116 protein-coding genes and 1 tRNA gene (2 of these 117 running past the window's edge) are annotated in these 115,343 nt (G+C 53.4%); 38 read left to right on the plus strand and 79 right to left on the minus strand.

Features of this window, described 5'->3' with window-relative positions; all coding sequences use genetic code 11:
* The 3 genes in view from metG to P8T57_RS19270 are tightly spaced (each overlapping or abutting the next) and all read left to right on the plus strand, a layout consistent with a single transcriptional unit that may run on beyond the window.
* Nucleotides 1-1,138, plus strand: the 3' portion of a protein-coding gene (gene metG / locus P8T57_RS19260; RefSeq protein ID WP_341364044.1) for a methionine--tRNA ligase. It extends 428 nt beyond the left edge of the window; only the last 1,138 of its 1,566 coding nucleotides appear in the window; its start codon lies beyond the left edge, outside the window; the stop codon is at nt 1,136-1,138.
* Nucleotides 1,135-1,953, plus strand: a complete 819-nt coding sequence (locus tag P8T57_RS19265; protein ID WP_341364045.1) for a TatD family hydrolase — start codon at nt 1,135-1,137, stop codon at nt 1,951-1,953. Before metG ends, P8T57_RS19265 begins: the two co-directional genes overlap by 4 nt.
* Complete coding sequence (locus P8T57_RS19270) at nt 1,950-2,723, plus strand: MBL fold metallo-hydrolase (RefSeq protein WP_071240014.1); 774 nt, start codon at nt 1,950-1,952, stop codon at nt 2,721-2,723. Before P8T57_RS19265 ends, P8T57_RS19270 begins: the two co-directional genes overlap by 4 nt.
* Nucleotides 2,724-2,961: 238 nt before the next feature.
* Here the strand turns inward: P8T57_RS19270 and P8T57_RS19275 are convergent, their stop codons facing one another.
* Nucleotides 2,962-3,573: a MarR family winged helix-turn-helix transcriptional regulator gene (locus P8T57_RS19275; protein ID WP_341364046.1), complete on the minus strand. Its 612-nt coding sequence runs from the start codon at nt 3,571-3,573 to the stop codon at nt 2,962-2,964.
* A gap of 209 nt (nt 3,574-3,782) precedes the next feature.
* Between P8T57_RS19275 and ectA the strand changes: the two genes are divergently transcribed.
* From ectA to mazG, 5 genes are all read left to right on the plus strand, one after another.
* Entirely contained in the window at nt 3,783-4,331 is a 549-nt protein-coding gene (gene ectA, locus P8T57_RS19280) for a diaminobutyrate acetyltransferase (RefSeq protein WP_007089564.1), read from the plus strand.
* A gap of 116 nt (nt 4,332-4,447) precedes the next feature.
* The gene (gene ectB, locus P8T57_RS19285) at nt 4,448-5,731 is read left to right on the plus strand and encodes a diaminobutyrate--2-oxoglutarate transaminase (RefSeq protein WP_341364047.1); all 1,284 of its coding nucleotides are present in this window, start codon (nt 4,448-4,450) and stop codon (nt 5,729-5,731) included.
* Between the two features lie 65 nt (nt 5,732-5,796).
* Nucleotides 5,797-6,198 carry an ectoine synthase gene (locus tag P8T57_RS19290; RefSeq protein WP_007089562.1) on the plus strand — a complete coding sequence of 134 codons (402 nt, stop codon included), beginning with the start codon at nt 5,797-5,799 and terminating at the stop codon, nt 6,196-6,198.
* Between the two features lie 86 nt (nt 6,199-6,284).
* Nucleotides 6,285-7,784, plus strand: coding sequence for an aspartate kinase (locus P8T57_RS19295; protein WP_341364048.1), 1,500 nt, complete (start codon nt 6,285-6,287; stop codon nt 7,782-7,784).
* Between the two features lie 150 nt (nt 7,785-7,934).
* Nucleotides 7,935-8,759, plus strand: a complete 825-nt coding sequence (gene mazG / locus P8T57_RS19300; protein ID WP_114093417.1) for a nucleoside triphosphate pyrophosphohydrolase — start codon at nt 7,935-7,937, stop codon at nt 8,757-8,759.
* A gap of 17 nt (nt 8,760-8,776) precedes the next feature.
* Here mazG and P8T57_RS19305 read toward each other — a convergent pair whose 3' ends face one another.
* From P8T57_RS19305 to ccsA, 11 genes are all read right to left on the minus strand, one after another.
* On the minus strand, nt 8,777-9,583 hold the full coding sequence (locus tag P8T57_RS19305; RefSeq protein ID WP_341365387.1) for an inositol monophosphatase: 807 nt from the start codon (nt 9,581-9,583) through the stop codon (nt 8,777-8,779).
* Nucleotides 9,584-9,636: 53 nt separating this feature from the next.
* Nucleotides 9,637-10,983, minus strand: a complete 1,347-nt coding sequence (gene hflX / locus P8T57_RS19310; protein ID WP_306460227.1) for a GTPase HflX — start codon at nt 10,981-10,983, stop codon at nt 9,637-9,639.
* Nucleotides 10,976-11,233: an RNA chaperone Hfq gene (hfq, locus tag P8T57_RS19315; protein WP_007089557.1), complete on the minus strand. Its 258-nt coding sequence runs from the start codon at nt 11,231-11,233 to the stop codon at nt 10,976-10,978. The genes hflX and hfq overlap by 8 nt, the downstream gene beginning before the upstream one ends.
* Nucleotides 11,234-11,353: 120 nt before the next feature.
* Complete coding sequence (locus tag P8T57_RS19320) at nt 11,354-12,040, minus strand: HAD family hydrolase (RefSeq protein WP_341364049.1); 687 nt, start codon at nt 12,038-12,040, stop codon at nt 11,354-11,356.
* A gap of 62 nt (nt 12,041-12,102) precedes the next feature.
* On the minus strand, nt 12,103-13,482 hold the full coding sequence (trkA, locus tag P8T57_RS19325; protein ID WP_341364050.1) for a Trk system potassium transporter TrkA: 1,380 nt from the start codon (nt 13,480-13,482) through the stop codon (nt 12,103-12,105).
* Nucleotides 13,483-13,525: 43 nt separating this feature from the next.
* On the minus strand, nt 13,526-14,908 hold the full coding sequence (locus tag P8T57_RS19330) for a sigma-54 dependent transcriptional regulator (RefSeq protein WP_007089554.1): 1,383 nt from the start codon (nt 14,906-14,908) through the stop codon (nt 13,526-13,528).
* Between the two features lie 50 nt (nt 14,909-14,958).
* The gene (locus tag P8T57_RS19335) at nt 14,959-17,232 is read right to left on the minus strand and encodes a PAS domain-containing sensor histidine kinase (protein ID WP_341364051.1); all 2,274 of its coding nucleotides are present in this window, start codon (nt 17,230-17,232) and stop codon (nt 14,959-14,961) included.
* Nucleotides 17,229-18,677 (minus strand): nitrogen regulation protein NR(I), encoded by a 1,449-nt coding sequence (ntrC, locus tag P8T57_RS19340; protein WP_007089552.1) that lies wholly within the window; start codon nt 18,675-18,677, stop codon nt 17,229-17,231. The genes P8T57_RS19335 and ntrC overlap by 4 nt, the downstream gene beginning before the upstream one ends.
* Nucleotides 18,674-19,819, minus strand: coding sequence for an ATP-binding protein (locus P8T57_RS19345; RefSeq protein WP_037992596.1), 1,146 nt, complete (start codon nt 19,817-19,819; stop codon nt 18,674-18,676). Before P8T57_RS19345 ends, ntrC begins: the two co-directional genes overlap by 4 nt.
* Before the next feature lie 43 nt (nt 19,820-19,862).
* Nucleotides 19,863-20,867, minus strand: coding sequence for a tRNA dihydrouridine synthase DusB (gene dusB, locus P8T57_RS19350; protein WP_114093415.1), 1,005 nt, complete (start codon nt 20,865-20,867; stop codon nt 19,863-19,865).
* A gap of 132 nt (nt 20,868-20,999) precedes the next feature.
* Nucleotides 21,000-21,713, minus strand: coding sequence for a cytochrome c biogenesis protein CcsA (gene ccsA / locus P8T57_RS19355; RefSeq protein ID WP_258548347.1), 714 nt, complete (start codon nt 21,711-21,713; stop codon nt 21,000-21,002).
* A 206-nt stretch (nt 21,714-21,919) separates the two neighbouring features.
* Between ccsA and P8T57_RS19360 the strand changes: the two genes are divergently transcribed.
* Nucleotides 21,920-23,113 carry a bifunctional 2-C-methyl-D-erythritol 4-phosphate cytidylyltransferase/2-C-methyl-D-erythritol 2,4-cyclodiphosphate synthase gene (locus tag P8T57_RS19360; RefSeq protein WP_341364052.1) on the plus strand — a complete coding sequence of 398 codons (1,194 nt, stop codon included), beginning with the start codon at nt 21,920-21,922 and terminating at the stop codon, nt 23,111-23,113.
* Nucleotides 23,114-23,178: 65 nt separating this feature from the next.
* Here the strand turns inward: P8T57_RS19360 and P8T57_RS19365 are convergent, their stop codons facing one another.
* Nucleotides 23,179-23,742, minus strand: coding sequence for a septation protein A (locus P8T57_RS19365; protein WP_037992603.1), 564 nt, complete (start codon nt 23,740-23,742; stop codon nt 23,179-23,181).
* A 60-nt stretch (nt 23,743-23,802) separates the two neighbouring features.
* Nucleotides 23,803-24,159, minus strand: coding sequence for a divalent-cation tolerance protein CutA (gene cutA / locus P8T57_RS19370; protein ID WP_063091968.1), 357 nt, complete (start codon nt 24,157-24,159; stop codon nt 23,803-23,805).
* Nucleotides 24,160-24,263: 104 nt separating this feature from the next.
* Here cutA and P8T57_RS19375 point away from each other — a divergent pair, with 104 nt between their 5' ends.
* Nucleotides 24,264-24,521 (plus strand): hypothetical protein, encoded by a 258-nt coding sequence (locus P8T57_RS19375; RefSeq protein ID WP_007089545.1) that lies wholly within the window; start codon nt 24,264-24,266, stop codon nt 24,519-24,521.
* Between the two features lie 97 nt (nt 24,522-24,618).
* Entirely contained in the window at nt 24,619-25,194 is a 576-nt protein-coding gene (locus tag P8T57_RS19380; protein WP_341364053.1) for a histidine phosphatase family protein, read from the plus strand.
* A 48-nt stretch (nt 25,195-25,242) separates the two neighbouring features.
* Here P8T57_RS19380 and P8T57_RS19385 read toward each other — a convergent pair.
* From P8T57_RS19385 to P8T57_RS19415, 7 genes are all read right to left on the minus strand, one after another.
* Nucleotides 25,243-25,319 (minus strand) — tRNA-Pro (locus P8T57_RS19385).
* 69 nt (nt 25,320-25,388) lie between these two features.
* A complete protein-coding gene (locus P8T57_RS19390) occupies nt 25,389-25,868 on the minus strand; it encodes a MerR family transcriptional regulator (RefSeq protein ID WP_341364054.1) in 480 nt (159 codons plus the stop codon).
* 11 nt (nt 25,869-25,879) lie between these two features.
* Nucleotides 25,880-26,170, minus strand: a complete 291-nt coding sequence (locus P8T57_RS19395; RefSeq protein WP_007089542.1) for an integration host factor subunit alpha — start codon at nt 26,168-26,170, stop codon at nt 25,880-25,882.
* A 154-nt stretch (nt 26,171-26,324) separates the two neighbouring features.
* Nucleotides 26,325-27,296 (minus strand): beta-ketoacyl-ACP synthase III, encoded by a 972-nt coding sequence (locus tag P8T57_RS19400; RefSeq protein ID WP_341364055.1) that lies wholly within the window; start codon nt 27,294-27,296, stop codon nt 26,325-26,327.
* A 43-nt stretch (nt 27,297-27,339) separates the two neighbouring features.
* Nucleotides 27,340-28,416 carry a phosphate acyltransferase PlsX gene (gene plsX / locus P8T57_RS19405; protein ID WP_037992611.1) on the minus strand — a complete coding sequence of 359 codons (1,077 nt, stop codon included), beginning with the start codon at nt 28,414-28,416 and terminating at the stop codon, nt 27,340-27,342.
* A gap of 261 nt (nt 28,417-28,677) precedes the next feature.
* Nucleotides 28,678-29,250 carry a DUF177 domain-containing protein gene (locus tag P8T57_RS19410; RefSeq protein WP_341364056.1) on the minus strand — a complete coding sequence of 191 codons (573 nt, stop codon included), beginning with the start codon at nt 29,248-29,250 and terminating at the stop codon, nt 28,678-28,680.
* A 12-nt stretch (nt 29,251-29,262) separates the two neighbouring features.
* The gene (locus tag P8T57_RS19415; RefSeq protein WP_240478887.1) at nt 29,263-29,823 is read right to left on the minus strand and encodes a ubiquinol-cytochrome C chaperone family protein; all 561 of its coding nucleotides are present in this window, start codon (nt 29,821-29,823) and stop codon (nt 29,263-29,265) included.
* A 154-nt stretch (nt 29,824-29,977) separates the two neighbouring features.
* Here P8T57_RS19415 and bamE point away from each other — a divergent pair, with 154 nt between their 5' ends.
* The gene (gene bamE / locus P8T57_RS19420) at nt 29,978-30,427 is read left to right on the plus strand and encodes an outer membrane protein assembly factor BamE (protein WP_007089537.1); all 450 of its coding nucleotides are present in this window, start codon (nt 29,978-29,980) and stop codon (nt 30,425-30,427) included.
* Nucleotides 30,428-30,442: 15 nt separating this feature from the next.
* Here bamE and thiL read toward each other — a convergent pair whose 3' ends face one another.
* The 9 genes from thiL to rpiB form a co-directional block, all read right to left on the minus strand.
* Entirely contained in the window at nt 30,443-31,420 is a 978-nt protein-coding gene (gene thiL / locus P8T57_RS19425; protein ID WP_341364057.1) for a thiamine-phosphate kinase, read from the minus strand.
* Between the two features lies 1 nt (nt 31,421).
* Nucleotides 31,422-31,919, minus strand: a complete 498-nt coding sequence (nusB, locus tag P8T57_RS19430) for a transcription antitermination factor NusB (protein ID WP_007089535.1) — start codon at nt 31,917-31,919, stop codon at nt 31,422-31,424.
* Nucleotides 31,919-32,383 carry a 6,7-dimethyl-8-ribityllumazine synthase gene (gene ribH, locus P8T57_RS19435; RefSeq protein ID WP_007089534.1) on the minus strand — a complete coding sequence of 155 codons (465 nt, stop codon included), beginning with the start codon at nt 32,381-32,383 and terminating at the stop codon, nt 31,919-31,921. Before ribH ends, nusB begins: the two co-directional genes overlap by 1 nt.
* Nucleotides 32,384-32,385: 2 nt before the next feature.
* Entirely contained in the window at nt 32,386-33,540 is a 1,155-nt protein-coding gene (ribB, locus tag P8T57_RS19440) for a 3,4-dihydroxy-2-butanone-4-phosphate synthase (protein ID WP_007089533.1), read from the minus strand.
* 6 nt (nt 33,541-33,546) lie between these two features.
* Nucleotides 33,547-34,134 (minus strand): riboflavin synthase, encoded by a 588-nt coding sequence (locus P8T57_RS19445; protein ID WP_341364058.1) that lies wholly within the window; start codon nt 34,132-34,134, stop codon nt 33,547-33,549.
* Between the two features lie 4 nt (nt 34,135-34,138).
* Nucleotides 34,139-35,260 (minus strand): bifunctional diaminohydroxyphosphoribosylaminopyrimidine deaminase/5-amino-6-(5-phosphoribosylamino)uracil reductase RibD, encoded by a 1,122-nt coding sequence (ribD, locus tag P8T57_RS19450; protein ID WP_341364059.1) that lies wholly within the window; start codon nt 35,258-35,260, stop codon nt 34,139-34,141.
* Nucleotides 35,260-35,733 carry a transcriptional regulator NrdR gene (gene nrdR, locus P8T57_RS19455; RefSeq protein ID WP_007089530.1) on the minus strand — a complete coding sequence of 158 codons (474 nt, stop codon included), beginning with the start codon at nt 35,731-35,733 and terminating at the stop codon, nt 35,260-35,262. Before nrdR ends, ribD begins: the two co-directional genes overlap by 1 nt.
* 24 nt (nt 35,734-35,757) lie before the next feature.
* Nucleotides 35,758-37,032 carry a serine hydroxymethyltransferase gene (gene glyA / locus P8T57_RS19460; protein ID WP_007089529.1) on the minus strand — a complete coding sequence of 425 codons (1,275 nt, stop codon included), beginning with the start codon at nt 37,030-37,032 and terminating at the stop codon, nt 35,758-35,760.
* 84 nt (nt 37,033-37,116) lie between these two features.
* A complete protein-coding gene (gene rpiB / locus P8T57_RS19465; protein ID WP_037992622.1) occupies nt 37,117-37,563 on the minus strand; it encodes a ribose 5-phosphate isomerase B in 447 nt (148 codons plus the stop codon).
* A gap of 461 nt (nt 37,564-38,024) precedes the next feature.
* On the opposite strand from rpiB, the gene P8T57_RS19470 reads away from it, so the two are divergent.
* Nucleotides 38,025-38,444 carry a MucR family transcriptional regulator gene (locus tag P8T57_RS19470; protein WP_007089527.1) on the plus strand — a complete coding sequence of 140 codons (420 nt, stop codon included), beginning with the start codon at nt 38,025-38,027 and terminating at the stop codon, nt 38,442-38,444.
* 126 nt (nt 38,445-38,570) lie between these two features.
* Here P8T57_RS19470 and P8T57_RS19475 read toward each other — a convergent pair whose 3' ends face one another.
* The 10 genes from P8T57_RS19475 to P8T57_RS19520 all read right to left on the minus strand — a co-directional run bounded on the left by P8T57_RS19475 (nt 38,571) and on the right by P8T57_RS19520 (nt 48,160).
* Nucleotides 38,571-39,677: a branched-chain amino acid ABC transporter substrate-binding protein gene (locus P8T57_RS19475; protein ID WP_007089526.1), complete on the minus strand. Its 1,107-nt coding sequence runs from the start codon at nt 39,675-39,677 to the stop codon at nt 38,571-38,573.
* Between the two features lie 209 nt (nt 39,678-39,886).
* A complete protein-coding gene (locus P8T57_RS19480) occupies nt 39,887-40,240 on the minus strand; it encodes a DUF6867 family protein (protein ID WP_007089525.1) in 354 nt (117 codons plus the stop codon).
* 10 nt (nt 40,241-40,250) lie between these two features.
* The gene (locus P8T57_RS19485; RefSeq protein WP_007089524.1) at nt 40,251-40,961 is read right to left on the minus strand and encodes an ABC transporter ATP-binding protein; all 711 of its coding nucleotides are present in this window, start codon (nt 40,959-40,961) and stop codon (nt 40,251-40,253) included.
* Nucleotides 40,962-40,984: 23 nt separating this feature from the next.
* Nucleotides 40,985-41,836, minus strand: a complete 852-nt coding sequence (locus P8T57_RS19490; RefSeq protein WP_007089523.1) for an ATP-binding cassette domain-containing protein — start codon at nt 41,834-41,836, stop codon at nt 40,985-40,987.
* Nucleotides 41,833-43,353 (minus strand): high-affinity branched-chain amino acid ABC transporter permease LivM, encoded by a 1,521-nt coding sequence (gene livM / locus P8T57_RS19495; RefSeq protein ID WP_071239972.1) that lies wholly within the window; start codon nt 43,351-43,353, stop codon nt 41,833-41,835. The genes P8T57_RS19490 and livM overlap by 4 nt, the downstream gene beginning before the upstream one ends.
* Entirely contained in the window at nt 43,353-44,276 is a 924-nt protein-coding gene (locus P8T57_RS19500) for a branched-chain amino acid ABC transporter permease (RefSeq protein ID WP_007089521.1), read from the minus strand. The genes livM and P8T57_RS19500 overlap by 1 nt, the downstream gene beginning before the upstream one ends.
* Before the next feature lie 353 nt (nt 44,277-44,629).
* A complete protein-coding gene (locus tag P8T57_RS19505; RefSeq protein ID WP_114093401.1) occupies nt 44,630-44,821 on the minus strand; it encodes a hypothetical protein in 192 nt (63 codons plus the stop codon).
* Nucleotides 44,822-44,960: 139 nt separating this feature from the next.
* Nucleotides 44,961-45,851: a 3-hydroxyisobutyrate dehydrogenase gene (gene mmsB, locus P8T57_RS19510; protein ID WP_007089519.1), complete on the minus strand. Its 891-nt coding sequence runs from the start codon at nt 45,849-45,851 to the stop codon at nt 44,961-44,963.
* 65 nt (nt 45,852-45,916) lie between these two features.
* Nucleotides 45,917-47,017 carry an enoyl-CoA hydratase/isomerase family protein gene (locus P8T57_RS19515; RefSeq protein WP_341364060.1) on the minus strand — a complete coding sequence of 367 codons (1,101 nt, stop codon included), beginning with the start codon at nt 47,015-47,017 and terminating at the stop codon, nt 45,917-45,919.
* 3 nt (nt 47,018-47,020) lie between these two features.
* Nucleotides 47,021-48,160 carry an isobutyryl-CoA dehydrogenase gene (locus tag P8T57_RS19520; protein WP_341364061.1) on the minus strand — a complete coding sequence of 380 codons (1,140 nt, stop codon included), beginning with the start codon at nt 48,158-48,160 and terminating at the stop codon, nt 47,021-47,023.
* A gap of 224 nt (nt 48,161-48,384) precedes the next feature.
* On the opposite strand from P8T57_RS19520, the gene P8T57_RS19525 reads away from it, so the two are divergent.
* The 4 genes from P8T57_RS19525 (at nt 48,385) to hemB (ending at nt 52,834) form a co-directional block, all read left to right on the plus strand.
* Entirely contained in the window at nt 48,385-49,674 is a 1,290-nt protein-coding gene (locus tag P8T57_RS19525; RefSeq protein ID WP_063091956.1) for a PLP-dependent transferase, read from the plus strand.
* Nucleotides 49,675-49,794: 120 nt separating this feature from the next.
* Nucleotides 49,795-50,556, plus strand: coding sequence for a DeoR/GlpR family DNA-binding transcription regulator (locus P8T57_RS19530; RefSeq protein WP_341364062.1), 762 nt, complete (start codon nt 49,795-49,797; stop codon nt 50,554-50,556).
* A gap of 17 nt (nt 50,557-50,573) precedes the next feature.
* Nucleotides 50,574-51,752: an MFS transporter gene (locus P8T57_RS19535; RefSeq protein ID WP_341364063.1), complete on the plus strand. Its 1,179-nt coding sequence runs from the start codon at nt 50,574-50,576 to the stop codon at nt 51,750-51,752.
* 80 nt (nt 51,753-51,832) lie between these two features.
* Nucleotides 51,833-52,834 (plus strand): porphobilinogen synthase, encoded by a 1,002-nt coding sequence (gene hemB / locus P8T57_RS19540; RefSeq protein WP_062958487.1) that lies wholly within the window; start codon nt 51,833-51,835, stop codon nt 52,832-52,834.
* Between the two features lie 899 nt (nt 52,835-53,733).
* On the opposite strand, the gene P8T57_RS19545 is transcribed toward hemB, so the two are convergent.
* Nucleotides 53,734-54,708: an HAD hydrolase-like protein gene (locus P8T57_RS19545; RefSeq protein ID WP_341364064.1), complete on the minus strand. Its 975-nt coding sequence runs from the start codon at nt 54,706-54,708 to the stop codon at nt 53,734-53,736.
* A 485-nt stretch (nt 54,709-55,193) separates the two neighbouring features.
* On the opposite strand from P8T57_RS19545, the gene P8T57_RS19550 reads away from it, so the two are divergent.
* Nucleotides 55,194-55,352, plus strand: a complete 159-nt coding sequence (locus P8T57_RS19550) for a DUF1127 domain-containing protein (protein WP_082242478.1) — start codon at nt 55,194-55,196, stop codon at nt 55,350-55,352.
* Between the two features lie 116 nt (nt 55,353-55,468).
* Here P8T57_RS19550 and P8T57_RS19555 read toward each other — a convergent pair whose 3' ends face one another.
* Nucleotides 55,469-56,983: a malonyl-CoA synthase gene (locus P8T57_RS19555; protein WP_341364065.1), complete on the minus strand. Its 1,515-nt coding sequence runs from the start codon at nt 56,981-56,983 to the stop codon at nt 55,469-55,471.
* A 125-nt stretch (nt 56,984-57,108) separates the two neighbouring features.
* Nucleotides 57,109-58,275: a type III PLP-dependent enzyme gene (locus P8T57_RS19560; RefSeq protein WP_037991212.1), complete on the minus strand. Its 1,167-nt coding sequence runs from the start codon at nt 58,273-58,275 to the stop codon at nt 57,109-57,111.
* 232 nt (nt 58,276-58,507) lie between these two features.
* Between P8T57_RS19560 and P8T57_RS19565 the strand changes: the two genes are divergently transcribed.
* Entirely contained in the window at nt 58,508-59,995 is a 1,488-nt protein-coding gene (locus tag P8T57_RS19565; protein WP_071239964.1) for an aldehyde dehydrogenase family protein, read from the plus strand.
* Nucleotides 59,996-60,337: 342 nt separating this feature from the next.
* Complete coding sequence (locus P8T57_RS19570) at nt 60,338-61,558, plus strand: threonine ammonia-lyase (RefSeq protein WP_210766354.1); 1,221 nt, start codon at nt 60,338-60,340, stop codon at nt 61,556-61,558.
* A gap of 38 nt (nt 61,559-61,596) precedes the next feature.
* On the opposite strand, the gene P8T57_RS19575 is transcribed toward P8T57_RS19570, so the two are convergent.
* A complete protein-coding gene (locus P8T57_RS19575) occupies nt 61,597-62,079 on the minus strand; it encodes a flavin reductase family protein (RefSeq protein ID WP_063091949.1) in 483 nt (160 codons plus the stop codon).
* Nucleotides 62,080-62,331: 252 nt separating this feature from the next.
* Between P8T57_RS19575 and motA the strand changes: the two genes are divergently transcribed.
* From motA to P8T57_RS19595, 4 genes are all read left to right on the plus strand, one after another.
* On the plus strand, nt 62,332-63,186 hold the full coding sequence (gene motA, locus P8T57_RS19580; protein ID WP_071239962.1) for a flagellar motor stator protein MotA: 855 nt from the start codon (nt 62,332-62,334) through the stop codon (nt 63,184-63,186).
* Nucleotides 63,187-63,228: 42 nt separating this feature from the next.
* On the plus strand, nt 63,229-64,185 hold the full coding sequence (locus tag P8T57_RS19585) for a flagellar motor protein MotB (RefSeq protein ID WP_341364066.1): 957 nt from the start codon (nt 63,229-63,231) through the stop codon (nt 64,183-64,185).
* Nucleotides 64,186-64,296: 111 nt separating this feature from the next.
* The gene (locus P8T57_RS19590; protein WP_341364067.1) at nt 64,297-65,037 is read left to right on the plus strand and encodes an arginyltransferase; all 741 of its coding nucleotides are present in this window, start codon (nt 64,297-64,299) and stop codon (nt 65,035-65,037) included.
* 165 nt (nt 65,038-65,202) lie between these two features.
* Nucleotides 65,203-66,297, plus strand: a complete 1,095-nt coding sequence (locus P8T57_RS19595) for a TRAP transporter substrate-binding protein (protein WP_037991225.1) — start codon at nt 65,203-65,205, stop codon at nt 66,295-66,297.
* Nucleotides 66,298-66,373: 76 nt separating this feature from the next.
* On the opposite strand, the gene P8T57_RS19600 is transcribed toward P8T57_RS19595, so the two are convergent.
* From P8T57_RS19600 to folK, 15 genes are all read right to left on the minus strand, one after another.
* The gene (locus tag P8T57_RS19600) at nt 66,374-67,750 is read right to left on the minus strand and encodes a TRAP transporter large permease subunit (protein WP_341364068.1); all 1,377 of its coding nucleotides are present in this window, start codon (nt 67,748-67,750) and stop codon (nt 66,374-66,376) included.
* Nucleotides 67,750-68,295, minus strand: coding sequence for a TRAP transporter small permease subunit (locus P8T57_RS19605; RefSeq protein ID WP_007089499.1), 546 nt, complete (start codon nt 68,293-68,295; stop codon nt 67,750-67,752). The genes P8T57_RS19600 and P8T57_RS19605 overlap by 1 nt, the downstream gene beginning before the upstream one ends.
* 251 nt (nt 68,296-68,546) lie before the next feature.
* Nucleotides 68,547-70,790, minus strand: coding sequence for a DNA topoisomerase IV subunit A (gene parC / locus P8T57_RS19610; RefSeq protein WP_341364069.1), 2,244 nt, complete (start codon nt 70,788-70,790; stop codon nt 68,547-68,549).
* 139 nt (nt 70,791-70,929) lie between these two features.
* Nucleotides 70,930-71,685 (minus strand): DNA repair protein RecO, encoded by a 756-nt coding sequence (recO, locus tag P8T57_RS19615; RefSeq protein ID WP_341364070.1) that lies wholly within the window; start codon nt 71,683-71,685, stop codon nt 70,930-70,932.
* Nucleotides 71,686-71,694: 9 nt separating this feature from the next.
* A complete protein-coding gene (locus P8T57_RS19620) occupies nt 71,695-71,862 on the minus strand; it encodes a hypothetical protein (protein WP_167710567.1) in 168 nt (55 codons plus the stop codon).
* Nucleotides 71,862-72,065 carry a hypothetical protein gene (locus P8T57_RS19625; protein WP_007089496.1) on the minus strand — a complete coding sequence of 68 codons (204 nt, stop codon included), beginning with the start codon at nt 72,063-72,065 and terminating at the stop codon, nt 71,862-71,864. The genes P8T57_RS19620 and P8T57_RS19625 overlap by 1 nt, the downstream gene beginning before the upstream one ends.
* A 77-nt stretch (nt 72,066-72,142) precedes the next feature.
* Complete coding sequence (gene era, locus P8T57_RS19630; RefSeq protein ID WP_007089495.1) at nt 72,143-73,081, minus strand: GTPase Era; 939 nt, start codon at nt 73,079-73,081, stop codon at nt 72,143-72,145.
* Nucleotides 73,074-73,757: a ribonuclease III gene (gene rnc / locus P8T57_RS19635; RefSeq protein WP_341364071.1), complete on the minus strand. Its 684-nt coding sequence runs from the start codon at nt 73,755-73,757 to the stop codon at nt 73,074-73,076. Before rnc ends, era begins: the two co-directional genes overlap by 8 nt.
* Nucleotides 73,757-74,503 (minus strand): signal peptidase I, encoded by a 747-nt coding sequence (gene lepB / locus P8T57_RS19640; RefSeq protein WP_037991232.1) that lies wholly within the window; start codon nt 74,501-74,503, stop codon nt 73,757-73,759. Before lepB ends, rnc begins: the two co-directional genes overlap by 1 nt.
* A 30-nt stretch (nt 74,504-74,533) precedes the next feature.
* Nucleotides 74,534-74,929: a holo-ACP synthase gene (gene acpS, locus P8T57_RS19645; protein WP_007089492.1), complete on the minus strand. Its 396-nt coding sequence runs from the start codon at nt 74,927-74,929 to the stop codon at nt 74,534-74,536.
* A complete protein-coding gene (locus P8T57_RS19650) occupies nt 74,929-75,675 on the minus strand; it encodes a pyridoxine 5'-phosphate synthase (protein ID WP_341364072.1) in 747 nt (248 codons plus the stop codon). The genes acpS and P8T57_RS19650 overlap by 1 nt, the downstream gene beginning before the upstream one ends.
* Nucleotides 75,672-76,334, minus strand: a complete 663-nt coding sequence (locus P8T57_RS19655; protein ID WP_223305105.1) for a DUF2062 domain-containing protein — start codon at nt 76,332-76,334, stop codon at nt 75,672-75,674. Before P8T57_RS19655 ends, P8T57_RS19650 begins: the two co-directional genes overlap by 4 nt.
* 179 nt (nt 76,335-76,513) lie before the next feature.
* Nucleotides 76,514-78,655: a bifunctional (p)ppGpp synthetase/guanosine-3',5'-bis(diphosphate) 3'-pyrophosphohydrolase gene (locus P8T57_RS19660; RefSeq protein ID WP_341364073.1), complete on the minus strand. Its 2,142-nt coding sequence runs from the start codon at nt 78,653-78,655 to the stop codon at nt 76,514-76,516.
* Between the two features lie 141 nt (nt 78,656-78,796).
* The gene (rpoZ, locus tag P8T57_RS19665; RefSeq protein WP_007089488.1) at nt 78,797-79,135 is read right to left on the minus strand and encodes a DNA-directed RNA polymerase subunit omega; all 339 of its coding nucleotides are present in this window, start codon (nt 79,133-79,135) and stop codon (nt 78,797-78,799) included.
* A 116-nt stretch (nt 79,136-79,251) separates the two neighbouring features.
* Nucleotides 79,252-79,779, minus strand: coding sequence for a 2-amino-4-hydroxy-6-hydroxymethyldihydropteridine diphosphokinase (gene folK, locus P8T57_RS19670; RefSeq protein WP_037991235.1), 528 nt, complete (start codon nt 79,777-79,779; stop codon nt 79,252-79,254).
* Between the two features lie 191 nt (nt 79,780-79,970).
* Here folK and P8T57_RS19675 point away from each other — a divergent pair, with 191 nt between their 5' ends.
* From P8T57_RS19675 to recQ, 3 genes are all read left to right on the plus strand, one after another.
* On the plus strand, nt 79,971-80,579 hold the full coding sequence (locus P8T57_RS19675; protein WP_007089486.1) for an NYN domain-containing protein: 609 nt from the start codon (nt 79,971-79,973) through the stop codon (nt 80,577-80,579).
* 65 nt (nt 80,580-80,644) lie between these two features.
* On the plus strand, nt 80,645-81,286 hold the full coding sequence (locus tag P8T57_RS19680) for a uracil-DNA glycosylase (RefSeq protein ID WP_007089485.1): 642 nt from the start codon (nt 80,645-80,647) through the stop codon (nt 81,284-81,286).
* A 1-nt stretch (nt 81,287) separates the two neighbouring features.
* On the plus strand, nt 81,288-83,138 hold the full coding sequence (recQ, locus tag P8T57_RS19685) for a DNA helicase RecQ (RefSeq protein ID WP_341364074.1): 1,851 nt from the start codon (nt 81,288-81,290) through the stop codon (nt 83,136-83,138).
* Nucleotides 83,139-83,150: 12 nt separating this feature from the next.
* Here recQ and P8T57_RS19690 read toward each other — a convergent pair whose 3' ends face one another.
* The 4 genes from P8T57_RS19690 to dapA form a co-directional block, all read right to left on the minus strand.
* Complete coding sequence (locus tag P8T57_RS19690; RefSeq protein WP_139328143.1) at nt 83,151-83,651, minus strand: glutathione peroxidase; 501 nt, start codon at nt 83,649-83,651, stop codon at nt 83,151-83,153.
* Nucleotides 83,652-83,739: 88 nt separating this feature from the next.
* A complete protein-coding gene (locus P8T57_RS19695; protein ID WP_063091942.1) occupies nt 83,740-84,399 on the minus strand; it encodes a sulfite oxidase-like oxidoreductase in 660 nt (219 codons plus the stop codon).
* Nucleotides 84,400-84,518: 119 nt separating this feature from the next.
* A complete protein-coding gene (gene smpB, locus P8T57_RS19700; RefSeq protein ID WP_007089481.1) occupies nt 84,519-84,995 on the minus strand; it encodes an SsrA-binding protein SmpB in 477 nt (158 codons plus the stop codon).
* 30 nt (nt 84,996-85,025) lie between these two features.
* Nucleotides 85,026-85,904, minus strand: coding sequence for a 4-hydroxy-tetrahydrodipicolinate synthase (gene dapA / locus P8T57_RS19705; protein ID WP_007089480.1), 879 nt, complete (start codon nt 85,902-85,904; stop codon nt 85,026-85,028).
* Nucleotides 85,905-86,113: 209 nt separating this feature from the next.
* Here dapA and P8T57_RS19710 point away from each other — a divergent pair, with 209 nt between their 5' ends.
* Nucleotides 86,114-88,156, plus strand: coding sequence for a lytic transglycosylase domain-containing protein (locus tag P8T57_RS19710; RefSeq protein WP_341364075.1), 2,043 nt, complete (start codon nt 86,114-86,116; stop codon nt 88,154-88,156).
* Between the two features lie 107 nt (nt 88,157-88,263).
* Nucleotides 88,264-88,962, plus strand: a complete 699-nt coding sequence (locus P8T57_RS19715) for a haloacid dehalogenase type II (protein WP_037991247.1) — start codon at nt 88,264-88,266, stop codon at nt 88,960-88,962.
* 128 nt (nt 88,963-89,090) lie between these two features.
* On the opposite strand, the gene P8T57_RS19720 is transcribed toward P8T57_RS19715, so the two are convergent.
* Both P8T57_RS19720 and P8T57_RS19725 read right to left on the minus strand, forming a co-directional pair.
* Entirely contained in the window at nt 89,091-89,549 is a 459-nt protein-coding gene (locus P8T57_RS19720) for a polymer-forming cytoskeletal protein (protein WP_007089477.1), read from the minus strand.
* Nucleotides 89,509-90,855, minus strand: a complete 1,347-nt coding sequence (locus tag P8T57_RS19725) for a peptidoglycan DD-metalloendopeptidase family protein (RefSeq protein ID WP_341364076.1) — start codon at nt 90,853-90,855, stop codon at nt 89,509-89,511. The genes P8T57_RS19720 and P8T57_RS19725 overlap by 41 nt, the downstream gene beginning before the upstream one ends.
* A gap of 225 nt (nt 90,856-91,080) precedes the next feature.
* Here P8T57_RS19725 and P8T57_RS19730 point away from each other — a divergent pair, with 225 nt between their 5' ends.
* Together P8T57_RS19730 and P8T57_RS19735 are read left to right on the plus strand one after the other, a co-directional pair.
* On the plus strand, nt 91,081-91,563 hold the full coding sequence (locus P8T57_RS19730; RefSeq protein WP_007089475.1) for a phosphatidylglycerophosphatase A: 483 nt from the start codon (nt 91,081-91,083) through the stop codon (nt 91,561-91,563).
* Between the two features lie 6 nt (nt 91,564-91,569).
* Nucleotides 91,570-92,073: a CinA family protein gene (locus P8T57_RS19735; RefSeq protein WP_341364077.1), complete on the plus strand. Its 504-nt coding sequence runs from the start codon at nt 91,570-91,572 to the stop codon at nt 92,071-92,073.
* A gap of 46 nt (nt 92,074-92,119) precedes the next feature.
* Here the strand turns inward: P8T57_RS19735 and P8T57_RS19740 are convergent, their stop codons facing one another.
* From P8T57_RS19740 to tpiA, 12 genes are all read right to left on the minus strand, one after another.
* Nucleotides 92,120-92,578, minus strand: coding sequence for a type II toxin-antitoxin system RatA family toxin (locus P8T57_RS19740; RefSeq protein ID WP_037991250.1), 459 nt, complete (start codon nt 92,576-92,578; stop codon nt 92,120-92,122).
* A gap of 47 nt (nt 92,579-92,625) precedes the next feature.
* Nucleotides 92,626-93,621 (minus strand): lipoyl synthase, encoded by a 996-nt coding sequence (lipA, locus tag P8T57_RS19745; RefSeq protein WP_007089472.1) that lies wholly within the window; start codon nt 93,619-93,621, stop codon nt 92,626-92,628.
* A 118-nt stretch (nt 93,622-93,739) separates the two neighbouring features.
* A complete protein-coding gene (lpdA, locus tag P8T57_RS19750; protein WP_037991253.1) occupies nt 93,740-95,137 on the minus strand; it encodes a dihydrolipoyl dehydrogenase in 1,398 nt (465 codons plus the stop codon).
* A 95-nt stretch (nt 95,138-95,232) separates the two neighbouring features.
* Complete coding sequence (locus P8T57_RS19755; protein ID WP_341364078.1) at nt 95,233-96,567, minus strand: pyruvate dehydrogenase complex dihydrolipoamide acetyltransferase; 1,335 nt, start codon at nt 96,565-96,567, stop codon at nt 95,233-95,235.
* A gap of 63 nt (nt 96,568-96,630) precedes the next feature.
* Complete coding sequence (locus tag P8T57_RS19760; RefSeq protein WP_037991262.1) at nt 96,631-98,064, minus strand: pyruvate dehydrogenase complex E1 component subunit beta; 1,434 nt, start codon at nt 98,062-98,064, stop codon at nt 96,631-96,633.
* A 53-nt stretch (nt 98,065-98,117) separates the two neighbouring features.
* On the minus strand, nt 98,118-99,128 hold the full coding sequence (gene pdhA, locus P8T57_RS19765; RefSeq protein ID WP_007089468.1) for a pyruvate dehydrogenase (acetyl-transferring) E1 component subunit alpha: 1,011 nt from the start codon (nt 99,126-99,128) through the stop codon (nt 98,118-98,120).
* 544 nt (nt 99,129-99,672) lie between these two features.
* Complete coding sequence (locus tag P8T57_RS19770) at nt 99,673-100,023, minus strand: septum formation initiator family protein (RefSeq protein WP_051682326.1); 351 nt, start codon at nt 100,021-100,023, stop codon at nt 99,673-99,675.
* A 288-nt stretch (nt 100,024-100,311) separates the two neighbouring features.
* Entirely contained in the window at nt 100,312-101,583 is a 1,272-nt protein-coding gene (eno, locus tag P8T57_RS19775; RefSeq protein ID WP_007089466.1) for a phosphopyruvate hydratase, read from the minus strand.
* A gap of 104 nt (nt 101,584-101,687) precedes the next feature.
* Entirely contained in the window at nt 101,688-102,545 is an 858-nt protein-coding gene (gene kdsA, locus P8T57_RS19780) for a 3-deoxy-8-phosphooctulonate synthase (protein WP_037991591.1), read from the minus strand.
* Nucleotides 102,546-102,573: 28 nt separating this feature from the next.
* Nucleotides 102,574-104,202, minus strand: coding sequence for a CTP synthase (locus tag P8T57_RS19785; RefSeq protein ID WP_007089464.1), 1,629 nt, complete (start codon nt 104,200-104,202; stop codon nt 102,574-102,576).
* A 124-nt stretch (nt 104,203-104,326) separates the two neighbouring features.
* Nucleotides 104,327-104,662 carry a preprotein translocase subunit SecG gene (gene secG, locus P8T57_RS19790; protein WP_007089463.1) on the minus strand — a complete coding sequence of 112 codons (336 nt, stop codon included), beginning with the start codon at nt 104,660-104,662 and terminating at the stop codon, nt 104,327-104,329.
* A 99-nt stretch (nt 104,663-104,761) separates the two neighbouring features.
* A complete protein-coding gene (gene tpiA, locus P8T57_RS19795) occupies nt 104,762-105,517 on the minus strand; it encodes a triose-phosphate isomerase (RefSeq protein WP_037991268.1) in 756 nt (251 codons plus the stop codon).
* Nucleotides 105,518-105,844: 327 nt separating this feature from the next.
* On the opposite strand from tpiA, the gene P8T57_RS19800 reads away from it, so the two are divergent.
* Together P8T57_RS19800 and trpE are read left to right on the plus strand one after the other, a co-directional pair.
* Nucleotides 105,845-107,737 (plus strand): peptidyl-prolyl cis-trans isomerase, encoded by a 1,893-nt coding sequence (locus P8T57_RS19800; protein ID WP_341364079.1) that lies wholly within the window; start codon nt 105,845-105,847, stop codon nt 107,735-107,737.
* A 103-nt stretch (nt 107,738-107,840) separates the two neighbouring features.
* The gene (gene trpE, locus P8T57_RS19805) at nt 107,841-109,337 is read left to right on the plus strand and encodes an anthranilate synthase component I (protein WP_341364080.1); all 1,497 of its coding nucleotides are present in this window, start codon (nt 107,841-107,843) and stop codon (nt 109,335-109,337) included.
* Between the two features lie 59 nt (nt 109,338-109,396).
* Here the strand turns inward: trpE and P8T57_RS19810 are convergent, their stop codons facing one another.
* The gene (locus P8T57_RS19810; RefSeq protein WP_341364081.1) at nt 109,397-110,575 is read right to left on the minus strand and encodes a divergent polysaccharide deacetylase family protein; all 1,179 of its coding nucleotides are present in this window, start codon (nt 110,573-110,575) and stop codon (nt 109,397-109,399) included.
* A gap of 229 nt (nt 110,576-110,804) precedes the next feature.
* On the opposite strand from P8T57_RS19810, the gene P8T57_RS19815 reads away from it, so the two are divergent.
* The 5 genes from P8T57_RS19815 (at nt 110,805) to lexA (ending at nt 114,594) form a co-directional block, all read left to right on the plus strand.
* Nucleotides 110,805-111,377 (plus strand): aminodeoxychorismate/anthranilate synthase component II, encoded by a 573-nt coding sequence (locus P8T57_RS19815; protein WP_007089454.1) that lies wholly within the window; start codon nt 110,805-110,807, stop codon nt 111,375-111,377.
* Between the two features lie 33 nt (nt 111,378-111,410).
* Nucleotides 111,411-112,445 carry an anthranilate phosphoribosyltransferase gene (trpD, locus tag P8T57_RS19820; protein ID WP_063091930.1) on the plus strand — a complete coding sequence of 345 codons (1,035 nt, stop codon included), beginning with the start codon at nt 111,411-111,413 and terminating at the stop codon, nt 112,443-112,445.
* Nucleotides 112,442-113,239 (plus strand): indole-3-glycerol phosphate synthase TrpC, encoded by a 798-nt coding sequence (trpC, locus tag P8T57_RS19825; RefSeq protein WP_341364082.1) that lies wholly within the window; start codon nt 112,442-112,444, stop codon nt 113,237-113,239. Before trpD ends, trpC begins: the two co-directional genes overlap by 4 nt.
* 20 nt (nt 113,240-113,259) lie before the next feature.
* Nucleotides 113,260-113,739, plus strand: a complete 480-nt coding sequence (gene moaC / locus P8T57_RS19830) for a cyclic pyranopterin monophosphate synthase MoaC (RefSeq protein WP_341364083.1) — start codon at nt 113,260-113,262, stop codon at nt 113,737-113,739.
* Between the two features lie 147 nt (nt 113,740-113,886).
* Nucleotides 113,887-114,594 (plus strand): transcriptional repressor LexA, encoded by a 708-nt coding sequence (gene lexA, locus P8T57_RS19835; protein ID WP_007089450.1) that lies wholly within the window; start codon nt 113,887-113,889, stop codon nt 114,592-114,594.
* Between the two features lie 63 nt (nt 114,595-114,657).
* On the opposite strand, the gene P8T57_RS19840 is transcribed toward lexA, so the two are convergent.
* On the minus strand, nt 114,658-115,343 hold the final stretch of the coding sequence (locus P8T57_RS19840; protein WP_341364084.1) for a ComEC/Rec2 family competence protein. 1,366 nt of this gene lie beyond the right edge of the window; the window shows 686 of its 2,052 coding nt (coding positions 1,367-2,052); its start codon lies beyond the right edge, outside the window; the stop codon is at nt 114,658-114,660.

The following is a 115,343-nucleotide window of genomic DNA, read 5'->3' on the forward strand; positions in this document are numbered from 1 at the left end:
TGAAAAGGATGGGGAAAAGGTTGCACCAACCGGTGCCCCCGTCGAGTGGGTTTCCGAGCCCAGCTATTTCTTCAAGCTGTCCGCCTGGGGTGATCGGTTGTTGAAATTCTATGACGACAATCCCGATTTCATTGCGCCACAGTCACGCCGTAACGAGGTGATCAGCTTTGTAAAGGGTGGCATGCATGATTTGTCGGTATCGCGGACCAGCTTTAAATGGGGCGTACCGGTACCGGGCGACGAAGGTCATGTCATGTATGTCTGGCTTGACGCGTTGACCAACTATCTGACCGCGATCGGTTATCCGGGTGCGGATCCGGTGAAACTTGAAAAGTTCTGGCCTGCTGATCTGCACATGGTTGGCAAGGATATCCTTAGGTTCCATGCTGTTTATTGGCCGGCATTCCTTTTGGCGGCCGATATTGCACCGCCTAAACGTGTTTTTGCACACGGCTGGTGGACCAATGAGGGGCAGAAAATCTCTAAATCGCTGGGCAATGTGATTGATCCCTACGACCTGACAGATCGGTATGGTTTGGATCAGACACGTTATTTCCTGCTGCGCGAAGTTCCTTTCGGCAACGACGGTGACTTCTCGCATCGTTCGATGGTCAACCGCATGAATAGCGAGCTGGCCAACGATCTTGGCAATATGTGCCAGCGCGTCCTTTCGATGATCCACAAGAATTGCAACGCTTCTGTCCCGACCGCAGGTGACTTTACCGAGGCTGATCAGGCCATCCTTGGCAAGGCCTATGGCATGCTTGATAACGTTCGTCCGCTATTTGATGCACAGGCATTTCATAAAGGCATCGAAGCAATTTGGGAATTGGTTGGTGACGCGAACCGCTACGTCGATGAAATGGCTCCTTGGGGCTTGAAGAAGACCGACCCGGCGCGCATGGAAACTGTCCTGTATGTCCTGGCCGAAGTCATTCGTCATGTCGGTATTCTGGTGCAGCCGCTGATGCCTGCATCTGCTGCCAAAATCCTTGATCAGCTTGTTCTGCCGGTCGATCAGCGCGGATTTGAACAGCTTGGCGCAGATCACGCCCTGGTCGCAGGCACCAAACTGCCAAAGCCGGAAGGCGTATTCCCGCGCTATGTCGAAGCCGAAGACGAAGGAGAGAAGGCATGAATGTCGCACTTGTCGACAGCCACTGCCATCTGGATTATCCCCAGTTTTCCGAAGATCTTCCGGGCACAATTGAACGTGCCCGGAATGCTGGTGTCGGTATGATGGTCAGTATCGGCGTCAAGCTTTCGACTTTCGAAAATGTTCGCGCCGTCGCTGCCAAAGCAGACCACATTTACTGCACGGTCGGTATCCATCCGCACGAGGCGGGCGAGGAGGGGCTTTCATCACCTGATCGCCTGATCGAAATGGCATCCGATCCGAAGATTATCGGCATCGGCGAAAGCGGCCTTGATTATTATTACGATCATGCCCCCCGCGAAGCACAGCGCCAAAGCTTTCGCGCCCATATTGCCGCATGTCGCGAAACCGGTCTGCCATTGATTGTGCACACACGTGATGCAGACGACGACACGATGGATATCCTTGAAGAGGAATATGAAAAGGGGCCGTTTACTGGTGTCATTCATTGCTTTTCAAGTTCGGCGACGCTGGCGCAACGTGCCTTGAAGATTGGTTTCTATATCTCGTGCTCCGGGATTATTACCTTCAATTCCGCAAAAGAAATTCAGGCAGCGGTCGCTGATGTTCCGCTTGACCGTTTGCTTGTGGAAACGGACGCGCCATATCTGGCACCAGTCCCGAAGCGCGGTAAACCAAACGAACCAAGCTATGTCGCACATACAGCGGCAAAACTTGCTCAGATCAAGGGCGTTGATGTTCATGAAATAGCCCGGATAACCAGCGATAATTTCTTCACACTATTCAAGAAAGCTGATCGCAAGAATCTTCTGTCCCCGGAGGCAGGCGAACAGTGACAAAAATCACCATTCTGGGCTGCGGATCATCAAACGGTGTCCCATCCGTTGGCTTGGGATGGGGAAAGTGCAATCCGACAAATCCGAAAAACCGTCGTCTGAGAAGTTCAATCCTGATCGAGCAGGCAGGTAAAAAAATCCTGGTCGATGTGACACCGGATTTTCGAGAACAGGCATTGCGCCATGACATCAATCATGTTGATGCGGTGCTGTTCACACATGCACATGCAGATCATGTCCATGGCATAGATGAGCTTCGCTGGATCAATGTCGCGATGCATCGACCGATCGATATTTACGCGTCTGCCGAAACCATCTCTGACATTGATCATCGTTTTGCCTATGTGTTTGAACCATTGGCCAACGGAACAGACTTTTATTACAAACCTGTGCTGATCCCGCATGTGATATCCGGGCCGTTTGAGGCGGCAGGGGTTCCGATAACCGTTTTCCGTCAGGATCACGGTTACGGTGAAACACTTGGCTTCAAAGTTGGGAAATTTGCCTATTCAACGGACGTGGTCAATTTCCCGGAAGAATCTCGAGAACATCTTTACGGGCTTGATGTCTGGGTTGTTGATTGCCTTCGTCATAAACCGCATGCGACGCACGCACATCTTGAAAAAGCGTTACAGTGGGTTGAGGAATTCAAACCCAAACAAACTTACTTCACGCATATGAGCATTCTTTTTGATTACGATGAAGCAATGGCAGATACGCCGGATCATGTCGCGCCAGCGTATGATGGGCTGGTTATTGATCTGGATTGAAGGTCGGAAAGGTTGTTCGTTCTCCTATATCGCAAAGTTCTATAATATATATTATGACAAATTAAACGTTATCTGTTTAATGAGAAAGTTCAGTCAAGCTGTTGTTATAAAACATAATACCTTTTCATGATCGGCGTTGTTAAATTTCTGCTCGACTATCATCACGACACATTCCAAGCTTTTCTTTTTGCGCCTGTCGTCTGTATTTTCGTACGCGAACCTCTTGGCTGCAGACCAATCAATGAGCGGATCTGGGTGGTTCACCACCCTTCTCTACGATTACCTCATGATCAAGCAGTGGTGCGACGTCATAGTCGCTGGCGTCCATCATACCGGAAACACGCTGCAGGGCTGCGATGAGGAAGCTTTGCTCCCACTCGTCAAGCGCCTTGAACTTATCAGAAAACCGATCATGAAGTGCCATTGGTGCACGACCCAGAACATTTCGACCATGCTCGGTCAATTGCACAAAGACCTTTCGTTTGTCTGTATTTCCGCGCGCACGCATCACGAGGTTCATCGCCTGAAGCCTATCGACAAGCGCCGTTGCGGAAGCCTGGGCAAGGTTGACCTTTCCCGCGATTTCCCCAACGGTCATTTCCCCGAATTCTTCAAGAGACTGGAGGACAATAAGTTGCGATGTCTTGAGGCCGGTGACTTTTCCAAGCTTTTTGGCGTGAATGTCGCTGGCACGTAAAATGCGTCGAATTGAAATGAGCGCTTCGTGCAACTTGTCCATGCTGCAATTTCCGGAATTTGTTGTTCTGATTTGACCAACTAATACCCCATAAAACTGATACTCTGCAACGTTTTCCGGACTCTTTGCATAGATGATCGAAATATATTTCAATCGAAATCCGTTGTATCATCTATGCAAATTTCTTTGATTTCCCCATAAGGCGAATGAGCCCACTAAAAATAGAATATCAAATAGTATCAATATATTGAGAGATATAACGATTTCGTCACAGAGAGCATGTTGACCTTTTTGCATCGATATTCTATATATTTATCGCGACATGAAAGATCGTGTATCGAAATAATAGAGCAGATAGACCGATGAAAATTGCCACCACAAACGGCAATAACGGCCGTAAAGCCAATTTGATGATCCGGAAACCCAAGGCCACAGACGGCGCAGCAGTCAATGAATTGATTGCTGAATGCAAGCCGCTGGACGAAAATTCTGTTTATTGCAACCTTTTGCAATGTTCGCATTTCGCAGATACCTGCGTGATCGCAGAACTTAACGGCGAGCCCGTAGGGTTCGTTTCCGGCTACATTGTTCCGGAAAATCCGGAACGTCTGTTTATCTGGCAGGTTGCCGTTTCACCAAAGGCGCGCGGCCTGAAGCTTGCGAAGTCCATGATTCTTGAAATCCTTGATCGCCCGATTTGCCATGACGTGACCGAGCTGCAGACGACCATCACGTCGTCGAATGCACCGTCACAGGGTGTTTTCCGTTCCGTGGCACGCGAACTGGAGACCGAGGTCAAACGCAAGGTCCTGTTCGAACGCGAAACGCATTTCGATGGCGCATCCGCAAGTGAAATACTTTGGCAGATCGGCCCGTTCGAGCGTGAGGACGTTGCGCGCGTAGCAGCCTGATCGCCAGATCATCATTTTCCTGCTTTCTGCTGTCATTTAGTTGGAACAAACCGGCCTGCCCGGACGTTTGCTATGACAGGACCATTTTTTTATTTTCCCAATCAAAAGAGGGAATTATGACTGTATTTGATCGTCTTGAATCGGAAGTCCAGAGCTATGCTCGCTCCTTTCCTGTAATCTTTGAAAAAGCGGAAGGTGCTTGGCTGACCGATACCGATGGCAAACGTTATCTCGACTTCCTTGCTGGTGCAGGTAGCCTTAACTATGGGCATAATCACCCTGTGTTGCAGGAAAAACTGATCGATTATATCAAATCGAACGGCATTACTCATGGCTTGGATATGCACACCAAGGCCAAGGCTGCTTTCCTGAATGCAATGGAAAGCAAAGTCCTGAAACCACGCAACATGGATTATAAAATCCAGTTTACCGGCCCAACCGGTACCAACGCGGTTGAGGCGGCCCTTAAGCTTGCGCGCCGTGTAAAAGGACGCGAAACCGTGATTTCATTCACCAATGGTTTCCACGGTGTAACACTTGGTGCACTGGCAATTACTGGTAACGAGCATCATCGTGGTGCTGCCGGGGTATCTCTTGATAATGCCGTGGCGGTCCCCTTCGATGGTTACATGGGTGACGGTGCCGACACGACTGAATATCTGGACCGTGTTCTGGGCGACAATTCAAGTGGTATCGCCCTGCCCGCTGCCATCATCGTTGAAACCGTTCAGGGCGAAGGCGGGCTGAACGTTGCTGATTTTGACTGGCTGAGAAAGCTGGAACAGGTCTGCCGTAAGCACGATATCCTGCTGATCGTTGATGATATTCAGGCGGGTTGTGGCCGAACAGGCACCTTCTTCAGCTTTGAGCCAGCCGGGATCAAACCCGATATGGTGACGCTGTCTAAATCGCTTTCGGCTTATGGTTTGCCGCTGGCGGTTGTTCTGATCAAACCGGAATATGATGTATGGCATCCGGGTGAACACAATGGCACGTTCCGCGGCAATAACCATGCATTTGTGACGGCGGCGGCTGCACTTGATCATTTCTGGTCGGATGACAAGTTCGCTAGCGATATCCGAGACAAGGCCGACTTCCTTGGCAAGCGCCTTGAACAGATTGCCGAACGCTATGGCGATGGGAAAATCTATCGCAAAGGTCGCGGCTTGATGCAGGGTATCTGCTTTGAAAGTGGCGAGGTCGCATCCAAGGTTACCAAGGAATGTTTCGCGCACAATCTGGTTATCGAAACCAGTGGCCCGGAAGACGAAGTCGTCAAATGCCTGGTGCCCTTGATCATTTCCAAAGAAGATCTGGCCCACGGCCTTGATATTCTGGAAATGGCGACCGCCAAGGCAATGGACAAGGAAATTGTTGCACCGAAGGCTGCTGCTGAATGATTTTAACTGGGCGACATCACGGTGTCGCCCTGCCCCACGGTTCAAATTAAATCAAAGAGTTATACATGATTGTTCGTACACTGAAAGAATGTGAAGCATCCGGTCGCCGTATCGTCGCCGATAACTGGGAAAGCACTCGTCTGTCGCTTGCTGACGATGGCATGGGTTTCTCGTTCCACATCACCACGATCTATGCCGGCACCGAGACCGAAATTTGCTACGCCAACCATTTCGAGACCGTCTATTGCATTTCTGGTAATGGCGAAGTCGAAACCATCGCGGACGGCAAGAAATACAAGATCGTGCCTGGCACAGTTTACATACTCAATAAGCACGATCGTCATTATCTGCGTGGTGGCACTGAGGATATGGTGGTTGCCTGTGCGTTCAACCCGCCGCTTAACGGGCGCGAAACCCACGATGAAAACGGGGTTTACCCGCTTGATGGTGATGCACTCGCCAGCTAGGGCTTTTGCTTTGGGGCGGCCATTACGGACCGCCCCAAGCTTTGAATGAATAGACTTTTCAAGGAAACGCCCCCAAAGGAGGCAACATGCTTTCAGCCCAGAAAAAGACTGTCGCAAAAACGGACGCTGGGCATAGCGTTCACAAGATCGGCGGAACATCGATGTCGCAGGTCAATGCCGTGATGGACAACATCCTTGTCGGCAATCGTAGCGATGAAGAACTTTATAACCGCGTTTTTGTGGTTTCGGCTTATGGCGGTTTCACTGACATGCTGCTGGAAAACAAAAAGACCGGTGAAGCCGGCGTTTATCAGCTTTATGCGGGTTCGGAAACCGATTGGGCATGGGGCGATTCCCTGACCAAGGTTTCTGAAAAGATGTGTGCGATTAACGAAGAAATCTTTGGCGATGCGTCGGAGCTCAAGCTGGCAAATGCATTCGTTCAAGAGCGTATTGAAGGCACGCGCAGTTGTCTGATGGACCTGCATCGCCTGTGCAGCTTTGGGCATTTCAAACTTGAAAAGCATTTGCTGACTGTTCGCGAAATGCTCAGCGCGATTGGTGAAGCGCATAGTGCCCACAACACCATGCTGTTGCTCCGTGCCAAGGGTGTTAATGCTGTTTTTGCCGACCTTTCTGGCTGGCGTGAGCCGGAAGCATCAACGCTTGATGGCCGTATCGAAAAGGTATTTTCCGATATCGATATCGCCAAACAGCTTCCGATTGCCACTGGCTATGCCCAGTGCAGCGAAGGTTTGATGAGCATCTATGGCCGCGGATACAGCGAAGTAACGTTTTCGCGTATCGCCTGCCTGACACAGGCCCGCGAAGCGATCATTCACAAGGAATTCCACCTGTCGAGTGCTGATCCACGCATCGTCGGTGAGGATGCCGTGCGTCCGATTGGTCGCACCAGCTATGATGTCGCCGATCAGTTGTCAAATATGGGTATGGAAGCCATTCATCCGCGCGCAGCAAAGGGGCTGCGTCAGAATGATATCCCGCTTCGTATTGCAAATACATTTGAGCCGGAACATCCGGGGACCGTCATTGACGATCATTGGGACCCGGATGACAGCCGTGTCGAAATCGTGACTGGCGTACCGACAGCATTCGAGATCGAAGTGTTCAATCAGGACATGGTTGGTGTCGCCGGTGGTGAAGAGACAATTCTGAGTGTCCTGAAACGCTTCAAGGTTCCAACCGTCACCAAGAACCTTAATGCAAATACGATCACGCATTATGTATCCGCACCGCTTAAGCAAATCCGCCGCTGTGTGGATGAGATCGAAGAGAAACAACCCGAAGCGAGTGTGAAAACCCGCAAGGTTGCAATTGTTTCTGTGATCGGTGCCAATATTGATCAGCCGGGCCTCTTTGCCCGTGCGGTTGGAATTCTTGACGCCGACGGCATTGAACTGGTCGCCAGCCACTATCCAAGTCGCCGTGTTGATCTTCAGTTCGTGGTTGCCGAAGGCGACTTCAACAAGGCAATCAAGGCGTTGCATCGGGGTCTTGTCGAAGGCAAGCGTAGCAAAGCTGACGATAAAAGCGCTGCCAAACCCGAAGAGCGTGCCGCAGCCTGATTAAATCAAGCGGCAATTACAAATCGAAACCCGCCAGTCATCTTCTGGCGGGTTTTGTTTTGCCTTGCTTTTCCGTGAGCTTGTCATGCAGGGTATGTCGCGTTACGACAGAATGAACAAGTCACAACGAATAAGCAGGACATTACGGACATGGCGAACCATAACAGCAAGGCAATCAATGCATTACTGGATGTCATGGCCAGATTACGTGATCCCGATGGCGGCTGCCCTTGGGACCTGGAACAGAATTTTGCGACCATCGCCCCCTACACAATCGAGGAGGCATATGAAGTTGCCGATGCGATTGCCCAGAATGATATGAGCGAACTGCGCGAGGAACTTGGCGATCTGTTGCTTCAGGTCGTTTTTCATTCGCAGATGGCCACCGAAGAAGGTCATTTCACCTTTGAAGATGTCGCAAACAGCATTGTTTCGAAAATGATTGATCGTCATCCGCATGTCTTTGGCGATGGTGATGCCATAACCACGGATGGTGTCAATCAGACATGGGAAAAGATCAAGGCCGAAGAACGTGCGCAAAAGGCTGAAACAAAAGGGCAGCAACGCCATAGCGCCCTTGACGGTGTGGCAAGCGCCCTGCCCGCGCTGATGCGTGCCGAGAAACTGACGAAACGGGCTGCGCGTGTCGGGTTTGACTGGCCATCCACGGATGAAGTTTTTGATAAACTGCATGAAGAAATCGGCGAGCTGCAGGCCGAACTGACTGAAAACCCTGATCAGGATCGGATTGAGGACGAGCTCGGTGACATGCTGTTCGTCATGGCCAACCTGTCGCGCAAGCTGGGTGTTGATCCCGAAGTTGCCTTGCGTCGCGCAAACCACAAATTCACACGACGTTTTCATTTCATCGAAAACGAATTGGCACGCGACGGGCGAAGTGCAGGGCAATCCGATCTGGAAGAAATGGATGCGCTTTGGAATGCCGCCAAACAGGCGGAGCGCAATAGCGGTTGAAGGATAAAGAGCGAAAACTACTCGAACAAAGGCAGCAATAACTCGTTCATTTCCGCCCAAAGTTCAGGTGAGGATGCACACAGTAAACCTGGTGCATTGCCATTGGCGTGATATTCATTCGATCTGTCAGCGGTGATATATTTGGCAACACCACCAGCCTCCCGCACAAGCAACGTGCCGGGCGCATGATCCCAGGGTTTCAGGTTGCGATAGGCGCAGAAATCAAAAAGTCCCCGGGCAATTTCCTGATATTCGGCCCCACAACAGGAATAGTGGGCAATCTCGTCAAAGAAATCGATATGACCATAATGCTTGCGAATACGATCACGCGCGAACGAGATCAGAAATCCCTTGGCATCTTTGGCTGCCTGAATGTCTGAGCGAACCCGGACGGGGGCGGCATTATGATACGTCCCCGCCCCTTTTTCCGCTACCGTTGCCGAACCCTCAATAGGGTCAACGATCCACGCAGCAATAGTTTCGCCACCGTGATAAAGGGCAACCATGCAGCGAAACGGCTGTTTGTGGTGGGCGAAGTTTTTGGTGCCGTCTACAGGATCGATGATCCAGATCGGGGCATCTTCACCAAACACACGTTCCGGCAGTTTCGGGTCTGCATGCGCGGCCTCTTCACCCAGTGCGACACTGCCGGGCAAAAGATCGCAAAACCTCTTTGTCAGAACACGTTCTGCCTCCGTATCCGCAATCGTTACCAGATCCATTGCATGGGTTTTGGTATCGATGTCGCCTTTTTCCAACTGCCCAAAACGCGGTGCGATCTCTTCTGCCGATACTTCGCGGATAATCTCAGTCACCTTATCCATATCGACACTAAGCACACCTTGTTCCTTTCCAGTCTGAGTTCTAACAGGCAATTCTAGACCAAATGCAGATCAAACCCGGATTTGGCGCACCAATCTTCGAAACGACCGACGCGACTGTCATCAATCCTGACCTGCACCGAAATGCCGTCCTCACCGTCAATGCGTTTTAGCACTTCGCCCTGTTCATAGAGCCGAGCCAACGCCTTGCCATCCGAATAAGGGACAAGGAGCTCGAAAACAGGCATGTCTTCGGTCAGCCTATCCTCGATCAGAGCCAGCAACGCATCGCAGTTGGTGCCTTTGATCGCTGATATTGCAATCGTATTGGCATTACGTGCCGAATATTCCTGCACAGCGGTCAAATCTTCGCCTTCAAGCTGATCGCATTTGTTCAGCGCCTCGACCAGCTCTTCGCCGTCAATTGCCTTTTGCAGACCAAGCGCTTTTAGAACTTCCAGCACGTCAAGCTTCTGGGCTTCCGCCTCGTGCGAGGAGGCATCACGCACATGCACGATCAAGTCAGCTTCGAGAACTTCTTCAAGTGTCGCCCTGAAGGCTGCCACAAGATCGTGCGGCAGGTCTGAAACAAATCCGACAGTATCGGACAGTATCACCTTACGACCACTTGGCAGTTCAAGACCGCGCATGGTCGGATCAAGGGTTGCAAACAGCATATCCTCGGCAAAGACGTCCGAAACGGTCAACTGGTTGAACAGCGTTGATTTGCCAGCGTTGGTATAGCCGACAAGTGCCACAATCGGATAAGGAACGCGTCGACGTGCCTCGCGATGAAGTTCGCGTGTCCGCTTGACTTCCTCAAGCTCACGGCGAAGTTTGGCCAGCTTGTCGCCAATCAAACGACGGTCAATCTCGATCTGACGTTCCCCAGGACCGGCAAGGAACCCGCGACCGCCACGCTGGCGTTCAAGGTGCGTCCATGTGCGAACCAGACGGGACTTTTGATAGCTCAGCAACGCCAGTTGGACTTGCAGGCGCCCTTCACGAGTGCGCGCACGATCAGCAAAGATTTCAAGAATAAGACCAGTCCGATCAATAACCTTGCATTTCCATTCCCGTTCCAGATTACGTTGCTGGATCGGGGAAAGCTGGCCATTGATCATGACAATGTCGGCTTCTTCGGCTTTGATCTGATTTCCAAGGCGTTCAACGACACCGGTCCCAAACAGGGTGGCCGGACGTGTCTTTGCTATGGGCACAACCTCTGCGCCCACAACTTCAAAATCCAGTGCGCCGGTCAGGCTGACGGCTTCTTCCAGTCGCGACGATGCGTCGCGCCAGGATCCAGCTTGATCCGCACGTTTCAGTTCCGGATGGAAAACGAGGACCCGGGGGCTGTCATCGTCGCCGTTAGCCCCCGCAGTCAGAGATTCATCAGCTATTTTCTTCGTCCGTCGCAGGCTGGCTCGGATCAAACAGTTTAATCGGTGTCGTCGGCATTACCGTCGAAATCGCGTGTTTGTAAACGAGCTGGGTGTGAGCATCGCGCCGCAGCAAAACAGAGAAATTGTCAAACCAGGTAATAATGCCCTGCAATTTGACTCCGTTGACCAGAAACACGGTAACCGGCGTTTTGTTTTTACGGCAATAATTCAGGAATACGTCCTGAACATTTTGTGATTTTTCCGCCATTGGTTAGACCTAGCCTTCTTTTATGAGCGTTTTTATCGTTTCGGGCGGTCAAGGAAAATGCAGAACCGACGACTTTTCTGTCAATTACGGCTCCGGCCCCATTTTTATGACCTGATTGAACTATAAGACTTTCGCAAAGCTTTTTACAAGCCTTACAAGCGCTTCGCAATCGGGGAAATGCCAATCTGGTCCAAGATTCGCGGAATTCGTGGTGTCCCCGTGGCCGGTAACTTCGTCGCCGATCAGTATCGCGGTTGCACCAACATTGCGCGCGCACTGAATATCGACCACGCTATCACCCACAAACCACAGATTCTCATATTGCGCCGCAGCAGAGTCGCCCATCGCCAGATGCACCGGATCAGCCGCCGGTTTGTCTTTTTTTGCATCTGTAGCCCCGACCACACCACCGAAAAAATGCCCCCAACCAAGATAGGCAACTTCCGAGCGCAGAAAATCACCGTTCTTGTTGCTAACCACCCCCATATAGGCACCAGTATCACGAAGCGCACTCAAAAGATCATGCGCCCCCGCGAGTGGCGTAAGGGTTTCCAAGTGGATCGCTTTGAAATGGGCATAGAAACGGTCTTTGGCTTCTTCCCAGCGGTTGTCGCCAAACAGGGTTGGGAAACTGTCCCGCAATGAACGCGCGACCCGTGTTTTTGTCTCGGCAAGGTCCCACCGATCCTTGCCAAAATCATCAAATGTCAGATTAAGAGCCGCCTGAATGGTTTCCCAGCTATCGACCAGCGTATTGTCCCAGTCGAAAATAACGGCTTTGGGCGGCAATAGCATTTTTTCTGACATGAATATATCCGGAACGCACGTTAATCTGATTTACAATAATAATGCTGCAAGCCTTTGAATTTTTAGAAATATTCCAGCCGTACGGCAAACATCTTTTCGACCTTTTTGATTTGCTCGGAGCCCGCAAAGACCACAATCCGGTCATTGGCTTCGATTACCGTATTGGCGCGTGGCATCAGGACTTCGCCATCGCGCAGGATTGCACCAAACACAACGCCTGCCGGCATGGCGATATCCTTGATCGCCTTGCCGACAATTGGTGCTGTTTCAAGTGCTTCTGCTTCCAGAACTTCGCCAAATCCTTCGGAAAGACTGTGCACCGCACGAATTCGCCCACGACGAACATGGTGCAGAATTGTCGACACCGTTGTCATGCGCGGGCTGATGACAACGTCAATCCCAAGCTCGGAGACCAAGGATGTATAGGTGCTTTTATTAATCAGGGTCAGCGCGCGCGGGCAGCCATACCGTTTCGCCAGAAGCGATGACAGAATGTTGGTTTCATCATCGTTAGTCAGCGCGACAACAGCCTCGGCATTGCCGACATTGGCCTCTTCAAGCAGTTCGGGATCAAGCACATCCCCGCGCAGAACCACGCTTTTCTTGGGCAGTTTCTGAGCAACGAAACGGGCACGTTCCGGATCAGCCTCGATCAGGCGGGTGGTGACACCTGGGAAGTTCCGATTGATTTCCTCGGCCAGGAAAAGTGCGATGTTCCCACCCCCGAAAATAACAATGCGTCGTGCTTCCGGGTCTTCGTGACCAAAGGCCGACATGGCACGATCCACCTGGTCACTAGACACCGCCAGATAGACCAGATCACCAGCCAGCATCTGATCATCGCCCTTGGGATAAACCGGTTTATCATTACGGATCATGCCAAGGATCGAAATATTAAGATCCGGAAAAAGCTGATGCAATTGCCGAAGCGGTGTATTGATCACCGGACAATCTTCGTTGCATCGCAGACCAAGGATTTTGACCTTGTCATCCGCAAACGGGATCATGTCGAATGCACCGGGCGCCCGCAAACGCCGTGCGACGGCGCGGGCAACTTCCATTTCAGGGGAAATCACAACGTCGATCGGCAACTTTTCACGGCCAAACAGGCTTGCCCATTCTGGCTGCAGATAGGTCTGGCTGCGAATACGGGCGATTTTCGTCGGCACATTAAACAGCGAATGCGCAACCTGACAGGCCGTCATGTTGACTTCGTCGGCAAAGGTCACCGCGATCAGCATATCTGCTTCATCGGCACCTGCCTGCTGCAAGACATCAGGATGTGATCCAAAGCCAATGATACCCTTGACTTCCAGTGTATCGGAAATCTTGCGAACCAATTCTTCCGATTGGTCGATAACCGTCACATCATTGTTTTCGGCAGCAAGGTATTTGGCAATGTGGAAGCCCACCTGCCCGGCGCCGCAAATGATGACCTTCATTGTTTCGTCTCCCGTTCAAAAGTTCCGGATCGTATGAGGCGGCTTATTCAGCACGTTCTCCATTCACGCCCAGACTTTTGAGTTTTCGATGCAAGGCCGAACGTTCCATTCCTACAAAACTTGCGGTTTTGGAAATATTCCCGCCAAAGCGCTCTACCTGTGTCTGAAGATATTCCTTTTCGAACATCTCGCGGGCTTCACGCAGTGGCAATGCCATGATTTCACTGGTTTTATCAAAATTCAAAGATACAGGAACATCTTCAAACAGCTCGGCTGGCAGCATTTTACCGCTGATAATATCCGTACTGTCATCCGGCGCCATGATCATCAATCGTTCAATCACATTTCGCAGCTGACGAACGTTTCCCGGCCAGTCATAGGAATGCAACGCAGCCAATGCTTCCCCCGACAGTTTACGCTTTGGCAGGCCGGTCGCTTCGGCGTAACGCACAAGGAACCATTCGGCAAGATCCGGGATATCATCGCGACGTTGCTGCAATGACGGCACCTGCAAGGGTACAACATTCAGACGGTAGTATAAATCCTGACGGAAACGCTGTTCAGCAATACGCTCTTCCAGGTCGCGCGCAGTCGTCGCAACGACACGAACATCAACACTGACCGGAACAGAACCACCAACACGTTCAAAGGTTTGTTCTTGCAGCACACGAACGATTTTTCCTTGCGTTTCCAGTGGCATATCAGCCACTTCATCAAGCAAAAGCGTACCGCCATGTGCGAGTTCGAGCACCCCGGTGCGGGCTTCCCGATTGGCAGCCGCAACCGCACCAAACAGGGATTCCTCCATCGTTTCCGGCGAAATATTTGCGCAGTTCAGCACAACGAATGGTGCATCTGAACGGGCGGAATTTTTGTGGATCAGGCGCGCGACAACCTCTTTTCCCGAACCAGCAGGGCCTGAAATCAGGATACGGCTTCCTGTGCGGGCAACCCGATCAATGGCCTGGCGCAATCCGTTGATGGCACTTGAGCTACCTACAAGTTCGGTATCGCCCCCTGCCCGCATGGTTAGTTCGCGGTTTTCGCGGCGCAGGCGCGCATCATCGATGGCACGCTCAACCACCAGCAAAAGCCGATCCGTATTGAACGGTTTTTCGATGAAATCATATGCCCCGTTGCGTGAAGCTTCGAGCGCGGTTTCAATATTTCCGTGGCCGGAAATCATGACTACAGGGACTTCGCTATGCTCACGTTTGATCAGCTTGAGAGTCTCGATACCATCGTGATCGCTTTCATCCATCCAGATATCGAGGATAACAAGGCTCGGACGGCGTGCAGCAACCTCGGAAAGCGCTTCCTGGCTGGAGCCTGCCTGACGGGTCTTGTGTCCTTCGTCTTCCAGAATTCCGGCAATCAGAGCCCGGATATCTTCTTCATCATCGACGATCAGAATATCGTGCGCCATGTCTTGACCAATATGCCCGTATTTAAATTATTGCTGATGAAACAACCAGATCAGTTGTTCAAAGAATTGCTGTCCGCAGTATCTTCTGCAGTTATGTGTTTGCCTGCGGTCGGAAACGCCAGCGTAACGGTTGCACCGCTCTCGACACCGTCGGCAAGTATAAGCTCTCCGCCATGGTCTTCCATGATTTTCTTGACGATTGCAAGACCAAGACCAGTACCTTTTGATCGTGTGGTGACGTAGGGTTCGGTAAGCCTTTCGCGGTTTTCAACCGGTAGACCTTTGCCATTATCCGAAACTGTCACATAGATACGTTGATTTTCATCAGAACGTGTCACAGAAATTTCGATACGTCCTTGTGGAAGCTCGGCAACATCACCTTCCCGCCCCTCGATCGCCTCTGCGGCGTTTTTAAGGGTGTTGGTCAGACATTGGTTAACTTGACGCGCATCACAGGATACCTCAATTTCACGACCTGCCTTTGCGTCGAAGTCATAGATGATTTTGGTGTAGGCCTGTTTTTGCAGGAACACGGCACCTTTCACCAGATCAACAATCTTTTCCGATTTCATCTTTGGCGATGGCATTCGGGCAAAGCTTGAAAATTCGTCAACCATGCGTCCAATATCTCCAACCTGACGAATAATCGTGTCGGTACAGGTTTTAAATACCTCGGTATCGCTTTGAATTTCCTTCAGATATCGACGTTTAAGACGTTCTGCTGAAAGCTGTATAGGAGTTAGCGGGTTCTTGATCTCGTGGGCGATACGGCGGGCAACATCGGCCCATGCGGCCATCCGTTGCGCGGTTTGAAGTTCAGTGACATCGTCAAAAGTTACGACATATCCGAAAATAGACCGGTCTTCCGCACGCTCGATCGTGACGCGCGCTAAAAGCATAAGGTTCAGACCATCGCGCCGTATTTCGATCTGCCGTGATTTACTGCGATCCCCTTCCTTGCTGAGATCTTCGAACAACACGGAAAATTCCGGGATAACCTCGCAGATCGACTGCCCGATAGCCCCATCCAGATCAATTCCCATCAGGTCCGATGCGCTGCGGTTTGGAAGATTGATGTGACACTCTGCATCCAGTCCGATAACGCCTGCCGTCACACCACCCAAAATGGCTTCTGTAAAGCGCCGACGTTCATCATTCAGGCGGTTGGCCGCCACCAGTTCCGTCCGCTGCGTGTCAAGCTGGGCCGTCATGCGGTTGAAGGCACGGGTTAATGCCTCAAGCTCGTCCTCCTGCCCCGCAAGCGGAACGCGGAAGGTTAAATCGCCATCGCTGACTTTTTCGGCACCGATGATCAACTGAGAAATCGGTTCAACCAATCGCGTTGCGACCATCAGCCCTAGCGTAACCGCCGCCAAAAGCAGAACAACCGCGATCAGAACAAAGATCATGACAAAGGTGATCACGATCCCTGACCGCTCGCCTTCAAGGTTTTCGTATGCGGTAACCGCTTTGCGGGCCTTATCGATACGCTCCAGCACATTGGGATCAACGAACCGGCCAACAAGAAGATACCCGTCGATGAAGCTATCAAGATGTGTCATTGCGCGGATGCGATTATCGGTATTGCCCAAAATCAGAACCACATCATTATTTCGAGCGCGATCATATACTTCCTGCGGGATTGGCGACAAAACCGGATCGTATGAGAAACTGTAATCGGATTGCGCCAGAACGGCTCCGCTTCCATCAATAATGACGGCTTCGGGCAAACCACGTGCATCTGCCTGCGCCGTCAGAATTCTGTTGATCCGCTCCCGGTCAGTTGCAAAGTTGACGCCAAGACGTTGAAGGTCATTTGCCGTTGCCAAAACATCGGCCCGGATCAGTTCCTGATGTTCTTTCAGATATGCTTCGGCAATCACCATACTTTCTTCGACGGCGGTTCGGATGCGATCACTGAACCATCCCTGAATACCGAAATGCAGGAACAACGCGGAAAATACGGCAACGATAATCGCTGGCGTTACCGCGACCAGCGAAAATAGCAGAACCATTCTTGTATGCAGTTTGGCGCCGGCCGTACCACGACGTCGCTCGGCCCATATCTGGACGAGCTTGCGGGCAACCAGCGTGGCAAGTGCAAGAACAAGAACAAGGTCAATATTCAGCAAAAGGATGATCAGACGGGGTTCTGGCCGTAGCGGCGCGGTACCGGTCATCGCGAGATAGGTCGCAAGAACAGATACAAGCGCGGCACAGACCAAACCTATCGCAAACTTTCGCGATTGGCTAAGTCGCCCCAGGAACCTGACAAACCACGACTGCATAAGACGACTGGTGACGGGTCGTCCGGCTTCGGTCATTTTGCGCCCCTGACAACTTCCAGTCCGAGATCACGAATTTTCTTGCGCAGGGTATTGCGATTAAGCCCAAGAACCTCGGCTGCCTTCACCTGATTGCCCCTGGTCGCTTCCAGTGTAACAGTCAAAAGCGGGCGTTCCATTTCACGCAGAATACGATCATAAAGACCACTTGATGGCAAATCCTCGTCATGGGCATCGTAATACTCGCGAACATGACGTTCGATCGATTCAGCAAGTGACTGGGGCTCTCCGACTGGGGCTGACTCGCTGATGTTATTTTCGGAAAACTCGGTTTCGATAACATCGACACCAATCACATCATGCGAATATAGAGCCGTCAGACGGCGCACCATGTTTTCCAGTTCGCGGATGTTGCCCGGCCAGCGATGCACCTTCAAACGCGCCATCGCATCGGAAGAAAGCGTCTTGCGAGGAAGTCCCTCTTCGCTTGCCTGCATCAGGAAGTGATTGACCAGTTCCGGGATATCTTCAAGCCGCTCCCGAAGGGATGGCAAACGGATCGGCACGACATTCAGGCGATAGAATAAATCCTCGCGGAAAGTTCCCTCGCGGATCAGTTTGCGCAGATCGCGATGTGTTGCCGCAACAATACGAACATTAACGCGGATCGGCGTGCGCCCGCCAACACGGGTATATTCGCCTTCCTGAAGGACACGAAGCAAACGGGTTTGCGCTTCAAGCGGCATATCACCGATTTCATCGAGAAACAGCGTACCGCCCTCGGCCTGCTCAAAGCGGCCAACCTTGCGCTCGTTGGCGCCGGTGAAAGCCCCCTTTTCATGACCGAACAACTCGCTTTCGATCAGTTCACGCGGGATTGCTGCCATGTTAATGGCAACGAACGGCCCATGACGACGACCGCCATATTCATGAAGTGCACGCGCTACCAGCTCCTTGCCGGTACCACTTTCACCAGTCACCATCACTGTCAGGTCGGTGTTCATCAACCGGGCCAGCGCACGATAGATTTCCTGCATTGCCGCAGAACGACCGATCAATGGCAGACGGTCATCACCTTCATCATCTGATGATTTGGCATTGTCGGCGGCTTGTGGTGTTTCAAGCGCACGATCAACAATGCTGATCAACTCGTTTAAATCAAAAGGTTTTGGAAGATATTCAAAGGCTCCGCGCTGTGCTGCTTTTACGGCTGTCATCAGGGTGTTCTGCGCGCTCATGACGATAACGCGTAAATCCGGTCGAAGCTTGCGGATACGCGGCACCATATCAAGCCCGTTTTCATCTGGCATCATGACATCCGTAATCACCAGATCGCCGTCCCCATCGGCAATCCAGTCCCACAAGGTACGTCCGTGACCGGTACTGCGGACCTCGTGCCCCTGACGCGACAGAGCCTGCGTCAGAACAGTACGGATCGCACGGTCATCATCAGCAACAAGAATTCTGGCCGGGCTCGGGCTCATACGGTTTCTTCCTTGTTTTTCATTATATTATCCGCACTGACGTCTTCGGCCAACGTGCGGTTATAGATCGGCAGCATGATCTGAAATTCGGCACCGCCCCCCGGTGCGTCTTTCACTTCGATAACACCACCATGATCATTGATAATTTTTGCCACCAACGCCAACCCCAGTCCGGAACCGGTTGGTTTGGTGGTCACAAACGGATCAAACAGGCTTTCGCGCATATCGGGCGCAATACCTGGTCCATTGTCGCGCACCGAAACAACCAGTGGCAAGTGCACACGTGCATCGCCGCCAGCCACAGCCAGACGGATCCCATGCTGGTAACGCGTTGAAATCACAATATGACCGCTGTCATGGTCGACAGCCTCGCCTGCATTTTTAAGAAGGTTCAGAAATACCTGAATCAGCTGATCGCGGTTGCCAAATACCGGTGGCAACGACGGGTCATAGATTTCTTCGAATGCAAGGTGTTTGCCAAAACCGTTTTCAGCAAGCCTGCGGACATGTTCAAGCACGGTATGAATGTTAACCGCACCGCGTTCCATCGGCTTGTCGGAAAAGATTTCCATACGGTCAACAAGGTCAACGATCCGGTCGGCCTCATCACAGATCAACCGCGTTAGTACCCGGTCGTCTTCATTCGATGTTTGTTCAAGCAACTGTGCCGCGCCACGAATACCCGATAGCGGATTTTTAATCTCGTGCGCAAGGATCGCTGCCATCGCACTTACCGAACGTGCCGAGTTCCGGCTTAACAACTGATTATCAATCTTCTGAGCGATAGAGCGCGGCTCGAACGTCAGAACAGCGCAATCAGGTTCATCTGGCATCGAGCCCACTGTCAGATTGACGGTATGTTTGCCAATCTTCGGGCTTTCGATCAGAAGATTATGATCCGCCACCAAGGTTGCTTCGTCGATAGCCTGACTGATCAGCGAGAAAACCGGGCTGTCACCGGGAATGAAGTCCTTGAGGTTGCTGCGGCACAAAACGGCGGCGCTGGTATTGAACAGCTGTTCCGTCGCCTGATTGACGAAGCGGATTTTGCCATCCCGATCAGAAACGACGACCGCACTAGCAATTGCATTAAGCACGCCAGTCGGGTCCACCCCGTTTCCTTTGCCAAATCCAAGTCTCATTCAAAGTTTCCCCGATAATATCGCTATTTAATTCTTGTTTTTCTCAGGCCGCGGCCTGTTTGTCCGCATTTTCGATCAATGGCTCGTAGAATGCCCTTATCTGATCCTTGACTTCAAATGGGTCACTTAACTCATTCACAATACGACGGAATTCAGTCGCGTTGCGTAAGCTGTTGCAATACCACGCCAAATGTTTTCTTGCGATACGGACACCTTGCTGACCGTGATGATCAATCATCGCATCATAATGACTAAGGATCGTTTGCAGTTGCACAGCAAGCGACGGCGCTGACAGTTTCTGACCGGTTTTCAAATAATGTGATACCTGTGCCAGAAACCACGGTCGTCCCTGCGCGCCACGCCCTACCATTACACCATCAGCACCGGAACGTTTCAGAAGCTCTGCCGCATCTTCCTCGCTATTGACGTCCCCATTGCCGATAACCGGGATCGATACCGCCTGTTTGACCAGTGCAATTGCGTCCCAGTCCGCATCGCCTTTATAAAACTGGCAACGTGTCCGACCATGGATGGTCAACATCGCAATTCCCAGATCCTCGGCGATTTTTGCCAGACGCGGTGCATTACGATTGTCATCGTCCCATCCCAAACGCATCTTAAGCGTCACGGGTACGGAAACGGCATTGACGGTTGCTTCAATGATATCGGCAGCAAGATTCTCATCACGCATCAGGGCCGATCCGGCATAGCCCTTTGTGACCTTTTTGGCAGGACAGCCCATATTGATGTCAATGATCATAGCACCGCGATCTTCGTTCATCTTTGCGGCAAGCGCCATCTCATCGGGTTCAGTTCCGGCAAGCTGAACGGAAAGCGGGCTTTCGGCTGCACAATCGCCGTGCATTTTGCGCACTTCTTTTTGATGGCGCTGGATACGTGTCATGGCATCAGACGCAATCATTTCCGAGACAACCAGATGCCCGCCAAACTGGCGCACCTGTTGCCGAAAAGGAAGGTCAGTCACACCTGACATTGGTGCCAGGATGACATTCTCTGGCACATTTACAGAACCGATCTGCAAAGACATGAAGGAAATCCGATTGCCTAAAACTTGGGCAGATTAATGAAACTGGCTCGGCGTTGCAACAACTCTAAGCGAATTGGCGAATATAAGCCAACCAACACGGCCGCCACCTTTAAACAAGGCCCGGAATATTCATCAGATCAGATATCCCGAAACAAATCGAACGCCCGGGAATGCCAGGGTAAGCAGCAGCCATGCCCCCAGCACAAACCGAACAGCCATACGCCCGCGCAGAGTGGATTTTTCGTGAATGAATATCAGTCCGCAAATCACGGCAAAACCAAGCAGGGTAAGAAGCATCTTGTGATCAAGATAGAGCAGCGATTGCCCCTCGACCTGGCGCAATGCAAAACCGGTAATAATTCCGATCACAAGGACCCATGCCGACCATTTCAGAAAACTCACAAGCATGTGTTCGCTGTCGCGCAACGGCGGCAGGCGACGGCTCCAGCGGTTTGGACGGCGGTTTTTAAGTGCATCTTCCTGAACAACATAGCCCATGGCCGCAATTGCAGACAGTGTCACAAGCGCATAGGTTACAAGTGACGTTCCGATATGAACCCAAAGCCAGCCAGAATAAAGAACCGGTTCTGCAACCGACGGGCCCGCAACAGGTTCAAATACGTTAAAAACAGCTGCAACTCCGCCGAATGCCAAAAGATATCCACCGATATAACCGGCAAGACGCCAGATTTGTTTCGGCCCGTTGCATATGACAAGCCCGCCAAAGATCAGGATCACGGAAAGTTCCGACCAATGCAAAGCCGCTGTAAATCCGCGCGATTGCACTTCCTCGCCCGTCAGGCCAAGCACGATCACCGTACCAGCCGCGGCAACAAATATGGACATAAACAGCCATATGTCGCGCTGCGGGTCGCGCCGCATGATTTGCGTGGTTAGCGGTAGCAAACATAAGATATGTAAGGCGGCAGCAATCATGTTCGGATCCGGCCTAAAGGCGTTTACATCATAACATCAGGCAAATGGCGACTTGGCAAAGTCATCGCAGAAAGATAGCCTGCGGCGCAATTCAGACAAGTCACGGCACCACGTTTATGACCAAAAAAATCGCAGTTGTCATCGTTGCAGCAGGCAGCGGTAGCAGATTTGGTGATCCGATACCAAAACAATATCATCTGCTTGGCGCAAAGACATTGCTGCGTCACTGCATTGATAGCTTCGCTAAGTATGTGCCGTCCGAACTGATCAGGGTCATTTATAATCCTGACCATCAGGATTTGTACGATAATTCGGTTAAAGGCCTATCCTTGGTCGCCCCGGTGCCCGGCGGAGTGACAAGACAACAATCTGTCCTGAACGGATTACGTTCACTGGAAAATGAAAACCCTGACCACGTGCTTATTCATGATGCGGCAAGGCCGGGCATTTCAGACGATGTTATCGACCGCGTCATCTCAGCTCTAGCGACATATCAGGGTGCCATTCCCACCCTTCCCGTTCTCGACACCATCAAGCAGACGGAATCCACCGGGATAATTAGACGAACCATTCCACGAGAACAGCTTCATCGCGCCCAGACACCTCAGGGGTTTCATTTCAAAACGATCCTTGATGCTCACCAACGGTTTGAGGGGCACGAATTCACTGATGATGCCGCCCTGCTGGAACAACTTGGCCTGGATGTGGTCTGCGTAGAGGGGGCTGTTTCAAACGACAAGATTACGCGCCCCGACGATATCGGACGCGCCCGTGACTGGATTAACCCTGTTCCAGCCTCAGAGAAAGACAGCGATATGACCCACGAAGAGTTCCGGGCCGGTACCGGTTTTGACGTTCATCGATTTGCCCCAGGTGACCATTGTATCCTTTGCGGTGTCAAAGTCCCCCACTCTGCACGCCTTGAAGGCCATTCAGATGCGGATGTCGGCCTGCATACGTTAACAGACGCATTGTTGGGTGCCATTGGTGCCGGCGATATCGGCCAACATTTCCCGCCTTCTGACATGAAATGGAAGGGGGCAGCATCGGATCAGTTTGTTCTTCACGCAGTCAATCTGATCCGCGAACGCGGCGGACGCATCGTCAATGCGGATATCACCCTGATTTGTGAGCGGCCCAAAATAGGACCGCATACACAGGCCATGCGCGAAAAGGTTGCTGAAATTCTTGGTATTGAAGTTGATCGCATCAATGTGAAGGCGACGACGACAGAGCGCCTGGGCTTCACCGGACGCGAGGAAGGTATCGCGGCTCAGGCTGCGGTCAGCGTCGCCCTACCCGTCAAATAGCGTGTTCTTCCATTCAATAAGAAAGGCAGGATGAAAATCCCGCCTTTCTTATTTTCGTTCAGACCTTATGCCGGAGATGAACCGTTCTCTTTTTCTGGCAATTGATGTTTCATCAGGACTGGAACCTGGGCCATGCCAAACACCATGGTCAGCGGCATAATCCCCCATACCTTGAACGCAACCCATGTATCGGTCGAAAAATTGCGCCAGACAATTTCATTGATCACGGCAAGAACGACGAAGAAAATGCTCCAGCGCCAGGTCAGGATGCGCCATCCTTCGTCCGTCGCCTTAAATGCACTTTCCAAAACCAATTTCAAAAACAGCTTTCCAGCAATCAAACCGCCAAACAGGATCGCTGCAAACAGCAGATTGACAATCGTCGGCTTGATTTTAATGAACAGATCATTGTCGAGATAAAGCGTTAAGCCGCCAAACACGATCACGAAAGCGCCGCCAATCAACGGCATCACCGGAATGGTTCGGGCAATAGCATACGATACTGCCAGCGCAACCACTGTTGCCGTTACAAAAACCGCTGTTGCAGTCATAAGATTGGTTGTCGCATTGACTGCGAAAAACAGGATCAGCGGCCCCATTTCAAGGGCAAGTTTTGTAAGCTGGTTCATTGGTCACTTCGTTAAATGTAAAATTTCGGCCATCCTAGGGGCCAAAGGCCATTGATGCAATCAATTCGGGATTGTTGCCCCTGCGACCTGACCGCGCAACCAATCGACATATGGTTCATTTCCCCTGCCTAATGGAATTTCCAGAATACAGGGAACATCATAGGGGTGATGATCTGTGATCCATTCCGAAAGCGCCGTTGCCGCTGCGCTGGTCGATTTCAGAATAACAATTATCTCGTTTTCTTCTTCGATATCACCATCCCATTCATAGATTGCCGTCATTTGGGGCATGATGTTCGCGCAGGCCGCCAATCTTTCTCGAACGGCACCGCCCGCAATCAAGCGGGCGACTTCCATGTCCGGCGCGGTCACATAAAGAAAGACCATGTCACTACGATCAAAGGACTTCGATGTCATGGTGATTGCCCCTCGGTTGATTATCCGTCACACTTACCTGCAATATATAGCTTCATCATCACATCGCGCCACACACAAACCTATTCTATCAATTCAGGGATGCCATGACGGGGAAAAAGCAGGTGAAACCGACACAAACACAACTCGATTGGTTGCGCCGTGGCCTTAGCCAGCCGGGTGGAAAGTTGCCGCTCTTTGACACCAATGGCAAGCAAATCAGTGAAAAAACAGTCAAAAGCTGCATTGATCATGGATGGGCTGCCCCATGGTTCGACAACCCGATCAAACCGGACTGGCTTATTTGCAAACTGACCGATGAAGGTCGTAGGGTTGCGACCTCTGTTGCTGATAAAAACGCATAAGGACATCCGGTCGCGGTCCCGAACCGCTGCACTGATCTAATCAGCATGTCCACGGGTATCAAGGTTAATCACCTTTTACCACTGAGTGTGCCGGATCATGTTTTCATTTGTCAGAAATACGGTTGCTGTTCTCACCCTCGCATGCTCCTTTGTCGCACACAGCGCCAAAGCGTCAGATACCGAGCACGCGTGGGATATATGGCATCAGCCAGATGTGCATGCGCTAATGCGTCATGCCATTGCGCCGGGTACTGGCGATCCGGAAAACTTCACCATTGGCGATTGCAGCACCCAACGGAATCTTGACGAGACCGGTCGCAATCAGGCGCGTGCCATCGGCGAACGCGTCCGTGAAGTGGGCATTGAGTTGGATGTAATTCTCAGCAGTCAGTGGTGTCGCTGTTTGGAAACCGCCAGCTTGCTTGGCCTTGGCCCCGTGACAGAAGAACTGGCACTTAATTCGTTTTTCCGTGATAGCGGTACCAAGAAAACTCAAACGGACCAAATCATTGACCGACTTGGTGCACTCCCTGAAGGAATCAAGGCCCTGTTGATTACCCATCAGGTGAATATCACCGCATTAACCGGCATCTATCCGAGATCAGGCGAAATCATTCTGATCCGTGTTGACGAAAATAACACCGTGGAAATGCTTGCCCGACTGATGCCGTAGCCTCACCAGTACCAATGATCGCATATCAGATTTTGATGGAGAATAAATTGGTCGGAGCGAGAGGATTCGAACCTCCGACCCCCTGCACCCCATGCAGGTGCGCTACCAGGCTGCGCCACGCTCCGACCGTAAAGAATGCGTCGTTTGACGCGGCTCGATAAATAGCCGCGCAAGCCCAAAGACGCAAATGGTTTTTACGTATTTTTTTCCGACTGTTGTAGTGCCGACCTGAGGATACCTTGAAGCTCTTCCAATTCACCTAACAGGTTTGCAAGAACAGTCTTATCTGGTGTTCCTGCTGTGCTTGTCGAATAAGCCATATCTGATGCTTCATCCGATGGACCATCGACGGTTTCAGCCAGCGACGCCACCGCGACTTCCGAAGGCAACTGCCCCTTGTTCTGATCAAGCAACTTTTGCACACCCTTGATGGTGTAGCCCTGATCATGGAGCAGTGAACGAATATCAGCCAGCAACACCAGATCTTCCGGGCGATAATAACGTCGCCCGCCAGCACGTTTCATTGGTTTGATCTGAGGAAACTTGGATTCCCAAAAACGCAGGACATGCTGCTGCAGCCCCAGCTCTTTTGCTGCTTCGCTAATTGTACGAAACGCAGAGTCAGACTTTGCTGTGCGGCGGTTTTCCGCCTCAGCCCCCAAGTTATTTTTCATGAGTTCAGTTCTTAAGCGTTAATGCGTGCTTTCAACACCTGCGACGGCCGGAACACAAGCACTTTGCGCGGCAGGATTGGCACTTCTTCACCTGTCTTGGGATTGCGACCAATGCGCTGTCCCTTCTGGCGAACGGAAAAACTGCCAAACGAGGAAATCTTTACGACTTCATCCTTGATCAAGGCAGATGAAATTTCGTCGAGAACCGTTTCCAGCAACTGGGCGGACTCGTTACGCGACAAACCGACTTCCTGATAAACGGCTTCGGCAAGATCAGCGCGGGTAATCGTAGCTTCCGACATAACAGGCCGCCTCCTTAAAACGGGACTTTATACACAAGGCTATATCTGGTGGCGAAATCAGTCAATATCAACAGGATACATCGCTTTGCGGCAGAATGTTGTGTTTTTTAAGCAAATGCTTTGTTTTTGTCAGATATCCCACAGAATCCAGAGCTTACCAGCGAACCAGTGCTGCGCCCCAAGTGAAACCGCCGCCCATCGCTTCCAGAATTACAATATCACCACGCTTGATCCGGCCATCATGAACGGCTTCGGCAAGTGCCAGGGGAATCGACGCCGCGGACGTGTTCGCGTGACGATCAACCGTGATGACCACCTTGTCTTCGGAAATGCCAAACTTTCTGGCAGTGCTGTCAAGAATGCGACGATTGGCCTGATGTGGCACCAGCCAATCAATATCCGCGGCTTCAAGCCCGGTATCGGCAAGGACTTCGCGAATAACGCCTGCAAGGTTGGTCACTGCATGGCGGAAAACTTCCTTGCCTTCCATCTGAAGAAAACCAACAGTCTGGGTCGTTGATGGACCGCCATTGACATACAGCAGTTCGTATTTACCACCATCCGAATGCAATCGACTTGCGAGAATACCTTGATCCTCGACGGTGCCCTTGCCTTCAACGGCCTGAACAACAACCGCCCCTGCTCCGTCCCCGAACAAAACGCATGTCCGGCGGTCTTCCCAATCCAGAATACGCGAAAATGTTTCTGCCCCGATCACGAGAACCGTTTTTGCCTGACCGTTTCGGATATACATGTCCGCAGTGGTAAGGGCGTAAACGAAGCCCGAGCAAACCGCCTGAACGTCGAAGGCAAAACCGACAACGCCCAGTCGATACTGAACCTTTGTTGCCGTTGCCGGAAAGGTATTATCGGGTGTCGCGGTCGCAACGATAATCATGTCAATGTCCGCGGCAGTTACACCGGCATGTTCCATTGCACGTGTTGCAGCAGCAACCGCAAGATCACTGGTGGTTTCCCCTTCGGCAGCGATATGACGCTGTCGTATTCCCGTCCGCGCAACGATCCATTCATCAGATGTATCGACGCGCTTTGCCAGTTCATCATTGGTTACAACATTCGAAGGAAGATAAGAACCGCAACCAATAATGCGAGAACGAACAGTCATGATTTAAGAACCGCCAGTTTTAGTGGGAATAGTTGGGACAGTATCAGTCGACCTGGCCAGCTGCGAGGGCGATGGTTTCCTCATCGATCGGAGCTTTGGAAATCGCTTCTTCGAAGGCGGCAAGTTCACCCTTGATCGTTTCGTTCAGCCGGTTCGCAATAAGGTCGTGACAAACGCCAATGGCATTCGAGAACCCCAGCGCATCGGTGCCACCGTGGCTTTTGACGGCAATCCCGTTCAGCCCCAGCAGCATCGCACCATTGTAACGACGCGGGTCCATACGTTCCCGGAAACGCTGCAATGAACGACGGGCCAACAGATAGCCGACCTTCGCCCAGAATGAACTTTTGAAAGTTTCACGCAGAAAGTGCACCAGCAGTCGCGCCGTTCCTTCGGCGGTTTTAAGTGCAACGTTACCGGTAAAGCCGTCGGTCACAATCACGTCCACGGTACCCTTGGCAAGGTCATCGCCTTCAACAAATCCTTCGAAGCGGATCGGAAGGTCGATTTCACGAAGTATCGCTGCGGCTTTCTTGACCGACTCATTGCCTTTTAGTTCTTCAATCCCGACATTGAGCAAGCCCACAGAAGGCCTTTCAATACCAAACAGAATGCGTGCGAAAACCTCGCCCATAAGCGCGAACTGCACCAGGTTGTTCTCATCACATTCAATGTTGGCGCCAAGATCGAGCATGACAGTCTCGCCGCGCTGGGTTGGCATATAGGTGGCAATTGCAGGCCGGTCGATACCACGTACGGTTTTAAGGACGAATTTGGCCATAGCCATCAGAGCACCGGTATTTCCGGCAGATACGACGCCTTGTGCGTCCCCCTCTTTAACAGCATTGATGGCCAGTCGCATGCTGGAATCCCGACGCTGCCGCAAGGCAACAGACGGTTTGTCATCCATCGTCACTTCTTGAGAGGCATGACGAATTTGACTGACGGTTTCGAGCCCCGGATATTTGGCGAGCAGCGGTTTAAGCCGCGCTTCATCCCCAAACATCAAAAATTTAAGATGAGGCAACCGTTTCAGGGCAATTTCTGCACCCGCCACGACCATCTCAGGCGCGTGGTCTCCTCCCATCGCGTCAAGTGATATGCAGACCTGTTCAGGCAATGTATTCTCTTATGGTTGTTCTAAAACATCTGAACCGGAATTTACCGGCAGGCTTGCCTATCGGCTAAACTTGTCTTCGGCATGCCGGAAAGCCCGTAATTACCGGAATTCTCAGCCAGATACAAGGTAAAGCCGATATGCAATCAAAAGCGACCAGTATCCGGCTTGCTCTTCGTCTTTTCGGTTAAAAGCGTAAAATGCCGGTCGTTACCGGCATTTTCTGACATTTTACGTGACGAAAAACGCAACCAGAATGGTAATTTAGTTTTTCTTCTCTAGCTTGTCCTTAAGACCTGCGAGTTTTGCAAACGGGTTGGGACGTTCTTCTTCGTCTTCCGATTTGACCACGTCCGCAACTTTCGCACCGTCCTTGCGCGGATAAGGGTTCATTGCGACAGCAAGAAACTGTGCGACAACTTCACCAATATCAATTTTGCCATCTACCAATGGCTCTGGCTGATCCAGAAGCGCCATAAGCTCTTCTTCGGAAAGATCATCCAGATCATCGGGATTCGAAGGAAGGTCATCTTCGGATACGTGCGGAGAAAACAGAACCTCCACCTCGTCTTCGATGGTTTCGGGGACAGGCTCGAGTGTCGCAACACAACGCTGAACAATATTGGCATGCATGGGACCACGAAGGGTGACTTCGCCATTGCCTGCCGTCGTAGTCGTCAGGGTTGCTTTTAAGCTATTAATAGCAATCAGTTCGAAACGTTCAGCAAGCGCCTTGCGCTCCTTTTCATTTGCTTCGATCTCGATCTTGCTTTTTTTCCCGACCTGTTCGTCCGTATTAACGATGCGGGAAAATTCGGGTGTAATCTGTTCAGGCATTGAGGCCTCTTTCTATTCGGTTGGTGCAACGGCGACTTCCGGCACAGCCGGAAAATGGATAACGCCATTGTGTAATTCTTCGGTTTTCTGACGGTCAAGGTGTGCAAGGGCATCATTGATATAACCGACCATGGCCATCAATTGCGTATCACTAGCCTCGTTGTCGGCATATAGATTGCGGTTGAGTGCGGCGGCAAGTTCTATTGCACCGGATTGAACACCCTCTTCGTAGGCGACAATGCGACCGTGATAGGACTCCGACATTTTCCGGATGCGCTTAAGGATTCCGACATCACCAATTCCCATCTCACGCATATTCTGGTCAAGATCGGAAAACATCACGTCAAAAATTTCTTGCGCCAGTTCACGACTTTCATTGTCTTTTTTCAGACGCCGAAACAGAACAAAGGCATGCACCAGAATTAGGTCAAATCGCCCTTCCATGGTATCTGCGACGCCAAGGCGTGTATAGAATTCTGGCTTGCGCGCCTGCCCCACCATTCCGGTGTACAGCGCAAAGGCAGCACTTTGTTTGCGGTCTTTTTTCTTCAACCAGCCGAACAACAGTAACACTCCTTCGTTGACATTCCAGCCATGGCACGCAGAATGCCGTAAATTTCCCGGGGCGGCATCGCCCCAACATTGCCCGGCAATATCATGCGCCCAGCGCTGAAACTCAAGGCAATTCCTTAATGACTTTAACTGGCTGATCGCTTTGGTGAGTTCCATGCATACAAGAACAACACGCCTTTCCCTTATGATGCTGGCCGGATTGGCAGTGGCATTTGTTGCTGCCTGCAGCCCGCGTATCGCAACGCGCGGTAATGCTCCTGAACCCGAAGTTCTCGAACAAATCATCGTCGGGCAATCCACAAAGGGTGATGTGACCGACCTTTTGGGATCGCCATCAAGCGTTGCGGCCTTTGACGAAAATGTCTGGCTTTATATTTCGCGCAGAACCGAAACAATTGCGTTTCTGGCACCGGATGTCGTTGAGCAAAAGGTCATTCTCGTCAGCTTTGATGCGGCAAACCGGGTCGATATCCTAAGCGAATATGACCTTGAAGACGGTAAACCGGTCATTCCGACGGATCGGATCACGCCAACCGCAGGCAAGGAAATTACAGTTCTGCAGCAGCTGTTTGGCAACCTTGGTCGCTTCAGCGAAACCAAATAAATTCCAAATTCGTTTTCAGGCTTTGAAATGGTCGAACCCGTCATTGGCGAGTTCGACTATTTTTTTGTCGGCTCCGATGAGGTCGACCTGTCCGGGCTGGTCCGTCACCTTGCCAATGACCGTGACATCGTTACCCAACGTTTTGATATCTGCTTGATCGGCGCAAATCAGAAGTTCGTAATCATCCCCGCCCCCCAGCACAGACGCCCATAGGGCGGGATCGGTATTTACCGCATTCATCGCTGCCTTTGATAATGGAATAAGATCCTTGTCAAAAACCATGCCGACACCAGACGCCAAACAAATCTTGCGACAATCCCCGGCCAATCCGTCCGAAATATCCATCGCAGCATAGCGGCCATAAGCATCAGCGCATTTTCTGCCAATCGTCAGGCGTGGTTGCGGTAACAGGTATCGCGACGAAAGATAGGCACTATCGGCGACGTCCAGCCCTATAAGGTCGCCCTGTAAGACCTTTAAGCCGAGTGCGCCATCGCCCAATGTGCCGGTAACCGCAATCAAATCACCCGGTTTGGCAGCATCCCGGCGCATGGCGCGCCCAATTGGCACGGCACCGAACGCCGTCAGGCTGAAAAATGTGGGACCTGGTGTTCCAACAGTATCGCCCCCCAGAAGCGGGGTATCATAGGTAGCACAATCCTGCCCCAAACCGTTCGCAAAGGAAGCGATCCAGCCTTCGGAAAGGTCGCGATTATAACCAGCCGTTAGCAGCACCCCCAAAGGATAAGCCCCCATAGCTGCCAGGTCAGACAGATTGACACGCATAACCTTGCGCGCGATGTCGGCCGGATCATCCTGACTGCGAAAATGTACATCGGCCACAAGTGCGTCGACCGTAACAACAATTTCGTGCCCATCAGGTGGAGACAAAAGAGCCGCATCGTCCAGCAGGGACAATGCGGCTTTTGACTTTTGCGCGATGGGCGCAAAATGACGTGCGATCAGATCGAATTCTCCTGATCGCGCAACCATATCAATTCTTACCAGCTTCACCCGCACGAAGCGTTTTGCCGATCCGGTCAAGGACAGCGTTTACAAGCTTCGGCTCGGTTTCGTCAAAGAACGAATGGGCAGCGTCCACATATTCAGTGATGACAACGCGCATCGGTACATCTTCGCGCATCATCAACTCATAGGTTCCTGCACGCAGAATACAGCGCAAAACAGTTTCAAGACGTTTGGTTGTCCAACCCTTTTCCAGAGCTGAGTCGATCAGCCCGTCAAGATCGACCGTGCGCGCAGTAACCCCCTGAACCAGGTCGGCAAAAAATCCGCGATCCGGATCAATCAGATTGTCATTGGGCTCATCAAGGTCACGAATACCTTCGCCATCAAGACGGAAATCCGAATATTCGCGCACGACGTCACCGGCCGAAAGCTGGGAAAGCTCTGCCTGGTATAGCGCCTGAATGGCGGCAAAACGCGCAGCACTGCGTCGTTGGGCGGCTGATGCCTTGGGTTTATCAGTCATTACTTGTGATGTATTCCAAAATGGTTTTGAACTTCAATCATACGAAGAACAGCACGGGCGGCCTCGCCACCTTTATTCTTCTGATCTGCCTTGGCGCGTGCAAGTGCCTGGGCTTCATTTTCAACGGTCAGGATGCCATTGCCGATCGCCAGACGGTAATCAAGGCAAAGCTGCATCAATGCGCGATTTGCTTCTTCACAGATATGGTCGTAATGCGTGGTTTCACCGCGAATAACGCAGCCAAGTGCCAAGTAGCCATCATAGCGCGGACCAGTCGCAAGATCAGCCATGGACTGAACAGCGTAGCGGATTGCTATCGGAACCTCGAAGGCACCTGAAACAGAAATCCGGTCCCAGGTTGCACCGCCAGCTTCGAGCGTCGACGCAGCCCCTTTGACCAGATCTTCGACGATATGGGTGTAATAAGGCGCATCAACGATCAGAATGTGCGGACCGTTACTCATGTTTATTCCTCCGAGACAACAAGCGGACGCTGATCAACCAGATTTAGACCGAACCCGTCAAGCCCTACGATGTGTCTTTTGGTATTTGAAAGCAAAATCATATCGCGAACGCCAAGATCAAGCAGGATCTGTGCGCCAACACCATAGTCACGCAAATCAGAGTCGTCAGCAGATTTTGCGATTTCCTGACGCAGAGCATCTCCGTCCCCGCCATTGAGCTCAATAAGCTTTGCAATAGACGATGAAAGCGTATTGGGGCGCGGTTCACGGATGAGAACAATAACGCCACGCCCCTCCTCGCCAATCTGCCGCATTGCGGCCTGCAACTCGCCGCCATGCGCTCCTTGCCGGTCGCCAAGCACATCTTCAAGCACATTTAATGCGTGGACACGCGTCAGAACCGGCTTTGCATCAGAAATGTCGCCCTTCACCAAAGCAATATGTTCGGCATATGTGACATTGTTGACATACAGATTGAGCTCAAACTCGCCGCCATGCACCGAATTGATTTTTGTTGTCGCCTTACGCTGAACAACTCTTTCATGCTTCCGGCGATAGCGGATCAAATCGGCAATCTGGGCGATTTTGAGATTATGCTTTTTGGCGAACTCAACAAGTTCCGGCAAACGCGCCATTTCGCCGCTTTCGCTCATGATCTCGCAAATAACGCCAGATGGATTGAGGCCCGCAAGGCGCGAAATATCAACCGATGCTTCGGTGTGCCCCGCCCGCACAAGAACGCCACCTGGACGTGCGCGCAAAGGAAAAACATGCCCCGGGGTCACTATATCGTCGGAAGTTGATTTTGTATCAATCGCCACGGAAATTGTTCGCGCCCTGTCCGGGGCGGAAATACCGGTTGTCACACCTGTCGCCGCTTCGATCGAAACTGTAAACGCCGTTTCATGCCGCGTACCATTTCGCGCGCTCATCAACGGCAGCCCAAGATGATCGCAACGTTCGGATTCCAGCGTCAGACAAATAAGCCCACGGCCATAAGTTGCCATAAAGTTTATGGCATCCGGTGTTGCCATTTGGGCGGGAATAACCAGATCACCCTCGTTTTCCCGGTCCTCGTCATCGACAAGAATAAACATCCGGCCATTTCGGGCTTCTTCAATAACATCTTCAATTGGTGACAGATAACGATGCGGCATGGTCGTTCAATCCTTACCCAGCATGCGCGCGACATAACGCGCCAGCATATCAATCTCGAAATTGATCCGGTCACCTGGTTGTTTCGATCCCAGCGTCGTGTGAGTCTGAGTATGGGGTATCAGATTGATACCAAAAGTGTTTCCGTCAACCTCATTGACAGTCAATGAAACACCTTCAAGCGTTACCGAGCCTTTTGACGCAATGTATTTCGCAAAAGCTTCAGGAACCTCGAATGTCAGACGAAGGGAATCACCTTCGGGAATGCGTTTTGTCAGCGTCGCAACACCGTCCACATGACCGGATACGATATGCCCGCCCAACTCGTCCCCGATCCGTGTGGCCTGTTCCAGATTTATGCGTGATCCGACCTCAAGATCGCCCAAAGTCGTCTTATCAAGACTTTCGGCAGATGCCTCGATGGCAAACCAGTCCGAACCAGTTTCGATAACGGTCATGCACGCACCATTGCAGGCAATCGACGCCCCAAGAGCGATTTTAGAGGTATCAAAAGCGGTCGAGAATTCGAAACGGGTGTCGCCGCGTTTTTCGATTTTCCGAACAGATCCTATATCCGTAATGATGCCAGTGAACATTTATCTATTCCGTTATTTTTTCGTAAGTTATCGCAATATCTTTGCCAACTGGACGAACAGATTTGCGCTGAAAACGTGGCATGTCTGAAAGGTGATCAAGCCCGAGCTCATCGATCATCGCCTTGCCTTCTGCCCCGATCAGGGATGGTGCAATGAAATGAACCACCCGATCAATCAAATCTCGATGCACCAAGTCGGCAGCCAGATTGCCGCCACTTTCAACCAAAACACGCGTCAGACCCTGCTCGCCCAAATGTTTCATCACGTCATTTAGGTCGAAATGATCATTCTCGCACCCGGCAGTAAGTACTTTGACCCCGGTTTTTCCAAATTTTTCAAAAACTTCGTCAAGTTTGTCTTGGGATGTAATGATCCAGGTAGGAACTTTTTGGGCACCACGGACCAATTCCGCCGATACAGGTACATCGCCATTGCGATCAAGGACAACACGAACAGGTGATTGGGCTTCTCGTCCGGGGATACGGCATGTGAGAGTGGGATTATCAACAATGACAGTCTTGGCACCAACAAGGATCGCATCGTGATTGGCTCTCAACAGGTGACCATACTCACGCGCAATATCCCCCGTTATCCACTGGCTCTGACCAGAGCGCGTCGCGGATCTGGCATCAATGGTGGATGCCAGTTTTAAGGTAATGATCGGCCGGCCAGAAACAATGCGCGATAGGAACCCGGCATTGATGCGATGGGCTTCGTCGCCATAAAGCCCTGTTTCAACTGTGATGCCCGCATCACGTAACATTTTGTACCCTTTTCCTGAAACACGACGATCAGGGTCTTCCAGGGCGCTGACGACACGCTTTACACCGGCTTCGATCAGTCCCAACGCACAAGGCGGCGATTTACCAAAATGACTACAGGGTTCAAGCGTTACATAGGCCGTAGAATTGCGTGCTTTATCGCCTGCCTCGTCAAGTGCGACACGCTCTGCATGTGGGCGACCGCCCGGCTTGGTAAAACCACGACCGACGATTGCCCCTTCAGAAGAAACCAGAACACACCCAACTGACGGGTTGGGCCAGACATTTCCCAGACCACGTTTTGACAGGCTTAGCGCAACCCGCATGAAATGCCGGTCGTCATCTGAAAACGCGGTGGCTGTCATTACTCTGTGTCCGCCTCTTCTTCCCCATCATGCATGTTTTCCACGAATTGCTCAAAATCGCGGGCTTCTCGGAAATTTTTATACACCGAAGCATAACGGACATAAGCAACCTGATCGAGAGCGATCAAAGCTCCCATGACCATTTCACCGATTGTGTCGGTGGAAATGTCGCTTTCACCACTGCTTTCAAGGCGTCGTTGAATGCCGTTTAACGCCTTTTCGACACGTTCGTCCTCAATCGGGCGCTTCCGGCAGGCAAGAAAGATTGATCGCGCAAGTTTGTCACGATCAAACAATTCGCGTTGCCCGTCCTTTTTCACCACCATCAATTCACGCAGCTGAACACGTTCAAATGTCGTGAATCGCGACCCGCAGGCCGGACAAAACCGGCGTCTGCGAATTGCGTGATGTTCCTCGGTCGGACGGGAGTCCTTGACCTGGGTGTCTGTATGGCCGCAGAACGGACAACGCATTGTTTTTACTCTCTCCCGATATAATCAGGCATAAATCGGGAAGCGTTTGCAAAGGTCTTCGACCTTGGTGCGAACTGCCGTTTCGACCTGGGCATTGCCATCAGGATTATCAACAAGAGCATCAAGCACATCGCCAATCAGTTCACCGATCTGCCTGAATTCCTCGACACCAAAACCACGCGTGGTGCCTGCCGGTGTCCCCAAACGAACGCCGGACGTGATGGTCGGTTTCTCGGTATCGAACGGAATGCCGTTTTTGTTGCAAGTGATTCCTGCACGCTCGAGCGCAACTTCCGCATTGTTGCCTTTGAGGCCTTTCGGACGCAGGTCAACCAGCATCAGATGCGTATCGGTGCCTCCGGTCACGATATCGAAACCACGCTTGACCAGAACTTCGGCCAATGCCTTGGCGTTATCGACAACCTGCTGCGCATATTCCTTGAATTCGGGGCGCAAGGCTTCGCCAAAGGCAACCGCCTTGGCAGCGATAACATGCATCAATGGGCCGCCCTGCAAGCCAGGGAAGACTGCCGAATTGATCTTTTTGCCGATTTCAACATTGTTCGACAGGATCATACCGCCACGCGGACCGCGAAGGGTTTTATGCGTCGTGGTTGTCACGACATCGGCGTAGGGAAGCGGGCTCGGATGAACGCCACCGGCGACAAGACCGGCGAAATGCGCCATATCAACCATCAACAACGCACCGACCTTGTCGGCGATTTCACGGAAGCGTTTGAAATCGATCTGGCGCGGAATGGCTGAACCACCTGCAATGATCAGTGTCGGCTTGTGTTCCACAGCAAGAGCTTCGACCTGATCGTAATCAAGCGTCAGATCGTCTTCACGCACACCATACTGGATGGCATTAAACCATTTGCCAGAAAGTGCCGGGCGTGCTCCGTGTGTAAGATGCCCGCCAGCGTCCAGCGACATGCCAAGGATGGTATCCCCCGGCTTGCAAAGGGCAAGCATGACCGCACCATTTGCCTGCGCGCCAGAATGCGGCTGCACGTTGACAAATTCACACCCAAACAGTTCTTTTGCACGATTGATCGCAAGTTCTTCTGCAACGTCGACAAACTCGCAGCCACCATAATACCGGCGCGAAGGATAGCCTTCGGCGTATTTGTTGGTCAGAACCGTTCCCTGTGCCTCGATCACAGCCTTGGAAACAATGTTTTCCGAAGCAATCATTTCGATCTGGTTCTGCTGGCGATCCAGTTCATCGGTGATCGATTTGAACAGTGCCGGATCTGCTTCTGACAAGCTGGTAGAGAAAAAGCCTTTGAATGACATTATGGGGCCTCTCGATACAATGTGGCGGGGCCGAACGCAGCAAAGTTCGAAACCCGTACCGGGTTATTGCCAGGTGGCGAAAAATCAGTCGGTAAGCGAAGAAAGTTTTTCAACACGCCGTTCGTGACGACCGCCTTCGAATTCAGTCATCATAAACGCGTTAACGCAATCAAGCGCCGTCGCATCACCCAAAAGGCGTGCGCCGAGGCACAGAACATTGGCGTTGTTGTGTTGACGGCAAAGTTCGGCTGACAGGCGATCATGTACTAAGGCAGCACGAATTTGAGGATATCGGTTGGCAGCGATGCTCATACCGATCCCGGAACCGCATACAAGAATACCGCGTTCAGCCTTGCCATCGATAATCGATTTGGCAACGGCTTTCGCATAATCCGGGTAATCAACTGACGCAGAACCGTCGGTTCCAAGGTCGAGAACCTCCCAGCCATTTCCGGCAAGCGACTTGATGATTTGGGATTTAAGTTCAACACCACCGTGATCGGCAGCGATGGCAATGGTCTTGGCTGTCATATGCGAGCCCTTGGTAAATACGCCAAACAGTAATTTGGAGCGCCTTTTAGCACATAGCTTTGCAACTGCCAACGCACAGCGGCCTATGTTGCCAAAGTTTTAAGTCAGCAACTTTTAAGCGCACAGAACGACACTTGACTACACTTAAAAAAGACATTCACACCCATTGCGTTAGAAAATCATCAACTAAAGAAAAACAACGACGCATATACATTGATATAAACCCCACCATACGCTATCGAACAAAATCGACGAAACAAAAGGTGTGGAATCTTTATCAATTAAACCGCATTACCGGTCATGCCTTTGCAGATTTTATTTGTTTCTCATCTCGCATAGGTTTTCCTTGTTTTGAAAATTTAAGTAGAATCGATATATTGAATAACAGTCTTGTTTGACTATATTCGTAAAATAATGCAAAAAGCATTGCCTATTCATAATAGCGAAGGAAATATTTTAAGATGACCGATGCTGAAAACAGCGTTCTGGACCGAGACGAACTGCTACAGATGACTGTTGATATCGTTTCTGCTTATGTCAGTAACAATGCAATTGCATCTGCACAGATTCCGGAATTGATTTCGACAATTTTCAATTCGCTTGACGTTCTGCGTGAAGACGAAACCATTGAAGAAGAAGAACCGCTGAAACCGGCTGTTCCGATCCGCAAATCAATTGGCGATGATTACATCATCTGCCTTGAAGACGGCAAGAAGCTCAAAATGCTCAAACGCCACCTTCGGACAACATACAATTTGACCCCGGAAGAATACCGGGCGAAATGGGGCCTGCCGTCAGATTACCCGATGGTTGCGCCGAACTATGCAAAACAGCGTTCGCAGTTTGCCAAGAAAATCGGCCTGGGTCGCAAGGCGAAGTAATCACTTGCCCTTTGACCTAAAAGAAAAAGCGTTTTCAGCAATTTCTGAAGACGCTTTTCTTTTATGTGGTCGGCAACAAAAAAGCCCGGCATTGCTGCCGGGCTTTCTGCTGATCAGAATATCTGATTAGTTGGCGTAATCGTAGCCGCCGTCTTTCCATTCATAGAAGACGTAACCCGGTGCTGCGACGTCACCCTTGGCATCGAACGCAATCGAACCAAGAACGGTGTCGAATGTATCACCGCTATGCAGTGCTTCGATAACAGCTTCAGAGTCGGTGGTACCGGCCTTTTCAACTGCCTGTGCCCAAGCCTGAACCGCACCATAGGTGTAAAGGGTGTAACCTTCCGGCTTGTAGCCCTGACCTTCGAAGTATTTTACGAGTTCAGCGTTACGCGGGTCTTTTTCAAGCGCCGGACCGGCGGTGAAAAGTGTTCCGGCACCGGCATCGCCCGTGATCGACCAGTATTCGAGCGAGTTGAGCGCATCACCAGAAATCGCAACGGTCTCAAGACCCTGACTGCGCATCTGACGAACGATCAGGCCCAGCTCGGTGTGGTAACCGCCATAATAAAGGACGTCAACGCCTTCGGATTTCAGTTTGGTCACCAGAGCCGAGTAATCTTTCTCGCCCGGGGTGATGGCTTCGTACATGACTTCTTCAACGCCAGCAGCGTTCAGGTTTTTCTTGGTCTCGTCTGCAAGACCTTTGGAATAAGCCTGTTTGTCATGAACAATGGCGATTTTCTTGTCGCCATAGTTTTCAGCAAGATACTTGCCGGCAACTTCGCCCTGCTGGTCATCACGACCGCAAACACGGAAAACGTTGTCCATGTCACGTTCGGTCAGCTGCGGGTTGGTCGAAGCCGGAGAAATCTGCACGATGCCCTCTTCGAAGTAAACTTCCGAAGCCGGGATCGAGGAACCCGAGCAGAAGTGACCAGCGACAAGAGCAACACCCTTGCTAACGAGCTGGTTTGCAACAGCAACAGCCTGTTTCGGATCGCAAGCATCATCACCGATTTCGAGAACAACTTTTTCGCCGTTAACGCCACCAGCAGCATTGAGGTCTGCAACCGCTTTCTGGGCGCCCTGGGTCATCTGTTCGCCAAAGGCGGCGTAAGGGCCGGTCATCGGACCGACGGTCGCGATAACGATGTCTGCTTTTGCTGCACCCATCGAGAGGACAAGCGCGGAAGCAGTTGCCAGAAGGCCGAGCTTGGTTTTCGACATAAGAGAAGTCTCCCTGTTCCAAAGGTTGGTTCCGTCACCATGACAGAACCATCTTTTTCGGACCCTAAACCGGCTCGCTTTTTTTTCGATTACCGGTTTTGGCTCCCTGTACTTTAACACCCCAGAATTGGTGTGCAATAGTACTAAACATTGCATTGCCAACAATTTAGCAATGTGGTGGTGACAGTTGCCCATCACCCCCGAAAAGATCAGACGTCCGCCCCGTCACGTGCGCGAAATCCGAAGGGTCCGACACGTTCATAAAGCCACGGATATTGCGACAGCATCTTGTTGACCCGCGTTACGCGGAAGGCGGCCGCCATAATCACAAACAGGATAACCGTATCGAAAATATATCCCGTAAGCGAAAGAAGCTCCCCCTCGAACAGCGCAAACGTCATGAAACGGTCCGTCGCCCCCAGCAACAAGGCATAGGGATAAAGCTGGTAGAACGGCCGCCATGTATTGGCGATCGCCTGCCCTGTCATAAAAGCACAGAACCCCATCAGGATGACGGTAATTCCGATTGTGACACCAATGCTGGTACCTGTAATCGCTTCCATATCCGTCCTCCTAGTGGCCACCCTCGAGATAGGCTGCACGAACTTCCGGATTTGCCAGAAGTTCAGCCCCCGTACCCGAGAGAGTAATATTGCCGTTGACCATCACATAGCCGCGATGGGCAAGCTTGAGTGCGTGGAACGCGTTCTGCTCGACCAGGAAGACCGTGACCTTCTTCTCGCGGTTGATCTTCTTGATCGTCTCGAAAATCTGCTTGACGACAAGTGGCGCAATCCCGAGAGAAGGCTCATCAAGCAAAAGCAAACGGGGACGCCCCATAAGGGCACGACCGATTGCCAGCATCTGCTGCTCGCCCCCGGACATTGTTCCCGCACGCTGGTTAATGCGTTCTTTCAGGCGGGGGAACAGATCAAACACCATCTCCAGATCCTCTTCGAAATATTTCGGATCCTGGGTGCTTGCCCCCATCTGCAGGTTTTCATAGACAGACATGCGCGGGAAAATCCGACGCCCTTCAGGGGATTGCTGAATACCAAGACGACAAATCTCATGCGTTGGCATGCGACTGATATCCTGACCTTCAAACAAAATGCGCCCTTTTGACGCCTGCGGTGATCCGCAGCATGTCATCAGCAAGGTCGTCTTGCCGGCACCATTGGCCCCGATCAAGGTGACAATCTCGCCCTCGTTGACTTCCATATCAATGCCCTTGAGGGCTTCGATATTGCCATAGAAGGTGTGAACACCTTCAATCTTCAGCATGGACATATCGATCTGCTCCCTCGCTACGCATTCGGATCTAGATGAAGGTCGGCGGCGACTTCCGGCGGCAGTTCATCGTCTTCATCCTCACCGAGGTAAGCACGAATAACAGCCGGATCATTCTTGACGGCTTCCGGATTGCCATCAGCAATCTTCTTTCCGTAATCAAGGACGATCACATGATCGGAAATCTTCATGACGACGCTCATATCATGTTCGATCAACAGAAGGCCGATTCCCTGATCATCGCGGATGCTCTGTAACAGAACGTTAAGCTCCGCGGACTCGCGAGGGTTAAGGCCTGCTGCCGGCTCGTCAAGACACAGCAAGGAAGGATTGACGCACATTGCACGCGCAATCTCGAGGCGACGCTGGGAGCCATAAGGCAGGTTCCCGGCATTCCAGTCAGCCTGTTCATACAGGCCAACCTTGTTAAGCCAGAACTTGGCGGTTTCAAGCGCTTCTTTCTCGGCACTGGTATAGCGACCAAGATTGAAAAGCCCTGCCAGCGAAAAGGCGGATGCCTCCATAAGCTGGTTATGCTGGGCGACAACCAGGTTTTCCAGAACGGTCATGCCCGTGAACAGGCGGATATTCTGGAAAGTACGTGCCACACCGTTGTTGCGTGGAATACGGAAACCTTCCATACGCTCCAGCAAACGCGGTCCGTCATTGGCATAAAGCGTCAGACGTCCCTCGGTCGGCACATAGAACCCGGTAAGACAGTTGAAGACCGTGGTCTTCCCTGCCCCGTTCGGGCCGATAATTGCCGTGATCTCACGCTTTCTTGCGGTGAACGAAAGATTATCAATCGCGACCAGACCGCCAAAGCGCATGGTTAGATGTTCGACTTCAAGCTGTACGTTGTCGGTCATTTGACTTCTCCGGCAACTTTTTCTTTCTTGCTCATATTCAGCAGAATGGTCGGGTCACGGAAAGACAGAAGACCGCGCGGACGCCACAACATGATGGCAACCATACCAGCTCCGAAAATCAGCATGCGATATTCGGCCAGTTCGCGGAACATTTCCGGGAAACCGATCATGACAATCGCGGCAAGAACCACCCCGATCTGACTGCCCATGCCACCCAGAACAACGATGGCCAGGATCACGGCAGATTCAAGGAAGGTAAAACTTTCCGGGCTGATGAAGCCCTGACGTGTCGCAAAGAACGCGCCAGCAAAACCACCGAACATTGCACCAATCGCAAATGCCGAAAGTTTGGTATTCGTCGGGTTGATCCCCAGCGAGCGGCAGGCGATTTCGTCTTCGCGCAACGCTTCCCATGCACGACCAATCGGCAGTTTGCGAAGGCGTACGGTAACAAATGCGGTTACCAGTGCCAGCACAAGGATCAGGTAATACAGGAAGATCAGGCGATGCATCGTCGAATAGTCCAAACCGAACAATTCGTTGAATCCCATAACCCCTTCAGGCAAGCGTCGATCAAACTCGGCAAAGCCAAAGAAGCTGGGCCGGGCAATTGACGAAATACCGTCTGGTCCACGGGTCAGATCATACCAGTTGATCAGGACAACGCGGATGATTTCACCGAAACCAAGCGTCACAATCGCCAGATAATCGCCACGCAGTCGCAACACCGGGAAACCAAGCACAATACCGAAACTTGCGGCAAAAATACCGGCCAGCGGCAGGCACAACCAGAAGCTCAGATCGAAATGCTGGGACAACAGTGCATAGGAATAGGCGCCGACCGCATAAAATGCGACGTAACCCAGATCAAGCAAACCGGCCAGACCGACCACGATATTCAGCCCCCAACCCAGCATGATGTAGATCATGACCAGGGTCGCGAGGTCGATAGCGGAGCGGTTTTCACCAAACAGGAACGGGAAAATAATGAAGAATACAATCCCCAATGCCCCGATCTTCTTGGTGTTGGTCCGATATGCCAGCTGGATTTTTGACGAAAGCCTGGAGCCGCTTTCTTCCTCTTCGGCACCTGGCTTTTTCATGCTGAAATAGGCAATTGCAAAAACGATCGTGACGAAGGCAACAGCCACAATCACGCTCGTTGCACTGCCAAACGCCATATCAAGGAAGACTGGCGAAGCCCAGCGATCATCCATGTCGCGGAAGCGGACGAACATCTCGAATACCGCCACTGCGGCGGCGGTAATCAGCAACGCCTGTCCCACACGCGAAATGTGTTCGCGGCGAAGGATCAATGCCAATCGACCAATGATTGTCGAGATGATGGCGGTAACCACCAGATCCCAACGAACAGCCAGTTCAAGCCCGGTCGGACGGTCAACCGTCTCGACACCAAGGATCATGACCGACATCAACAGTGCAATAACAGCAAAGAACGCGAGTTCCTTGACAATTTCCGCACCGGAAATCCGTGAAGAAGTGATAAGAGCGGACATCAGACTTTCTCGACCTCCGGCTTACCAAGCAGACCCCACGGACGGAAAATCAGCACGAGAACCAGAATACTGAACGTTGCGACGTCCTTGTATTCGATCGTGAGATAACCCGACCAGAATGCTTCGATCAGACCAATCAGAAGACCACCAAGCATTGCACCCGGAAGCGATCCGATGCCCCCCAGAACGGCAGCAGTGAACGCCTTAACACCGGCAAGGAAGCCGATATAGAAGTCGATCACACCGTAATACAGGGTCACCATCATGCCTGCGACTGCGGCAAGAGCTGCCCCCATGACAAAGGTCGTGGAGATGGTGCGGTCAACGTTAACGCCAAGCAGGCCAGCCATGGTGCGGTCCTGCTCACAGGCGCGCTGAGCACGACCAAGCGACGTTTTCGCAATCAGTGTCGAAAACACAGCCATCAGAACAAACGTCAAAAGGATAATGACGATCTGCATGTAGCTGAGCTGAACATTGAAATTCGGGCTTTCCATCAGGATGATGCCGCCCTCGATCAATGGCTGCATCGGTTTCACGCGCGCACCCTGCGAAATCTGAACAAAGTTCTGCAGGAAGATCGACATGCCGATGGCCGAAATCAGCGCTGCGAGCCGGAATGACCCGCGCAGCGGCCTGTATGCAATCCGTTCAACGCCCCACCCGTAGATAGAAGTGAGCACCATTGACACGAACAGCATCAAAAGAAGTGTAAGCGGAAGGATACCGCTAATCCCTGCTGCCTGACAGATCAGGAAGGTGATCAGGGAATGAAACGCGCCCAGCATATAGATTTCGCCGTGCGCAAAGTTGATCATACCGATGATGCCGTATACCATCGTGTAGCCGATGGCGATCAAACCGTAGATGGCTCCCAGCGTCAGACCGTTGATCAATTGTTGTAAAAAATAAGCCCAATCCATTGCACAACCTTAGATTTGGCACAGACAAACGAGGTCTTCGACCGACTGGCTGAAGGTGCAAAACAAGATACAGTTGTATTGATTGGATGAGACCAAGTCTCCCCATTGCCCCCTAGCAAACCTCCGAAGCCTCCGTCTTTTTGTTATCGGGTTTTCCCCGGTTCTAGCCTTTGGACACGACCATTCTTATTGTGGTTCTTTATCCAAAAGCGCGATTAGAGCACAAACCTTAGACACATGAGGTCGAAGGCTGCAAGCGGCTTTGATAAATTGGTCAAAAACACCAAATCGTATTTCATTCTTAGAATAAAACACCAACGCCACCGAATGCACCGGCCCTTATATTGTATATTTTATCCCTTATTAAGGACGTATTCAAGTTTTTGTACCGCGACGCGCTTTAGTTGCTCCGGATTCCTTGAAACCGGCCCTGCCACGGTCACCTCGATTCCCGTTTTGCCATCAATTGCCGTGCAGCGCAGATAGCTGCCAATCTGTCGCAATTCGAAATAAACCTCGCGCGGCGCATTGTTTCTGGTTGTCATTCATCAATCCGGAAAATTCTGTTCGGCCCTTTGCCCGTTAGACAGCACAAATCTAACATTAATGCAGGCCACGGTATTCATAAAAAAACAGGCCCGGTATTTGCCGGGCCTGAATGATACACCTCATAATGCCGTAGCGTTACTTGTCGCCATCCAGCATTTTGACAATAGCCGAGAAATCCATCCCGCCATTTCCGCTATTTGAATAAAGCGCATACAAGCTTTCAGCCAATGCCCCCATTGGCGTTGTTGCCCCGGCGGATGCCGCCGCCTGTTGCGCCAGTTTCAAATCTTTCAGCATCATGTCCACCGCAAATCCCGGTTGATAGTCACGATTTGCCGGAGAGGTCGGAACCGGTCCCGGCACGGGACAATAACTTGTAAGCGACCAGCACTGGCCGGACGCCTTCGATGAAATATCAAACAGCTTCTGCGCATCCAGCCCCAAACGCTTTGCAAGCATGAAGGCCTCGGATACGGCAATCATACTGACGCCAAGCACCATGTTGTTGCAAATCTTTGCCGCCTGCCCGGCCCCGCTTGTGCCTGCGTGAATGATATTGCTACCCATTCCCTCAAGAACCGGTTTCGCACGATCAAAATCACCATCATCGCCACCAACCATAAAGGTCAGTGTTCCGGCAGTAGCCCCCGCAACCCCGCCAGAGATCGGCGCGTCAACAGAGCCAAGACCTTTGGCCTTCGCCAGATCGGCAGCTTTGCGTGCGGCATCAACTTCGATGGTGGAGCTATCAATCAAAAGTGTGCCCGTCCTGGCGTTGGCAATCACGCCGTCTGGTCCGTCATAAACCGACAGCACGTGCTTTCCAGCAGGAAGAACCGTGACAACGAACTCGACATCCTTTGCCGCATCGGCAACCGTCGATGCCTTGGTGGCTCCCTCTGCAACCGCCTTGCTGACCGCGGCTTCGGACAAATCAAAGACCTTGAGTGCATGCCCAGCCTTAATCAGGTTGGCCGCCATCGGCCCGCCCATATTACCCAGACCAATGAAACCGATTTTCGCCATTTGGAGTCTCCTCTGATCTCTCGATTACGAGATTATCTTTTGATTTTTTGACGTTACAGAACTGTTCAGAACTGCAGTTTTAGCTCTTTATCTTCGGGTAAAAGGTCAAAATATGCTGCGACCTCACGAGGATCGACTTGCCCGATATCGGCATGTTGCCATTTTGGACTGTGATCCTTGTCGATGATCACGGCACGAACCCCTTCAAACAAATCTGGTTTGCGAACGGTCCTTTGCGACAGACGGAACTCCATCATCAGGTCCTGCGCAAGTGTCATATCGCGCGCTTGACGGATTTGCTCAAAGGCAACAGCAACTGCTATCGGTGATTTGGTGCGCAATATCTTGGCCGTTTCCCGGGCGAAGTCTGACGGAGATGTATCAAGTCGGGCAAAAACGTCGCTAACCGTCTCGCTGCCAAACAAGTCATCGACTTCACCCCGAACCGATCCAAGAATGCCGACACCATCATCAGAATGATGTTCATCCAGAATCCGTTGAACGGCCACGAAGCCATCGCTGCCTTCCGAAATCTTTGCCAGTTCACCTTTCAAGGACGCGATATTTTCACTTTGTGTTCGATGCGTAGCCAAACCCGCATAAATGCAATCTGCCGCTTTGATCCGCGCGCCCGTCAGGCCAAGATACATTCCGACTTCGCCGGGACAGCGAGAAAGGAAGTACCCGCCGCCAACATCGGGAAAGAACCCGATCCCAGTCTCGGGCATAGCAAACAGGGTGCGCTCAGTCACTACGCGGAAACGTCCGTGCACGGAAACGCCGACACCTCCCCCCATTGTAATGCCGTCCATCAAGGCAACATACGGCTTGGGATAATTTGCAATGTAATGGTTAAGGCGATATTCCCGCCGATAAAAGGCATCAAGAAGTTCTTCGTCGTCGCGCTGCCGCGCGTCATAAAGCCCCCGTATATCGCCCCCGGCACAGAATGCCTTTTCGCCAGCGCCCTCAATTACAACGACAGCAACCGTCGGGTCCGTCTCCCACACGCGAAGTTTGGCTGTGATCGCATCAACCATCGGCAGATCAAGAGCATTCAATGCCTTGGGCCGGTTTAACAGGATATGACCGATGGCCCCGTCCTTCGAGAAAACGACGGATGCTTCATTGTCATGCGGTGAACTGGTCACGTTCTCACTGCTCATAAATCAATCCTTCAACGCGGCACGAGAGATGATCAGGCGCATGATTTCGTTGGTACCTTCCAGAATCTGGTGAACCCGAAGGTCGCGCAGAAGCCTTTCGACCGGGTATTCGCGGATATAACCATATCCACCATGAAGCTGTAGCGCTTCATTACATACCCTGAACCCGATATCCGTACCGAAACGTTTCGCCATTGCACAAAACTGTGTGGCGTCCGGTGTCTTGTGATCCAGTTTCCAGGCCGCTTTGTGCAGCATCAGCCGTGCCGCTTCGAGCTCTGTCACCATGTCGGCATATTTGAACTGCAATGCCTGAAACTGATCAAGGGTTTTGCCAAATTGCTTGCGAACCTTGATATGGTCGCGCGCATGCTCCATTGCGGCCCGCGCACCACCGATGGAGCATGCCGAGATATTAAGTCTGCCGCCATCAAGACCCATCATGGCAAACTTGAAACCTTCGCCCTCTTCTCCCAACCGGTTTTCCACCGGAATTTTGCAATTGCTGAAAATCACGGCGGATGTCGGCTGACTGTTCCATCCCATCTTTTCTTCAAGCTTGCCAAATGACAGGCCTTCGGCATCTTTTGGAACGATAAAGGTCGATATTCCCTTCGGGCTGTCATCGCCGGTTCGCGCCATGACAATGTAAACATCACTGCGCGATCCCCCGGAAATAAAAGCCTTTTCGCCATTAAGGATGTAATGCGCACCGTCGCGCGCAGCACGCGTACGTAACGAACCTGCATCCGATCCAGCCCCCGGCTCTGTCAGGCAATAACTGGCGAAATGTTCCATGGTGACAAGTTTCGGAAGATATTTTTGACGCTGATCTTCGTTGCCGAAACGGTCAATCATCCAGCACGCCATGTTGTGGATCGAGATATAGGCAGCCGTTGACGGACATGCGCTTGCCAGTTCTTCGAAAATCACCGCGGCATCCAGACGGCCAAGACCCGATCCCCCGACATCTTCGCGTGTGTATATGGCGGCAAAGCCAAGTTCGGCCGCCTTGCGCAAAGTTTCTTCGGGAAAAATGTGTTTTGCATCCCACTCGCCCGCATACGGTGCCATTTCGTTTTGTGCGAAATCGCGGGCTGCCTGTGCAAATGCCTGCTGGTCTTCAGACAGGTTGAATTCCATTGGATCGCCGCCTCTGAATGTTTTGGTATTTTCCCTTTACGTAAACGTGAATTCGGATCTTTGTCAATTCATTCGGTATAACAGTACCGAATTATGTGAATAATTTCGCCTCCGACAGTTTCAGGGGCGAATTTGCGAATTTTTGTTCCAATTTCTTGTCGGCTCGCAGCGAATATGCATTACTCCGGTGAAACCAATGCAACTTAAAAATCAGGGGAAACGACATGTCAGGTTCCACGAAACCAGAAACTATTGTTCTACACGCCGGATACCGCGCAGACCCGGCAACCGGATCGGTTGCCGTGCCGCTTTATCAGACAACGAGCTACCAGTTCCGCGATACCCAACACGCGGCCGATCTTTTCGCGCTGAAAGAACTGGGTAACATCTATACCCGCCTGATGAACCCGACCAACGATGTGCTGGAACAGCGAATTGCTGCACTTGAGGGTGGCGCAGCAGCCGTTGCCGTCGGCTCTGGTCAGGCTGCATCAACCTTTTCCGTTCTCAATATCGCCCAGGCGGGTGACAATATTGTAAGTTCCACAGACCTTTACGGCGGTACTTGGAACCTTTTTGCCAATACATTCAAACAGATGGGTATCGAAGTTCGCTTTGCCGATCCATCTGACCCGGAAAACTTCCGACGTCTGACGGATGACAAAACGCGCGCCTATTACGCCGAAACCCTGCCAAACCCTAAACTTCAGGTCTTTCCGATCAGGGAAGTCGCCAATATTGGTGACGAGCTTGGCATACCGTTGATTATGGACAACACCGCCGCACCGGTGCTATGCCGCCCCATCGATCATGGCGCGACGATTGTCATGTATTCGACCACCAAGTTTATCGCTGGCCACGGTACGTCTGTCGGCGGGATTGTCGTCGATTCCGGCAAGTTTGACTGGGAAAAGCATGCCAAACGCTTCCCGTTACTGAATGAACCGGATCCCAGCTATCACGGTGCGGTCTGGACGCAGGCCGTCAAACCCATCGGCCCGGTTGCGTATGCGATCAAACTGCGCTGCACATTGCTGCGCGACGTTGGCGCGGCCGCCTCGCCTTTCAACTCGTTCCAGACCATTCAGGGCATGGAAACGCTGCCACTGCGCATGGAACGCCATTGCGAAAACAGCGCCAAAGTTGCCGACTTTCTGTCGTCCCATCCCAAGGTTTCCAAGGTGATCTATCCAGGCAAACAGGATGGCGAAAGCCGCCGCCGTGCCGATACCTATCTTAAGGGCGGATATGGATCGCTGATGGGGTTTGAGCTTGCAGGTGGCAAAGAAGCCGGCGAGAAATTCATCAACAGCCTCGGCCTGTTTTATCATGTCGCCAATATCGGTGACACAAGATCGCTTGCCATCCATCCGGCCACGACAACGCACAGCCAGCTTTCCGAACAGGATCGCCTTTCATCTGGCGTGACGGACGGTTATGTCCGCCTGTCGATCGGTATCGAACATATTGATGACATTCTTGCCGATTTGAAACAGGCACTCGATAAAGCCTGATCCATCATATCGTTGAATATGATACCGGCCCTGTTTGTGCGGGGCCGGTTTTTTATTGACCATTTTTCCGATCAAAGGTAAACGCGCATTATCGGCAAAACATGCAAAACAGGCAAATCGATGTCGAGTGTCAATTCGCGCCAGCGTGAAATCGAAAAACTGCTTCACAGCCAGGGTACGGTTCATATTCACGACCTGTCTGCTCTTTTTCATGCATCCCTTGATACCATTCGACGCGATCTGCGTCAGATGGAAGATGCCGGAATCCTGAGGCGTATTCATGGCGGCGCTACTTTGCCAAGCACCGCCCGCGAAGGATTTCATGATCGCGCACAGGATTTAAAGCCGGAACGCTCCGAAATCGCCCGCAAGGTCGCCCATGATCTCGTTCCGGATCATGGCGTGGTCTTTTTTGATAGCGGCACGACCATCTATGAAGTCGCCCGGAATCTGAAACCGTCATTTTCCGGTACTGTAATCACGGTCAATCCCCTGATTGCTGTTGAACTGGCCAATCATCTGAATGCGAATATCATCATGATTGGCGGCATGGTTCTGAAACGTGATCTGGCGATCTGCGGACCGACGGCCATTGATGAAATACGCAACTACAATGCCGATCTTGTGCTGCTGGGTACCTGTGCCCTTCATCCAGAACTGGGTTTGACCACCAGCACAGCCGAAGAACGCGCCACCAAGGCAGCGATGCTGGCGCAATCTGCCGAAGCGATTGCGGTCACCACTGCCGACAAACTCGAAACCAGCTTGCCATTCAGGGTCTGTGACCTTGATGCGATTTCCCATCTTGTAACCGGACGGAAGCTGTCGAGCGGTTATCTGAGCAATTACACCGAACGCGGGATCAATGTGATCCTTGCCTGACGGAGGCGGAGCCCCGAATGCCTATCTCCAACCAGATTGCCCATAACAGAATCCGTGCCATTTTCTTTTTGCATGGTGCCGCCTTTTCAAGCTGGGTCCCGCATATTCCGCTGGTGCAGGAGCGCCTTGGATTTGGTCACGATGATCTTGGTGCCATATTGCTGGCGGCCGCAGTTGGTGTTCTTGCCGTTATGCCTGTTGCCGGTCGTCTATCGGACAAGTTTGGCAGCGAACGGGTCGCACGCTATTCCGGGGTGGCTTATTTCATTTCCGTTGGCATTCCGGTCTTCATGCCAAGCTTCATGTCGATTGCGATTGCCATGTTCGCACTCGGCTTTTTTGGCGCATTCCTTGATATATCGATGAATGCCAATGGCCTGAATGTTGAGCGGGCCAAAAAACGCAGCGTCATGTCCGGCTTGCACGGCTTCTGGAGCCTTGGGGGCTTTGCCGGTGCCGGAACGACGGCGGCCTGGTTTGCCCTGCCCCTGCCGGTTGAATGGCATCTTCCGGTCATGCTGACCCTTTTCCTGATTCTGCATCTGGTCCTTCAACGCCAGTTGATGCCTGATGCCGCCGTTCCCCATCCAGTCCAAACGCATGACGGATCATCTGCCAAACAGCGCGCGATGTTTCTGACCCTGCTGCCATTTGGGGCCTGCGCCTTCATCGGCCAGTTTGGTGAGGGTGTGATTACCGACTGGGCAACGGTTCTGATGAATACGGAACTCAATTCCGGCCCGACAATGGCGGCCGTCGGTTTTGCCTGCTATTCGGCGACCATGGCAATCACGCGCCTTTCGGGCGACTGGCTGGTTACGAAATTTGGCCGCCCGCAAATCCTGCTGTCCAGTTCGGCATGCGCATCCTTTGGCCTGTTTGTTCTGGCACTTGCGCCGCATTACGTCGTTGCCTGGATCGGGTGTGCCATCGCCGGGATTGGGCTGGCTGTCATCCTGCCGCTTCTGATTTCTGCGGCGGCGGAGGCAAGTGGCAGAAGCGGCGGTGCTGTCGTTTCAACCATTGCAGCAACCGGTTACACGGCCCTGATGGCCGGGCCACCGGTAATCGGGGCAATCGGCCAACAGGTTGGCCTGGTTACGGCTTTTGTCCTGACGGCAAGTTTTCTGTCTTTAATCATCCCGGTCTATCTGCTGACCATGCGTAAACGCCTTTATCGCACCAGCAACAGTTGATCCGCCGTCAATTCTGCCCCATAAATTGGGCACCTCATTTCTGAATTCAGAATGCCGCCCCACTGACAAGAGAACAGATCATGGCCAAAACAGTCACCTATGGCACTTTCCCGCGCACCCGCCTTCGCCGGACCCGCATGAGCGACTGGTCGCGTCGCATGGTGGCGGAAACCCGATTGACCGCACATGATCTGATCCTGCCGGTGTTTGTGATTGACGGCAAAAACGAACGGACACCGATCCCATCAATGCCCGGTGTCGAACGCCAAAGCGTTGACGTGCTTGTTGAAACGGCAAAACATGCCGAAAAGCTTGGCATCCCTGCCCTTGCGCTTTTCCCGTATATTGATGCCAGCCTCAAAACCAAGGATGCGCGCGAAGCATATAATCCCGACAATGTGGTTTGCCGTGCGACAAAGGCGATCAAAGACGCCTGCCCCAATCTTGGTGTCATTACCGACGTTGCCCTTGATCCGTTCAATGCGGATGGTCAGGACGGGATCGTGATTAACGGTGAAATCCTTAATGACGAAACGACCGAGGCCCTCGTTCGGCAGGCACTGGTTCAGGCACAGGCCGGATGCGATGTTGTCGCCCCGTCCGACATGATGGATGGCCGTATCGGTGCCATTCGTGATGTTCTGGAATCCGAAGGGCTTAAAAAGGTCCAGATTATGGCCTATGCGGCAAAGTACGCCTCGTCCTTCTATGGCCCGTTCCGCGATGCAATCGGATCGGCTTCTGCCCTGGGCAAGGCGGACAAGAAAACCTACCAGCTTGACCCCGCCAATAGCAGCGAAGCGATGCGCGAAGTCGCCTATGATCTGGAAGAAGGTGCTGACTCCGTCATCGTGAAACCGGGCTTGCCATATCTCGACGTTCTGTATCGGGTGCGCGAAGAATTCGGCGTCCCTGTTTTCGCCTATCAGGTATCGGGTGAATACGCAATGTTGCGGGCTGCGGCCCAGAATGGCTGGCTTGATTATCTTGGCTGCGCCATTGAAACGCTATCCTGTTTCAAACGTGCCGGCGCGTCAGGAATCCTGACATACAGTGCAATTGACGTTGCCGAGGCCATTTAACGAGGAAACTTTTTTCGGCCTTTCTGGAAAAAGTTCTTGATTTGTTCTTTGGCTTGTGGCATAAAGATAAAGTCAACAGGACAAATGGGTCCGGAGACAAAACCCGCAAAGCGTGATTCGCTTTTGCGGGTTTTTGCGTTTCAGGCGGCAAAAATGGGAATGGGATGATGATGAAGCAGCTATCTGATCGTCTGAAAGGACGACGGCGGTATCGCCAAATGGGCATCACTGGCGCATGGAAAAGTCATTACGGCGGTGGTGCGTCCGGGCCGTGAGGCCACCGGAAATTACGAAAAACTGTGGTTTATCATGACGGGAGAGATGTGCCCTTGGGGCAAGGGTGTTTGTTCGGGGCGGCGAGAGCCGGGCAGATGTCAGCCCATCCCGCCGCTACCCAACCGGTCGATGAAGTCTGGCAATGCCGAGGATCAGCAGGCCCGAATTGCGTCTGCATTGGATCGGCTGGTCATCAATGGCGGGATTTGTGCCTGCCCTGCGACAACGCCTTCGTCCTTGGGGCGAGGTGCGCTTGTAGTGTCCATCGAAAGCCCGAGGCGTTTGTTCGGGGCAGCAGGGACTGTGGGGCGTGGTCGGTCTGGCGCAAACCAGTTCTGTCTAGCCCAGCTCAGCCCCGTCCGTCCGGCCTACCCGGTCGATGGTGTTTGGCGATACCGAGGGGCGGCGGAATTGGGTTGGGTTGGGTTGGGTTGGCTTGGCTGGATTGGCTTGGCGATTGATCAAAATCGTCATTCCGGGCGCAGCGCAGACCCGGAATCCATGCCCTGTTGAAAGAGGCTGGATTCCGTCCGTTGCGGCAATGACGATCAGGTCAGGAGTGCCTTGTCAGCGGTCCGAGGTCCGTTTGGTGGGCCGTTCTTACCAGGGCGTTTTATCGATTATCAGGCACAGCAGGCTTCGCTTTTGGCACCTGACACGTCAATGCCATGACCAATCGCACGCGCACAGAAATGCGGACGCAGACCCGACTTTTCAAACAGGCTTTCGATATCGTCCTGACCATCGAGGAATCCCCCCTGATGCACCAGAAGTGTCTTGATGCCGGCTGCCAGCCCGCCCAGCACATCGGTATGGATTGTATCGCCCACCATCAGGACCCGATCCCGGCTGATATCGGGATGACGACGCAGGACTTCATCAAACACGTGACCGTAGGGCTTGCCAACGCAATCAGGTATTACGTTGCAACGATCCGCTGCCTTATGGGCGAAATATCCGGACTCAACGGACAGGAATGCCCCCATCGGCGCGCAGATATCGGGATTGCCGACCAGAATGGGGCGCGGATTGGCGGCAAGGCTTTCTTCCAGATGATTCTGCTGGATATCGGACCAGTTTTCAGAATCAATAAGAACGAAACCGTCAACCGCATCATAAAGCGCGCGATCCGCACCAAGCGGTTCCACCCTGCCCGGCAGGATATCAAATGGCCAGTGAACCGGTGCCATGGCCCCCCAATGGGACAGATCCCTGTAGGTTTCCATCATCGGGGCCACGAATTGCTGGCTGCTGATCAGGTTTGTCGTGTTGAAATCGAACCCGCGCCCGCGATGCCGTGCGAGGATCGCCTCGGCCGAACTCGATGCATCATTGGTGACAACGGCAAGTTTCTTTCCCGATTTCTGAAGGGCAGAAACGGTTTCGACCGCGCCGGGAATGGCTTGCGGCCCGCTGTTGAGCACACCAAAAGCATCGAACACGATCAGATCAAATTGGTCCACGATTTCCAGAAGGTTTCCAACATACTGTGTTTTTGCGGGAACAGATGCCGGATCAACCTGCGGCAAACGCGGCGCATATTGCAGATAAGCGGCAATTGCCTGCTCAAAGCTGAGCTGAGGGCGGTTGATACTCATCTGTCCGTGTCTCCTGTCCGATAGAAAGCCATCCGTGAATTCGCCTGAAGGCATCAATCCGGATATGTTCGTATGAAAATCGCGATTGCTGTTGTAGCTGTTCCGCTTTCAATTGGAAAGCGATTGGTAATTTAATTAGCTATGCGCTGAAAACATAGCAACAAACAACGAAGCAAATCTGTATTATGACGTTATTTAAGCGTTTTCGTTGCAAAAACATGACTTTCTGCGCTTTCCAACCTCCAGCCATGCAAAAAACGCATTGGATTTCACAATCAACCGGGCGTAGTTTGCACTCACGAAATAAAAACGATGTATCGACTGGCTGATGCGAAAAAATGCAGATGATCATTCGGTACATATCAAGCAGACCGACACGTCAAACCAGTTAACTATTCCTTCATGGAATATCTTCGGTGAGCACATGCCGGTTATCTGAATGACAGTGCCAATATGAAATTGGCCGGTTTGAAATAGGTGATGAAATGATCGTAACCAAGATTTTTGCTTTCCTGCGCGCCCTTCGTGTTCAGTACCAGACCCAGACTGCGCTCCGTAAACTTGATGCACGTGAGCTGGCAGATATCGGCCTGAACCGTGACATGATTGACGATGTCGCACATCGCGTTGCTTTCGGTCGCTAAGCCAGACGGTAGCCGTCCAAAGAAAAGCCCCGGCATTGATTGCCTGGGCTTTTCTTGTTTTCGGGATAATGTGCTGACGGGGCAAGCTGTCCCTCGCCCCGTTGTAGCGCCCCGTTCTAGTTGGCAAATAGCGCGCTATAATCCTCTCGCAGGATATTCTTCTGTACTTTTCCCATCGCATTACGCGGAAGTTCGGACACGAAGAAAACGCGCTTGGGCACTTTGAAATTGGCAAGCTGCCCCTTGATCGCATTGACCACGTCATCTTCGGACAGTTTATCGCTACTGCGGACGATCACGGCCACAACCGCCTCGCCGAAATCCGGATGCGCAACACCGATCACGGCACTTTCGACAACACCATCCATCTTGTCGATGACCGTTTCGATTTCTTTGGGATAAACGTTAAACCCGCCGGAAATCACAAGATCCTTGGCGCGACCAACGATATGGACATATCCCTTGGCATCGATTTTCGCGATGTCACCGGTAATGAAGAACCCGTCTTCGCGGAACTCCTCGGCCGTTTTTTCCGGCATTTGCCAGTATCCGGCAAAAACGTTCGGCCCGCGAGCTTCCAGAACGCCGATCTCGTCGGTTCCAAGCACATTCCCTTTATCGTCACAGACCCGGACTTCCACATCCGGCAGAGCCGGGCCGACCGTATGCACGATCCGTTCCCCATTGAGCGGATTGGACGTTGCCATTCCCATTTCAGTCATGCCGTAACGTTCCAGCAACGCCTTGCCGGTCCGTTCCCTGAAAGCGACAAATGTTTCGGGCAACAAGGGTGCTGATCCTGAAATGAACAGCCGCATGCCCGAGGTCACATCGGCATTGAAATCATCACCGGATAACAGCCGGACATAGAATGTCGGCACGCCCATCATGACGGTACTGCGCGGCAACAGCGCCATGACCTGATCGCGATCAAACTTCGGCAGGAAGAACATTCTCGATCCCGACAGCATCACGCAATGACACGCAATGAAAAGCCCGTGCGTATGGAAAATCGGAAGCGCATGTAAAAGAACATCGTCCGGGCCAAAGCCCCAAAGCTTTTCCAGGGTCGCGGCATTTGACCATAAATTGGTCTGGGTCATCATGGCGCCCTTTGGCTTGCCCGTCGTGCCGGATGTGTAAAGAATGGCCGCAAGTTCATCATCTGCACAGGCAACCGGGGTAAATTCGGCGGGGAAATCCGCCGCCTGATGGATCAGCGTTCCCTCGCCCGACGTGCCAAGTGTTAAAACCTTTTCAACGCGCTGTGCGTCGGCAATTGCCGTTACCTCGTCTTCGCGGTGTGGCTGGCAGACAAAAACAATAGGTGCCGCGTTCCCCATGAAATAGGCAAGTTCACCTGCCTGATACGCGGTATTCAGCGGCAGATAGACCAGACCTGCGCGGATACAGCCCAGATAAAGGAACAGGGCTTCGGGGGATTTATCGACCTGAACCGCGACGCGATCACCTTTTTTGGCACCAAGGGCTGTTAACAGCCCCGCAATACGTGCGGATGCCGCATCGGCATCACCGTAACTGTATGTTTTGCCCTCTGCCGTTTCGATCAGGACCTTGGACAGGTCGGATGGAAATCGGCTTCGTATGCGCATGAAAAGGCTGTTGGTCACGGCGTATCTTCCCTGTTTCAGATCTTGTGCCGGGCATTCATGCTGCCCGATGTCATACCGGGCAGCATAGTGCACACAAGGATATCCGCAAACAAGTACTGTTTTACCGCTATGACCGATTGTGGTCAGCCGACCTGCGGAAATTCGCCATCAATGAACGGGAATGTTTCGCCAACCGTCACCAGCAATTCCGGGTAAAAACCGTTGAAATGGGTGGCCAGCGCGTTGCTGTAGGCACCGATATGACCAAACTCGATCCAGTCCCCTTCGCGGATGTCGGCGGGCAAGGTTACCGTTGCCGGAAGCACATCCATATTGTCGCAGGTCGGGCCATAGATCGTAAAATCAAGGGTATCGGTGTCGTTGAAATCACCGCCGATCCGCATCGGTCGTACCGGGAAACGCAACTGCCCGGTGACCGCCTCGGAAAGGCTGCCATAGACACCGTCATTGATGAAGAGCTGGTCCTCTTTACGCAGATGCACCTGCGTGATCAGCGACACGCCACTCGACACCAGGGCGCGACCCGGTTCGCACATAAAGGTGGTATCGGGCAGGCCAAGCCAGCGAATGCAGTCCTTGATTTCCTCCATGAAGACCTCAAGCCCCGGTGCGCGCTGGTTCATATATTGGCCGGGGAACCCGCCGCCAACATCGATATACCGGACTTTTACCCCGGAAAAATCAACAACCTGCCGGATCAGTTCGACGGCAATGCGATACCCGTTGGGTGTTGTGCATTGCGACCCGACATGGAAACAAAGCCCGGCGGTATAGCCATAGCCATCAACTTTCTTCAAAAGTTCCGATGCCGTCATCGGACGGGCACCGAATTTTGCCGAAAGGTTATAGGCCGCGCCTGCCGGCGGGGTTGCCAGGCGGACATGAATGACCAGATCGGTCTCGCCGTCGGTTTCGGCGCGGACTTTTTCAAGTTCATCCTCGGTATCGATCACGTAATGCTTTACGCCGAAAACACGGTGCGCGCTGCGAATGGCATCCCGGCTTTTGACAGGATGCATGAAATAGACGTTCATGCCCGGAAACTGGCGACGGACAAGGGCAATTTCCTCGGGCGATGCGGTATCGAAATGACGAACACCGCCTTCATGAAGGTAGCGCATGATTTCCGGATGCGGATTGCATTTGACCGCATAAAGGACATTGCCGGGAAACATATCGACAAACCGTTTGGCCGATTCACGCAGGATGTCAGGGCGCAGGCAATAAACCGGGTAAGAAGGCTTAAGTTCACGAACAACATCAAACGTCGTATCGAAATGGCGCGGCATGGGTATCCCCTTGTCCTTACGGAATTGTATCTGTGGCGCATTCACAATTCGAAATGCAGCCCGCGTTTAAGTAACCCTATCAACCCTGCCCCTGACTGTCATGCCTAACATGGTGAAAGGACCTTGCCTTTCCGGTATCGGATCGATAAATTGGTAAACCAATACCGAATAACCGTTTATTTTGCGACGCAGCCGGAAAACGGGCGCGCAGCTATATGACAGGGAGCCTGAAATGTCTATCGAACCCGTGCTTGATCCCCACAAACTGGTCAAGGAACTTGATGGCCGTCACCTGATCGACGGGGAACTTGTACCGGCCAGAAATGGCAGAAATTTTGACGTGCTGAACCCGGCAACCGGCAAGGTTATTGCGCAGGCTGCCGAAGGTGACGCCGATGACGTCGATTTCGCGGTTTCGGTGGCAAAGAAGGCCCAGAAGGATTGGGCAAACCGCCCTGCCCGCGAACGCGGCAAGCTGGTGGCGGAATGCGGGCGTATCCTGACCCAGCATGTCGAGGAACTCGGCCGGATGGTGGCCCTTGAGTCCGGCAAGGCGTTGCGGACGGAAAGCCGGGTCGAGGCATCGGTCCTGGCCGACATGTTTACCTTCTTCGGCGGCCTTGCCTCGGAACTGAAGGGCGAAACCATTCCGTTCAACCCGAACATGATGACCCTGACAACGCGTGAACCGGTTGGCGTTGTCGGTGCGATCATTCCCTGGAACGTGCCGTTGCTCCTGATGGCGATAAAGGTTGCCCCGGCCTTGGTGGCGGGCAATACCGTTGTTGTCAAATCGGCGGAAGACACCCCCTTTACCGTCCTTCGTGTCTGCCAGATCATGCAGCAGATTCTGCCAAAGGGTGTTCTGAATATCCTTTCCGGCTTTGGTCCGGGATGTGGCGGCCCGCTGGTGGCGCACAAGGATGTCAAAAAGGTTTCCTTCACCGGATCGGTCGAAACCGGTCGCACGGTTTACCGGGCAGCGGCGGAAAAACTGATCCCGGTCACGCTGGAACTGGGTGGCAAATCGCCGATGATCGTGATGGATGATGCGGATCTGGACAAGGCCATTGCCGGGGCAATTGGCGGCATGCGCTTTACCCGTCAGGGCCAAAGCTGCACGGCATCGTCGCGCATTCTGGTACATGAAAGCCTGCATGACGAGTTTGTTAACCGCCTTCTGGCCAAGGTCAACACCCTTAAAATGGGTGATCCATTGGACGAGGAAACCGATATCGGCACCATCATCAATCGCAAACAGCGCGACAAGGTGTGCGGTTATATCGAGATCGGCGAACAGGAAGGTGCGACCAAAAATGAACTCAGCGCCCTTCCGACCGATCCGGCACTTGCGGACGGCATGTTTGTCCGTCCGGTTGTCTTTACCAATGTCAAACCCGATGCGCGGATTGCCCGCGAAGAAATTTTTGGCCCTGTTGCCTGTGTGTTCAGGTTCAAAACCTTTGACGAGGCGATCGAGCTTGCCAATGACAGCGACTTTGGCCTGGCCGCAACCGTCTGGACCAAGGACCTTAAAACCGCACTGACGGCGACCAAACGGCTCGAAGCGGGCTTTGTTCAGGTCAACCAGAACCTTGTCGTGCAGCCAAACCTGTCATATGGCGGCGTCAAGCTTTCGGGTCTTGGCAAGGAGGCATCGCTTGAAAGCATGCTTGAACATTTCACGCACAAGAAAACCATCATCATGAATATGGAATAACCCTGCCTGCGTTCCCAAACCGGCCGGGTTGCAAATGTTGCAACCCGGCCTTTTTGTTTGCAAACTTGACCTTGCGCGCCTAATCCGCAAAGCTGCATCACGATTACCGACCCATAACCCGGAAAGAACATGGCTATGTCTGCTTGCCTTGACATCCTCGCATCGCATCCCCGTCCGACGCTTCGTGCCGGTGCGATGGCCATGATTATCGGGATTTCCGCCCTGCGAATGTGATCCCTGTCATCCGCGGATGACAGGCTTGGTTAAACATCCGAATTTTGCCCACACATGATAAAATGCCAGCACATCACGTAAAGTGCGGCTGGCCGCAGGAGTATGGAAATGACCGTTTCCTATCACGACATCGTACGCGCATCCGGCTTGCTTGAAGGTATCGTCAGCAAAACGCCATTGGTAAAATCACAAACACTTTCAAATATTTGCGAGGCCGAAGTTCACCTGAAACTTGAAAACCTGCAATATACGGCCTCCTTCAAGGAACGCGGCGCTTATATCAAACTTGCCAGCCTCACCCCCGAGGAACGCGCGAAGGGTGTCATTGCCGTATCGGCAGGCAACCATGCGCAAGGTGTGGCCTATAACGCCAAACGACTTGGCATTCCGGCAACCATTGTCATGCCGAAAAACACGCCCTTTACCAAAGTCCGTCACACCCGTTCACACGGGGCGGAAGTTGTCCTTGAAGGCAGTGTTTTCGCCGAAAGCCTTGAAGCCGCATCGAAAATTCAGGAAGAACGCGGCCTGACCTTTGTTCACCCGTTCGATGATCCGCATATCATTGCCGGTCAGGGTACTGTCGGGCTTGAAATCCTTAATGATGGGGCGGACATCGACACCATTATCGTCCCCATTGGCGGCGGCGGTCTTGCGGCCGGTATTGTTACGGCCATCAAGGCCCGACGCCCGGATATCGAGGTGATTGGTGTCGAGACCAAGCTTTATCCTTCCATGTATGAAGGCATCAAAGGCCTGCCGCTTTCGGGCGGTGGTGTGACGATTGCCGAAGGCATTGCGGTCAAGCAGCCCGGTGGCCTGACCCTCGAAATCTGCAAGGAAAAGCTTGATGATGTGCTGCTGGTCGAGGAAAGCTCGATCGAGCGCGCCATCCAGATGCTGATCGAGATCGAGAAAACCGTTGTCGAAGGTGCTGGTGCGGCCCCTCTTGCGGCTCTACTTGACCATCATGACCGTTTCAAGGGCAAGAAGGTCTGCATGATTGTCAGTGGCGGCAACATCGATACACGCCTTCTGGCACAGGTTCTGATGCGTGGTATGGCGCGCGAAGGCCGCCTTGTGCGTGTGCGTATCGAAATTCCCGATGTTCCGGGCGCACTTGCAACCATCAGCGCGCTGATCGGCGACGCCGAAGCCAACATCATCGAAGTGTATCACCAGCGTCACTTCTATGATGTGCCGGCAAAGCAGACCGACGTCGACATGGTGCTGGAAGTCAGAGACACCTCGCACGCGGAACAGGTGATTACAAAACTGACCGGTGCCGGATTTGGCAGCCGCCTTCTGGGCAACACATCGCTCGACTGAAATTACAAGGGTCAGCGACAATGCCGTTGGCCCTTTGCTCATTTACCAAGGGAGCGATAACGGCCACCATAATAAAGCAGAGGATCACCGGTATTCCCGAGCGAGATATCCTGCACATGCCCCACGATGATGCTGTGATCTCCGCCATCGTGAATTGCATGTCGTTTGCAGGAAAAGGTCGCAAGATTACCGATCAGCTTTGGCACACCATGGCAATCATCTTCGAAAACAAGGTCTTCCCAACGGTCGTGAACCGGTGATGAAAACAGGTCAGACAGGTCGCGTTGATCCCGATTAAGGATATTGATGCAAAAACGGTCACACTCACCTGCAAACAATGAATGTGTGGCCGCGCGCTGGTCTACTGAAAAAAGGACCAGAGCCGGATCGAGCGACACCGACGCAAACGAATTGATCGTAATGCCTGCTTTTGCGCCATTATTCGCCCGTGCCGTAACAACCGCAACACCGGTTGCAAATTGTCCCAGACAGTCCCGAAAATCGCGCGATGAAAATGACATATTGAAGAATGCTCTTGCTGATAAAACCTATTGGACATGCCCTGCGTACAGGATCAGGGAAAATGGCGGGAAAAACTTGTGCTGTCAAACCCCACGCGTCAGCGTTTTAAACGCTATATTAATAAGATTAAAAGTTAATATGAATCATATAAATACAAGCGCTGCGACCCTAACACTCCGGCTTCCCGGAAGGCTGTCCATGATGAGGAATTTACGGTTGCGGCGTATTTTGGGGTTAATGGGGACTGCATAATGTTTCTGATTATCGGTTACGTCATAGTACTCGGCTCGGTACTTGGCGGGTATTTGCCTCACGGGTCATTTAGCATTCTCGTTCAACCTCTTGAAGTCCTGATTATTTTCGGGGCTGCGTTTGGTGCATTTCTGACAGCCAATCCGTTAAGCGTTGTCAAACGATCCTTCAGCTATACCCTGCGTGCCATGAAAGGCCCCAAGAAGAAAGCTTCCTATCTTGAGCTTTTGACCTGCCTTTATGCGGTTTTTCGTCTCGCCAAATCAAAGGGCGATCTGGCGCTTGAAAGCCATGTGGAAAACCCCGAAAGCTCAAGCCTTTTCGCAAACTTTCCCGGCGTCACCAAAGACCATCACGCCCTTGAATTCATGTGTGATTATCTTCGGTTGCTGACCCTTGGCACCACCAATGCGTATGAACTGGAAGCTGTGATCGATCAGGAACTTGAAGCTCATCACGAGGACGAACATTCTGTTTCCGATGCCGTTCAAACAGTTGGCGACGGGCTTCCCGCACTGGGTATTGTCGCCGCCGTTCTTGGGGTTATTGTCACCATGAGCTCCGTGACGGAACCGCCCGAAATTCTGGGTGGCCTGATTGCGGCAGCACTGGTCGGGACATTCCTTGGTATTCTTGGCGCTTATGGTTTTGTCGCACCGACGGCATCCATCATCAAGAAAACGCTTGATGCAGACGCAAAATACTACAGCTGTATAAAGGCGGCACTCATCGGACACATGCAGGGTTATGCGCCGCAGGTTTCGGTAGAATTTGCACGAAAAACCCTGCCACATGATCTTCGGCCAAGCTTCAAGGAACTTGACGAGGCTTTGCAAAATGCACCAACCGCTTGATTTTTGAATAATCCATTTCCGGTTTAGAGAAAAACGCGACGCATGCCCGATATCGTTATAAAGAAAATCAAGAAAGGCGGTCACGGCCACCATGGTGGTGCATGGAAGGTTGCGTATGCCGACTTTGTGACAGCAATGATGGCGTTCTTCCTGCTGCTTTGGCTGCTTAGCAGTGCCACTGAAGAACAGCTACAGGGCGTGTCGAACTATTTCACCCCGGAAACCATTTCTCAAAGCGATTCCGGTTCCGGCGGCATTCTGGGTGGCCAAAGCCTTGCAGAACAAGGTGCCTTACGCTCTGAAACGGGCGCGCCGACGGTCAGCATTGACATTCCTCCGGTAAAAACACCGGAGGAAATGGCCGAGCAACGCCTTGCCGAACAGGAAGACAAGGAATTCAAGGAAGCGGAAGAAGAACTTCGCAAGGCGCTTGAAAGTTCCCCTGATTTGCAGGAACTTGCCAAGAATATCCGGATCGAAGAAACCGACGAAGGTCTTCGCATTCAGATTTTGGATGAAGACGGCACCGCAATGTTCCCAAGCGGTAGTGCCGTCATGGCCGACCACACCAAACTTCTGCTGTCAAAGGTTGTCGAAGCTATCCAGGGTATGCCGCAGGATATTTCGATTGAAGGCCATACAGATGCCGTGCCCTTCTCGACAGTCACTGGTTACAGCAACTGGGAACTGTCCTCGGACCGCGCCCTGGCAACCCGCCGGGAACTTGAAACGCAGGGCCTTGCATCCGGCCGCTTCGCCAAAGTTGCCGGCCTTGCCGATACGGACCCGCTGCTCCCCGAAACGCCGGAAAACGAACGCAACAGACGCATCAGCATCACGCTTCTGCGCGGAACCGGTGAACGCCCGGCCGTTGATGGCGAAACCTCCGCCCCTGCGCAGTCTGGCACCCCATCCACCGAACAGGGATCAGGACAAGAATCGGGCAATTCAGCGCCTTCAAACCGGCGCCCCAGCTTCTCTGTCCCTTCAAACCGCTAGGGAATTTTATGGCGAGTTCAGACAATCGTCGGGGTCGCCCTTTAAACCGTCATGATTCATACCTAATCTCATATTATCAGAAGAACCTCTGAAGCTGGGGCACAACGGTAAATGACAGTCAATCAAAGGCGACTGACACAGCATTACTTCATGACCGCTCCCATGCCATGCCCCTATCTGCCTGGCAGGTTCGAGCGCAAGCTGGTGACAGAACTGCGCGGTCCCGAAGCAAATAACGTTCACGATCTGCTGTCTCGTGCCGGTTTCCGCCGCAGTCATTCTATTGCCTATTTGCCTGCCTGCAGCGAATGTGACGCGTGTGTTCCCGTCCGGGTACGTTCCGAAGATTTCTGCACGACCAAATCGTTTCGTCGTATCGCGGCAAAAAACAATGATCTGATCCGGGCCGTCTCGCCATCCGTCGCCACACAGGAACAGTTTCAGCTTTTCAGTCAGTATCAGGACGCCCGTCACGGCAATGGCGATATGGCCCGGATGGATGCCCGAGACTATCGTGCCATGATCGAAGACAGCACTGTCGACACCTCCATTTTTGAATATCGGCGCCAGAATGGCAGTCTGATCGCGGTTGCATTGGTCGATAACCTCTCTGATGGCCTGTCTGCCGTATACAGCTTCTTTGATCCCTCCGAACAGCGCCGCGGACTTGGAACCTTTATCATTCTTGATCTGATAAAAGAGTCCCAAGTCCTTGGTTTACCCCATGTTTATCTTGGATACTGGATCGGAGAGTGCCGAAAGATGTCCTACAAGATGCGCTTTCAACCTCTGGAAGGTTTTCGGGGCGGAAACTGGGTTAGCCTTCCGGCCAGTGACGGTATTGACGGTTGATCTTTGGCTCGCGATACTCCGCCGCAACTACTAGACCAAAGTAGTAGTTCCCCCATCGATCCCCGGTTGCCACATTCTACAGACGCATATAAGCTTTGCCCCAAAGCCGCATGACGGCTTTGAGTCAATAAATCATGAGCTTGCATCTTTGGGAGGCTGTAATCTATGAAACGTCGCCAATTTCTTTCCGGCGCAGCGGTAGCCGGTGCGACCGCTGCGGTCGCGTCTACCTTTGCCAAACCGGCAATCGCACAGGAAGTCCGTGAGTGGCGCATGGTCACGACCTGGCCAAAAAACTTCCCGGGTTTGGGGACCGGGGCGAACCTTTTGGCTGAATATATAAACAAGGCATCAAACGGCCGCATGAAGGTGACCGTTTTTGGCGCGGGCGAAATCGTTCCCGCCTTTGAAGCCATTGATGCTGTCGGTAATGGCACCGTCGAAATGGGCCATGGCGCGCCTTATTACTGGAAGGGTAAAGTCGATGCCACCCAGTATATCGCAGCGATGCCATTCGGACTGAACGCCCAGGAACAGAACGCATGGTTCCAGTGGGGCGGCGGTCAGGAACTTGCTGACAAAGTCTATTCCGAACTGAACTGCAAATTCTTCCCGTCCGGCAACACCGGCACCCAGATGGGCGGCTGGTTCAACAAGGAAATGAATACGATTGATGACTATAAAGGTCTGAAAATGCGTATTCCGGGCCTTGGCGGCGAAGTCGTCAAAGCTGCGGGTGGTAACGTCGTGAACCTTCCGGGTGGCGAAATTCCGCCTGCCCTTCAGTCCGGTGCGATTGACGCGACCGAATGGGTTGGTCCGTATAATGACCTAGCATTTGGTCTCTATAAATCGGCCAAGTTCTATTACTATCCGGGCTGGCATGAACCGGCGACCGTTCTTGACAACTTCATCAACCTTGATGCGTGGAATGCCCTTCCCGACGACCTCAAGGCAATCGTCGAGCAGGCCAACCGTGCTGTGAACCAGATGGTTCTGTCGGAATTCACCGCACGGAACAATCAGGCGCTCCAGACCCTGCGCGACAAGCACAATGTCGATGTTCGCCCGTTCTCGGACGACATTCTGACAAACCTTGGCGCATTGTCGGGCACGGTTCTGCGTGACCTCGTTGCATCAAATCCGCTCTCGCAGGAAGTTTTCGAAAGCCTGATCGCGTTCCGTACCCAGTCGATTGGCTGGTCGAAATTCTCGGAATCGGCTTTTGCCCAGGCACGTATCCTGCCGTTCAAATACTAAGTTTTCAGATATCGAAACCGAAAAGGGTCGGCATTTGCCGACCCTTTTTGCATGACAGGTTTTGGCTGGCCTGCGGTTACTTGAACAGCAAATCCGGAAGCCATGTCGCCAGTGCCGGGAACGCCGCCACAAGCCCCAAGCCCAGGACCTGGATCAGGACAAACGGAACAATCCCGCGATAGATGTCCCAGGTCTTGATTGCCGCCGGAGCCACCCCGCGCAGATAGAACAGCGCAAAGCCGAACGGCGGCGTCAGGAAGCTGGTCTGCAGGTTGATGGCAATCATCACGCCAAGCCAGACCGGATCGATATCCATCTTGAGCAGGATCGGGCCAACGATTGGCACAACCACAAACACGATTTCAATGAAATCAAGGAAGAAGCCCATGACAAACATCAGCAGCATGACGACCAGCATGGCGCTGAAAACACCGCCAGGAAGGTTATGCAGCAGTTCTTCGACAAGGTGATCCCCGCCAAGGCCACGGAAGACCAGCGAGAACACCGATGCGCCCAGCAGGATGACGAAGACCATTGCACTGATCTGGACCGTCTGGCGTGTCACATGGCGTAAAACGTCCCATGACAGGCGTTTATAGAACGCCGCCAGAATGACCGCACCAACACCGCCAAATGCCGCGGACTCAGTCGGTGTTGCGATACCTGTAAGGATCGAGCCCAGCACGGCGACAATCAGCAATCCCGGGGGTATCAGCGCACGAAGAACTTCGCCCCAAAGACCTTCCGGACGTTTGTCGGTGACCAGCGGAGGCGCCGATTTCGGATCAATAAACGCCTGAATGATGATCCAGCAGATATAGAGCCCGACCAGAAGCATGCCGGGAATGAATGCACCGGCAAACAGGTCGATAACCGAAACCGGTTCCGGCGCCCAATTGCCCAGCGAACGTTGTGCTTCGGCGTAAGCGCCTTGCAGGATATCACCGAGCAAAACCAGCACGATCGACGGCGGTATGATCTGCCCCAATGTACCGGATGCACAGATTACCCCGGTCGAAAGACGCGGACTGTATCCGGCCTTTTGCATCGCCGGAAGGCTGAGAAGCCCCATCGTTACAACGGTTGCCCCAACGATACCGGTCGAAGCCGCCAGCAGCATCCCGACCAGCACAACCGAAATGCCAAGCCCCGCCCGCATGGTGCCAAACAGAAGCCCCATGGTCGTCAGCAGCTTTTCGGCAATCCGGGCACGTTCGAGCATGACGCCCATAAAGACGAAAAGCGGGATCGCGACATAAAGCTCGTTGGTCATCACACCGAAATAGCGTGACGGCAACGACCCCAGAAGCGGCATGTCAAACACGCCCATCGAGTTGCCGATCAGCGCAAAGGCAAGCCCCGTTCCTGCCAGGGAAAACGCAACCGGAAAACCGAGAAGAAGAACGCCGCAGGCTACTGCGAACATTACAAGGCTAAGAATTTCCCCCGACATCAGACGCCCTCGTGCTCTTCTTCTTTGATTTCAAATTCTTTATGTCCGGCCAGCACAAGAATGCTGCGCGCGGCGAGTGACAGCCCCTGCAAGCCAATCAGGACGCAAAAAACGAGAATGACCGATTTATAAAGGAACAGCCCCGGCAAACCACCGGTTTCGTGCGATCCTTCAAGGCGGTGCCAACTGGTCATCACATAAGGTGCGCTGTAAATGTAGACCATAATGATCACAGGCAGCAAAAGCAGCAGGGACCCGAAAAGGTCGACCCATGCTTTATAACGCGCCGAAGCCGGACGATAAAAAACGTCCACCCGGACATGACCACCATGCAGCAATGTATAACCGGCCCCCACCATGAACACGATGCCATGCAGCCACATATAGCTTTCCTGCATCGAAACCCAGCCAATGGAAAACCCGTAACGCAGCGTTGCCACCAGAAATGTGATAACAACCATCGGGATGACCAACCAGGCTACGCCACGTCCGATCCAGTCATTCAGACCGTCAACGAAACGGACGAAACTCCCTAGAAAATTCACGTTTTCACTCCCACGCCCTTTTGGAACTCACAGGGAAATTGCGGGCTCCCTGCCAATCAGGATGCGAAGTTACATATTTACGCCTTAAAACGCTATATATTTTGCCCGTTTCCCGCCTTGTTCAGCATCCTAAATAAAATCAAACCGCGTTTTCACCCGTGATTGACAAATTTCGCCCGGAAACGAGAAAAGGGATAAGAACATCCCTGCCCTTATCCCTTTGGAATCTCATTAATCCCGTGAAGGATGCGTTATTCGAACCTGTTTGACCGCGGGAACCCGGTTGGCGGCATGCGTCCGGCACCGGCACGCTTGCCAATCCATTCTGCAAGCTCGGTAACGGTACGTGTACGGCCCTCGCTGCCGCCCATGGTCCAGCTCAGTCCTTCTTCAAGATTGAACAGGACCAAATCAGCCATGCCACCCTGACGGTATTTCTGGAGGATAACACCGCGCCCACGGGTCATTTCAGGGACTTCGGAAACCGGATAGATCAGAAGTTTACGGTTTTCGCCCAGAACAGCGACATGATCCTTGTCGACCGGAAGGCAGATTTTTGCCTCTTCATCCTTGCCAAGGTTCAAAATCTGTTTACCGTTCTTGGTCTGCGCCACCACATCGGCTTCGGCCACCTGGAAACCGCGACCGGCAGAACTTGCAACAAGCAGGTTCCGGCCCGGCTTATGGATGACCATCGCAACGATGTCATGTTCCTGGGGCAGATCAATCGTCAAACGGATCGGCTCACCATGACCACGTCCGCCCGGCAGCTTGTCGCACGACATCGTGTAACAGCGGCCTTCGGTGCTCATGATCAGAAGCTTGTCCGTCGTGAACGCCTTCAGCGCAAAACGCCCTTCGTCACCGTCCTTGAATTTCAGGTCGCTGATGTCTGAAGTATGCCCCTTAAGGGCTCTGATCCAACCCATTTTCGAACAGATCACCATAATGGGTTCACGTTCAATCAGGGCTTCCAGCGGAACTTCGATTTCTTCCGGTGCATCACCGATTTCGGTACGGCGCTTGCCAAGGGTTGTCTTCTTGCCGAATTTCTCGCGCATTTCCTCGACTTCGTCGCGGATTTTCTCCCAACGCAGGCTTTCGCTGGCAAGAAGTGCTTCGAGACCTTCTTTTTCTTCGGTCAGTTTCGCATGCTCGTTCTTGATTTCCATTTCTTCGAGCTTGCGCAAAGACCGCAGACGCATGTTGAGGATCGCATCCGCCTGAACTTCCGTCAGGTCGAAAGTCGACATCAACGACACCTTCGGCTCATCCTCGAAACGAATGATCCGGATGACCTCGTCAAGGTTCAGATAGGCAACAAGATAACCATCAAGCACTTCAAGGCGATGATTGATCTTGGCCAGTCGATGGTTGGAACGACGGATCAGAACGTCCTGACGATGGGCCAGGAACGCACGCAGTACTTCGCGCAGATTCATGACGCGCGGCGTATTGTCCCCGTCCAGAACGTTCATGTTCAGACCAAACCGGATTTCCAGTTCGGTATTCTTGAACAGCATCTCCATCAAATGTTCCGGCTCGACCGCACGGGTCCGCGGCTCAAACACCAGACGGATCAGGTCGGTCGACTCATCGCGCACATCAGCCAGAAGCGGAAGTTTTTTCAGAACCATCAGATCGGCAATACGCTCGACCAGTTTGGCTTTCTGAACCTGATAGGGAATTTCGGTCACAACGACCTGGAACAGTCCATGACTGAGCTTCTCGACTTCCCATCTGGCGCGCAGACGGAATGAACCGCGCCCGGTGGCATAGGCCTCAAGAATGTTTTCGCGCGGCTCAACCAGAACCCCACCGGTCGGGAAGTCCGGCCCCGGAACACAGCGGACGAGTTCCGCAATCGAGGTATCAGGATTATCGATCAGCTTGATCAGGCCGGCACACAGTTCGCCAGCATTGTGCGGCGGAATGTTGGTTGCCATACCAACCGCAATACCGGCCGCACCATTGGCCAGCAGGTTCGGAAACGCTGCCGGCATGACAATCGGCTCGTGATCTTCGCCGTCATATGTCGGGCGGAAATCAACCGCATCTTCGTCAAGGCCATTCATCAGTGCCGCGGCAACGGCCGTCATGCGGGCCTCGGTATAACGCATTGCCGCTGCGTTATCGCCGTCAATGTTGCCAAAGTTCCCCTGCCCGTCGACCAGCGGATAACGGACGGCAAAATCCTGTGCCAAACGCACAAGCGCATCATAGACAGACTGATCACCATGCGGGTGATACTTACCAATCACGTCACCGACAACACGGGCGCATTTCTTGAACCCCTGCGCCGGATCAAGTTTTAGCTGGCGCATGGCATACAGCAGACGCCGATGCACGGGTTTCAGACCATCGCGCACATCGGGAAGAGAACGCGACATGATCGTCGACATGGCATAAGCGAGATAACGTTCGCTCAACGCGTCGGCAAGGCGCGTTTCCCTGATTTGGCCGGCATTGGCCGGATCGGAAGTCTTGGTGCTCATGAACGATTTTTCTTGTTGTTTGGCAGGTTGCAATCAATTCGGCAATTCAGTCCGGTGTCCGGCACTCAATCACCATTTTGGCAACATACTACGGTGGGTACGGTTATGGTCAACACAAGTCCGCATCAAAGTACGGTATTTATTTTTCATCGGCGTCTACTGCCCGCCAGATATGGCTCACCAGCCGGTCGCGCGCGGCAACGGGCCTCACACCCTTTGCTTCAAAAATATCGCGATGAATGAAAAATCCGGTCAGTTTGATCCCTTGGCGAAACTGTTCATTCAATCCCTGATCGCGGCTGCTTTGTGCGGCCCTGCCTGCGGCAAGGAATGCCGGTAACGGCAACAGGCGATCACGATATGCCGTTCCTGCGGCCTCGGAAACGGCCCGGCCGCTTTTGGGGGATACAAAGCAGAGGTCATCGGCAACATCCGTTGCCGCACACCGATCAAGGCTGAGCCCATAGCCAAGCTCGTCAAGCAACCCGACTTCCCATCGGATGTAAGACGCCAGCCATTGCTCCGTCTTAAGGGCGGAAAGCAATGCAACCGTCCCCTGATACAATGCGGTGTGCGCTTCGCGTTCGGGCAATGTGACTTCCAGCATCGCACAGGCCGAACTCAACGCCATCAAGGGCCCGGGGGATAGCAGCAAATCGGCAACATGCGCGCCCGTCAGCTCGCAACGGAACTGCCCCAGATGTTCTGATAATCTGGCAGACCATCCGACACGAACTTCATTCCCCGGCTCCAGCGTACCGCGCATTGATTTGCTGGTGGCACCGCGCACCATGCCTGCATATCGACCATAGTCGCGCGTCAGCACCGACAAACGGACAGAGTTCTCACCGAGCTTGCGCGTGGAAAGGACGATCGCATCATCACGCCAGTCCATCCTGCACCTCTAGAAAAAACCGCGCGGCACGATCAGACGGGTAACAAGGAAGAAAAGCCCGACAAGGCTGGATGCAAGACAGATGAACGCAACAATAAAAACAATACGTTTCAATGTGTTGCTGCTTGCAACGTGATCAATTGCATCATTAATCGGGTCATTGTCGTGCCTGGTCATTACGACGGTCCATTTCCATTCAAACGCCAAAGCAAACCAAGAACGAAGGTGGCAATAGCCGCCAACAACGCCAGCAGATTAACCGGGCGCGAGAGGAATGATTTGTCGCGCTCGATATTTTTACCATCATGCCGGTAACGAAACGGTCGCCGGGCGACACGTGCAACGATCATCGCGGCAACGGCGCCAACGACGATCAACACTATTCCCCATAAAGATCCGTTTTCCATATCCAAACCTGCAGGCAGGGCAAATGTGCGCGAAATTGACGCGCCATGTATCAAGCGTTGGGATCAAGTCCCCACATCGCAAAACGATTGGGATCATCGCCCCAGTTTTCGCGCACCTTGACGAACAGGAACAGATGAACCCGACGTTCGAAAATCGCTTCAAGTTCCTTTCTGGCATCACTGCCAAGGGCCTTGATACGCTTACCACCCTTGCCAAGGATGATGGCTTTCTGGCCTTCGCGCTCGACGAAAATCGTCTGCTCCAGCTTGACGGAACCATCCTTGCGTTCTTCCCACAATTCGGTTTCGACCGTTGCGGAATACGGCAATTCCTGCTGTAGCTGATAGTAAAGTTTTTCGCGTGTTATTTCTGCCGCCAACAACCGCAACGGCATATCCGAAACGTCATCCTCGGGGAACATCCACGGACCATCGGGCATCTTGGCCGCAAGGAAATTCACCAGATCCTGCGTACCAGAACCCTTTTTGGCCGAAATCATGAAGACATCGGTGAAAACTTCCTCGGCAAAGAATTCCTGCGACAGACGCAGCAGCTTTTCCTTGTCGGCCACCTTGTCGACTTTGTTCATCGCCAGAATGGCTTTGCGATTCTGGGATTTAAGCTGATCAATGATCGCGCGCACCTCGTCGGTGATCCCTGCCCCGGCATCAATCACCAGAACCACAAGATCGGCATCATCCGCACCGTTCCAGGCGGCTTTGACCATTGCACGGTCAAGACGGCGCTTCGGCGCAAAAATGCCCGGCGTGTCGATAAACACCAACTGCGCGTCATCGGTCATGACAATGCCGCGCACGCGCGTGCGTGTTGTCTGCACCTTGGGCGAAACGATGGATACTTTTGTGCCAACAAGCTGATTGAGCAATGTCGATTTTCCGGCGTTTGGCGCCCCGACAAGTGCGACAAAGCCGCAACGCTGCTGATAAGGTAATCTGTCTTCGTTCACCGGAGTGGGAACCTCATTCATGGTTCAGTGTATCCAACATCAATTGAGCAGCCAGTTGTTCTGCCTCGCGTTTCGATTTGCCCTCGGCCTTTACACTTTCACCGTCTCCGGTGCTCAGTTCAATGGTAAAGACAGGTGCATGCGCGGGGCCCTGACGACCGACCATTTCATATTTCGGCAATGGCTTGCCACGTCCCTGCAAAAGTTCCTGCAATCGGGTTTTTGCATCTTGCGGCGGCTTGGGCGCTTCATCGAGAAGCGGCAGCCAAAGCCGTTCGATAAATTCTCTTGCCGGTTCCAGACCACCGTCAAGATAGAGTGCGGCAATCACCGCCTCCATGCAATCAGATAAAATGGCGGGATTGGTATCCGCACCGGCGGCACGTTCGCCTTTTGCCATCTGGATATGGCCGCCAAGGCCGATCTGCTGTGCCAGTCTGGCAAGCGTTTCACGACGGACCAGCGCGACAAAACGCTTGGCCATAGCACCTTCGCGCTCGCGCCCGAAACGCGTATAAAGCATTTCGGCAACAACCAGCCCCAGAACCCTGTCGCCCAGAAACTCCAGCCGTTCATTGCCGCCGCTTAACGCATCCTTGCCTTTTGCGGCACTGCGATGCGTCAACGCAACCCGAAGCAGATCGGGTTGCGCAAACTCGTGATCAATCTCGGCAATCAATGGCACCGTTTCGGCCATCAGTTGACCCCCTGGAACAGTCGGTCAAACCGGATGCTGCCCAAGTCATAGATCGGCTGTGAACTGTCTTTGGAATAGAACAGGAATTCAGCACGTCCCACGAGGTTTTCGATCGGGACAAACCGGAAGCGCGACGGGAAGGCCCGGCTATCGGCCGAATTGTCGCGGTTATCGCCCATCATGAAGAAATGCCCTTCGGGGACGGTAAACGGTTCGGTGTTATCGCTTGGCCCCTGATCGCCAAAGATCTCGAGGATACGATGAACCTTACCATTCGGAAGTGTTTCGATATATTGCGGAACGGCAATCGCCTGCCCGCTGCCATCGGTCAGGATATAGTCTTCGATCCGGTCACGTTCTACCGTCTGGCCATTAATCAGCAAACGGCCATTGGTGACCTGAACCGTATCGCCCGGCAGGCCGATCACGCGTTTGATATAATCCTGCGACGGATCAGCAGGCAGTTTGAAAACCACCACATCGCCGCGTTCCGGTTCGGACGACATGATGCGACCGGGAATCAGCGGCACGCTGAACGGCAGGCTGTGCTTTGAATATCCATAGGAAAATTTCGACACAAACAAATAGTCACCAACCAGCAAGGTCGGGATCATCGAACCGGATGGAATATTAAACGGTTCGAAGGCGAATGTCCGAACCAGAAGCGCGATCACAATGGCCCAGAAAACGGTTTTGAAGGTGTCCAGAAGTCCACCCGTTTTCTTCTTTTGCACTAGCTTTTCCATTCAGTATTTAAACCAATCACTTTTTGCCAATCAATCGGCCGAAATTACAACGACCGCATTCGCCAGCGGGTATTCGTCTGTCAGCGTTACATAAACTGATGCAACTTTTCCCTCTGGCGTCAATTCTTCAAGTCTTTTCAGCGCCCCGTCAATCAGGACCATGTCGGGTTTGCCGCTCGGCTGGTGCACAACACCCATCGTGCTGTGATACACGCCACGACGAAACCCCGTACCCAGCGCCTTGGAACAGGCTTCCTTTGCCGCAAAGGACATCGCCAGTGACGACGCCGTGCGGTGCGGGCGACGTTTGGCACGCGCGATCTCGACGTCGGTGAAAACACGGTTCATGAAACGCTCGCCATGGCGTTCCAGCGCGGTTTCAATCCGCCGGATATCACACAGATCGGTGCCAATGCCAATAATCATTATTGGTCGCCACTTTCCTGACGTGCCTCGTCCATCAACCGGCGCATTTCCGCGATACTGTTTTCAAGCCCGGTGAAGACGGCCTCGCCGATCAGAAAATGCCCGATATTGAGTTCGGCAATCTCGGGCATCGCCGCAATTGGCGAAACGGTATCAAAGCCAAGCCCATGCCCGGCATGAACTTCAAGGCCGATACTTGCACCATAACGCACGGCATCCCTAATGCGGTCCAGTTCGCGCGCCTGTGCGGCACCGGTTGCTTCGCAATAGGCACCCGTATGGATTTCGACAACAGGCGCGCCAAGATGTCTGGCCGCATCGAGCTGCGCCTTCGATGCTTCGATAAACAGCGATACCCGAATACCGGCAGCCCCCAGTTCGGCAACATATCTTTTCAGGTGATTGTGACCACCCGCCGCATCCAGCCCGCCTTCCGTCGTGCGTTCTTCACGCTTCTCCGGAACAATGCAGGCGGCATGGGGTTTTGCCGCAATCGCAATGGCCAGCATTTCATCGGTTGCCGCCATTTCGAAATTCAGCGGAAGATCAATTTCCGCACGCAACCGATTGATATCATTATCGGATATATGGCGACGATCTTCGCGCAAATGGGCCGTAATACCGTCAGCGCCGGCCTTTGCGGCCAGTTTGGCAGCCCGGACCGGATCGGGATGCGCCCCACCCCGTGCGTTACGGATCGTGGCAACATGATCGATATTCACACCCAGTCTTAATTTCGCACTCATTGCGTTTCGTCCTGCTTTTTGGTGGCACTGGCCGCTGCCGAACCGATTTTCTTTTTGGCACTTTCAAGCATCGGTCCAAGACCGTGGCGTTCGGATGTTTTCATCCGGCGCAGAATGCGATTGTGACGATAGATGACCACGGCCCGACGTACCGGGAAGTAAAACAGCATCCAGACGACAAGTGAAGTGGGAACACACCCGACCATCATCGGCCAGATAATATCGACGATACTGTCCCACAACTGGCCAAGCCGGGCCTGATCGACCGTATCCCAGTGACCGAAAATCAGGCCACCACCGATATAGCTTAATCCCATAACCACAAAATCCCAAAGGACCGCCATGTTGAAATGCACGGTATCCGCGGCACGATCAACGCCAAGGATCCAGTTCCCGCACGTATATAACCACAGCCATATGAAGGGGAATGTCCAGGGATTGCCGACAATGGTGCCAAGCAATGACGCCACCAGATTGCTGCGCGTCAGCATGCTGAACAATGCCGAAAGGACAAAATGGAAGCCGATAAACGGGGTAAAGGATATTGCCGCCCCAATGGCAAAGCCCGAAGCAATGCTATAGGGCGTCCCGGGAAGTCGCGCGACCCGATGGGCGAAATATCGCGAAGACCTACGCCAGCCGCCGCGCGGCCAAAGCACATTTCTTATGCGTTGAAAAGATGTCGGTTTGATACGGCGCCGGAACATGCAGGATCAATTCATAGGCCAAACGGGACAGGCATAAAACAGGTGTGGCATATGCGTAAGTGTTAGCCGCCCGAATGGCAAGGGTTTTGCGCCCGATTTGACCAAAAGGCGAACTCCTTCACAATCCTGTTTCATCCGCGTGCACGCTCGACGGTGTTGACCACAGGTGTCGCGCGCAATGCCGCGATAATGTTGGTCAGATGTTTGACGTCAACCACATCAATATCGATCAGCATTTCAAAGAAATCCTGCGTGCGGTTGGTGAAGCGAAGGTTGGTGATGTTGCCGTGGTTCTTGGCAATCACACTGGTAATGGAACTTAATGCCCCCTGTTCATGGCCAACCGTAAGGCCAAGGCGGCCGATGAAATGTTCTGGTTCACCGTCATTATCCCAGCCGACATCAAGCCAGCGTTCCGGCTGTTCGGTAAAGGTTTCAAGCGTATCGCAATCAATCGTGTGAATGGTAACGCCCTTGCCGGTCGTGACGATCCCGACAATGCGGTCCCCCGGCAGCGGATGGCAGCAACCGGCATAATGCACGGCCATTCCCGGTATCAGCCCCTTAAGCGGTATGGCGTGATCATGCTTGCGGTTTCGCGCACGCTCATGCGGGATCACTTTCCGGGCGGTTTCGACGTCCTTTGAGCCCGGGAACACCGCATGCACGACTTCCCGACCGGTATGATGTCCCGCACCAACAGATGCCAGAAGCGTATCAACACTCGGCATTTTGAAGATTTTCAATACGCCATCAATGGCCTTGTCGGAATAGTCATACCCCTCCTGGCGGAATGCCTTCTGCAGGATGGCTTTCCCAAGGTCCTTGTATTGATCGTCCTGTTGCTGCCGGATAAAGCGGCGAATACGCGCGCGCGCCTTGCCTGTAACAACGAAGCGCTCCCATGTCGGATTCGGGGTCTGCGCCTTCGAGGTGACAATTTCGATCTGATCGCCATTGTTCAGCGTCGTGCGCAACGGCACCATCGCGCCGTTGACCTTCGCCCCGACGCATGTGTCGCCGATATGGGTGTGGATCATGTATGCGAAATCGACCGGCGTCGCACCAGCAGGCAGGGCAATCACATCGCCCTTGGGGCTGAAACAGAACACCTGATCCTGAAACATCGCCAGCTTGGTATGTTCCAGAAACTCTTCGGGCTCGGATGCGTGTTCAAGGATATCAAGCAGATCGCGCAGCCAGCGATACTGAACACCTTCCTTGTTTTCATCCCCACTGCCCTGCTTGTAGGCCCAGTGCGCAGCAACACCGTTCTCGTTGACCTCGTGCATCTGTCGCGTGCGGATTTGCACTTCGATGCGATGGTTTTCAGGGCCAAGGACGGTGGTATGTATCGACCGGTAACCGTTGGGCTTGGGCGTTGATATGTAATCCTTGAACCGGCCCGGAATGACCTTGTAATTGGCATGCAGATAGCCAAGAACCTCATAGCATTGCGGCATGTCATCGACCAGAACGCGGAACGCCATGATGTCGGACAGCTCGCCGAACGTGATGTTCTTGCGCTGCATCTTCTGCCAGATCGAATATGGCCGTTTTTCACGTCCGTAAATATCGACCGACAGCCCCTGGCGGCTGATGACGTCTTTTAGCTCGGCAACGATGCGGTTGACGACATTGTCGTCCTTCTCGCGCAGGAATTCCAGCCGGGCGCGGATCGAATCACGTGCTTCGGGATTGATATGCTGAAAGGCGAGATCTTCAAGTTCTTCCTTGATGTCATGCATACCGATGCGTTCGGCAAGCGGGGCATAAATCTCAAGCGTTTCTGCCGCAATCCGCACCCGTTTTTCGGGTTTCGGGATGTAATGCAGCGTGCGCATGTTATGCAGACGGTCGGCAAGCTTCACCAGAAGAACACGGATGTCCTCGGACATCGCCAGCAACAGCTTGCGGAAATTCTCCGCCTGCTTTGAATCGGCAGATTTCAGTTCAATCTGTGTCAGCTTGGTCACACCATCGACCAGCTTCATGATGTTGCTGCCAAACAGCTTGGTAATTTCCTGCGGCGTTGCGTCGGTGTCTTCGATGGTGTCGTGCAGCAGCGCCGTGATGATCGTGTCGCAATCCAGCTTGTAGTTCGTCAGGATACCTGCAACTTCGATCGGATGGGAAAAGTACGGGTCGCCATTGGCACGCTTTTGCGAACCATGTTTCTGGGTCGCATAGACATATGCCCGGTTCAGCGATGTTTCGCATGCATCCGGATCATAGGCCTTAACCCGTTCCACAAGTTCGTATTGGCGCATCATTCAGTGGCTTCTCCGTATTCATCCAAAGGCCGAAATCCGGCCCTTTCATAAGATAGTACGATTTGGATAAAAAAAAGCCACGGAAGATAATCACCGTGGCTTTTCTTTTGAACTTTGCCTCAGAACAAAATTTCTTTGGTCTTATTCGTCTTCGTCAGCAGACGGAATGGTCACACCAACCGAGGCATCCTGAATTGCTTCTGCCATCAGTTTCGGACCAAAATCGTCTTCGGATTCTTCGGGTTCATCGACTTCAACATGCCGCTGCAGGCCGGAAACCATGCCATTGCGCAGATCGTCATAATCAACGGTCTGTTCTGCGATTTCACGCAAAGCGACAACCGGGTTCTTGTCGTTGTCACGATCAATGGTCAGTTCGGCACCGGCCGAGATGTTGCGTGCACGCTGAGCTGCCAGCATCACGAGCTCGAAGCGGTTCGGAATCTTTTCAACGCAATCTTCGACGGTAACGCGCGCCATAAATGTCTCCAGAAATACTTTTGGGGTGTCCAGACCGGACTTTATAGCGTCGCATTTGCTTTGTTGCAACAGCGAAGCCATCGGGATGAACAGGTTTTTAGCGGATTTTTTGCATATCAGGATTGTTTTCGGATTTCCTGATCCGTCGGAAGGTCCGATATCAGATCGTTAATCGACCGATGAAGTTGCGGATGATGCCATTCGGGCACGATATCGCGCAGCGGCAGCAGAACGAACGCCCGTTGGTGCATGCGGGGATGGGGCACCTGAATGCCGCCCTCCTCGATCAGCAGATCATCCCCGTAGGCAATCAGATCAAGATCAATCACCCGTGCTTCGTTTCTTTCGCGTCGAACGCGGCCAAATTCCGCCTCGACATGGTGAAGACGTGCCAGAAGATCATGCGCACCCAAAGCGGTTTCAAGCCGCGCAACGCCGTTGACATACCAAGGCTGATCCGAAACCGGAACCGGTGCCGTCTCGTAGAACGGGGATACGTTTGCCACAGAAATGTCGCCATCCTCGGTCAATCGTCTAAGGGCTGCTTTCAATGTATCGGCTGGTGCCCCATATTCCTCCGTAGGAAGATTGGCTCCAAAGGCGATCAGAATCACCCTGTCATTACGGGCAGTATCGTTGTTCATGGTCGACTTGCTCACGAAACTGGCTGTTACACATCATTTGCGGGGATGCTGGCGCATAACTACGGAAGCGATCCCGTTGTGTCCACGATATTTTCGCCCTTTCTTTGTGTGCAGTTGCACGGTAAAAAAGTCGGCGTTTCCCGAATTTTGGAAACGGCATTATTAAAAAGCTATGTTTGAGGAATTTTCAGATGATTTTTTACCCGCAGGAACGCATCGGGCTGTTCATTGACGGCTCGAACCTCTATGCCGCCGCCAGGGCCCTTGGTTTCGACATAGATTACAAACGCTTACTTGATCTTTTTGCACAAAAAGGTCAACTGATCCGGGCCTTTTATTACACTGCACTGATCGAAGATCAGGAATATTCCCCCATCCGTCCGCTCGTCGACTGGCTTGACTATAACGGCTATACCATGGTCACCAAACCGACCAAGGAATTCACCGATGCCGCAGGTCGCCGCAAGATCAAAGGCAACATGGATATCGAGCTGGCAATCGACGTGATGGAAATGGCACAACATCTTGATCATGTTGTCATTTTCTCCGGCGATGGCGATTTCCGCCGCCTTGTTGACGCTGTTCAGCGCAAAGGCGTTCGTGTCACTGTTGTGTCGACCGTGAAATCAAATCCGCCAATGGTTGCCGATGAATTGCGTCGTCAGGCCGACAACTTTATCGAGCTGACGGAACTGGAAGGGACAATCGCCCGCAAGATCCAGCAGCGTCGCGAAGACGACCATCCGGATTTTGATGATCACCCGGAACATCCTGATCTGAATGAAATTGATTTCGATTAATCACCTTTTTCAACTAAACGACCGGGCGCAGCACGCATTGCGCCCGGCAAACTGTCGGACACGTCATGACCACCTATCTGCAACCCGACAGGGACTGCCTACTTTGCCCGCGCCTTGTTGAGTTCCGCCGTGCCAATCAGGCAAAGTTTCCCGATTTTTATAACGGCCCCGTCCGCCCGTTCGGCCCCCTTGACGCACGTCTGCTTGTCGTCGGTCTTGCCCCGGGGTTAAAGGGGGCGAATGCAACCGGCCGTCCTTTCACCGGTGATTATGCCGGTGATCTGCTTTACGGCACGCTCAAGAAATTCGGCTTCGCCACGGGCACCTATGCAAAGCGCCCCGACGACGGGCTTGAACTGGTTGATTGCCGAATCACCAATGCCGTCAAATGCGTACCGCCTGAAAACAAGCCGACAGGCCCCGAAGCCAATACCTGCCGCCCCTTCCTGATCAGTGAATTTGCCGCGATGAAAAACCTTTCGGCCATTCTGTGCCTTGGACAGGTGGCCCATCAGGCAATGCTGCGCACCTTTGGCCTGAAGCTTTCATCCCTGAAATTCGGTCATGGGGCATCCCATCAAATGGAAAACGGGATTACACTGTTTGATAGCTATCACTGTTCGCGCTACAACACCCAGACCTATCGCCTGACGCCAGAGATGTTTGAAAACGTCTTTGTCGATATCCGCGCACATCTGGACCGTTAAATTGCCTGATACAGCACCCCTACCCGGCTTGCTCGACCGACCTGCGCAACGTCTGCCGATTGACGTCCTGCGGGACGTTTTCGGCTATGACAGTTTTCGCGGTCAGCAGGCCGAAATCATCGATCATGTGATTGCCGGAAACGATGCACTGGTCCTGATGCCGACCGGTGGCGGCAAATCTTTGTGTTATCAGATCCCTGCCCTTTGTCGTTCGGGAACGGCAATTGTTGTATCGCCCCTGATTGCCTTGATGAAGGATCAGGTCGATGCACTAAGCCAGCTTGGGGTCAAGGCGGCCTTTATCAATTCAACACTTTCCCCGGACGCGGCGCGCGAAATCGAAACCCGCGCAATTGATGGCGATATCGATCTGCTTTATGTCGCCCCGGAACGGTTTGCGACGGATCGTTTTCTGAACCTGCTTGACCGGATCAGCATATCGCTATTTGCCATTGACGAAGCACACTGTGTTTCGCAATGGGGGCATGATTTCCGCCCGGAATACCGTCGGCTTGACCTTCTGCCAACGCGTTTCCCGCATGTGCCGCGGGTTGCCTTGACCGCAACTGCGGACACGCCAACCCGCAAGGACATTGCCGAAAACCTGCATCTGACAAATGCGCAATGCTTCCTGACCGGCTTTGACCGCCCGAACATTACCTATCGGATCGAAACAAAGGGCAATTCAAAGCAGCGCCTTCTGTCGTTTCTGAACCGTGAGCATCCCGAAGATGCCGGGATTGTCTATTGCCTGTCGCGTCGCAAGACCGAGGATGTCGCGCAATGGCTTACCGATAACGGTCGCCCGGCCTTGCCTTATCACGCAGGTCTGACACAGGAAACAAGACAGCTTCATCAGGACAGGTTCCTGCGCGAAGACGGTCTGATCATTTGCGCCACGGTCGCCTTTGGCATGGGGATCGACAAGCCGAATGTCCGTTTTGTCGCCCATCTGAACCTGCCCAAGAGCATGGAAGCCTATTATCAGGAAACCGGCCGTGCGGGCCGCGATGGTCTGCCAGCCAATGCATGGATGAATTACGATCTATCCGATATCGTTTCCATCCGTTCCATGCTGGCATCATCCGATGCGCCCGACAGTCAGAAACGCATCGAAAGCCGCAAACTCGATGCGCTGGTTGGCCTTGCCGAAACCACCAGATGCCGCCGACAGGTGATTTTGTCCTATTTCGGCGAAGAAGACACAAAACCCTGCGGCAATTGCGATACCTGCCTTGAACCGGTCGATACCTGGGATGCGACCGAGGCATCGCGTAAGGCACTTTCGGCGGTCTATCGTACCGGACAGCGGTTCGGTCCGGCCCACATCATCGAAGTCCTGATGGGACGCAAGACCGAAAAAATCCGTCAGAACAACCATGATGACCTTTCGGTTTACGGTATTGGCAAGGATGTGTCACAGCCGCAATGGCGGTCGGTCTTCCGCCAGTTGCTTGCCATGGGATATCTTCAGGTCGATGTCGAGGGGCACGGTGGCGTTTACCTGACCGAAGAATCCCGCCCCGTCCTGCGCGGCGAAAAAGTCGTTGAAATGCGCAAGGACCCCGGCGAAAGCAAACGCACCATGACCAAGCGGCTGCGTGATTTCGATACCGAGTTCGAGAACGAGGAAGATCGTGATCTGTGGGAGCGCCTACGCACCCTGCGCCGCGAGCTTGCCACCAGCCAGAATGTTCCGCCTTATGTCATTTTCAGTGACAGAACCCTTTGGGAAATGGTCCGCTTCAAACCACGGACATTGCAGGATATGGCATCAATCAACGGGGTTGGCGTCAAGAAACTCGACCAGTACGGTCTTGTTTTCCTTGATGTCATGGATGGTCGGCGCTGATCGGGACCGGCATCAAGACCCTGACAGTGCTTCCTTGATTGCACTCACAACCACATCATCTTCCGGCTTGATCCGGGTGGCAAAACTGGCAACCAGATTGCCGTTCGGATCGACCAGATATTTGTGGAAATTCCATTTCGGGGCCTGATCGCTGCCAAGTTCGGCCTCCGCCCATTTAAAGAACGGATGCGCATCTTCTCCGCGAACCGACTGTTTGGTGGTCATCGGGAAATCGACATCAAAATTGACGGTACAGAAATCCTTGATTTCGCTGTCATCGGCGTATTCCTGCCCGCCGAAATCGCCCGAAGGAACCCCCAGAACAACCAGTCCGTCGGCCCGATAGTCCGACCATAGCGCCTGAAGCCCGGTATATTGCGGGGTGTAACCACACATCGACGCCGTATTGACGACCAGAACCGCCTTGCCGCGATAATCCGCAAGGTCGATTTCGCCCCCGTCAATCGACGGGAATGAAAAATCATAGGCGTTGGTCGCTTTATCGCTGGCCATGGCAGAATTTCCAATCATCAGGCAAATGAAGCCGCACAAACCGGTATTCAACAGATTCCGCATTCCGTTTCCGAAAGTTCTGGTTTTCCTAGCCATATCGCTCTTCCGTCCATGGATCGGCATTATTGTGATAGCCACGTACTTCCCAAAATCCGGGTTTGTCGGTTTTGGAAAATGTTATCTGCTTCACCCATTTTGCACTTTTCCAGAAATACAGCTTGGGGATGATCACCCGAACCGGGCCGCCATGTTCCTCGGTCAGTGGTGCGTCTTCCCAATGATGGGCCAGCAACACGTCATCATCGATAAACTGATCAATCCGAACATTGGTCGTATAGCCGTCATGGGCGGTGAAAAGCACGTGGCGGGCATCTGATGTCGGCTTTACCAGATCGGCAAGCGATAAGGCTGACACACCCTGCCAGTGATTGTCGTAGCGCGACCAGCTGGTCACGCAATGAATATCGTTTTTGGCCATAAAGGGCGGCAGATCAAGCAATTGTCCGAAATCAAGCGTGACGGGGTTTTCAACCGCACCATCAATCGTCAGGCGAAAGTCATCCGTTCCGACATGCGGCGTAATGCCAAGATCAAGCACCGGCCAGTCCTTGACCTCGCGCTGGCCGGGTGGCAGGCGATTTTCATGTGCATGATCGGCCTGCCCCGTCAAAAGACGGCCGTTTTCTGCCCATTTCTGTTTCGCTTCGATCAGCTTTTCCTTGATCTTGCCACTGAAACCATCAGCCATTCATCATCCTCCCTGACCACATCATACGAAAAATGGCGCAGTCATGTTCACCATGTCTGCGCCATTTATGCATTCTATCGCCATTGGCAAGCAATACACATGCTTGCGAGGCAGGACTATTATCCGAAATCCCGCATGATCCGGGCCTTGTCACGCTGCCAGTCACGTTCCTTGACCGCCTCGCGCTTATCAGCCTTTTTCTTGCCTTCCGCTATCGCCAGTTCAAGCTTGGCGATGCCGCGATCATTGAAATAAAGCTTCACCGGAACAAGGGTGAACCCCTTTTTGTTCAGGGCGTCGCTCATTTTCGTGATTTCGCGTTTATGCAGAAGCAGTTTGCGCGGACGGCGTTCTTCATGGCCGAACGGCATCTTGCTTTGATATTCTGGAATATAGGCATTAATCAGCCAGATCTCGCCGTTCTTTTCTTCGGCATAGGATTCCTGAATGTTCCCCTTGCCGTCACGAAGCGACTTGACCTCGGTCCCGCGCAGGGCGACCCCGGCTTCAAAAGTTTCCGTCAGGAAAAAATCAAACCGGGCCCGCCTGTTTTGCGCGACGACCTTATTATTGCTGTCTTCTTTTTTCGGTGCCATTACAACAACTTGTAGGCCGAAATTAATCCCTTAGGACAAAATTCCGGCAGTGCGCAGCGCGGATTCAACGCGCTGCTTGGATTCTTCGGTAATCTCGACCATCGGCAGACGCATGTGGCTGCCGCAAAGGCCAAGAAGCTCGGCTGCATATTTGACCGGTCCCGGGCTGGTTTCGCAGAACATCGCCTTGTGAACCGGCAGAAGTCGATAATTCAACTCCTGAACCTTGGCAATGTTCCCGGCCGCCCATGCAGCGTGCAATTCCGCGCAAAGCTTCGGCGCGATGTTGGACGTGACCGAAATGCAGCCATGCCCGCCCTGCGCCAGGAACGGAACAATGGTGCCGTCTTCGCCCGACAACTGGCAGAAATCCGCCCCTGCCGCCAAACGCGTCAATGCCGGACGTTCCAGATCGCTGGTCGCGTCCTTCACACCGACGATACGCGGCAGTTTCGAAAGCTGTGCCATCGTATCAACCGACATGTCCACGACCGACCGGCCCGGAATGTTGTAGATCACGATCGGAATATCGGTCGCGTCATGAATAGCCTTGTAATGCGCATACAGGCCACGCTGACCGGGTTTATTGTAATACGGTGTTACAACAAGTGCCGCATCCGCACCGGCATTCTGGGCATGACGGGTCAGCGAAATCGCTTCGGCGGTCGAATTTGAACCGGTTCCGGCGATAACCGGGCCGCGACCCTTGGCAACTTCAAGTGCCAGTTCGACAACGCGGTGGTGTTCCGCATGGCTCAAAGTCGGCGATTCACCCGTGGTTCCGACCGGCACAACACCGGTCGTGCCCTGTTTAAGTTGCCAATCCACAAACGACTGGAACGCTTTCTCATCGATTGCACCATCCTGTGTGAACGGTGTAATCAAAGCGGTAATCGAACCCTTAAACATCGATATCTCCAAATCTTATCGTGGATTGAAAGCGACGCGAAAATAGCGGCTGTTAAGGCATCCGGCAAGCGTCTGTATACATTAAAGCGCGCCTTGTTTGATCAAGGTTACTCTTTCGTCTTACGACCGATTGGCAATTGGCTGTTTCACTGCCATAATAAGGTTGTCTGGAGCGCATTACCTGCCGTAAGGCAAAAGGGGAATTTTAAATGGCGCATGCGTCTTTCCGCGGTGTTTCGATCTGCGCATTGGCACTCGGTATGTTCACTTTGCTGACGCCGATTGGCGATAAGGCATTGGCCGCAAGTCAGGATAAAAATATCCTGACCGAACTGCCGCCATCACCGGCGTTTTCGTCGGTTAGCCGTGCGCGGCTGAATGTTTTTCTTGATGCGCTGGAAGACGGCCGCACAAAAACATTCGAAAAACTTCTTCCCAACTTTGACGACCCGCTGCTTCAGAAAGCCAGCGAGTGGATGTGGCTGATCAGCCCGAATTCCGGTCGCAGTTTCGAAGAAATCACAAATTTCATTGATGCCAATCCGAAATGGCCCAGTCAGTCACTGCTGCGTCAGCGCGCCGAAGAAGCCATGACTGATGCCGTTCCTGACGATGTCGTTCTGGCATGGTTCAAGCGGTCCGCACCGGTTACGGCAGACGGTGCCACCCGCCAGATAAAGGCGCTTCTGGTGACCGGCGAAATCGAAGCCGCAACCACCCTCATACGCAACAGCTGGGTGAATGAAAACTTCGGCACCGGTCAGGAGAAGCGTTTTCTGGATCGATACGGTAAATATATCGATCAGGAAACCCATCAACAGCGCCTTGACCGCCTTCTGTGGGAAGGTCGTCTTGGACCGGCAAGCCGCACTGAAAAATATGTCAGCAACGATTATCTTTTGCTGGCCAAGGCACGCGCAGCCTTGCGGTCGCTCGACCCCGGTGTTGACGGCGCAATCAACCGTGTCCCCAAAAAATACCAGAACGATCCGGGCCTTATCTATGAACGCGTTCGCTGGCGCCGGATAAAGGACCGCGATCAGGAAGCACGTGACCTGCTTCTCTCGCAGGCCAATGATCTCGCCTATATTTCAATCCGGCCGCAATACTGGTGGATTGAAAAGGCGATTCTTGCGCGCCGCGCCCTTCAGAAGGGGCATATTACCGATGCCTATCGTCTGGTTGCCAATCATGGCCAAAGTGATGCAGGCGATATCGCCGAGGCAGAATGGTTTGCCGGATGGATCGCCCTTGAATTCCTGGGCGATGCCCGCATCGCGCTGACCCATTTCCAAAACCAGTATGACGTCGTGCAATACCCGATCAGCCGTGCACGCGGGGCCTATTGGGCCGGCCGGGCCAACGATGCGATTGGGGACAAGGAAAAGGCGCGCGAATGGTACAGGCTGGCAGCCGATCATGCCCATACCTTCTATGGCCAGCTTGCCATTGATGCACTGGGTGCCAAGCCCACCTACTCTGTTGAACAACCCGTCCCGACGGAACAGCAACGCGCCGATTTCGAATCGCAGGAACTGACACAGGTTACCCGCAAACTTGGCGAGATGGGCCTTGGCAACATCATTCGTCCGTTTGTCATGGCGCTTGTTTATGCTCATGACGAGCCGGAATATCTCGCCATGGCAACCGATCTTGCGCGCGAATATGGCCGTGCCGACCTTGCAATCATTGCCGCCAAACGCAGCATCCGGACCGGTAGCGGATATCTGGATGCCGCCTATCCCATTCATGAACAGGTACCGCTTGGTCACAATCCCGACCCCGCACTGGTCCACGCAATCATGCGTCAGGAAAGCCTGTTTAACCCCGAAGCCGTTTCGTCGGCCGGTGCACGCGGCCTGATGCAGTTGATGCCAGCAACCGCCGAACGCATGGCCAAGGACCTTGATCTTGAATACGAAACCGCGCGTCTGACGGCCGATCCGGGCTTCAATATCTCGCTGGGGCGCGAATATCTTTCGAAACTTCTGGATCGCTGGGATGGTGAAGAAATACTGACCATCGCCAGCTATAACGCCGGTCCAAGCCGCGTAAGACAGTGGATTGCAGAATATGGTGATCCACGAGACGCCGATGTTGACCCGGTCGACTGGATCGAAATGATCCCCTATAGCGAGACACGCAATTACGTCCAGCGGGTTATGGAAGGCACCTATGTCTATCGCCGACGCTTCGCACGCGACGAAATCGCAATGGGTCAGCAGGATGAAACACCCTCAAATTCCCAGTGATTTGATCCACCAACAGCGATCCGTTAGAGACAGTTGAACCGTTTGCGGTTTGCCAAAGCGAACACCATATTCGATCAAACCAAGTCCGACAGATGAGGCCAGAGCAAATGTCAGAAAATGCACTTACTTCCTGCCGCGCATTCGTTTTCGATGCCTATGGTACCCTGTTCGACGTTGGATCGGCCGTTGACCGGTTCAAGGAAACCATCGGGGATGAAGCAGACCGGCTTTCAAGTATCTGGCGCCAAAAGCAGCTTGAATATACGTGGCTGCGCAGTCTGATGGGCGACTTCACTGATTTCTGGAATGTCACCGGTGACGCTCTTGATTACGCCATGGCAGCAACCGGAAAAAAAGACCCCGCCCTTCGCGCAAAACTCATGGAAACCTATCTGTCGCTTGATACTTTCCCCGAAGTTGTTGAAACCCTGAAAACACTTAAATCCCAAGGGCACAGGCTGGCGATCCTGTCGAACGGCGCCAAACATATGCTGATTTCAGCAGCAAAGGCATCCGGGATTCTATCACTGTTTGACCAGATCATCTGTGTGGATGATATCAAAACGTATAAACCGCACCCCGATGTCTATCAGCTTGCGGTCGACCAGCTCGAATTGACGCCCGCCGAAATATCATTCCAGTCGTCTAACGGATGGGATATTGCCGGTGCCGGGCATTTCGGGTTCCGCACGGCCTGGATCAACCGGACACAGCAGCCAACAGAACGCCTGTCTCATAGCGCAGACGTGGTTTTAAAAGGTCTGGACGAGCTGCTGCCGCTGGTCGCGCAGCCGGAAAAAGCCTGAAATCCAGGCCCGCGAAGCACGCAAATCCCGATCAGACCGAATAAAGAAAACCCGGAAAAGCGATTTGCCGCTTTTCCGGGTTTTATATTCTTTGCTGGCCTGCGGGAAAGATTGCCAACACAAACCTTTTATTGTTTGTGTTCTTTCTTCACGTTCGCGGCAACGATCTGACCGGCCTGAATGACGGTAAGACCGCCCTCTTCGACGGCACCTTCAATGCGACGGCAATGGCCTTCGATATGGGCACCCGGTTCGATCGACAGGCTTTCATGAAGGATATCGCCCAGCATACGGGCCGTTTCCGCCAGTGAAACGTCCCGGGCGCGAACCTGACCGGTGACAGAACCACAAATGCGAACCTTTTCGGCGACAATCTCGCCGCGGACTTCGCCGTTCTGACCAATTGTCAGGGTACGCGTGCGAATGTCGCCATTCACAAAACCGTCCACCTGAACATCTGACTCAGAGATCAGATCACCGGTAACCCGAAGATCTGAATTGATAATCGACAGACCGCCTCTTTTTTCGGTCGCCGAATTATGGGAATTAGTCGTTGTCTGCTGTCTCTTGCTCGTTTTTGAAAACATAATGTCCCGCCTCAATAAACTTGATGGGGTCTACCTGCTTGTCGTGAACCAGAACTTCATAGTGCACGTGGCTGCCGGTACTACGGCCGGTACTTCCCATCAATGCGATTTTGCCCTTTAAATTCACTTCGTCGCCCTTCTTGACGAGGACCTTGTATAGATGTCCGAAACGGGTTCGAAGGCCGTTACCATGGTCAATTTCAACCATCTTCCCGTATTTTCCGCTCCATCCGGCGAACACCACCTTTCCGGGGGCCGTCGCATAGATTGGTGTTTTCATGGGCCCGGCAAGATCAACGCCGGAATGAAAAGCCCACTTGCCGTTGATAGGATCCTTGCGCTTCCCGAAAGAACTGGACAGGTAATAGGAATCCGCAGGCTCCCCCAACGGGGTTCTTTTTATTCTTTCATGCAAACTTACCAGCTGATCCATACGATCACCAACGGCAAGTGCCACATTTACAAACTGTTCGTCCTCGGGGTTCTCGGGCTCGAACGCCACAAACGGTCCCCCCACACCACCGGCAACTTCGCCGCTTCCAGACGCCTGCGGCTTCATGGGCGGCGTAATAACCTCGTCCATCGTAAGACCGGTCATTTCCAGCACCGATTCCAGCTCCAGAATGGTGCTGTCGGCGGTTTCCGCCACGCGCTGCATCGCCTGCTTCTGGATGGTATGCAGATCGGCAATCCGCTGACGTGCTTCACCAAGTTCCGATTGCAGTTTTTTCGAACGCTGCATTGCCTGATCACGTTCACGCATAACCCGCGACATGACGGTTTCGACAGTTTCCAGTTCGTCGCGCAAGGCAAGATTGCGGTTGGTAATACCGTCAATCTGGGTCTGAAGCGCGTTCATCTGATTATCCATGGATGTCCGCAAGGCGGAAATCTGGACTTTTTCCTTTTCACTGACCGCCAGTTTCGAGGTGTAATCCTGAACCCGGGCCTGCAGCATCAAATTCTTTTCAGCCATCGACAGAAGATTACGGTGGGTATCTTCCATCTGTGAGGTGATTTCACCAAAACGGCGCTGGCTTTCGGTGACACGTGCGATCAACTGATTGTAGGAAAGCTCGCTGCGAAACAGCTGTTCTTCACGCGCGGTAAGCCGTTGATCAAGATACCAAGAATAACCAGATACCCCGACCGTCCAGGTGATCGCAAGGACCCCGACCGATGCCAATGTCAGTTGAGCGTATTTGCCAATCCGCACTTGAGAAACGGAATCATTGGACCGCACAAGGATGTGCCGGTCCGGAAACCATTTTTCAATCAGGCGACGGCCACGTTCGAACGCCGACATACTCAGTGTCTAACCCCTATTTACCCAACATTGCCCGTTCGATACGAAATCGACGCACAACCGTTTTTTTTCAGACCCCGGCTGAATATCTATTTTCTTTACGCTACCTGTTAGCGCGAAGACAGGCAAGCACGTTAACACATCCTTAAGGGTAAAAAAATCATCTGCTTTGCACTTCAATATGTTACTCAATGATCTCCCGATGAATTCAACAGCGTTCAAAACATGCGTTTATCCCAATTCATGCTGACCTGTGCTGCAACATGGTTTTACAGCGGACGAACCACCAAGGCACCTGGCACGATGGGATCGCTGGCCGCTGTTCCAGTGGGCTGGGCAATCGCCGTTTTGCTGGGATACCCGGCTCTGTTGGCCGGAATTGTCATCGTGTTCCTTGTCGGAATTCCGATTTCCCATAAATACAGCGAGATGATCGGGGTTCACGATCCCGGTGAAATCGTCATCGACGAAGTTGCAGGGCAATGGCTTTGCATACTTGTCGTTCCGCTGGGCAACGGGCTTGCCGATCTCGGCTGGCTGGCGGCGGCATTTGTCATGTTCCGGTTTTTCGATATTCTGAAACCCTGGCCGATCCGCTGGATCGACCGCCGGATCAGCGGCGGTTTTGGCATCATGCTTGATGACATCCTTGCGGGCATATTTGGCATGTTTGTATTGATCGCCGCCCGCTACTTTGCAGGAGTTTGACCGCCCATGAACATCGAACCGGATATTCTTGCGCGCGCAGAAAACCTGATTGCCCTATGCAAATCCAAAGGCGAAATGATCGCAACCGCAGAATCCTGTACCGGCGGGCTTATAGCTGGCGGGCTAACGGCCGTTGATGGCAGTTCGTCCGTTGTCGATTGCGGCTTTGTGACTTATTCCAACGAAGCAAAACACGGCCTGATCGGCGTACCGCAGGAATTGCTTGATACCTGTGGTGCCGTCTCAGAACCGGTCGCGCGCGCAATGGCCGAAGGCGCACTGATCCGCGCACCACTGGCAACACTGGCTGTCGCGGTTACCGGCATCGCCGGACCGGGCGGCGGATCAGATGAAAAACCGGTTGGACTTGTCCATCTTGCGTGCGCCGGAAAAGGTCGGCCTACCCTGCACCGTCGCCGGGTCTATGACGGTGATCGCCACGCGGTACGCAAGGCAACCATCATCGACGCCTATGACATGCTTTCGGAAATGGTTGGCAAAACCGGTTAATCAGGTTGGCGCGTCATCGCCCCTGCAGCGTGAATGCAACATGCACTCACTGATCTGACAGGGCCTTGTCCGGCTCGCCATAAACCTGATGGGCGCGGGTTTCAAATGCACCAACCATCAATTTTACGGCCTCGTTGAACACGACCCCGATCATCTTCTGCAACAGGGCAGAACGGAATTCGAAATCGACAAAGAAGTCGAGCCACGTTCCACCGTCTTCCGCCGGTTCAAACACCCAGTGATTGTTAAGGTACTTGAATGGCCCCTGCAGATATTCGACATCGACCCGATCCGGGCGCTGTAGCGTGACTTTTGATGTGTATTTTTCGCGAAACATTTTGAAACCGATCACCAGATCGGCATGCAAAACATCGCCATCGCGCTTGCGCACACGGGATGCCACACACCATGGCAGGAATTCCGAATAGGAATCGATATCCGCGACGAGGTCAAACAGCTGTTCCGGCGTATAGGGCAGTTTCCTGCGCTCCGCATGCGTCGGCACCCTGATCTCCTTTGTCGTCGCGTTTATCGGTTTGAAATGCGGCGCACTTACTGCGCCGCTGTTGTTGCCTGCATTCTGGCTTTGGCTTCGTCAGCAGCCGCAAGCTTTCTTTCGCGTGCCTTGCGCAGTTCCTCGAAATCACGGTCTGCATGATAGCTTGAACGCGTCAGCGGCGTTGCCGACACCATCAGGAAGCCCTTGCCGCGTGCCATCGAGGCGTAATCCTTGAACTCGTCCGGCGTCACGAACCGGTTAACAGGTTCGTGCTTGAGCGTCGGCTGCAAATACTGGCCAATCGTCAGGAAGTCGACATCCGCAACCCGCAGATCGTCCATGACCTGTGCCAGTTCATGGCGTTCTTCACCAAACCCGACCATCAGGCCCGATTTGGTAAAGATCGTCGGATCAATCTGTTTGACGCGATCAAGAATGCGCAGCGACTGGTAATAGCGCGCGCCCGGCCGGATCGAGGTATAAAGCCTGGGAACGGTTTCAAGGTTATGGTTGAAAACGTCCGGACGTGCACGGGCAACGATTTCAACGGCACCTGGCTTATCGCGAAAATCGGGGGTCAGAATTTCAATCGTGGTTTCCGGCGATTTATGGCGGATCGCCTCGATCACGCGGGCAAAATGTGCGGCCCCACCATCGGCCAGATCATCACGGTCGACCGAGGTGATCACGACATGTTTAAGCGCCATGTCGGCAACCGCCATCGCAAGGTTTTCCGGCTCGAACGGGTCAAGCGCACCGGGCATGCCGGTCTTGACGTTACAGAACGAACAGGCACGCGTGCAGGTATCCCCCATGATCATGAAGGATGCGTGTTTCTTCTGCCAGCATTCACCAATGTTCGGGCACGCCGCTTCTTCGCAGACGGTATGCAAATTCAGGCCGCGCGCAAGTTCGCGCGTTTCCTGATACCCCTTCGAGGTTGGCGCCTTGACACGAATCCATTCCGGTTTGCGTCCGGACGGACGATCCGGGCGTTTCTGCTTTTCCGGGTGACGAAGTGCCTGTGCTTCGTTGCGCGCCGTCGACATAGAGTTACCTCCGAAGGATTGGACGGGCGGCAATGTGCCGCCACGTCACGCATTTGTCAAACCGACAATCGTCCAAAGCGGTCATACCGGGCATGTTTGCCCGGTACAACGCTATATTCTAGAAGTGGATCGCACGCCCATAGGCGTCAAGGACCGACTCATGCATCATTTCCGAAAGGGTCGGATGCGGGAATACCGTATGCATCAGATCTTCTTCAGTCGTTTCGAGGCCCATGGCCACGACAAAGCCCTGGATCAGCTCGGTCACTTCGGCACCAACCATGTGCGCACCAAGCAATTCACCGGTCTTGGCATCAAACACCGTCTTGACCAGACCTTCGGCCTCGCCCAGTGCAACCGCCTTGCCGTTCCCGATGAACGGGAATTTGCCGACCTTGACGTCGTAACCGGCTTCCTTCGCTTTGGCTTCGGTCAGACCGACACTTGCCACCTGCGGATGGCAATAGGTGCAACCCGGAATCTTGCGCGGATCAAGCGGGTGAACCCCTTTGACCCCGGCAATCTTTTCAACGCAGATCACGCCTTCATGCTCGGCCTTGTGCGCCAGCATCGGCGGGCCTGCGACGTCACCAATGGCATAAATGCCCGGTTCTGCCGTTGCCGAATACTCGTTCGTATCAATGACGTTGCGATCAACCTTGACCTTGGTGGTTTCCAGACCGAGATTTTCGGTATTGCCGATCACACCAACCGCGGAAATCACGCGATCAACGGTCAATTCCTGTTTCTTGCCGTCCTTGGTTTCAATCGTGACGACAACATTGTCGGCGTTGCGCTTAAGGTTTGCGACCTTGGCTTCTGTCAGGATTTTCATCCCGTCCTTGGTCATCATCTTCTGCGCAAGGGCGGCCACTTCCTTGTCTTCGACCGGCATGATCTGCGACATGATTTCGACCACCGTCACTTCCGCACCCATGGTGTGATAGAAGCTGGCAAATTCGATACCAATCGCGCCTGAACCGACAACCACAAGGCTTTTGGGCATCTTATCAGGCGTCATCGCCTTTTTATAGTCCCAGACCACCTTGCCATCGGCTTCCAGCCCCGGCAGGGACCGCGCCCGTGCACCGGTCGCGATAATGTAATTCTTTGCGGTATAGGTACCGGCATCCTTGCCTTCGACCTTGATCTTTTTCGGACCGTCGAATTTGGCTTCGCCGTTGATCACGGTGACCTTGTTCTTCTTCAGAAGATGGCCAACACCACCCGAAAGCTGCTTGGAAACACCGCGCGAACGCTGAATGACTGCATCCAGATCAAAGGAAGGCTTTTCGCATGACAGACCGAATGACTTGGCATGCTGCATGTTGCGATAGACTTCTGCCGAACGCAGCAGCGCCTTGGTCGGAATACAGCCCCAGTTCAGGCAGATGCCGCCAAGATGTTCGCGTTCAACAACCGCGGTTTTCAGGCCAAGCTGTGCGGCACGAATGGCCGTGACATAGCCACCAGGGCCCGCGCCAACAACGATTAAGTCGAAATTGTTATCCGCCATCGTAAGATCTCCTTCGCCTGCCCGTCACCGGTCACAGGTCTTGAAATTCAAATGCTTGCGGGGACTATTTAAAGTCCCCGCGCAATTTCCGAACCTCAGAGCAACATGCTCAGCGGATCTTCGATCAGCTTTTTGAATTCAGCCATGAATTCAGCACCGACCGCACCATCGACCACACGATGGTCGACCGAAAGCGTGCAGCTCATGACGGTGGCAATAGCCAAGGCACCGTCCTTGACAACCGCGCGCTGTTCACCGGCACCAACGGCCAGAATGCAGCCCTGCGGCGGGTTGATGATGGCAGAGAATTCCTTGATGCCAAACATGCCAAGGTTAGAGACAGAGAAAGTCCCGCCCTGGAATTCTTCTGGTTTCAGCTTGCCTTCGCGTGCCTTGCCAGCCAGTGCCTTCATCTCGGTCGAGATTTCGGCAAGCCCCTTGCCACCCGCATTGCGGATAACCGGGGTGATCAGGCCGCCCTCGATGGCAACCGCCACCGAAATATCCTGCTGCTTGCACTGCAGGATGGCCGCATCGGTCCAAACCGCATTGGCTGCCGGTACGCGTTTAAGCGCAATGGACGCGGCACGAATGACGAAATCATTGACCGAAACCTTCACACCCTCGCCGGCCTTCTCGTTAAGCTGCTTGCGGGTGGCAAGCAGATTGTCGAGTTCGCAATCGACCGTCAGGTAGAAATGCGGAACCTGCTGTTTGGACTGGGTCAGACGACGGGCAATAACCTTGCGCATCGAGCTGTTCGGGATTTCTTCGTATTCGGGCAAACCGGTCAGATCCGGGTTCCAGCCAGACGCCGCCGGTGCCTGCGGGGCTGCCGCCGGTTTCTCGCCAGCAGGAGCCGAAGAAGCAGCAGCAGAAGCAGCTTTATCGGCCGGTTTGGACGACATCGCGGCTTCGACATCGCGTTTCACAACACGACCACGCGGGCCCGAACCTTCGACCTTGCCAAGATCAACGCCTTCATTGGCTGCAATACGACGCGCCAATGGGCTTGCCTTGATACGATCCCCACCGGAAACAGGTGCCGCAGGTGCCAGGCCTTTTGCCTGGGCGGCTTCTGGCTTGGACGCTTCCTGTTTCGGTGCCTCGGCTGCTGGTTCGGCATCGCCGCCGCCGCCAACAGACGCCGAAGACGTATCCGCCCCGTCAAGGGCGCTGGCATCTTCGCCTTCTTCCAGAAGAAGTGCGATAACCTCGTTCACGGCAACGCCTTCACTGCCTTCGGAAACAAGGATTTTACCGATTTTGCCTTCGTCGACGGCTTCAACTTCCATCGTGGCTTTATCGGTTTCGATTTCAGCAATGACGTCACCTGACTCAACGGTGTCGCCTTCCTTGACAAGCCATTTCGCCAAGGTGCCTTCGGTCATGGTCGGCGACAGGGCCGGCATCAATATCTTAACAGGCATGAACGCAATCTCCCGGTAACGGGGCGGCGCGGGTTTGCCGCGCCCTGCCCCTGTCCGTTTTACTTAGCGATAGCAAACGGCCTTGGCCGCATCGACGATGTGTTGCTCCTGCGGAAGTGCAAGCACTTCGAGGTTGGCAGCATATGGCATCGGAACATCTTCACCGGTAACGCGCGCAACCGGCGCATCAAGGTAATCAAACGCATGTTCCATGATGACCGATGCGATCTCGGCACCGATACCGGCAAAGTGCCAGCCTTCTTCGCAGGTCACGAGACGGTTGGTTTTCATGACCGAGCGAACGATGGTGTTCACATCAAGCGGACGGATGGTCCGAAGGTTGATGACTTCGGCGGAAATGCCCTGCTCTGCAAGCTGTTCTGCCGCTTTCAGCGCCTTGCCGACCATGATTGAAAACGCAACGATGGTAACGTCCGTCCCTTCGCGTTCGATCTTTGCCTGACCAATCGGAAGAACGAAATCTTCGTCGTCCGGCACTTCGAAGCTTTGTCCGTAAAGGATTTCGTTTTCAAGGAAGACAATCGGGTTCGGATCACGAATAGCAGCCTTGAGCAGACCCTTCGCATCGGCCGCCGACCAAGGTGCGACAACCTTGAGCCCCGGGCAATGTGCATACCAGGATGCATAGCACTGCGAATGCTGTGCGCCCACACGCGACGCAGCACCGTTCGGGCCACGGAACACGATCGGGCAGCCAAGCTGGCCACCGGACATATACAAGGTCTTCGCAGCAGAGTTGATGATCTGGTCAATCGCCTGCATGGCGAAGTTAAAGGTCATGAACTCAAGAACCGGTTTCAGGCCCATGAATGCCGAACCGGTTGCAAGGCCGGTAAAGCCATGCTCGGTAATCGGGGTATCGACAACACGCTTGTCACCGAATTCATCAAGCAGGCCCTGGGTGACTTTATAAGCCCCCTGATACTGCGCGACTTCTTCCCCCATGACATAAACGTTCTCATCGGCCCGCATTTCTTCGGCCATGGCATCGCGCAGGGCTTCACGAACGGTCTGGGTCTTGAACGAGGTATAGGTTTTCTCGTCCTTGGTCGCGTTCATGACGCTCATGGCACGCGGGTCCTGTTCGGCGCGTTCAATCGCACCGCTTGCAGCAACAGGTGCTGCATTGGACGAACTGGCCGGTGCCTTTTCTTCTTCCTTGGCTTCGGCCGGCGCGGCGTCGGCTTTCGGTGCAGAAGACGCCGAAACATTATCAAGGGCAGAAGCATCCTCGTCTTCTTCGAGGATATAGGCGATCACAGCATTCACCGCGACGTTTTCAGTCCCTTCGGCAATCACGATCTTGCCGATGGTCCCTTCGTCAACGGCCTCGACTTCCATCGTGGCCTTGTCGGTTTCAATTTCTGCAATCACGTCACCGGAGGCAACAGTGTCGCCTTCCTTGACGGTCCATTTGGCAAGAGTGCCTTCTGTCATGGTCGGCGACAGCGCCGGCATCAAAACTTCAATCGGCATTGTTCCCTCTCTCCCGGGAAATATCGGTCAAAAGCGGTTCGCGGGTGTCGCGATCACGCGTCGATCAGAATATCTGTGAACAGTTCGGAAACATCCGGTTCCGGGCTGTTTTGCGCAAACTCCGCCGCTTTGGCGACTTCCGCTTTCACATCCTTGTCGATGTCCTTGAGGCCAGCCTCGTCGATGATATTGCCATCGATCAGCAGCTTTTTGACCATATCGATCGGATCGTGCTCTTTACGCATTTTGTCGAGCTCGTCCTTGGTACGATATTTCGCCGGGTCGGACATGGAATGCCCGCGATAGCGATAGGTCTTGAGCTCAAGGATATAGGGCCCTTTGCCTTCGCGGCAATGCGCAACGGCACGTTCACCGGCATCCTTGACCGCCAGAACGTCCATGCCATCAACCTGTTCACCCGGGATACCATAGGCAGAACCGCGCTCGTAAAGGTCCGGGCTGGCCGAATGGCGCTGTGCCGACGTTCCCATGGCATACTGGTTGTTCTCGATGCAATAGATCACCGGAAGCTTCCAGAGCGCTGCCATGTTGAAGGATTCGTATACCTGCCCCTGGTTGACGGCACCGTCCCCAAGATAGGTCAGGCAGACACGGTCCTGACCGCGATATTTGTAATTGAAGGCAATACCGGTGCCGAGCGAAACCTGCCCGCCGACGATACCATGCCCGCCATAGAAGTTCTTTTCCTTGGAGAACATGTGCATCGAGCCGCCCTTGCCGTGCGAATAACCGCCTTCACGGCCGGTCAGCTCTGCCATGACCCCTGCTGGGTCCATGCCACAGGCCAGCATATGGCCGTGGTCGCGGTAACTGGTAATCACACCATCATCGCCGGTAATGGCAGCCTGCATGCCGACAACGACAGCTTCCTGCCCGATGTAAAGATGGCAGAAGCCACCAATAAGCCCCATGCCATAAAGCTGACCGGCTTTTTCTTCAAAGCGACGGATCAGCAGCATTTCACGGTAATATTTGAGGAGATCGTCACTGCTCGCCTGATTGTCGGCGCGCGTCGTGGCGCGTTTGCGTTTTGTGGTCGCCATGTTTCCTCCCGGTGGATGGCTGTCGCTTAAGCATCATGTATGAGCGCTTAATTCGGTACTGGACCACCGAAATGACTACCCAAAACTACGTGTCGAAGCAAGCAATCTAACCACCCGTAAACTGTTGTTTTGCAACGCACAATCACAAATAAACCAAATAATGGTTAATTCATGTTTTTTTGCATATATACATAATTCAAGCGTTTCCAGTGACTTGAGGAACCGGCTTCATTCCCGTTCATTCCATCAGGTCACAAATGCTATGCTTTCCTGAAAAGAATATCACAGATCCGACACGTTTATTTCGCAACTGCCAGAAGAAACAAAAGGTTGCGTTGCCCTGATCACAAACTATTGCAGGTCACAAATCAACCAAAAGACAGTTGAAACAACGCTGTATGAGAGGATGTCAAATTCCCGCCAAGCAGCCCGGGCTGTAAAATCATGGGAAATACAGCCCCGGACGCGCGCATTTTCAATTTTGGAAGTTGATCACGCGCATAAAAACCCTGCCGGATTCTAAGCACAAATCTGCCGCGACCGATTACTGGCTGGCAGCAACCGTTTCGTCGGCCGGATAGCCATTGTGATGGAAGATAATCAGATCATCCGGGTGCGCGGCATTCAGCATCGCGCGCGCACGTTCATCGAGCAGATCAGGATCAAGATGCTTCGGGCGCATCGCAATCACGCGCTGCTCGAGATGCTTGCGCTTGTCGATGATTTCGTCACGCACTTTTGCGATATCGGCCACGCGGTCCTGCATCGACCAATAAGCCAGCAAACCACGATTACCTTCGACACTGTGGAAGATGAAATAGACCATAATGGTAAATGCAATAACCGGTGCAATAGCCTGACCTAGTCGGCGAATAACCGGTGACGTTGAAGACATTTACCCCTGCCCTTTGCGGATACGAGACGAAAAACAGAAAAAACACCATTCCGAAACCGGAACGGAAAAACTGCGTGCGTTATTTCCCTTTGAACGCAAAGGTATAAATCTCGCAGCAGACAGAACTCTCGCAAAAATACTCTCATAGCTAATCACAACAGGGTAAAAATAAGCTTAAAACAGCAATGCTAATACAGGGCAGTTACGCTCAATTAGCTGATCCTGAACAACAAAAAACCGCCCCGGAATGACGGGACGGTTTTTCAGGTTCAGTCCTGCAATCGAACCTTATTTCAGGATCGAACGCCCCGGATAATAGGCACCGGCCCCCAGCATCTCTTCGATGCGGATCAACTGGTTGTATTTCGCCAGGCGGTCGGAACGTGACAGCGAACCGGTTTTGATCTGTCCGCAATTGGTGGCAACCGCAAGATCGGCGATGGTCGAATCTTCGGTTTCGCCCGAACGGTGTGACATAACCGCAGTATAGCCCGCACGATGGGCCATTTCGACGGCCTCAAGCGTTTCGGTCAGCGAACCGATCTGGTTGACCTTCACGAGGATCGAGTTGGCAACGCCCTTCTTGATGCCATCGGCAAGGCGCTTCGGATTGGTTACGAACAGATCGTCCCCGACCAGCTGAACCTTTTTGCCGATTTCCGACGTCAATGCCGCCCAACCGTCCCAGTCATCTTCAGACATGCCGTCTTCGATCGAGAAAATCGGATACTTGCTGACCAGATCGGCCCAGTATTTGACCATGCCGTCTGCATCAAGGGTCTTGTTCTCGCCCGCCAGAACGTATTTGCCACCTTTGTAGAATTCGGTCGATGCCGCATCAAGGGCAAGAACAACGTCTTCTTCCGGGCGATAACCGGCAGCTTCAATCGACTTCATGATGTAGCTGATGGCTTCTTCGCTCGACCCGATATTCGGGGCAAAACCACCTTCGTCACCAACAGAAGTGCTCAGACCATCTGCCGACAGGGCCTTTTTCAGGTTATGGAAGATTTCCGCACCCATGCGGATTGCGTCCGATCCGGTTTCTGCCGAAACCGGCATCACCATGAATTCCTGAACGTCAATCGCGTTGTCGGCATGTTCACCGCCATTGATGATGTTCATCATCGGCACCGGCAGGGTGCGGGCGAAAGCCCCACCAACATAACGATAAAGCGGAAGGCCTGCTTCTTCAGCCGCGGCCTTGGCAACCGCCAGCGATACGCCCAGAATGGCGTTCGCACCAAGACGGCTCTTGTTCGGCGTCCCGTCAAGATCGATCATGATGCCATCGACCTCGACCTGGTCTTCGGCATCCATACCGGCCAGGGCTTCGAAAATCTCGCCATTGACGGCGGCAACCGCTTTGGTCACGCCCTTGCCAAGATAACGGTCTTCCTTGTCACGCAGCTCGACGGCTTCATGCGCACCGGTGGATGCACCCGACGGAACGGCTGCACGACCAAAGGCGCCACTTTCCAGAGTTACATCAACTTCGACAGTCGGGTTGCCACGGCTATCGAGGATTTCGCGGCCGCGGATATCGATAATAGCGGTCATGACGGAAACATTCTCCTCACTGAGATTATCTGCACCCCAATCGGGTGCTTTGGTTACAGCATAAAAGAAATGCCGCCATCATGTCTGATGGCGGCATTTGCATATCAATCCTTGAACATGTCCAGACGAACCGGATTGGCTTTTGCCACTTTGTCCAGTTCCATCAGAACCGACAAAACTTCCGGAAGCTTGTTCAAGGGAATCTGGTTCGGGCCATCGCTGATGGCCGCATCCGGGTTATCGTGGGTTTCGATAAACAGGGCGGCAATGCCGACAGATACAGCCGCACGCGCCAAAACCGGCGCAAATTCGCGCTGTCCACCCGACGTTGTCCCCTGCCCACCCGGCTGCTGAACAGAATGGGTCGCATCAAATACGACCGGATAGCCCTGACGGGCCATGGTGGGAAGTCCACGGAAATCGGTTACCAGCGTGTTATAGCCAAAGCTGGTCCCGCGATCACAAAGCATGATGTTTTCGTTGCCGGTTGACGCAATGTTGTTCGCAACATTCGCCATGTCCCAGGGTGCCAGGAACTGGCCCTTTTTGACATTCACCGCGCGCCCGGTTTTACCCGCGGCCTGCAAAAGATCGGCCTGACGGCACAGGAACGCCGGAATTTGCAGAATATCGGCAACTTCCGCGACCGACGCACACTGATCTGGCAGATGAACGTCGGTGACAATCGGAAGGCCGGTCTTTTCCTTGACCTCGGCCAGAATGTCGAGCCCCTCGACCAGACCAACCCCGCGCCTCGACGTGCTGCTGGTGCGGTTTGCCTTGTCAAACGAGCTTTTGTAAACAAGCCCGATCCCGAGCCCCTCGGACAATTCCTTAAGCGCTGCGGACATTTCCAGTGCGTGCTGACGGCTTTCGATCGCGCACGGCCCCGCCAGAAGCGCAAAGGGCCTGTCATTGGCGAATTCGATATTGCCGACTTTGACAGTTTTGATTTCCGTCATTTCGAAGTCTTTCATTCAGGCTGTTTGATCAAACCAGACGGCTGCGCTCTTTGGCGGCCTTGATATAGGACACAAACAGCGGATGCGGATCAAGCGGACGCGAACGCAGTTCCGGGTGGAACTGAACGCCGATGAACCACGGGTGATCCGGGTATTCGACGATTTCCGGCAAACGCCCGTCCGGCGACAGACCCGAGAATTTAAGCCCTTTTTCCTCAAGCTGCGCCATGAAGTTTACGTTAACTTCGTATCGATGGCGATGGCGCTCAAGAACGGTCTCACTGCCATAGATATCACGCGCACGCGTACCGTCGACCAGTTTGCACTCGTAGTTGCCAAGGCGCATGGTGCCACCAAGATCATCTTCGCCGCTACGACGCTCAACCGAGCCACCATCTTTCGCCCATTCGGTCATCAGGCCCACAAGCGGGGTTTTCGTCGGACCGAATTCCGATGAAGACGCATCCTTAAGGCCCGCCAGATTGCGTGCGGCTTCAAGAACCGCCATCTGCATGCCAAAGCAAATCCCGAAATACGGCACCTTGTTTTCACGGGCATAGCGCGCAGCGGCAATCTTGCCCTCTGTCCCACGCTCGCCAAATCCGCCCGGCACCATGATCGCGTCCAGTTTGGACAGGATTTCACTAACATCGCCTTCTTTTTCAAGCGCGTCAGACGCAATCCATTCCAGTTTGACACGGACCTTGTTGGCGATGCCGCCATGGGTCAGTGCTTCGGTGAGCGACTTATAGGCATCGGGCAGCTGAATGTATTTGCCAACGATCCCGATGGTAACCTCACCTTCCGGATTACGGATGATGTTGCAGATTTCTTCCCACGGTCCCAGATCCGGGTCCTGTGCCTGCAGGCCGAAGTGATGAAGCACTTCGTTATCAAGACCATACTGGTGATAGCTGATCGGCACCTGATAGATATTGTCGACGTCATAGGCCGGAATAACAGCGGCTTCGCGCACGTTACAGAAACGTGCAATCTTGCGGCGCTCATTGACCGGGATTTCACGGTCACAACGGCACAGCAGGATATCGGGCTGAATACCAACGCTTTGCAGTTCCTTGACGGAATGCTGGGTCGGTTTGGTTTTAAGCTCGCCCGCCGACGAAATATAAGGCACCAGCGTCAGATGCATGAACAGCGTGCGGCCATCGCCAAGCTCGTTGCCCATCTGACGGATCGCTTCAAGGAACGGCAGACTTTCGATATCGCCAACCGTACCGCCGATCTCGACAAGGACAAAATCCTCGGTCGCATCGGACTGAACGAATTCCTTGATCGCATCGGTAATATGCGGGATCACCTGAACGGTCCCGCCCAGATAATCGCCGCGACGTTCGCGCGCAATCACGTTGGAATAGATGCGACCGGTGGTCACGTTGTCGGAACGACGCGACGAAACACCGGTGAAACGTTCATAGTGACCAAGATCAAGGTCGGTCTCCGCCCCGTCTTCGGTCACATAACATTCGCCATGCTGATACGGGCTCATGGTGCCCGGATCAACGTTGATATACGGATCAAGCTTGCGCAGGCGAACAGTGAAACCACGTGCCTGAAGCGAGGCCCCCAAAGCAGCAGATGCCAGGCCCTTGCCCAGCGAAGAAACAACGCCACCGGTGATAAAGATATAACGGGTCATGTCTTTGCCTCATCTCAAAGCAAAACGCCGCAGTTCGATGCAGCTCAGTGCATCACGAACCGGGGAATACAACAATCAAAAATTGAGGCGGCAATTTTGCCGCCTCTGGTCGTCGGTTTGTTTTTTAGCGGGTCGGAGCCGCCGGTCCGGTGTCCTCGGCGGGCTGTTGTTCAGCTGCCGGGGCCGGAGCCTGATCCAGTATGGATGTCGGCTGGGTATGAGTGTTGGACAACAATGCCAGGGCAAGGCTTGTAATCATGAATGCCCCGGCAAGAATAGCGGTCGTACGTGTCAGAAGGTTTGCTGCGCTGCGCGAGCTCATGACGCCGAAATTACCGCCGCCGCCACCGCCGCCGCTTCCGCCGATACCAAGCCCACCGCCCTCGCTGCGCTGTACGAGAATGACGGCAATCATGCCAAGCGCAAGAAGAAGGTGAATTACCAGAATAACAGTTTGCATGGTCTCGAAACTCTTGTCCTAAAACTTCCGATCCGAACATTATTATGGCCGGATCGGGCAAAAATTTGATGCGTATTTAACGTGTTTTATGACAGTTGGCTAGGCGCAACTTTCAATAATTTTCCAAAAATCGTCAACTTTGAGGCTCGCCCCGCCAACCAGTGCACCGTCAACATCGGGCACAGACAGCAATTCAGCCGCATTGGACGGCTTTACCGAACCACCATACAGAATTCTGAATTTGTCACCATCATCAAATCGTGCCGTCAGCCCTGCACGAATTGCAGCATGAACTTCGGCAACTTCATCAACGCTTGCCGTGCGCCCCGTGCCAATCGCCCAGACTGGCTCATAGGCAATGACCGTATTTTCCGCCGTCGCCTCATCAGGAACCGAAACCGCAATCTGGCCATTGACCACCGCAAGCGTCGCACCAAGATCGCGTTCCTGCTCGGTCTCGCCAACACAGACCACCGCAATCAGACCGGCATCATGGGCTGCCATTGTTTTCTGGCGAATAACGGTCGAACTTTCACCGTGGTCCGCCCGACGTTCGGAATGCCCGACAAGAACATGGGTCGCGCCGATATCGGCCAGCATCGGGGCCGCAATATCCCCGGTATGCGCGCCCGAAACGGCAACATGACAATCCTGACCGCCAACCTTGACGGCACTCTTGGCCGTAACACCGGCAACATCGGAAATCAGGGTTGCCGGCGGACAGACCAAAATATCACATGCCAGATCACCTTTTGCCTTTGCGCGGTCAGACAGTCCGCGCGCAAGTGCAAGCCCGTCGGTGCGCAGGCAATTCATTTTCCAGTTTCCGGCGATCAGGGGACGGCGCTGTGACATATGTATATCTACCTCTTGCTGCGACAGGTTTTGGATCAGGCAATGGCTGGGCCATGCGGGAACCGATCCGACAAGTATTGTTACAAACACGGTTCGATGCGGGTTTTAGCACGCGCTCAGGCCCCGGCCAAGCCCCGGAAAACACTGTCAACCGAACTTCGGGCACGGTCAATGCAATCGGATGTTGCCGCCCTTACCTCTCGCCATTAAGATGCGCGGCAATTGCGCCGGAATTTTCGTTATGTTCCGGCAGATAAAAGAAACGCTGCCGGTACATTGTCATCTGCATTGTCATCGGCACCAACCACGAATTGTTAGGCTTATCATATGCTTGCTGGCATTCGCTCTTTTTCGAAATCAATCTTTGCCAAGATCATCCTCGGCGTGATTGCAATCAGCTTCGTCGGATGGGGCCTGAATGCGTCGATGCTCGATCTTGGAACATCGCGTCAGGTTGCTGAAATCGGCAGCCAAAATATCAGCCCCGCCGAACTGGATCGCGCCTTCCAGCGCAGCATCCAGAACATGCGCAGCGTTTTCGGTCCGAATTTCGACCGTCAGCAAGCCATCCAGATGGGCCTTTTGAACAATACGGTTCAAAATCTGGTTTCCCAGAAAATCCTGCGTGAAAACGCCAAGGAAATGGGCATCGGCATCAGCAACGAAAAAGTGCGCGAGACGATTTTCGCCTCTCCGGGCTTCCAGAATGAAACCACCGGCCAGTTCGACCGCGAACGTTTCCTTCAGGCGCTGTATTCCAGCGGATATACCGAACCGGAATTCATCGAAGGTGTTCGTGGCGACATGATGGGCCAGCAGGTTGTCGGCAGCCTCGCCGGTGCCGTCAGCGTCCCTGACGTCATGGCACAACAGATTGCCGCCTACCGCAACGAACAGCGCAGCGGCAGCTTCTTTGCCCTGAATGCTTCGGAATTCGACACGATCGAAACGCCCGATGACGCGACCCTTCGTAAATATCACGAAGACAACGCACCGCAATTCACCGCCCCCGAAAGCCGCAATGTGACCCTGGTCACCCTTTCGGCGAAGGATCTGGCGGCAAATATGGATGTCACCGAAGAAGAAATTCTCGAGGCATATAACCATCGCCTACCGGAATTCCAGACTCCGGAAAAACGCGTTGTCGAACAGATCCTGTTTGCCCCCAATGAAAAGGAAAGTGCCCAGGAGGCCTACAAGGCGCTTCAGGGTGGTGCCGATTTCATGCAGGTCGCAACCGACGATGCCGGTATGGATCCGTCGATTGTCAAACTTGGTGAATTCACCTCCGACAACATCCTTCCCGATCTGCGCGATGCGACGTTTGGCCTTGAAGAAGGCGCGTTTTCCGAACCGGTCGAAACAGCTCTTGGCTGGCATATCATTCGCGTGACCGGCATTACGCCGGAACAGACCGAAACCCTTGATCAGGTTCGCGACGATGTCGAAGCCGGTGTCCGGCAGTTCAAGGCCGAAGACGCGATCTATGATCTTGCCGCCAAGCTTGATGATGAACTTGGTGCCGGGACCCCGCTTGAAGAAGCCGCAAACGCGGTTGGCGCAAAAACCTATAAACTGAACGACGTTGTGCGTGGCGAAGGTCTGGGTACTGAAATCACCGACAGCGGTGAGATCAATGCCAAGATTTTCGAACTCGGCAAGGGCGAGGAAAGCTTCCTCGAAGAAACCTCGACCGGTGTTCGTTATGTCGCACGCGTTGATGACGTCACCCCGTCGGCACTGCGTCCGTTTGAAGACGTGCGTGATGACGTTGTTACCGCATGGAAAACCGATGAACGCAACCGTCTGATGCTTGAAAAAGCCGATCAGCTTGCCGCGTCGATCAATGACCAGAATGCCGATATCGCAACGCTCGCTACCAGCGACAATGCCGAACTCGAACAAAGCGGCCTGACCAAACGTACCGGTCAGGGCCTCCAAGGCAATGTCAGCCCGGCGGTAGCAGCAGCCCTCTTCACCCTTGAAGAAGGCAAGGCAAAGGCCGTTCAGTCCGGCGACAATGTTCTGGTTCTGAAACTTGATCAGATCAAAGCTGGCACCATTGCCGAAGGCGCTGACGACCCGGTCGTGACCGAACTCAAACAGGGCCTGAACGAAGACATCCTTGCAGAATATCTTGATTACCTGCAGGACGAGATTTCGGTCAGCGTCAATAACAGCGTGATCAAAGGTCTTTATCCGCAAACCGCGGCCAACTGATCCCGATCAGAAATGGGGCGGCCTTTCATCGGGCCGCCCTTTTTCATTAAACTCTGCGCTGCCTCATACCGCCCACCCCTAATCGACCAAAATTGGACAGACCATGGAAATCAAACCGGATTTCAACAGTTTCAAGCAGAACTACAATAACGGCATTTCACAGGTTCTCTGGACCTCGCTGACCGCTGATCTTGATACGCCCGTCTCGGCATTTCTCAAGATCGCCGAAGGCATGCCCAACACCTATCTGCTTGAATCTGTCGAAGGCGGTGCCGTGCGCGGACGCTATTCATTCCTTGGCCTGCGCCCCGATCTGATCTGGCGGTGCTTTGGCCAAAAGGCAGAACTGAACCGTCGCGCCCTTGCCGATGCCGATGCGTTCGAGGCCGAACCGGTTTCCCCGCTTGAAAGCCTCAAAAAGCTGATCGCCGAAAGCCACATCGCCCTGCCCGACAATCTTCCGCCCATGAGTGCCGGTCTTGTCGGCTATATGGGTTATGACACCGTGCGCCTTATGGAAAAACTGCCCGATAGCAACCCGGATGAACTCGGCGTCCCTGACGGCATCTTTATCCGCCCGACGGTCACCGCAAGCTTCGATACCATCGCCGATACCGTCACCGTCGTAACCCCGGTCCGCCCCGAAAAAGGCATAGATGCCGATGCGGCCTATGATCTGGCCTGTGCGCGCCTCAATGATGTCGTGCAGCAGTTCCAGCGCAACCTGTTCCTTGATCGCCGGTCCAAATCCGCCCCCGACACCCTGCCCGACCCAAAGGTCAGCGTCGACGAGGCCGGTTTTCATAAAATGGTCGATCAGGCCAAGGAATATATCCGCGCGGGCGATATCTTTCAGGTCGTACTGTCACAGCGCTACACGCTGCCCTACCAATTGCCGCCCTTCGCCTTTTACCGCGCCCTTCGCCGGATCAATCCGTCACCTTTCATGTTTTATCTTGATATCGGCGGGTTTCAGGTTGTCGGTGCCAGCCCGGAAATCCTTGTCCGCCTGCGCGACGGCGAAGTCACCATTCGCCCGATTGCCGGAACGCGTCGGCGCGGCAAGACACCCGATGACGACAAGGTCATGGCCCAGGACCTGCTTGATGATCCAAAGGAACGCTCCGAACACCTGATGTTGCTTGATCTTGGCCGAAACGATGTCGGCCGCGTTGCCAAACCGGGCACCGTGCGCGTCACCGACCGCGAACAGATCGAATACTATTCCCATGTCATGCATATCGTCTCGAACGTCGTCGGTCAGATCGACGACAAATATGATGCGATGGACGCGCTCAAGGCCGGTTTCCCTGCTGGAACGGTATCGGGCGCGCCAAAGGTCCGCGCCATGGAAATCATCGATGAACTGGAATCGGTCCGGCGCGGCATTTATGCAGGTTGTATCGGCTATATCTCCGCCGATGGCTCCATGGATACCTGCATCGCGCTTCGGACCGCTGTCATCAAGGACGAACAGATCCATATTCAGGCCGGTGCCGGGATCGTCGTAGACAGCAAACCGGAACTCGAACACAAGGAATGCCAGAACAAGGCAGGCGCATTGATGGCCGCCGCCCGCGAAGCCCATCGGTTTGCCTGATTTCCTGCATTTCGGATTGAAAGAACAAGGCCCGCTTCATTTGCGGGCCTTGTTCTTTATCAACCTGTCGCACTCGGACTTGTTCGCCGCAGGATGTCGGTCACCGGCACCAGAACAAATCCCTTGGCCTGAATGGCGGGAATCCATTTTTGCAGGGCTTCCAGCGTCAGGTCGCGCGGATGGCCAATCGCAATCGCAAATCCCTGATTGGTGGCAACTTTTTCAGTCCGCGCCAGCATTTCGGCAATTTTGGTGGCATCATCGGCGTCATCAATGAACACGTCGCGCTCAAGCGCCGGGACATCATATTGGCGTGCCATCGAAAACCCGACCGACTTGGCACTGGTTTTGGAATCAAGGAACAGAAGCCCGCGTGATTTCATCACCTCCATCACCACCTGCATGCGTTCCGGATCGGATGTGAATTTGCTGCCCATGTGATTATTCACACCGACATAGCCATCAAACCGGTCCAGCATCCAGGTCATCTCGCCCAATATCTTGTCGCGGTCAAATCCGGTGCGCAACGCATGCGGACCTGGATCGACCAATGCCGACGACGGCTCCATCGGCATATGAAGCATCACTTCATGCCCCCGCCCGCGCGCATCATTCACCTGACGCTGAAGGTCGCGCGCATAGGGCAGATAGGAAATCGTCACCGGCCCGGGCAGCCCTATAGTGCGCGCCGTGCGCGGCTGATCAAGGCCCGCATCATCAATCACAATCGCGATAACCGGTGCGGTTCCCGTATCGGGGGTAAGGGCTGCGAATTTCTGCCATGGCGGCGGACCATCACTATGCGCGCCCCCGCTGATCCCGCCGGTATCGGGCGACACGGCAGGTTCAGGCGACTTTGTGACCGGTGCCTTCTGCGGTTGTCTGGTTTCGGGCGCAGTTTTTTCACCCGGCACACGTTCACCGACCATATATCCGGTCCGGTCGCGATTGCCGTTGCTTTCGCTGAAATCATAATTGCGGCTTTCCGGTACCGGGGCCGGTGTCGGCGTATATTCCGGTTCTGAATTGGCGGCCCGTTCGCCAAGATCACGCGATGCGCGATCCAGCTCAAGCATACTGCCTGCTGCAATGAATGCCGAAATGGTCCCCGCAACAATCGCACCGCCCAGCATGAAACGGCCAATGCCGCCCGATTTTCTTTTCGGTGCAGCCTTGCTACGGCCTGTTTTTCGCGGTGCCGCTTTTTTCTTTTTGGCGGGTTGTGCCCGGCGTGCCACGCTCTTGTCTCCAGTCTCGTTTGCTGGGTCGTGTTACCCATATGGTGATTATACGCCAATTATCGCGGCTTGTGTTTGGAAGCTTTTAAACCCGATCAGGTTAGCACCCTGTTAAAGCCGCAAACAAAGACCGCAAACAATGGCAGGAAAATGGTTTTTGCAATCGCTTGACGTAGCGGCAATGCCGTTTATTCTCTGCCCGATCTGATATTCACAGCCCGGCGCCACGATGTATCTCCTCATCGATAATTACGACAGCTTCACATTCAATCTGTGGCACTATCTGCGCGAACTCGGTCCCGAGGTCGACGTCCGCCGCAATGATGAAATCTCGGTTGATGATGCGCTGGCTTTAAAGCCCGAAGGCATCGTGATCTCGCCCGGTCCCTGCGATCCGGATCGTGCGGGTATCTGTCTTGATCTGATCAGGGCATCGGCGGGCAAGGTCAAGCTGCTTGGCGTCTGCCTTGGTCATCAGGGCATCGGTCAGGCCTTTGGCGGCAATGTCGTGCGCGCGCCCGAATGCATGCATGGCAAGACCGATGCGATGGTGCACGAAGGCAAAAGCGTGTTTAACGGCCTGCCCAGCCCGTTTGAAGCGACCCGTTACCATTCATTGGTTGTTGATCGCGCAACCCTGCCCGATTGCCTTGAAATCACGGCGGAAAACGGGGATGGTCTGATCATGGGGCTGCGTCACAAACAGCATCAGATTCATGGTGTCCAGTTCCATCCCGAAAGCATCGCATCCGAACATGGCCATGCCCTTTTGAAGAATTTTATAGACTTCCCCGGCGCATGAAACCGCACCGGACCGCTAACCGAGGAAACCCGCATGTCGACTGAATATGACCTGAAGCCGATCCTGGCCAAAGTCGCAAATGGCGAAAAACTGAACGAGGAACAGGCCGAGCAGGCCTTCGACGTTCTGATGTCCGGTCAGGCAACGCCGTCGCAGATGGGGGCTTTCCTGATGGCGCTACGCCTGCGCGGTGAAACGGTCGATGAAATCACCGGGGCGGCGCGTGTCATGCGCTCCAAGGCGACCGGCATTATCGCCCCGCCCAATGCGGTTGATACCTGTGGTACCGGTGGCGATGGCAGCGGCACCTTCAATATCTCGACCGGGGCGGCAATCGTTGCGGCGGCCTGCGGCGCCATCGTTGCCAAGCACGGCAACCGAGCGGCGTCGTCAAAATCGGGATCGGCTGATGTTCTGATGGCGCTTGGCGTCAATCTTGATGCCGATATGGCGCTTCTTGAAAAGGCGCTAAAGGAAATCAATCTGTGCTTCATGATGGCAACGCGCCATCATTCGGCGGTGCGTCACGTGATGCCGACCCGCGTTGAAATGGGCACGCGCACGATCTTCAACCTGCTGGGACCGCTGGCCAACCCGGCCAAAACCAAACGCCAGGTCATGGGTGTTTTCGCCCGTGAATGGGTCGAACCGATTGCCCATGTGCTGAACCGCCTTGGTTCCGAACATGCATGGGTTGTCTATGGTCATAGCGGCCTTGATGAAATTTCAACAACCGGCCCGACCTTTGTCGCCGAAGTCAAAAACGGCACGGTTACGACCTTTGAAATCAACCCCGAAGATTACGGCCTTGAAATCGTCACCCTTGATGCGCTTAAAGGCGGCGACGCCCAGACAAACGCGCAGGCCATTCTCGATCTTCTTGCCGGTAAAAAAAGCGCCTATCGCGATATCGTTCTGCTGAATGCCGCAGCCGCCCTTGTGGTGACCGACATCGCAACCGATCTTGCCGATGGCATCGCAAAGGCCCGCACCGCAATCGATTCTGGCAAAGCCGCAGAAACCCTGCAGGCACTTGTCCGCATTTCCAATCAGGGGACCGCAGCGTGAGCGACGTACTCGAACGTATCTGTAACGACAAACGCGACCATATCGCCGCCTGCAAGGCGCGAAAGTCACTTGCCGACCTCGAAACCGCCGCCAGATCGCAATCGGCACCGCGCGGCTTTATCAAGGCGCTTGAAACATCGGTTGCGGATGGTCGTTACGGTCTGATTGCCGAAATTAAAAAGGCATCCCCGTCCAAGGGCCTGATCCGCCCGGACTTCAATCCGCCCGTTCTGGCGCAGGCCTACAAGGCCGGTGGGGCAAGCTGCCTGTCGGTCCTGACCGACATTCCCTATTTCCAGGGCGATGACAGCTATCTGGTTGCCGCGCGTGCAGCGGTTGACCTGCCGGTATTGCGCAAGGATTTCATGCTTGATCCCTATCAGGTGACCGAAGCCCGGGCCCTTGGTGCCGATTGCATCCTTCTGATCATGGCAGCCCTCGAAGACGCCCAGGCCGCCGAGCTTGAAGACGCAGCAAACAGCCTTGGCATGGATGTCCTGATCGAGGTGCACAATGCACCGGAACTTGAACGTGCCCTGAAACTGAAATCAAAGCTTCTCGGCGTGAACAACCGCAATCTGAAAACGCTCGAAGTCTCCCTGACCACGACTGAAGAACTCGCTGGCATGGTTGATGACAGCCGGATGCTGGTCGCCGAAAGCGGCCTGTTCACGCACGATGACCTCGCCCGCATGGCAAAGGTCGGCGCGCAATGCTTCCTGATCGGCGAAAGCCTGATGCGTCAGGACGACGTCACCGCCGCCACCCGTAATATTCTTGGCCTCGCGGCCTGATAACGGAACAAGACACAGGCATGGCAGACAAACTTTCGCATATCGACGCCGCTGGTAACGCCGTCATGGTCGATATTTCGGCCAAGACCGATACCGCGCGCGTCGCCATCGCAAAGGGCCGTGTCCTGATGTCGGCGGAAACGGCCCGGCTGATTGCCGAACGCGGCCATAAAAAGGGCGACGTTCTTGGCATCGCCCAGCTTGCCGGGATTATGGGGGCCAAGAAAACCGCCGACCTGATACCGCTTTGCCATCCCCTGCCTCTAACCTCGGTCGAAGTCACGCTGGAACTCGCAACTGCCACCGATGCGGTAGATATTGTCGCGACCTGCAAAACCACCGGCAAAACCGGGGTGGAAATGGAAGCCCTGACCGCCGTTTCCGTTACCGCACTTACCGTGTTCGATATGTGCAAGGCGGTCGATAAAGCCATGCGGATTACCGATATTCGCGTTGTCCACAAGGAAGGCGGAAAGTCGGGTACTTTCACCGCCGACTGATCCCTGAAAGTACCCAAATTTCGTTTCTTGACCGAAAGAATGCCCTTAAACGGTGATTTTTCGGATTGTGGTGCTTGACGAACAAGCAGAACCAAAGTAGAACATTTATGTATTCGGTTTGTTCTTATTACTGGTTCGGAAAAAATCATGCTGACGCGCAAGCAATACGAATTGCTGGTCTATATCGATAATTACCTTCGCGATCATGGCATCTCGCCCTCTTTTGACGAGATGAAAGAAGCCCTGAGCCTGAAATCCAAATCCGGCATTCATCGACTGATCACCGGGCTTGAGGAACGCGGTTTTATTCGCCGTCTCGCCCATCGGGCCCGCGCGCTCGAAGTCTTGCGTCTTCCCGATAATAATGATGACGACGCGGCGGAAACGCCCAACAATGTTACCTCTATCGCCTCCGCGCGAAAGGCTGCGCATCGGCCGGCAACCGTGCCTTCGGCCTTTTCGGAATCGGGTGAATCCGTTTCCCTGCCGCTGTTTGGCCGGATTGCGGCGGGTACCCCGATCGAAGCCCTTCGCGATCAGACCACAATGGTGCAGGTCCCGGCAGCGCTTCTGGGAACCGGCGATCACTATGCGCTTGAAGTTTCCGGTGATTCGATGATCGATGCCGGTATTCTCGATGGCGACACAGTCCTGATCCAGCGTTGCGAACAGGCCAATGATGGCTCCATCGTTGTCGCACTGGTCGACGACGCCGAAGCCACTCTGAAACGCCTGAAACGTGGCCGTGGCGAAGTTCTGCTGGAACCGGCCAATGCGCGTTATGAAACGCGCGCGCTGTCGCCTGATCGTGTCCGCATTCAGGGACGTCTGATCGGTTTGCTGCGCCAATACTGATAGAATACCGAATAAACCGAACAAACCGAAAGAAACGCCGTCGGCCTTGCCTGACGGCGTTTTTTATTTGACCACCCTGCCTCCGATGATAATCCACGGCCAGATGCCGGACGTTTCACGCACGGTTTCGATCACCGGGGCGGCATCGGGCCGCAACGCAACCGATACGCCCCCCTGCCACCACAACAGGTCATCATCGATGACAGTCACATCCGGCGCACAGATATCATGCGGCATATCGCGTTTCAGGCTGATGATCATATCGCCATGGCGGCATGCATAGAACGGATTGGCAAGATCATTGGCAATGATCACCTGCCGTCCGGCGATCCTGACGGAACAAACCGTTGCGTCGCATTTTTCGATGACATTGCTGGCATCATGATCGGCGATACCAAATCGCGCCATCCAGACCGACTGCTGAAAATCCGAAATGCCTTCGGGCAGGACAAGTTTGTCGCGCACCCTGTCGCGAATTGCCCAGCTTTCCTGATCCCCCGAAACCAGAATATCCGCCGGGCGATACAGGATTTGCGCCGCAATCGCCACGCATAGCGGAATGACAGCCAACCGGGCAATCGCGTTCCCCCGCCAGACCAGCCACCAGGCCATCGCCATCATGATGCCGATGGCAAATACGGCACTAAACTGCTCGACATGCCAAAGCCCCCAGGCCTGATCGGCGGCAAGGCTTGCGGTTTCAATCAACAATGTCAGTCCCGGCTTCATCAACCACAATGCCAGTCCCC

This window comes from Thalassospira sp. SN3W (genome assembly GCF_038070535.1).
Taxonomy (GTDB): Bacteria; Pseudomonadota; Alphaproteobacteria; order Rhodospirillales; family Thalassospiraceae; genus Thalassospira; species Thalassospira xiamenensis.

Bases quoted from the DNA above. Each gene is read 5' to 3' on its own strand.
- P8T57_RS19265 (WP_341364045.1), top strand. From the start codon at position 1,135: ATGAATGTCGCACTTGTCGACAGCCACTGCCATCTGGATTATCCCCAG.
- ectA (WP_007089564.1), top strand. From the start codon at position 3,783: ATGAAAATTGCCACCACAAACGGCAATAACGGCCGTAAAGCCAATTTG.
- ectB (WP_341364047.1), top strand. From the start codon at position 4,448: ATGACTGTATTTGATCGTCTTGAATCGGAAGTCCAGAGCTATGCTCGC.
- P8T57_RS19290 (WP_007089562.1), top strand. From the start codon at position 5,797: ATGATTGTTCGTACACTGAAAGAATGTGAAGCATCCGGTCGCCGTATC.
- P8T57_RS19295 (WP_341364048.1), top strand. From the start codon at position 6,285: ATGCTTTCAGCCCAGAAAAAGACTGTCGCAAAAACGGACGCTGGGCAT.
- mazG (WP_114093417.1), top strand. From the start codon at position 7,935: ATGGCGAACCATAACAGCAAGGCAATCAATGCATTACTGGATGTCATG.
- P8T57_RS19305 (WP_341365387.1), bottom strand. From the start codon at position 9,583: ATGGATAAGGTGACTGAGATTATCCGCGAAGTATCGGCAGAAGAGATC.
- hfq (WP_007089557.1), bottom strand. From the start codon at position 11,233: ATGGCGGAAAAATCACAAAATGTTCAGGACGTATTCCTGAATTATTGC.
- P8T57_RS19320 (WP_341364049.1), bottom strand. From the start codon at position 12,040: ATGTCAGAAAAAATGCTATTGCCGCCCAAAGCCGTTATTTTCGACTGG.
- trkA (WP_341364050.1), bottom strand. From the start codon at position 13,482: ATGAAGGTCATCATTTGCGGCGCCGGGCAGGTGGGCTTCCACATTGCC.
- P8T57_RS19330 (WP_007089554.1), bottom strand. From the start codon at position 14,908: ATGGCGCACGATATTCTGATCGTCGATGATGAAGAAGATATCCGGGCT.
- P8T57_RS19335 (WP_341364051.1), bottom strand. From the start codon at position 17,232: ATGACCGAAGCCGGACGACCCGTCACCAGTCGTCTTATGCAGTCGTGG.
- ntrC (WP_007089552.1), bottom strand. From the start codon at position 18,677: ATGAGCCCGAGCCCGGCCAGAATTCTTGTTGCTGATGATGACCGTGCG.
- P8T57_RS19345 (WP_037992596.1), bottom strand. From the start codon at position 19,819: ATGAGACTTGGATTTGGCAAAGGAAACGGGGTGGACCCGACTGGCGTG.
- dusB (WP_114093415.1), bottom strand. From the start codon at position 20,867: ATGTCTTTGCAGATCGGTTCTGTAAATGTGCCAGAGAATGTCATCCTG.
- ccsA (WP_258548347.1), bottom strand. From the start codon at position 21,713: ATGTCCATATTTGTTGCCGCGGCTGGTACGGTGATCGTGCTTGGCCTG.
- P8T57_RS19360 (WP_341364052.1), top strand. From the start codon at position 21,920: ATGACCAAAAAAATCGCAGTTGTCATCGTTGCAGCAGGCAGCGGTAGC.
- P8T57_RS19365 (WP_037992603.1), bottom strand. From the start codon at position 23,742: ATGAACCAGCTTACAAAACTTGCCCTTGAAATGGGGCCGCTGATCCTG.
- cutA (WP_063091968.1), bottom strand. From the start codon at position 24,159: ATGACATCGAAGTCCTTTGATCGTAGTGACATGGTCTTTCTTTATGTG.
- P8T57_RS19375 (WP_007089545.1), top strand. From the start codon at position 24,264: ATGACGGGGAAAAAGCAGGTGAAACCGACACAAACACAACTCGATTGG.
- P8T57_RS19380 (WP_341364053.1), top strand. From the start codon at position 24,619: ATGTTTTCATTTGTCAGAAATACGGTTGCTGTTCTCACCCTCGCATGC.
- P8T57_RS19390 (WP_341364054.1), bottom strand. From the start codon at position 25,868: ATGAAAAATAACTTGGGGGCTGAGGCGGAAAACCGCCGCACAGCAAAG.
- P8T57_RS19395 (WP_007089542.1), bottom strand. From the start codon at position 26,170: ATGTCGGAAGCTACGATTACCCGCGCTGATCTTGCCGAAGCCGTTTAT.
- P8T57_RS19400 (WP_341364055.1), bottom strand. From the start codon at position 27,296: ATGACTGTTCGTTCTCGCATTATTGGTTGCGGTTCTTATCTTCCTTCG.
- P8T57_RS19410 (WP_341364056.1), bottom strand. From the start codon at position 29,250: ATGCCTGAACAGATTACACCCGAATTTTCCCGCATCGTTAATACGGAC.
- bamE (WP_007089537.1), top strand. From the start codon at position 29,978: ATGCATACAAGAACAACACGCCTTTCCCTTATGATGCTGGCCGGATTG.
- thiL (WP_341364057.1), bottom strand. From the start codon at position 31,420: ATGGTTGCGCGATCAGGAGAATTCGATCTGATCGCACGTCATTTTGCG.
- nusB (WP_007089535.1), bottom strand. From the start codon at position 31,919: ATGACTGATAAACCCAAGGCATCAGCCGCCCAACGACGCAGTGCTGCG.
- ribH (WP_007089534.1), bottom strand. From the start codon at position 32,383: ATGAGTAACGGTCCGCACATTCTGATCGTTGATGCGCCTTATTACACC.
- ribB (WP_007089533.1), bottom strand. From the start codon at position 33,540: ATGCCGCATCGTTATCTGTCACCAATTGAAGATGTTATTGAAGAAGCC.
- P8T57_RS19445 (WP_341364058.1), bottom strand. From the start codon at position 34,134: ATGTTCACTGGCATCATTACGGATATAGGATCTGTTCGGAAAATCGAA.
- ribD (WP_341364059.1), bottom strand. From the start codon at position 35,260: ATGACAGCCACCGCGTTTTCAGATGACGACCGGCATTTCATGCGGGTT.
- nrdR (WP_007089530.1), bottom strand. From the start codon at position 35,733: ATGCGTTGTCCGTTCTGCGGCCATACAGACACCCAGGTCAAGGACTCC.
- glyA (WP_007089529.1), bottom strand. From the start codon at position 37,032: ATGTCATTCAAAGGCTTTTTCTCTACCAGCTTGTCAGAAGCAGATCCG.
- rpiB (WP_037992622.1), bottom strand. From the start codon at position 37,563: ATGACAGCCAAGACCATTGCCATCGCTGCCGATCACGGTGGTGTTGAA.
- P8T57_RS19470 (WP_007089527.1), top strand. From the start codon at position 38,025: ATGACCGATGCTGAAAACAGCGTTCTGGACCGAGACGAACTGCTACAG.
- P8T57_RS19475 (WP_007089526.1), bottom strand. From the start codon at position 39,677: ATGTCGAAAACCAAGCTCGGCCTTCTGGCAACTGCTTCCGCGCTTGTC.
- P8T57_RS19480 (WP_007089525.1), bottom strand. From the start codon at position 40,240: ATGGAAGCGATTACAGGTACCAGCATTGGTGTCACAATCGGAATTACC.
- P8T57_RS19485 (WP_007089524.1), bottom strand. From the start codon at position 40,961: ATGCTGAAGATTGAAGGTGTTCACACCTTCTATGGCAATATCGAAGCC.
- P8T57_RS19490 (WP_007089523.1), bottom strand. From the start codon at position 41,836: ATGACCGACAACGTACAGCTTGAAGTCGAACATCTAACCATGCGCTTT.
- livM (WP_071239972.1), bottom strand. From the start codon at position 43,353: ATGTCCGCTCTTATCACTTCTTCACGGATTTCCGGTGCGGAAATTGTC.
- P8T57_RS19500 (WP_007089521.1), bottom strand. From the start codon at position 44,276: ATGGATTGGGCTTATTTTTTACAACAATTGATCAACGGTCTGACGCTG.
- P8T57_RS19505 (WP_114093401.1), bottom strand. From the start codon at position 44,821: ATGACAACCAGAAACAATGCGCCGCGCGAGGTTTATTTCGAATTGCGA.
- mmsB (WP_007089519.1), bottom strand. From the start codon at position 45,851: ATGGCGAAAATCGGTTTCATTGGTCTGGGTAATATGGGCGGGCCGATG.
- P8T57_RS19515 (WP_341364060.1), bottom strand. From the start codon at position 47,017: ATGAGCAGTGAGAACGTGACCAGTTCACCGCATGACAATGAAGCATCC.
- P8T57_RS19520 (WP_341364061.1), bottom strand. From the start codon at position 48,160: ATGGAATTCAACCTGTCTGAAGACCAGCAGGCATTTGCACAGGCAGCC.
- P8T57_RS19525 (WP_063091956.1), top strand. From the start codon at position 48,385: ATGTCAGGTTCCACGAAACCAGAAACTATTGTTCTACACGCCGGATAC.
- P8T57_RS19530 (WP_341364062.1), top strand. From the start codon at position 49,795: ATGTCGAGTGTCAATTCGCGCCAGCGTGAAATCGAAAAACTGCTTCAC.
- P8T57_RS19535 (WP_341364063.1), top strand. From the start codon at position 50,574: ATGCCTATCTCCAACCAGATTGCCCATAACAGAATCCGTGCCATTTTC.
- hemB (WP_062958487.1), top strand. From the start codon at position 51,833: ATGGCCAAAACAGTCACCTATGGCACTTTCCCGCGCACCCGCCTTCGC.
- P8T57_RS19545 (WP_341364064.1), bottom strand. From the start codon at position 54,708: ATGAGTATCAACCGCCCTCAGCTCAGCTTTGAGCAGGCAATTGCCGCT.
- P8T57_RS19550 (WP_082242478.1), top strand. From the start codon at position 55,194: ATGATCGTAACCAAGATTTTTGCTTTCCTGCGCGCCCTTCGTGTTCAG.
- P8T57_RS19560 (WP_037991212.1), bottom strand. From the start codon at position 58,275: ATGCCGCGCCATTTCGATACGACGTTTGATGTTGTTCGTGAACTTAAG.
- P8T57_RS19565 (WP_071239964.1), top strand. From the start codon at position 58,508: ATGTCTATCGAACCCGTGCTTGATCCCCACAAACTGGTCAAGGAACTT.
- P8T57_RS19570 (WP_210766354.1), top strand. From the start codon at position 60,338: ATGACCGTTTCCTATCACGACATCGTACGCGCATCCGGCTTGCTTGAA.
- P8T57_RS19575 (WP_063091949.1), bottom strand. From the start codon at position 62,079: ATGTCATTTTCATCGCGCGATTTTCGGGACTGTCTGGGACAATTTGCA.
- motA (WP_071239962.1), top strand. From the start codon at position 62,332: ATGTTTCTGATTATCGGTTACGTCATAGTACTCGGCTCGGTACTTGGC.
- P8T57_RS19585 (WP_341364066.1), top strand. From the start codon at position 63,229: ATGCCCGATATCGTTATAAAGAAAATCAAGAAAGGCGGTCACGGCCAC.
- P8T57_RS19590 (WP_341364067.1), top strand. From the start codon at position 64,297: ATGACAGTCAATCAAAGGCGACTGACACAGCATTACTTCATGACCGCT.
- P8T57_RS19595 (WP_037991225.1), top strand. From the start codon at position 65,203: ATGAAACGTCGCCAATTTCTTTCCGGCGCAGCGGTAGCCGGTGCGACC.
- P8T57_RS19600 (WP_341364068.1), bottom strand. From the start codon at position 67,750: ATGTCGGGGGAAATTCTTAGCCTTGTAATGTTCGCAGTAGCCTGCGGC.
- parC (WP_341364069.1), bottom strand. From the start codon at position 70,790: ATGAGCACCAAGACTTCCGATCCGGCCAATGCCGGCCAAATCAGGGAA.
- recO (WP_341364070.1), bottom strand. From the start codon at position 71,685: ATGGACTGGCGTGATGATGCGATCGTCCTTTCCACGCGCAAGCTCGGT.
- P8T57_RS19620 (WP_167710567.1), bottom strand. From the start codon at position 71,862: ATGACCAGGCACGACAATGACCCGATTAATGATGCAATTGATCACGTT.
- era (WP_007089495.1), bottom strand. From the start codon at position 73,081: ATGAATGAGGTTCCCACTCCGGTGAACGAAGACAGATTACCTTATCAG.
- rnc (WP_341364071.1), bottom strand. From the start codon at position 73,757: ATGGCCGAAACGGTGCCATTGATTGCCGAGATTGATCACGAGTTTGCG.
- lepB (WP_037991232.1), bottom strand. From the start codon at position 74,503: ATGGAAAAGCTAGTGCAAAAGAAGAAAACGGGTGGACTTCTGGACACC.
- acpS (WP_007089492.1), bottom strand. From the start codon at position 74,929: ATGATTATTGGCATTGGCACCGATCTGTGTGATATCCGGCGGATTGAA.
- P8T57_RS19650 (WP_341364072.1), bottom strand. From the start codon at position 75,675: ATGAGTGCGAAATTAAGACTGGGTGTGAATATCGATCATGTTGCCACG.
- P8T57_RS19660 (WP_341364073.1), bottom strand. From the start codon at position 78,655: ATGATGCGCCAATACGAACTTGTGGAACGGGTTAAGGCCTATGATCCG.
- rpoZ (WP_007089488.1), bottom strand. From the start codon at position 79,135: ATGGCGCGCGTTACCGTCGAAGATTGCGTTGAAAAGATTCCGAACCGC.
- folK (WP_037991235.1), bottom strand. From the start codon at position 79,779: ATGAACAACGATACTGCCCGTAATGACAGGGTGATTCTGATCGCCTTT.
- P8T57_RS19675 (WP_007089486.1), top strand. From the start codon at position 79,971: ATGATTTTTTACCCGCAGGAACGCATCGGGCTGTTCATTGACGGCTCG.
- P8T57_RS19680 (WP_007089485.1), top strand. From the start codon at position 80,645: ATGACCACCTATCTGCAACCCGACAGGGACTGCCTACTTTGCCCGCGC.
- P8T57_RS19690 (WP_139328143.1), bottom strand. From the start codon at position 83,651: ATGGCCAGCGATAAAGCGACCAACGCCTATGATTTTTCATTCCCGTCG.
- P8T57_RS19695 (WP_063091942.1), bottom strand. From the start codon at position 84,399: ATGGCTGATGGTTTCAGTGGCAAGATCAAGGAAAAGCTGATCGAAGCG.
- smpB (WP_007089481.1), bottom strand. From the start codon at position 84,995: ATGGCACCGAAAAAAGAAGACAGCAATAATAAGGTCGTCGCGCAAAAC.
- dapA (WP_007089480.1), bottom strand. From the start codon at position 85,904: ATGTTTAAGGGTTCGATTACCGCTTTGATTACACCGTTCACACAGGAT.
- P8T57_RS19710 (WP_341364075.1), top strand. From the start codon at position 86,114: ATGGCGCATGCGTCTTTCCGCGGTGTTTCGATCTGCGCATTGGCACTC.
- P8T57_RS19715 (WP_037991247.1), top strand. From the start codon at position 88,264: ATGTCAGAAAATGCACTTACTTCCTGCCGCGCATTCGTTTTCGATGCC.
- P8T57_RS19720 (WP_007089477.1), bottom strand. From the start codon at position 89,549: ATGTTTTCAAAAACGAGCAAGAGACAGCAGACAACGACTAATTCCCAT.
- P8T57_RS19725 (WP_341364076.1), bottom strand. From the start codon at position 90,855: ATGTCGGCGTTCGAACGTGGCCGTCGCCTGATTGAAAAATGGTTTCCG.
- P8T57_RS19730 (WP_007089475.1), top strand. From the start codon at position 91,081: ATGCGTTTATCCCAATTCATGCTGACCTGTGCTGCAACATGGTTTTAC.
- P8T57_RS19735 (WP_341364077.1), top strand. From the start codon at position 91,570: ATGAACATCGAACCGGATATTCTTGCGCGCGCAGAAAACCTGATTGCC.
- lipA (WP_007089472.1), bottom strand. From the start codon at position 93,621: ATGTCGACGGCGCGCAACGAAGCACAGGCACTTCGTCACCCGGAAAAG.
- lpdA (WP_037991253.1), bottom strand. From the start codon at position 95,137: ATGGCGGATAACAATTTCGACTTAATCGTTGTTGGCGCGGGCCCTGGT.
- P8T57_RS19755 (WP_341364078.1), bottom strand. From the start codon at position 96,567: ATGCCTGTTAAGATATTGATGCCGGCCCTGTCGCCGACCATGACCGAA.
- P8T57_RS19760 (WP_037991262.1), bottom strand. From the start codon at position 98,064: ATGCCGATTGAAGTTTTGATGCCGGCGCTGTCGCCGACCATGACAGAA.
- pdhA (WP_007089468.1), bottom strand. From the start codon at position 99,128: ATGGCGACCACAAAACGCAAACGCGCCACGACGCGCGCCGACAATCAG.
- P8T57_RS19770 (WP_051682326.1), bottom strand. From the start codon at position 100,023: ATGTCTTCAACGTCACCGGTTATTCGCCGACTAGGTCAGGCTATTGCA.
- eno (WP_007089466.1), bottom strand. From the start codon at position 101,583: ATGACCGCTATTATCGATATCCGCGGCCGCGAAATCCTCGATAGCCGT.
- kdsA (WP_037991591.1), bottom strand. From the start codon at position 102,545: ATGACGGAAATCAAAACTGTCAAAGTCGGCAATATCGAATTCGCCAAT.
- P8T57_RS19785 (WP_007089464.1), bottom strand. From the start codon at position 104,202: ATGACCCGTTATATCTTTATCACCGGTGGCGTTGTTTCTTCGCTGGGC.
- secG (WP_007089463.1), bottom strand. From the start codon at position 104,662: ATGCAAACTGTTATTCTGGTAATTCACCTTCTTCTTGCGCTTGGCATG.
- tpiA (WP_037991268.1), bottom strand. From the start codon at position 105,517: ATGTCACAGCGCCGTCCCCTGATCGCCGGAAACTGGAAAATGAATTGC.
- P8T57_RS19800 (WP_341364079.1), top strand. From the start codon at position 105,845: ATGCTTGCTGGCATTCGCTCTTTTTCGAAATCAATCTTTGCCAAGATC.
- trpE (WP_341364080.1), top strand. From the start codon at position 107,841: ATGGAAATCAAACCGGATTTCAACAGTTTCAAGCAGAACTACAATAAC.
- P8T57_RS19815 (WP_007089454.1), top strand. From the start codon at position 110,805: ATGTATCTCCTCATCGATAATTACGACAGCTTCACATTCAATCTGTGG.
- trpD (WP_063091930.1), top strand. From the start codon at position 111,411: ATGTCGACTGAATATGACCTGAAGCCGATCCTGGCCAAAGTCGCAAAT.
- moaC (WP_341364083.1), top strand. From the start codon at position 113,260: ATGGCAGACAAACTTTCGCATATCGACGCCGCTGGTAACGCCGTCATG.
- lexA (WP_007089450.1), top strand. From the start codon at position 113,887: ATGCTGACGCGCAAGCAATACGAATTGCTGGTCTATATCGATAATTAC.